This is a genomic window from Phyllobacterium endophyticum, from assembly GCF_003010935.1.
Taxonomy (GTDB): Bacteria; Pseudomonadota; Alphaproteobacteria; order Rhizobiales; family Rhizobiaceae; genus Phyllobacterium; species Phyllobacterium endophyticum.
Genome location: NZ_PGGN01000001.1, coordinates 112,650 through 225,569, shown reverse-complemented (window position 1 = coordinate 225,569; position 112,920 = coordinate 112,650). Strand labels below are relative to the sequence as shown.

Annotated in this window: 108 protein-coding genes (2 of these 108 running past the window's edge); 57 read left to right on the top strand and 51 right to left on the bottom strand. The window is 58.6% G+C overall.

What is annotated here, in order from left to right; translation table 11 throughout:
• From tesB to CU100_RS01080, 5 genes are all read left to right on the top strand, one after another.
• A protein-coding gene (gene tesB, locus CU100_RS01100) for an acyl-CoA thioesterase II (RefSeq protein WP_106714721.1) crosses the window boundary here: on the top strand, positions 1-284 show its 3' end. The gene continues 586 nt to the left of window position 1, outside the view; the window shows 284 of its 870 coding nt (coding positions 587-870); the start codon falls outside the window, past its left edge; its stop codon occupies positions 282-284.
• Positions 285-539: 255 nt separating this feature from the next.
• The gene (locus CU100_RS01095) at positions 540-878 is read left to right on the top strand and encodes a P-II family nitrogen regulator (RefSeq protein ID WP_106714720.1); all 339 of its coding nucleotides are present in this window, start codon (positions 540-542) and stop codon (positions 876-878) included.
• A gap of 25 nt (positions 879-903) precedes the next feature.
• A complete protein-coding gene (locus CU100_RS01090) occupies positions 904-2,328 on the top strand; it encodes an ammonium transporter (RefSeq protein WP_106714719.1) in 1,425 nt (474 codons plus the stop codon).
• Positions 2,329-2,567: 239 nt separating this feature from the next.
• On the top strand, positions 2,568-5,183 hold the full coding sequence (locus tag CU100_RS01085) for a DNA translocase FtsK (RefSeq protein WP_106714718.1): 2,616 nt from the start codon (positions 2,568-2,570) through the stop codon (positions 5,181-5,183).
• A 236-nt stretch (positions 5,184-5,419) separates the two neighbouring features.
• Positions 5,420-6,028 carry an outer membrane lipoprotein carrier protein LolA gene (locus CU100_RS01080; protein WP_407070302.1) on the top strand — a complete coding sequence of 203 codons (609 nt, stop codon included), beginning with the start codon at positions 5,420-5,422 and terminating at the stop codon, positions 6,026-6,028.
• Positions 6,029-6,041: 13 nt separating this feature from the next.
• On the opposite strand, the gene CU100_RS01075 is transcribed toward CU100_RS01080, so the two are convergent.
• Positions 6,042-8,057 carry a putative bifunctional diguanylate cyclase/phosphodiesterase gene (locus CU100_RS01075; protein WP_106715919.1) on the bottom strand — a complete coding sequence of 672 codons (2,016 nt, stop codon included), beginning with the start codon at positions 8,055-8,057 and terminating at the stop codon, positions 6,042-6,044.
• Between the two features lie 168 nt (positions 8,058-8,225).
• Complete coding sequence (locus CU100_RS01070) at positions 8,226-8,819, bottom strand: TetR/AcrR family transcriptional regulator (RefSeq protein ID WP_106714716.1); 594 nt, start codon at positions 8,817-8,819, stop codon at positions 8,226-8,228.
• 115 nt (positions 8,820-8,934) lie between these two features.
• Here CU100_RS01070 and CU100_RS01065 point away from each other — a divergent pair, with 115 nt between their 5' ends.
• Together CU100_RS01065 and CU100_RS01060 are read left to right on the top strand one after the other, a co-directional pair.
• The gene (locus tag CU100_RS01065) at positions 8,935-10,158 is read left to right on the top strand and encodes an MFS transporter (protein ID WP_106714715.1); all 1,224 of its coding nucleotides are present in this window, start codon (positions 8,935-8,937) and stop codon (positions 10,156-10,158) included.
• Positions 10,159-10,336: 178 nt separating this feature from the next.
• Positions 10,337-11,143: an exodeoxyribonuclease III gene (locus CU100_RS01060; protein ID WP_106714714.1), complete on the top strand. Its 807-nt coding sequence runs from the start codon at positions 10,337-10,339 to the stop codon at positions 11,141-11,143.
• Positions 11,144-11,275: 132 nt separating this feature from the next.
• Here CU100_RS01060 and CU100_RS01055 read toward each other — a convergent pair whose 3' ends face one another.
• Both CU100_RS01055 and CU100_RS01050 read right to left on the bottom strand, forming a co-directional pair.
• Positions 11,276-11,734, bottom strand: coding sequence for a cyclic nucleotide-binding domain-containing protein (locus CU100_RS01055; RefSeq protein WP_106714713.1), 459 nt, complete (start codon positions 11,732-11,734; stop codon positions 11,276-11,278).
• A 119-nt stretch (positions 11,735-11,853) separates the two neighbouring features.
• Positions 11,854-12,537, bottom strand: coding sequence for a response regulator transcription factor (locus tag CU100_RS01050; protein ID WP_106714712.1), 684 nt, complete (start codon positions 12,535-12,537; stop codon positions 11,854-11,856).
• Positions 12,538-12,666: 129 nt separating this feature from the next.
• On the opposite strand from CU100_RS01050, the gene CU100_RS01045 reads away from it, so the two are divergent.
• Entirely contained in the window at positions 12,667-13,200 is a 534-nt protein-coding gene (locus CU100_RS01045) for a L,D-transpeptidase family protein (RefSeq protein ID WP_106714711.1), read from the top strand.
• Here the strand turns inward: CU100_RS01045 and CU100_RS01040 are convergent.
• From CU100_RS01040 to tsaD, 5 genes are read right to left on the bottom strand one after another with little or no spacing between them, the layout of a single operon-like run.
• Positions 13,197-13,880 (bottom strand): class I SAM-dependent methyltransferase, encoded by a 684-nt coding sequence (locus CU100_RS01040; protein ID WP_245418892.1) that lies wholly within the window; start codon positions 13,878-13,880, stop codon positions 13,197-13,199. The genes CU100_RS01045 and CU100_RS01040 overlap by 4 nt on opposite strands.
• Entirely contained in the window at positions 13,877-14,305 is a 429-nt protein-coding gene (locus CU100_RS01035; protein ID WP_106714710.1) for an EVE domain-containing protein, read from the bottom strand. The genes CU100_RS01040 and CU100_RS01035 overlap by 4 nt, the downstream gene beginning before the upstream one ends.
• 9 nt (positions 14,306-14,314) lie before the next feature.
• Positions 14,315-14,605: a YciI-like protein gene (locus tag CU100_RS01030; protein ID WP_106714709.1), complete on the bottom strand. Its 291-nt coding sequence runs from the start codon at positions 14,603-14,605 to the stop codon at positions 14,315-14,317.
• Positions 14,606-14,618: 13 nt separating this feature from the next.
• The gene (locus tag CU100_RS01025) at positions 14,619-15,596 is read right to left on the bottom strand and encodes an NAD(P)H-dependent glycerol-3-phosphate dehydrogenase (protein ID WP_106714708.1); all 978 of its coding nucleotides are present in this window, start codon (positions 15,594-15,596) and stop codon (positions 14,619-14,621) included.
• Positions 15,593-16,672 (bottom strand): tRNA (adenosine(37)-N6)-threonylcarbamoyltransferase complex transferase subunit TsaD, encoded by a 1,080-nt coding sequence (gene tsaD, locus CU100_RS01020; RefSeq protein ID WP_106714707.1) that lies wholly within the window; start codon positions 16,670-16,672, stop codon positions 15,593-15,595. The genes CU100_RS01025 and tsaD overlap by 4 nt, the downstream gene beginning before the upstream one ends.
• A 94-nt stretch (positions 16,673-16,766) precedes the next feature.
• On the opposite strand from tsaD, the gene hemC reads away from it, so the two are divergent.
• The 6 genes from hemC (at position 16,767) to CU100_RS00990 (ending at position 22,817) form a co-directional block, all read left to right on the top strand.
• The gene (gene hemC, locus CU100_RS01015; protein WP_106714706.1) at positions 16,767-17,696 is read left to right on the top strand and encodes a hydroxymethylbilane synthase; all 930 of its coding nucleotides are present in this window, start codon (positions 16,767-16,769) and stop codon (positions 17,694-17,696) included.
• Between the two features lie 2 nt (positions 17,697-17,698).
• A complete protein-coding gene (locus CU100_RS01010) occupies positions 17,699-18,424 on the top strand; it encodes a uroporphyrinogen-III synthase (protein WP_106714705.1) in 726 nt (241 codons plus the stop codon).
• Between the two features lie 96 nt (positions 18,425-18,520).
• Positions 18,521-19,786, top strand: coding sequence for a COG4223 family protein (locus CU100_RS01005; protein WP_106714704.1), 1,266 nt, complete (start codon positions 18,521-18,523; stop codon positions 19,784-19,786).
• A gap of 13 nt (positions 19,787-19,799) precedes the next feature.
• Entirely contained in the window at positions 19,800-21,479 is a 1,680-nt protein-coding gene (locus CU100_RS01000; RefSeq protein WP_106714703.1) for a heme biosynthesis protein HemY, read from the top strand.
• A gap of 116 nt (positions 21,480-21,595) precedes the next feature.
• The gene (locus CU100_RS00995) at positions 21,596-22,072 is read left to right on the top strand and encodes a tellurite resistance TerB family protein (RefSeq protein ID WP_106714702.1); all 477 of its coding nucleotides are present in this window, start codon (positions 21,596-21,598) and stop codon (positions 22,070-22,072) included.
• Positions 22,073-22,082: 10 nt separating this feature from the next.
• Complete coding sequence (locus tag CU100_RS00990; RefSeq protein ID WP_106714701.1) at positions 22,083-22,817, top strand: glutamine amidotransferase; 735 nt, start codon at positions 22,083-22,085, stop codon at positions 22,815-22,817.
• A 7-nt stretch (positions 22,818-22,824) separates the two neighbouring features.
• On the opposite strand, the gene CU100_RS00985 is transcribed toward CU100_RS00990, so the two are convergent.
• Positions 22,825-24,066 (bottom strand): MFS transporter, encoded by a 1,242-nt coding sequence (locus CU100_RS00985; protein WP_106714700.1) that lies wholly within the window; start codon positions 24,064-24,066, stop codon positions 22,825-22,827.
• A 123-nt stretch (positions 24,067-24,189) separates the two neighbouring features.
• Complete coding sequence (gene aqpZ / locus CU100_RS00980; RefSeq protein ID WP_106714699.1) at positions 24,190-24,876, bottom strand: aquaporin Z; 687 nt, start codon at positions 24,874-24,876, stop codon at positions 24,190-24,192.
• A 256-nt stretch (positions 24,877-25,132) separates the two neighbouring features.
• On the opposite strand from aqpZ, the gene CU100_RS00975 reads away from it, so the two are divergent.
• On the top strand, positions 25,133-25,423 hold the full coding sequence (locus CU100_RS00975) for a YggT family protein (protein WP_106714698.1): 291 nt from the start codon (positions 25,133-25,135) through the stop codon (positions 25,421-25,423).
• A 1-nt stretch (position 25,424) separates the two neighbouring features.
• The gene (locus tag CU100_RS00970; protein WP_106714697.1) at positions 25,425-25,745 is read left to right on the top strand and encodes a DUF167 family protein; all 321 of its coding nucleotides are present in this window, start codon (positions 25,425-25,427) and stop codon (positions 25,743-25,745) included.
• 4 nt (positions 25,746-25,749) lie between these two features.
• On the opposite strand, the gene ppa is transcribed toward CU100_RS00970, so the two are convergent.
• From ppa to CU100_RS00935, 6 genes are all read right to left on the bottom strand, one after another.
• On the bottom strand, positions 25,750-26,286 hold the full coding sequence (gene ppa / locus CU100_RS00965) for an inorganic diphosphatase (RefSeq protein WP_106715917.1): 537 nt from the start codon (positions 26,284-26,286) through the stop codon (positions 25,750-25,752).
• 156 nt (positions 26,287-26,442) lie between these two features.
• Positions 26,443-26,949: a GNAT family N-acetyltransferase gene (locus tag CU100_RS00960; protein ID WP_106714696.1), complete on the bottom strand. Its 507-nt coding sequence runs from the start codon at positions 26,947-26,949 to the stop codon at positions 26,443-26,445.
• Between the two features lie 121 nt (positions 26,950-27,070).
• Positions 27,071-28,900: a translational GTPase TypA gene (typA, locus tag CU100_RS00955; protein WP_106715916.1), complete on the bottom strand. Its 1,830-nt coding sequence runs from the start codon at positions 28,898-28,900 to the stop codon at positions 27,071-27,073.
• Positions 28,901-29,037: 137 nt separating this feature from the next.
• A complete protein-coding gene (gene mgtE, locus CU100_RS00950) occupies positions 29,038-30,423 on the bottom strand; it encodes a magnesium transporter (protein ID WP_106714695.1) in 1,386 nt (461 codons plus the stop codon).
• Between the two features lie 392 nt (positions 30,424-30,815).
• On the bottom strand, positions 30,816-33,257 hold the full coding sequence (locus CU100_RS00940; protein ID WP_106714693.1) for a GcvT family protein: 2,442 nt from the start codon (positions 33,255-33,257) through the stop codon (positions 30,816-30,818).
• An 87-nt stretch (positions 33,258-33,344) separates the two neighbouring features.
• A complete protein-coding gene (locus CU100_RS00935; protein ID WP_106714692.1) occupies positions 33,345-34,235 on the bottom strand; it encodes a choline/ethanolamine kinase family protein in 891 nt (296 codons plus the stop codon).
• Between the two features lie 322 nt (positions 34,236-34,557).
• On the opposite strand from CU100_RS00935, the gene CU100_RS00930 reads away from it, so the two are divergent.
• The 3 genes from CU100_RS00930 to CU100_RS00920 all read left to right on the top strand — a co-directional run bounded on the left by CU100_RS00930 (position 34,558) and on the right by CU100_RS00920 (position 36,428).
• A complete protein-coding gene (locus CU100_RS00930; RefSeq protein WP_106715915.1) occupies positions 34,558-35,325 on the top strand; it encodes a DeoR/GlpR family DNA-binding transcription regulator in 768 nt (255 codons plus the stop codon).
• 62 nt (positions 35,326-35,387) lie between these two features.
• A complete protein-coding gene (locus tag CU100_RS00925) occupies positions 35,388-35,957 on the top strand; it encodes a methylated-DNA--[protein]-cysteine S-methyltransferase (RefSeq protein ID WP_106714691.1) in 570 nt (189 codons plus the stop codon).
• Positions 35,958-36,074: 117 nt separating this feature from the next.
• Positions 36,075-36,428: a DUF983 domain-containing protein gene (locus CU100_RS00920; RefSeq protein ID WP_106715914.1), complete on the top strand. Its 354-nt coding sequence runs from the start codon at positions 36,075-36,077 to the stop codon at positions 36,426-36,428.
• Positions 36,429-36,461: 33 nt separating this feature from the next.
• On the opposite strand, the gene CU100_RS00915 is transcribed toward CU100_RS00920, so the two are convergent.
• Positions 36,462-37,202 (bottom strand): SDR family oxidoreductase, encoded by a 741-nt coding sequence (locus tag CU100_RS00915; protein WP_106714690.1) that lies wholly within the window; start codon positions 37,200-37,202, stop codon positions 36,462-36,464.
• Between the two features lie 100 nt (positions 37,203-37,302).
• Here CU100_RS00915 and CU100_RS00910 point away from each other — a divergent pair, with 100 nt between their 5' ends.
• The gene (locus tag CU100_RS00910; protein WP_106714689.1) at positions 37,303-37,911 is read left to right on the top strand and encodes a TetR/AcrR family transcriptional regulator; all 609 of its coding nucleotides are present in this window, start codon (positions 37,303-37,305) and stop codon (positions 37,909-37,911) included.
• Positions 37,912-37,973: 62 nt separating this feature from the next.
• Here CU100_RS00910 and CU100_RS00905 read toward each other — a convergent pair whose 3' ends face one another.
• The 6 genes from CU100_RS00905 to CU100_RS00880 form a co-directional block, all read right to left on the bottom strand.
• Positions 37,974-39,545: an alkaline phosphatase D family protein gene (locus CU100_RS00905; RefSeq protein ID WP_106714688.1), complete on the bottom strand. Its 1,572-nt coding sequence runs from the start codon at positions 39,543-39,545 to the stop codon at positions 37,974-37,976.
• Between the two features lie 217 nt (positions 39,546-39,762).
• Positions 39,763-40,224 carry a 30S ribosomal protein S16 gene (rpsP, locus tag CU100_RS00900; RefSeq protein ID WP_106714687.1) on the bottom strand — a complete coding sequence of 154 codons (462 nt, stop codon included), beginning with the start codon at positions 40,222-40,224 and terminating at the stop codon, positions 39,763-39,765.
• A gap of 27 nt (positions 40,225-40,251) precedes the next feature.
• A complete protein-coding gene (locus tag CU100_RS00895; RefSeq protein ID WP_407070283.1) occupies positions 40,252-40,557 on the bottom strand; it encodes a chorismate mutase in 306 nt (101 codons plus the stop codon).
• 2 nt (positions 40,558-40,559) lie between these two features.
• Positions 40,560-42,140 carry a signal recognition particle protein gene (gene ffh / locus CU100_RS00890; protein WP_106714685.1) on the bottom strand — a complete coding sequence of 527 codons (1,581 nt, stop codon included), beginning with the start codon at positions 42,138-42,140 and terminating at the stop codon, positions 40,560-40,562.
• Between the two features lie 377 nt (positions 42,141-42,517).
• Positions 42,518-42,868 (bottom strand): BrnA antitoxin family protein, encoded by a 351-nt coding sequence (locus tag CU100_RS00885; RefSeq protein ID WP_106714684.1) that lies wholly within the window; start codon positions 42,866-42,868, stop codon positions 42,518-42,520.
• A complete protein-coding gene (locus CU100_RS00880; RefSeq protein ID WP_106714683.1) occupies positions 42,849-43,124 on the bottom strand; it encodes a BrnT family toxin in 276 nt (91 codons plus the stop codon). Before CU100_RS00880 ends, CU100_RS00885 begins: the two co-directional genes overlap by 20 nt.
• A 340-nt stretch (positions 43,125-43,464) precedes the next feature.
• On the opposite strand from CU100_RS00880, the gene CU100_RS00875 reads away from it, so the two are divergent.
• Positions 43,465-44,286: a lytic murein transglycosylase gene (locus CU100_RS00875; protein ID WP_106714682.1), complete on the top strand. Its 822-nt coding sequence runs from the start codon at positions 43,465-43,467 to the stop codon at positions 44,284-44,286.
• 48 nt (positions 44,287-44,334) lie between these two features.
• Here CU100_RS00875 and CU100_RS00870 read toward each other — a convergent pair whose 3' ends face one another.
• The 4 genes from CU100_RS00870 to CU100_RS00855 form a co-directional block, all read right to left on the bottom strand.
• Entirely contained in the window at positions 44,335-44,745 is a 411-nt protein-coding gene (locus CU100_RS00870; RefSeq protein ID WP_106714681.1) for a hypothetical protein, read from the bottom strand.
• A gap of 10 nt (positions 44,746-44,755) precedes the next feature.
• On the bottom strand, positions 44,756-45,427 hold the full coding sequence (locus CU100_RS00865; protein ID WP_106714680.1) for a carbonic anhydrase: 672 nt from the start codon (positions 45,425-45,427) through the stop codon (positions 44,756-44,758).
• Positions 45,428-45,526: 99 nt separating this feature from the next.
• Entirely contained in the window at positions 45,527-46,411 is an 885-nt protein-coding gene (gene pdxY / locus CU100_RS00860; RefSeq protein ID WP_106714679.1) for a pyridoxal kinase PdxY, read from the bottom strand.
• Between the two features lie 36 nt (positions 46,412-46,447).
• Positions 46,448-46,690, bottom strand: coding sequence for a hypothetical protein (locus tag CU100_RS00855; protein ID WP_106715913.1), 243 nt, complete (start codon positions 46,688-46,690; stop codon positions 46,448-46,450).
• Between the two features lie 137 nt (positions 46,691-46,827).
• On the opposite strand from CU100_RS00855, the gene CU100_RS00850 reads away from it, so the two are divergent.
• The 4 genes from CU100_RS00850 to CU100_RS00835 all read left to right on the top strand — a co-directional run bounded on the left by CU100_RS00850 (position 46,828) and on the right by CU100_RS00835 (position 53,838).
• Complete coding sequence (locus CU100_RS00850) at positions 46,828-47,442, top strand: LemA family protein (protein ID WP_106714678.1); 615 nt, start codon at positions 46,828-46,830, stop codon at positions 47,440-47,442.
• A gap of 53 nt (positions 47,443-47,495) precedes the next feature.
• Complete coding sequence (locus tag CU100_RS00845) at positions 47,496-48,296, top strand: TPM domain-containing protein (RefSeq protein WP_245418942.1); 801 nt, start codon at positions 47,496-47,498, stop codon at positions 48,294-48,296.
• Positions 48,297-48,298: 2 nt separating this feature from the next.
• Positions 48,299-48,937: a TPM domain-containing protein gene (locus tag CU100_RS00840; protein WP_106714676.1), complete on the top strand. Its 639-nt coding sequence runs from the start codon at positions 48,299-48,301 to the stop codon at positions 48,935-48,937.
• 107 nt (positions 48,938-49,044) lie between these two features.
• On the top strand, positions 49,045-53,838 hold the full coding sequence (locus tag CU100_RS00835; RefSeq protein WP_407070282.1) for an NAD-glutamate dehydrogenase: 4,794 nt from the start codon (positions 49,045-49,047) through the stop codon (positions 53,836-53,838).
• A gap of 79 nt (positions 53,839-53,917) precedes the next feature.
• Here CU100_RS00835 and purH read toward each other — a convergent pair whose 3' ends face one another.
• From purH to htpX, 6 genes are all read right to left on the bottom strand, one after another.
• Positions 53,918-55,534 (bottom strand): bifunctional phosphoribosylaminoimidazolecarboxamide formyltransferase/IMP cyclohydrolase, encoded by a 1,617-nt coding sequence (purH, locus tag CU100_RS00830; RefSeq protein ID WP_106714675.1) that lies wholly within the window; start codon positions 55,532-55,534, stop codon positions 53,918-53,920.
• 78 nt (positions 55,535-55,612) lie between these two features.
• Complete coding sequence (locus CU100_RS00825; protein WP_106714674.1) at positions 55,613-56,842, bottom strand: MFS transporter; 1,230 nt, start codon at positions 56,840-56,842, stop codon at positions 55,613-55,615.
• Positions 56,843-56,878: 36 nt separating this feature from the next.
• Complete coding sequence (locus tag CU100_RS00820; protein WP_106714673.1) at positions 56,879-57,931, bottom strand: aldo/keto reductase; 1,053 nt, start codon at positions 57,929-57,931, stop codon at positions 56,879-56,881.
• Between the two features lie 162 nt (positions 57,932-58,093).
• Complete coding sequence (locus tag CU100_RS00815) at positions 58,094-59,803, bottom strand: heparinase II/III family protein (RefSeq protein ID WP_106714672.1); 1,710 nt, start codon at positions 59,801-59,803, stop codon at positions 58,094-58,096.
• Between the two features lie 62 nt (positions 59,804-59,865).
• Entirely contained in the window at positions 59,866-61,251 is a 1,386-nt protein-coding gene (locus CU100_RS00810) for an RsmB/NOP family class I SAM-dependent RNA methyltransferase (protein ID WP_106714671.1), read from the bottom strand.
• A complete protein-coding gene (gene htpX, locus CU100_RS00805) occupies positions 61,248-62,219 on the bottom strand; it encodes a zinc metalloprotease HtpX (RefSeq protein ID WP_106714670.1) in 972 nt (323 codons plus the stop codon). The genes CU100_RS00810 and htpX overlap by 4 nt, the downstream gene beginning before the upstream one ends.
• Before the next feature lie 98 nt (positions 62,220-62,317).
• On the opposite strand from htpX, the gene CU100_RS00800 reads away from it, so the two are divergent.
• Complete coding sequence (locus tag CU100_RS00800) at positions 62,318-62,569, top strand: DUF1674 domain-containing protein (RefSeq protein WP_183635497.1); 252 nt, start codon at positions 62,318-62,320, stop codon at positions 62,567-62,569.
• Between the two features lie 25 nt (positions 62,570-62,594).
• On the opposite strand, the gene CU100_RS00795 is transcribed toward CU100_RS00800, so the two are convergent.
• A complete protein-coding gene (locus tag CU100_RS00795) occupies positions 62,595-63,992 on the bottom strand; it encodes an MATE family efflux transporter (RefSeq protein WP_245418891.1) in 1,398 nt (465 codons plus the stop codon).
• A 552-nt stretch (positions 63,993-64,544) separates the two neighbouring features.
• On the opposite strand from CU100_RS00795, the gene CU100_RS00790 reads away from it, so the two are divergent.
• Positions 64,545-65,810 (top strand): SAM-dependent methyltransferase, encoded by a 1,266-nt coding sequence (locus tag CU100_RS00790; protein WP_106715910.1) that lies wholly within the window; start codon positions 64,545-64,547, stop codon positions 65,808-65,810.
• A 185-nt stretch (positions 65,811-65,995) separates the two neighbouring features.
• Here CU100_RS00790 and acs read toward each other — a convergent pair whose 3' ends face one another.
• A complete protein-coding gene (gene acs, locus CU100_RS00785; RefSeq protein ID WP_106714668.1) occupies positions 65,996-67,948 on the bottom strand; it encodes an acetate--CoA ligase in 1,953 nt (650 codons plus the stop codon).
• A gap of 294 nt (positions 67,949-68,242) precedes the next feature.
• Between acs and CU100_RS00780 the strand changes: the two genes are divergently transcribed.
• A complete protein-coding gene (locus CU100_RS00780) occupies positions 68,243-68,779 on the top strand; it encodes a YcbK family protein (RefSeq protein WP_106714667.1) in 537 nt (178 codons plus the stop codon).
• A 17-nt stretch (positions 68,780-68,796) separates the two neighbouring features.
• Here CU100_RS00780 and CU100_RS00775 read toward each other — a convergent pair whose 3' ends face one another.
• Positions 68,797-69,459, bottom strand: a complete 663-nt coding sequence (locus CU100_RS00775; RefSeq protein ID WP_106714666.1) for a YggS family pyridoxal phosphate-dependent enzyme — start codon at positions 69,457-69,459, stop codon at positions 68,797-68,799.
• A gap of 277 nt (positions 69,460-69,736) precedes the next feature.
• On the opposite strand from CU100_RS00775, the gene leuS reads away from it, so the two are divergent.
• From leuS to CU100_RS00745, 6 genes are all read left to right on the top strand, one after another.
• Positions 69,737-72,355: a leucine--tRNA ligase gene (gene leuS, locus CU100_RS00770; RefSeq protein ID WP_106714665.1), complete on the top strand. Its 2,619-nt coding sequence runs from the start codon at positions 69,737-69,739 to the stop codon at positions 72,353-72,355.
• Positions 72,342-72,920, top strand: coding sequence for an LPS assembly lipoprotein LptE (lptE, locus tag CU100_RS00765; protein ID WP_106714664.1), 579 nt, complete (start codon positions 72,342-72,344; stop codon positions 72,918-72,920). The genes leuS and lptE overlap by 14 nt, the downstream gene beginning before the upstream one ends.
• A 240-nt stretch (positions 72,921-73,160) precedes the next feature.
• The gene (locus CU100_RS00760; protein ID WP_106714663.1) at positions 73,161-74,117 is read left to right on the top strand and encodes a sulfonate ABC transporter substrate-binding protein; all 957 of its coding nucleotides are present in this window, start codon (positions 73,161-73,163) and stop codon (positions 74,115-74,117) included.
• 88 nt (positions 74,118-74,205) lie between these two features.
• Entirely contained in the window at positions 74,206-75,360 is a 1,155-nt protein-coding gene (gene ssuD / locus CU100_RS00755; RefSeq protein WP_106714662.1) for an FMNH2-dependent alkanesulfonate monooxygenase, read from the top strand.
• Entirely contained in the window at positions 75,357-76,136 is a 780-nt protein-coding gene (locus tag CU100_RS00750) for an ABC transporter permease subunit (protein ID WP_106714661.1), read from the top strand. The genes ssuD and CU100_RS00750 overlap by 4 nt, the downstream gene beginning before the upstream one ends.
• A 10-nt stretch (positions 76,137-76,146) precedes the next feature.
• Entirely contained in the window at positions 76,147-76,941 is a 795-nt protein-coding gene (locus CU100_RS00745) for an ATP-binding cassette domain-containing protein (RefSeq protein WP_106714660.1), read from the top strand.
• A 198-nt stretch (positions 76,942-77,139) separates the two neighbouring features.
• Here the strand turns inward: CU100_RS00745 and fsa are convergent, their stop codons facing one another.
• Entirely contained in the window at positions 77,140-77,793 is a 654-nt protein-coding gene (fsa, locus tag CU100_RS00740; protein ID WP_106714659.1) for a fructose-6-phosphate aldolase, read from the bottom strand.
• Between the two features lie 124 nt (positions 77,794-77,917).
• Here fsa and CU100_RS00735 point away from each other — a divergent pair, with 124 nt between their 5' ends.
• The 11 genes from CU100_RS00735 (at position 77,918) to CU100_RS00685 (ending at position 89,240) form a co-directional block, all read left to right on the top strand.
• On the top strand, positions 77,918-80,101 hold the full coding sequence (locus CU100_RS00735) for a primosomal protein N' (RefSeq protein WP_106714658.1): 2,184 nt from the start codon (positions 77,918-77,920) through the stop codon (positions 80,099-80,101).
• Positions 80,102-80,226: 125 nt separating this feature from the next.
• A complete protein-coding gene (locus CU100_RS00730; RefSeq protein ID WP_106714657.1) occupies positions 80,227-80,616 on the top strand; it encodes an AGROH133_08824 family phage infection protein in 390 nt (129 codons plus the stop codon).
• Between the two features lie 245 nt (positions 80,617-80,861).
• Positions 80,862-81,422 carry a F0F1 ATP synthase subunit delta gene (locus CU100_RS00725; RefSeq protein WP_106715909.1) on the top strand — a complete coding sequence of 187 codons (561 nt, stop codon included), beginning with the start codon at positions 80,862-80,864 and terminating at the stop codon, positions 81,420-81,422.
• Positions 81,422-82,951, top strand: a complete 1,530-nt coding sequence (atpA, locus tag CU100_RS00720; protein ID WP_106714656.1) for a F0F1 ATP synthase subunit alpha — start codon at positions 81,422-81,424, stop codon at positions 82,949-82,951. The genes CU100_RS00725 and atpA overlap by 1 nt, the downstream gene beginning before the upstream one ends.
• Before the next feature lie 21 nt (positions 82,952-82,972).
• Positions 82,973-83,851: a F0F1 ATP synthase subunit gamma gene (locus tag CU100_RS00715; RefSeq protein WP_106714655.1), complete on the top strand. Its 879-nt coding sequence runs from the start codon at positions 82,973-82,975 to the stop codon at positions 83,849-83,851.
• 132 nt (positions 83,852-83,983) lie between these two features.
• Positions 83,984-85,504, top strand: a complete 1,521-nt coding sequence (atpD, locus tag CU100_RS00710; RefSeq protein WP_407070301.1) for a F0F1 ATP synthase subunit beta — start codon at positions 83,984-83,986, stop codon at positions 85,502-85,504.
• Between the two features lie 60 nt (positions 85,505-85,564).
• The gene (locus tag CU100_RS00705) at positions 85,565-85,972 is read left to right on the top strand and encodes a F0F1 ATP synthase subunit epsilon (RefSeq protein WP_106714653.1); all 408 of its coding nucleotides are present in this window, start codon (positions 85,565-85,567) and stop codon (positions 85,970-85,972) included.
• Between the two features lie 164 nt (positions 85,973-86,136).
• Positions 86,137-86,373, top strand: coding sequence for a hypothetical protein (locus tag CU100_RS00700; RefSeq protein WP_106714652.1), 237 nt, complete (start codon positions 86,137-86,139; stop codon positions 86,371-86,373).
• 256 nt (positions 86,374-86,629) lie between these two features.
• Positions 86,630-87,415 carry an LssY C-terminal domain-containing protein gene (locus CU100_RS00695; RefSeq protein WP_106714651.1) on the top strand — a complete coding sequence of 262 codons (786 nt, stop codon included), beginning with the start codon at positions 86,630-86,632 and terminating at the stop codon, positions 87,413-87,415.
• A 113-nt stretch (positions 87,416-87,528) separates the two neighbouring features.
• Positions 87,529-88,386 carry a phytanoyl-CoA dioxygenase family protein gene (locus tag CU100_RS00690; protein WP_106714650.1) on the top strand — a complete coding sequence of 286 codons (858 nt, stop codon included), beginning with the start codon at positions 87,529-87,531 and terminating at the stop codon, positions 88,384-88,386.
• 101 nt (positions 88,387-88,487) lie between these two features.
• Positions 88,488-89,240 (top strand): GGDEF domain-containing protein, encoded by a 753-nt coding sequence (locus tag CU100_RS00685; RefSeq protein WP_106714649.1) that lies wholly within the window; start codon positions 88,488-88,490, stop codon positions 89,238-89,240.
• Positions 89,241-89,259: 19 nt separating this feature from the next.
• Here the strand turns inward: CU100_RS00685 and CU100_RS00680 are convergent, their stop codons facing one another.
• From CU100_RS00680 to CU100_RS00670, 3 genes are read right to left on the bottom strand one after another with little or no spacing between them, the layout of a single operon-like run.
• A complete protein-coding gene (locus CU100_RS00680) occupies positions 89,260-90,171 on the bottom strand; it encodes an SIS domain-containing protein (protein ID WP_106714648.1) in 912 nt (303 codons plus the stop codon).
• Complete coding sequence (locus CU100_RS00675) at positions 90,164-91,126, bottom strand: shikimate dehydrogenase family protein (RefSeq protein ID WP_106714647.1); 963 nt, start codon at positions 91,124-91,126, stop codon at positions 90,164-90,166. Before CU100_RS00675 ends, CU100_RS00680 begins: the two co-directional genes overlap by 8 nt.
• Positions 91,127-91,153: 27 nt before the next feature.
• The gene (locus tag CU100_RS00670; protein ID WP_106714646.1) at positions 91,154-91,774 is read right to left on the bottom strand and encodes a glucose-6-phosphate isomerase; all 621 of its coding nucleotides are present in this window, start codon (positions 91,772-91,774) and stop codon (positions 91,154-91,156) included.
• A 255-nt stretch (positions 91,775-92,029) separates the two neighbouring features.
• Between CU100_RS00670 and CU100_RS00665 the strand changes: the two genes are divergently transcribed.
• The 6 genes from CU100_RS00665 to CU100_RS00640 all read left to right on the top strand — a co-directional run bounded on the left by CU100_RS00665 (position 92,030) and on the right by CU100_RS00640 (position 99,006).
• Positions 92,030-92,905, top strand: a complete 876-nt coding sequence (locus tag CU100_RS00665) for a carbohydrate ABC transporter permease (protein ID WP_106715908.1) — start codon at positions 92,030-92,032, stop codon at positions 92,903-92,905.
• Positions 92,902-93,930, top strand: a complete 1,029-nt coding sequence (locus CU100_RS00660; protein ID WP_106714645.1) for a carbohydrate ABC transporter permease — start codon at positions 92,902-92,904, stop codon at positions 93,928-93,930. Before CU100_RS00665 ends, CU100_RS00660 begins: the two co-directional genes overlap by 4 nt.
• A 44-nt stretch (positions 93,931-93,974) precedes the next feature.
• Complete coding sequence (locus tag CU100_RS00655; RefSeq protein ID WP_106714644.1) at positions 93,975-95,429, top strand: ABC transporter substrate-binding protein; 1,455 nt, start codon at positions 93,975-93,977, stop codon at positions 95,427-95,429.
• Positions 95,430-95,535: 106 nt separating this feature from the next.
• Positions 95,536-96,627: an ABC transporter ATP-binding protein gene (locus CU100_RS00650; protein WP_106714643.1), complete on the top strand. Its 1,092-nt coding sequence runs from the start codon at positions 95,536-95,538 to the stop codon at positions 96,625-96,627.
• Positions 96,617-98,125: a xylulokinase gene (locus CU100_RS00645; RefSeq protein ID WP_106714642.1), complete on the top strand. Its 1,509-nt coding sequence runs from the start codon at positions 96,617-96,619 to the stop codon at positions 98,123-98,125. Before CU100_RS00650 ends, CU100_RS00645 begins: the two co-directional genes overlap by 11 nt.
• A gap of 35 nt (positions 98,126-98,160) precedes the next feature.
• Positions 98,161-99,006: an alpha/beta fold hydrolase gene (locus CU100_RS00640; RefSeq protein ID WP_106714641.1), complete on the top strand. Its 846-nt coding sequence runs from the start codon at positions 98,161-98,163 to the stop codon at positions 99,004-99,006.
• 35 nt (positions 99,007-99,041) lie between these two features.
• Here the strand turns inward: CU100_RS00640 and CU100_RS00635 are convergent, their stop codons facing one another.
• The 4 genes from CU100_RS00635 to CU100_RS00620 form a co-directional block, all read right to left on the bottom strand.
• On the bottom strand, positions 99,042-99,566 hold the full coding sequence (locus CU100_RS00635) for an RNA pyrophosphohydrolase (protein WP_106714640.1): 525 nt from the start codon (positions 99,564-99,566) through the stop codon (positions 99,042-99,044).
• Between the two features lie 11 nt (positions 99,567-99,577).
• Positions 99,578-100,630, bottom strand: coding sequence for a divergent polysaccharide deacetylase family protein (locus tag CU100_RS00630; protein WP_106714639.1), 1,053 nt, complete (start codon positions 100,628-100,630; stop codon positions 99,578-99,580).
• Between the two features lie 180 nt (positions 100,631-100,810).
• Complete coding sequence (locus CU100_RS00625; RefSeq protein WP_106714638.1) at positions 100,811-102,136, bottom strand: S41 family peptidase; 1,326 nt, start codon at positions 102,134-102,136, stop codon at positions 100,811-100,813.
• Positions 102,126-103,499: a murein hydrolase activator EnvC family protein gene (locus CU100_RS00620; protein ID WP_245418890.1), complete on the bottom strand. Its 1,374-nt coding sequence runs from the start codon at positions 103,497-103,499 to the stop codon at positions 102,126-102,128. Before CU100_RS00620 ends, CU100_RS00625 begins: the two co-directional genes overlap by 11 nt.
• Before the next feature lie 284 nt (positions 103,500-103,783).
• Between CU100_RS00620 and CU100_RS00615 the strand changes: the two genes are divergently transcribed.
• Positions 103,784-104,503: a glycosyltransferase family 2 protein gene (locus tag CU100_RS00615; protein WP_106715906.1), complete on the top strand. Its 720-nt coding sequence runs from the start codon at positions 103,784-103,786 to the stop codon at positions 104,501-104,503.
• On the opposite strand, the gene CU100_RS00610 is transcribed toward CU100_RS00615, so the two are convergent.
• The 3 genes from CU100_RS00610 to CU100_RS00600 all read right to left on the bottom strand — a co-directional run bounded on the left by CU100_RS00610 (position 104,445) and on the right by CU100_RS00600 (position 107,083).
• Positions 104,445-105,911, bottom strand: a complete 1,467-nt coding sequence (locus tag CU100_RS00610) for an ArnT family glycosyltransferase (protein ID WP_106714637.1) — start codon at positions 105,909-105,911, stop codon at positions 104,445-104,447. The two genes, CU100_RS00615 and CU100_RS00610, sit on opposite strands and share 59 nt — an antisense overlap.
• 147 nt (positions 105,912-106,058) lie before the next feature.
• Positions 106,059-106,223 (bottom strand): DUF1328 domain-containing protein, encoded by a 165-nt coding sequence (locus CU100_RS00605; RefSeq protein ID WP_027231091.1) that lies wholly within the window; start codon positions 106,221-106,223, stop codon positions 106,059-106,061.
• Positions 106,224-106,288: 65 nt separating this feature from the next.
• Positions 106,289-107,083: a response regulator gene (locus CU100_RS00600; protein ID WP_106714636.1), complete on the bottom strand. Its 795-nt coding sequence runs from the start codon at positions 107,081-107,083 to the stop codon at positions 106,289-106,291.
• A 187-nt stretch (positions 107,084-107,270) separates the two neighbouring features.
• On the opposite strand from CU100_RS00600, the gene CU100_RS00595 reads away from it, so the two are divergent.
• The 4 genes from CU100_RS00595 to CU100_RS00580 all read left to right on the top strand — a co-directional run bounded on the left by CU100_RS00595 (position 107,271) and on the right by CU100_RS00580 (position 111,362).
• Positions 107,271-107,474: a NepR family anti-sigma factor gene (locus CU100_RS00595; RefSeq protein WP_106714635.1), complete on the top strand. Its 204-nt coding sequence runs from the start codon at positions 107,271-107,273 to the stop codon at positions 107,472-107,474.
• A gap of 11 nt (positions 107,475-107,485) precedes the next feature.
• Complete coding sequence (locus CU100_RS00590; protein WP_106714634.1) at positions 107,486-108,037, top strand: RNA polymerase sigma factor; 552 nt, start codon at positions 107,486-107,488, stop codon at positions 108,035-108,037.
• A 224-nt stretch (positions 108,038-108,261) separates the two neighbouring features.
• Positions 108,262-109,671, top strand: coding sequence for a sensor histidine kinase (locus tag CU100_RS00585; protein ID WP_170113705.1), 1,410 nt, complete (start codon positions 108,262-108,264; stop codon positions 109,669-109,671).
• A 128-nt stretch (positions 109,672-109,799) separates the two neighbouring features.
• Positions 109,800-111,362, top strand: coding sequence for a sensor histidine kinase (locus tag CU100_RS00580; protein WP_106714632.1), 1,563 nt, complete (start codon positions 109,800-109,802; stop codon positions 111,360-111,362).
• Here CU100_RS00580 and CU100_RS00575 read toward each other — a convergent pair.
• The 3 genes from CU100_RS00575 to CU100_RS00565 form a co-directional block, all read right to left on the bottom strand.
• Positions 111,339-111,812 (bottom strand): hypothetical protein, encoded by a 474-nt coding sequence (locus CU100_RS00575; RefSeq protein WP_106714631.1) that lies wholly within the window; start codon positions 111,810-111,812, stop codon positions 111,339-111,341. The two genes, CU100_RS00580 and CU100_RS00575, sit on opposite strands and share 24 nt — an antisense overlap.
• 1 nt (position 111,813) lies before the next feature.
• The gene (locus tag CU100_RS00570; protein ID WP_106714630.1) at positions 111,814-112,152 is read right to left on the bottom strand and encodes a DUF883 family protein; all 339 of its coding nucleotides are present in this window, start codon (positions 112,150-112,152) and stop codon (positions 111,814-111,816) included.
• Positions 112,153-112,382: 230 nt separating this feature from the next.
• Positions 112,383-112,541, bottom strand: a complete 159-nt coding sequence (locus CU100_RS00565) for a DUF3309 family protein (RefSeq protein WP_106714629.1) — start codon at positions 112,539-112,541, stop codon at positions 112,383-112,385.
• A gap of 183 nt (positions 112,542-112,724) precedes the next feature.
• Between CU100_RS00565 and CU100_RS00560 the strand changes: the two genes are divergently transcribed.
• Positions 112,725-112,920: the 5' portion of an AI-2E family transporter gene (locus CU100_RS00560; RefSeq protein WP_106714628.1), read on the top strand. The gene runs 1,772 nt beyond the window's last position; only the first 196 of its 1,968 coding nucleotides appear in the window; the start codon lies at positions 112,725-112,727; its stop codon lies off the right edge, out of view.

Genomic DNA, 112,920 nt, shown 5'->3' with positions numbered 1-112,920 from the left:
AGGCGGCGGTGCTCGCTTATATCTCGGACATGACGTTGCTCGACACGTCGCTCTATGCACATGGCCGATCCATATTCGATCGCGACCTGCAGGTGGCCAGCCTCGATCATGCCATGTGGTTTCACCGGCCCTGCGGCTTCGATGACTGGCTGCTTTATACGGCAGACAGTCCGAGCACATCCGGTGCGCGTGGTTTCAATCGTGGTGCAATCTATAGCCGCAATGGCCAGCTGATTGCCTCCACAGCGCAAGAAGGCCTAATTCGTGTGCATTCGCAGGCGTGAGGTCTAGGCCAACACCTGTAGTTGCTCAATTTTTAGGCATGTTGCTGAATATTATACAATTCCCGCTCACTATTGTAAATAAAATCATTTGGAATCAACTATTTAGCATTAACTTCCCGGACTGGCACAGAACTTGAATACTTCCTAGCAGTCGCCAATGGCCAAATGGCTTTGAGGGGATGGGTTCAACGCGGACAGAAAGCCTTTCGAGTAATTCCACCTGAAGGGCACCGCGCAAGCGCAGGGGTATAATCAATGAAAATTGTGATGGCCATCATCAAGCCGTTCAAGCTGGACGAGGTGCGCGAAGCACTCACCGCTGTCGGCATCCAGGGCCTGACCGTAACCGAGGTGAAGGGTTACGGCCGCCAGAAAGGGCACACCGAAATTTATCGCGGGGCGGAATATGCCGTCAGCTTCCTTCCCAAATTGAAGGTGGAAGTGGCCGTTGCATCCGAGCTCGTCGACACTGCCGTCGAAGCCATCACCGCTGCCGCCAAGACGGGGCAGATCGGCGACGGCAAGATATTCGTTCTCAGCATCGAGCAGGCCGTCCGCATCCGCACGGGCGAGACCGATACCGACGCGCTTTGAATTATTTGGGGTCAAGGAGATAATAATGAAAATTCCAACCAGTCTGACATCTGCGGCGCGCAGCACCCTTCTCGGGTCGCTGGCACTGGTCGCTATCGGTACGCTGGCCGCTTTCGCCCAGGAGGCCGCGCCAGCAGCTCCCGCCGCCGCGGCGCCAGCCTTTACGGTCGACAAGGGTGACACAACATGGATGATGATCTCGACGGTCCTCGTGCTGTTGATGACCATCCCAGGCCTTGCACTTTTCTATGGCGGCCTCGTCCGCTCCAAGAACATGCTATCGGTTCTCATGCAGGTCTTCACCATCACCGCCGTGGTGATGCTGATCTGGGTATTCTATGGCTACAGCCTTGCGTTCACACCCGGCAATTCCTTCATCGGCGGCCTGTCCAAGGCATTCTTGCAAGGCGTCGACGTAACGACGATGTCAGAGACGTTCACGAAAGGCGTTGCCATTCCTGAACTGGTCTATGTCGTATTCCAGATGACTTTCGCCTGCATTACACCTGCCCTGATCGTTGGCGCCTTCGCTGAGCGCGTCAAGTTTTCCGCAGTGGTGCTCTTCGTCATTCTCTGGGTAACGTTCGTCTATTTCCCGATCGCCCACATGGTCTGGTTCTGGGGCGGCCCGAGCGCCTATTCCGATCCGTCCGGCCTGATCTTCAGCTTCGGCGCAATCGATTTTGCCGGCGGCACGGTCGTTCACATCAATGCAGGCATTGCCGGTCTCGTCGGTGCGATCATGGTCGGCAAGCGCACGGGCTACAAGAAGGACATCATGGCGCCTCACTCGATGACCATGACCATGATCGGCGCGTCCCTGCTGTGGGTCGGCTGGTTCGGCTTCAACGCCGGTTCGAACCTTGAGGCCAATGCCTATGCCGGCCTTGCCATGATCAACACGTTTGTTGCGACAGCCGCCGCTGCCGTAATGTGGATCATCCTCGAATCCTTCCTGCGTGGAAAGGCTTCGATGCTGGGCGCTGTGTCCGGCGCGGTAGCAGGTCTCGTTGCCGTCACACCGGCGGCTGGGTTCGTAGGTCCGATGGGCGCCATCGTCCTCGGTGCTGTCGTGACCTTGGTCTGCTACTTCTTCGTCGCCGTCGTCAAGAATACGTTCGATTATGATGACAGCCTCGACGTTTTCGGCATCCATTGCGTTGGCGGGATCATCGGCGCACTCGGCACCGGCATTCTCGTAAACCCCGCATTGGGCGGCGCGGGCATCGTCGACTATTCGACAGCCGACTTTGCGGCGGGTTACGCGGGTACAGCGACGCAGGTCTGGGCGCAGTTCAAGGGCGTCGCCGTGACGCTTCTCTGGTCCGGTATCGGCAGCGCAATCCTCTACAAGATCGTCGATCTCATCGTCGGTCTGCGTGCATCGCCGGAATCGGAGCGTGAAGGTCTCGACCTCACCTCCCATGGTGAAGCTGCCTATCACAGCTGATAAAACCATGAGATTATTGGAAGGGCCCGGTTTTTCCGGGCCTTTTCATTTTAAGGACCACTCTCCTGACGCTTGACGGAAACCTGCGCGCGCTTGGCCTCCCGATCCTGTTAAAATCATAGCCGCTCGCATTCCATGGTTAATGGCCCCTTAACCATCCGCACCGTAACGTTGGAATCACCTTTCCATTTCGGCGGCTTTCACGGCCGTTTGTATGCGTTCACGCGGGACCGGATTTCATGCGTCAAGGATATTCATCCTCCTATGCCATCGACGATCAGAGGACGGGGTTGTCGAACCTGTTCCGCAGGCAGATCCACATCCTGTGGGGGCTGGCGCTCATTGGCTTCGTAGCGTTCGCCGTAGGCAGCCTCGCCACCTGGAATGTACTCGATCCAAGTTTCAGCCATGCCACCTCCAATCCAACCCGCAACGCGCTCGGCTACCCCGGGGCAGTCTTTGCCGATCTCGGGATGCAGTTCTTCGGGCTGTCGATGGTCGTGGCGCTGATGCCGGCGGTATTCTGGGGCGGGCTTTTCCTCACAGGACGCGGCGTCGATCGTCTGCCGCGCCGGGCCATCGCCTGGTTTTGCGCGTCGCTCCTGGCCGCAGCGATCGCGGGCTGTTTTGCGATACCCGAAAGCTGGCCGATGCCTATCGGTCTCGGCGGTGTGTTCGGGGACATGGTCCTCAAGATACCCGGTCTATTCATCGGAACATTTCCCCGCGGCGGTCTTGCCATGATCATGGTTGCGGTCCTCGCCGTCCCGACCGTGTGGATTTTCGGCTTTGCCAGTGGCATCACCTACCGCGACAGCGAACCGGCAATCGCCAAGAAATCCGTGCGCCATGTTGCCGAGGAAGACTATGACGATGAGGATGATGAGGAACGCGAAGGCGGCGGACTGCTTGCTCTCGGGGCGCTGACGCACTGGTTTCTCAGCACGAAGGCACTGTTCCGCCGTGTTTCGGGCCGCGGCGCCGGGCTTTATAACAGCGCGCGCAGCATCGGTGCGCGCCGGGATGATGATTTTGCCGATGTTCCGGTTTCGCGCCAGAAGAGCCCCCAGGCTGGCGTTCGGCGTGAGCCAGGTTTCGACGATGATGCACGCGTCGAAGCGCCCGCGATCGATATCGACAATGATGATTTCGACGAACGTTTCGATCCGGTTGCGTTCAGCGATGATGACGATGCCGATGATTGGGCGCCGCAAGCCGCTCCGGCTCGCCCCACGGCCATCCCGAACAGGCCCGTTGCGGCGCGCATCGATACGCCGGCACCAGCCCCGAGGGCCGGCGCGCGCGTTCAGCGCGAGGCGCAGGCGTCGTTGATCGCGTCGGACGATTACGAGATGCCGCCGCTGCATTTCCTCAGTGAGCCGAAGAATGTCGTGCGCAACCCCGGCCTTTCCAAGGAGGCGCTGGAACAGAATGCCCGCCTGCTGGAGGGGGTGCTTGAGGATTTCGGCGTGCGTGGTGAAATTATCCATGTGCGTCCGGGTCCCGTCGTGACCCTCTACGAACTCGAACCCGCGCCGGGCATCAAATCATCGAGGGTCATCACTCTTGCGGACGATATCGCCCGCTCCATGAGCGCGATTGCCGCGCGCGTCGCCGTGGTGCCGGGCCGCAACGCCATCGGCATCGAGCTTCCGAACCAGACGCGCGAAATGGTTTATCTGCGCGAATTGCTGGCGAGCCGCGACTTCGAGCAGACCAAGACCAGGCTGGCTCTCGCTCTTGGCAAGACCATCAACGGCGAGGCGGTGATCGCGGACCTTGCAAAGATGCCGCATTTGCTGGTCGCCGGCACCACCGGTTCGGGCAAGTCTGTCGCAATCAACACCATGATCCTGTCATTGCTCTACCGGATGACGCCCGAGCAATGCCGGCTCATCATGATCGACCCGAAAATGCTCGAACTCTCGATCTACGATGGCATCCCGCACCTGCTTACGCCTGTCGTCACCGACCCGAAGAAGGCTGTCGTGGCGCTGAAGTGGACGGTCAAGGAGATGGAAGACCGCTACCGCAAGATGTCGAAAGTCGGCGTCCGCAATATCGATGGTTTCAACCAGCGCGTCGAGCAGGCGCACAAGAAGGGCGAACGCATTGCCCGCACCGTGCAGACCGGCTTCGACCGGGCAACGGGCGAGGCGGTCTACGAGACCGAGGAGCTCGACCTGAAGCCCATGCCCTATATTGTCGTCATCATCGACGAAATGGCCGACCTGATGATGGTAGCCGGCAAGGACATCGAAGGCGCGGTGCAGCGATTGGCGCAGATGGCGCGCGCCGCCGGTATCCACGTGATCATGGCAACGCAGCGCCCGTCGGTAGATGTCATTACAGGTACGATCAAGGCGAACTTCCCGACGCGTATTTCCTTCCAGGTCACGTCCAAGATCGATTCGCGCACGATCTTGGGCGAGCAGGGCGGCGAGCAGCTGCTCGGCATGGGCGACATGCTCTACATGGCCGGCGGCGGCCGCATCCAGCGCGTGCATGGACCATTCGTCGGCGATGATGAAGTGGAAAAGATCGTGCAGCACCTGAAATTGCAGGGCGCGCCGGAATATCTCGATTCCATTACCGAGGAAGACGACGAGGAAGACGCTGGCGGACCTTCAGGAACATCCAACCTTGAAGACTCCGACGATCCCTATGACCAGGCCGTTGCGGTCGTCCTTCGCGACAAGAAGGCCTCGACCAGCTATATTCAGCGCCGCCTCGGCATCGGTTACAATCGCGCTGCGTCGATCATCGAACGCATGGAACAGGAAGGGCTCGTCGGTCCCGCCAACCACGCAGGGAAGCGCGAAATTCTTGTGCCGACACAGGATGATGAGTTCTAGGTGTAACGTAACATCTTGCCTGCCGTTATGAGACTGCTATCCCCGGCACTTCATGACATAGGCGGGGTTACGTAACGGGGGCATGCGGAACAAGAAACGACTTCCTGCCGTTTCTTGGCCACAGTGAAGCCCAACTGGCTTTGTACAAAAAGGTGACAGGAGATACGACCATGACACAGACCAAATCATCAGTTCGTGCGATGGGCTCGCTTGCGAGAAATTCTGCGGTCGCGCTCATGGTCAGCGCTGGTCTTTTCGCAAGCGCAGCGATTGTCGCCTTGCCGGCGCCGGCGTATGCACAGGCTGGCCCTGCAGCCGTCAATGCAGCACAGGCTATCGCCGACAAGTTCTCCAGCGTCAAAACCCTGACCGGCAATTTCGTGCAGTTCGGCCCGCGCGGCGATCAGACCGAGGGTACGTTCTACATCGAGCGTCCCGGCAAGATCCGCTTCAACTATAACAAGCCGTCGCCTATCCGTGTTATCTCCGATGGCCAATCCGTCGTCATCAACAATCGCAAACTCGATACGTGGGACCTCTATCCGCTATCGAAAACGCCGTTGAAACTGCTGCTCAGCAACCAGATCGATCTTTCCTCCAAGTCGGTCAAATCTGTGAAACAGGAATCCGACATGACGACGATCGTCCTTGGCGACAAGTCTGTCTTCGGAAACTCCACCATATCCATGATGTTCGATCCAAAGACGTCCGATCTTCGCCAGTGGACGATCACCGACTCGCAGGGCCTTGATACGACGGTCATGATCACCGACGTGCGCACCGGCGTCCGTTTCGCCGACGATATGTTCAAGATCGATTACACACGCATTGCGATGAAGCGATAATTCTCTGGTCCTGCTAGCCCGGGACGCCCTTCGTCTTGGATTGCATATGGATGACCGATGAGGAACGGGTTGCCCATTCCAGCGCCTCATGTTGCGGCATTGGCTTAGCAAAATGATATCCCTGCATCGTGGCGCATCCGAGCCGCCGCAGAACGCGCAGATCCGTCTCGGTTTCCACGCCTTCGGCCACGACCTCTATATCGAGAGATTTGCCGAGATTGAGCATCGACTGCACGACTTTCCTATCATCTGCTGATTCCGCAATGCCGTGCACGAAGGAGCGATCGATCTTGATGCGGCTGACGCGCAGCTGCCGCAGCGATGACATCGAAGAATAGCCCACGCCAAAATCGTCGATGGCGATCCTTACCCCTTCCCGGGTCAGGGCGACGAGTTTGCTCTGTACCGCGCGTATGTCCTTGGCTGTGTCCTCGGTGATTTCGATCTCCAGCATGGAAGCTGGCAGACCGAGTTTTCGAAGCCGCGAAATGATCAGGTCGTCAACAGGAAGTTGGGACATTTCGCGTGGAGACATGTTCATCGCCACGCGAAGGTAACCGAGATTCATGGCGCGCAACATCTGCATCATGGTGCAAACGTCCCGCAAGATATACCTGAAGAGAAGCTCCGCCAGTCCGGACAGGGAGGCGACGGCCACCAGGTCCGTTGGCGGAATCCAGCCATGCCTCGGGTGTCTCCAGCGGATAAGCGCCTCCAGATCCGTCAACCTGCGTCCGCCATCGCCAAGGATAGGCTGGAACCAGACCTCAAGCTGGTCGTTGGCCAAGGCTTTTGCCAGGTCGCGTTCTATGTCGCGCCTCATCTCGAGATGTTTGCGCAAATCGTCGTCGAAGAGATAGTGCCGGTTGCGTCCCTCCGATTTTGCCTTGTAGAGCGCGGCGTCTGCCCGCACCAGCATCTCGTCGACATCGCATTCGCGCGAAACGCAAATTCCGATGCTGACGCCGATGCGGCCGGCATCGAAGCTGGCGAAGGGGATGGAGATCGCCGCAATCAGTTTGGTCGCCACGGTCGCAGGCCCATCTGCCGATAGCGCGGATTCGTACAGGAGAGCAAATTCGTCACCTCCCCAGCGTGCCACGAGGGGCGCAGATCCAAGGCTTTCACGAAGCCGCCTTCCGACTTCGACGAGCACCCTGTCTCCGGATTTGTGACCGAAAGCGTCGTTGATCGATTTGAAGCCATCGAGATCAAGCAGCATGAGCGTGAACTCCGGCTTGTTCAGCGACGGCAGAGAGGCGACTTCCTGCATGAACCCGTTGCGGTTGAGAAGTCCCGTCAGCGCGTCGTGAGCCGCGCGATGTCCCATTTCAGTGGCAGCCTCGTTGGCATGATCCCTCGCAGCTTCCAGGGATCTGGCCATGGCGTTGGCTTCATGCTTCAGCCTGCTTGACTGGCGGAAAAGTCCTTCACTTTCCAGTGCACCGCGCGTCAGGGCCACGAGATAGATCATGGTGATTGCCGCCAGACAGATACGATCGAATCCGCCCGCATAGACAAGGCATGCGGCCACGGACAAAAGCACTGGAACGATGTAGCAGATTGGCATCCTTGCATAGGCGAACCCCGCAGTGATCGCTCCCGCAGTCATTCCGCACAGGACAGTGAGATAGAACACCGTCTGTGGCGCCGTATAACCATCGCAAAGAACTGCGACGAACATCCAGACGGCGCCGGATATTGCCGCCATGACCGAATGGAGACGAAGGTGCCGCGCTACGGATAGAGGATCGAGATTGCCGGGTTCGTCTGGCTGGTCGCCAGTCGCGCGTACCGGAAAACGACACAGGATTATGCGTGCGACGTTGACGATGCAGGATGCGGCAAACCAGAGTGTTCCGGCAAATGCGTGCCCATAATGGATTGCAACGAACAGGCTGATCAGGCCCAGAACGACGCTGACGGGAATGGATCTCGACATGCTGCGGCGGACCGCCGCCAGCTGGTCAGCCAGGATCAGGTTTTGCAAGGACAGTGTCGCTGCGGTTAGTGGCTGGTTGGTGCTCATCATCATACCCGAGAGTGATCGTCACCGTTTACCGTAAAACCGTTCTGACAATATTTCGTAACCAATTCTTCCAATTGGCCACGTCGGTCATCATCTGACACCAGAACAGGACGCAGTATGGAGGGGGGTTGGAGTGGAGCCCAGTAATGCCGGACCGCTAATCGCCCGTCAGGCTTTTGCGGTTCTCAGGCCTTCCAGCAATGTGCGAAAGCCTTCCGCCGCCTTCTTCGATGTTCGCTGCGGGTCATCGGAATTGGCGATCCATAGAGCCGCGTGGCTGCTGGCGCCATTGATCAGGCGTGCGGCCGCCTCGCTGTCGATGCCGGTCATGAGGCCGTCCGCCTTCAACTGGTCGATGCTCCTGGTAATTGACGCCACGCAGCCGCTGGTGCTTGGCCATTGCGATATGTCGCCCAGTACCGCAGGACCGTCGCGAAACATGATGCGCTGGATTTCAGGCTCCAGAGCCATGTGGATGTAAGCCAGGCATTCCTCCACGAAACCATGCCAGCGCGTAGGTGCGCTGCGGGAAACCTTGTTCAGTCGGGCGGTCATCTCGGCGTCGATCTCCTGGATCACGGCCTGCAAGAGACCTTTCTTATCGCCGAAATGGTGATAGAGCGCGCCGCGGGTCAGCCCCACCTCCGCCGTGAAATCGTCCATGGAGGCGTTCGCGTAGCCAAGCGTCCCAAAGGCGCGCCTTGCCGCCCCGATCAATTTGGCGCGGGTCTCTGCAATCATGTCATTGCGTGGTCTGTGCATTGCTTCTCCATTCACATACGCCATGTATTTTATTTGACATACGCGTCGTATGCAACTAATAACATACATACGTTGCGTATGTACGCGACATCTTGAGTTCTCCAAGGAGCATCCAATGTCCAATCCATACAAGGAAATCTTCAAGGCCCCCGGCGCCATGGGCTTTTCCGCCGCCGGTTTCGTCGCGCGCCTGCCCATCGCAATGGCGCCGATCGGCATTGTCGCCATGTTGTCGCAGACCCATGGCGAGTATTGGCTTGCCGGTGCTGTTTCGGCGACATTCGCTCTCACCAACGCACTCGTCTCGCCACAAATTTCACGCTGGGTCGACCGCCTGGGCCAATCGGCGGTCATTGTCCCGACGACAATCGTCTCTGTCCTGGCGTTCTTCGTCCTGATTGCGGCAGCCAATCAGGATTGGCCCGTCTGGACGCTCTTCGCCTCGGCGTTCCTCGCCGCTTCCATGCCCAGCATGCCGGCAATGATCCGTGCCCGGTGGACCGAGATTTTCCGCAACCGTCCCGAGTTGAACACCGCGTTTGCGTTCGAGTCATCGGCGGACGAGCTTGTCTACATCGCCGGGGCCTCTCTCTCTGTCGGGCTGGCGGTCGCCCTATTTCCCGAGGCCGGCATGTTGACCGGCACGATATTCCTTGCGCTGGGAACGGCGGCATTCGTCCTGCAGCGCGCCACCGAGCCAAGAGTGCGCGGTTCCGAAGGCGATGTCGTACAAGGTTCTGCGATCCGCCAGCGCCCGGTCCAGATCATCACCCTCGCCCTCATCTTCGTCGGCTCCATCTTCGCGACGGCCGAGGTGAGCGCCGTTGCAATCACGAAGGAACTGGGGCAGCCGAATGCCGCAAGTCTCGTCATCGGCGTCTATGCGGTCGGTTCGTTCGCAGTCGGCCTGCTGCTCGGCGCTCTCAACCCGCGCATGGCGCTGCATCGCCAGTTGCTCATCGCCGTTATCGTGCTTGCCGTGACTTCCCTGCCCCTGCTTGCCGCCGGAACGGTTCCGACGCTGGCATTTGCGGTCTTCCTCAGCGGCATAGCCATTTCACCGACCTTCATCACCGCCTTCGGGTTGATCGAGCGCCGCGTGCCGGAGTCGATGCTGACGGAAGGGGTCACGTGGGTAATGACCGGTATCGGCATCGGCATGGCACTTGGTGCATTCGTCTCGGGCTGGGTCGTGGACACTTACGGCGCCCATGACGGGTTCTGGGTGTCGGTGGCCGCCGGCGCCGCGACGGTAGTGACCATAGCTCTCGGTCAGCGCAGCCTCGCCGGCGAAAGTGCAATCTCTGCCCCGGGCCAACTATCACAGCCGGCGGAGTAGCGCGCGTTCAGGCGATCTGCGGGCCCGCCGCTGGCAGGGTCCGCAGACCGAGCCCGTTTTTTAAATCCGATGCGCGATATCATCTGTAGGGGCGGATTTTCACGAGCGTCACGGTTTTCATTCGGCCGGCATTCGACTAGGTTCGCGTTCATTATCAATTCGCGAGTCCAGTTTCCCCATGCCTTTTTCCGTCGCCACCTGGAACATCAACTCGGTGCGCCTGCGCTTGCCGCTGGTGCTGCACTTCCTGCGAGATTATCAGCCGGACGTCCTGTGCCTGCAGGAAACGAAGTGCCCGGACGATCTCTTCCCGCACGAAGCTTTCCACATGGCCGGTTATGAGCATATCGAAATCAGTGGCCAGAAAGGCTATCATGGCGTCGCCACGATCTCGCGCCGCGCATTGAGCGAGCCGGCGCGTGTCGGGTTTTGCGATATTGCGGATTGTCGCCATCTGAGCACAGTCGTCACTGCCGGATCAAAGCGCCTTCGTATCCATAACTTCTACGTTCCGGCGGGCGGCGACGAGCCTGACCCGGAGATCAACCCCAAGTTCAAACACAAGCTTGGCTTCATCGAGGAGATGAAGGCGATGAATGCCGTTCATGGTGAGGGACACGCATCGCTGCTGGTCGGCGACCTCAACATAGCGCCGCTCGAAACCGACGTCTGGTCGCACAAGCAACTTTTGAAGGTTGTCAGTCACACCCCTGTCGAGACAGAGGGTCTCGAAAGATTGCGCAGGGAAGGCGGATGGACGGACCTGATGCGCCACCACATTCCGCCGAGCGAGAAGGTTTATACATGGTGGAGCTACCGTGCCGCCGATTGGGCGGCGGCCGACAAGGGGCGACGGCTCGATCACATTTGGGGTTCGCCGGATCTGGAAAAGGATCTGACCGGCATCACCGTCCTGCGGGAAGCGCGCGGATGGGAGAGACCATCGGACCACGTTCCGGTCATCGCCCGTTTTGATCTGGAGTAGATGGATATGAAACGTGAACCGAATGGAAAATAGACACTCCGGTGCGAGAATTTTCGATTTTCGCATGAGAATCATCGAATTCGACGGGAGAATTTCAACCGGCACGGGAAATTTGGTTGCGTCCGGTTTAAATCAGTCCTGATTGAACAATTGTTCGTAGCGGGTGATGGCTTGGACCATTTCGGTCAGGTCGGCCGATATCTGATCATGCAGGGCCGCCGCGATTTCCGGGTATTCCTCGAGTATTCGCCGGAAAAGCGAACGATTGAGCCGAATGACTTCGGTTTCGGTTTCGGCCATCGCGCTCGTCAGGCGCTTGGTCTGGGCGATGATCGCCATCTCGCCGAGCACGGCTCCCGGCCCAACCGTCTTCAGGATCATGCGGCCTGAAGGACCCTCGCGAAACAGGGAAATCTCACCGCGATCAATGACATAGGCGCAATCAGCCGCCTGGCCTTCACGATAAAGTTCGCGGCCTTCGCGCAAAACGAGACGCTCTGTGCCGAACGCAAGCAGCCGCAACTGGTCGCGCGTAAACGTCTCGAACAGCCCCACCGTCTCAAGAATGCGAATATCATCTTCGATTGCCATGCAATAACAGACATATACCTAGTTTTGCGCTGGGCATAATCCAACCAGGAACTATGCCCAAATCATTCGTTGCCGCGCCCTTTATGCCCCAATATGCAACGGTCGCGCAGCAAGCAGCATCAAGGGATGAGCTTGTATCCCCCGCTTTCGGTGACAAGGATGGCCGAATTCGATGGATCATGCTCGATTTTCTGCCGTAACCGATACACATGCGTTTCGAGTGTATGTGTGGTCACCCCAGAGTTGTACCCCCACACCTCCTCGAGCAAGACATCCCTTGTGATGACCTTGCCGCCGGCGCGATAGAGATATTTGATTATGGCGACTTCCTTCTCGGTAAGCCTTATCTTGCCGCCTTTCCCGTCGATCAGCATCTTTTGACCCGGCTTGAAAGTATACGGCCCGACCACGAAGGTTGCATCTTCGCTCTGCTCATGCTGGCGCAGCTGGGCGCGGATGCGTGCCAACAGGACAGCAAAGCGGAATGGCTTGGTGACGTAGTCATTCGCACCGGATTCGAGGCCGAGTATCGTGTCGGAATCCGTGTCGTGGCCGGTCAGCATGATGACAGGAGCCTTGAAACCGCCCTTTCGCAGCAACTTTATCGCCTCGCGACCGTCCATGTCCGGAAGGCCCACATCCATGATCAATAGATCGACGACGCCATTTCGTGCAGCCTGAACGCCCTTGGTCGCATTGTCTTCCTCGATGATCTGGAACTCTTCATAGAGACTTAGTTGCTCAACGAGGATTGCTCGCAGGTCAGCATCGTCATCGACGATAAGAATGGTACGCGCTGTCATCGGATCTCCCGCGGCTGGTAAGAAGTCGTTGGAATTTAAGTCGAATTATAGAGGAAAGAAAGAGGATCGACTTGATATAACCTATGCGGCGCATCAGTCTGACATAAAAATGCGTTTTATGAGGCAAGCATGACCGGCAGATCCTTGAGATTCATCGACGTTCGCCCTCGGCCCGGCCATAGGAGCCAAGGGCAATTGATCGCCGGTAATATAGTACTGCGTTGCGCGCTTGGGAAAGGGGGCATCAGTGCCTTCAAGCGCGAGGGCGATGGTGCGACGCCGCTGGCACGTATGGGTCTGCTTTATGGTTTCAAAAGGCCGGACAAAAAGGTTCTCGCAGCAAGCGGTCTGGCACTGAGAACACTTAGCCGCAACGATGGCTGGTGCGAGGTTAGCGATGACCGCAACTACAACCGGAGAGTGCGTATTCCTTATGGCGCAAGCCATGAAACCATGTGGCGAAAGGATGATCTGTATGACATATGCATCGTCATGGACTGGAACCTCAATCCACGTCGCCGGGCAAAGGGAAGCGCTATCTTCTTTCATCTGGCGAGACGAGGCTACACGCCGACGGAAGGCTGCATTGCCCTGAGCCGCGCCGACATGAACCGGCTCTTGCCGTATCTTTCAGACCAGACGGTGATCCGCGTATGGCGTTAGCCGCGCCAGCGCCAGACCGTTGTTTGCTTCACGTCGGCGTCTTCGAGGATGCGAGTCACCGGAACCGAATAAACGGCCAGCGGCTCGAGGAGGTTCTTGGGCAAGTATGAACGGCCGGGATCGCCGACGATTACGCTAGCACCCCGGTTGGCAAGCGCGGTGAACCACGGGATAAGGCGCTCCGCCAGGGGTGCTTCATAGAAAACGTCGCCCGCAAGGACCACGTCCCAAGCCGCATCGCTGTCGATCAGATCACCAATTTCGATTGACAGTGATACATGATTCTCATCAGCGTTGAGCGTGATCGCCGGACGGGCGAACGGATCGATGTCGCATGCGGTGACACGTGTCGCCCCCGCCATCACTGCCGCAATGCCTACGAGGCCCGAGCCGGATGCGAAATCGAGTACATCACGGTTTGCGACCGTAGCGCGATGATCCAGCACATACCGTGCCACGCCCTGTCCTCCCGCCCAGGCGAAGGCCCAGAAGGGAGGAGGAAGGCCGATCGTGGTGAGTTCGGCTTCTGTGCGAAGCCAGAGATCATGGGCTTCATCGGCCAGATGGAGCTTGATCTCCGGCACATGGGGCGGCGCCTGCAGCGTGGTGTTAGCGAGGACAAACCGCCGATACCGATCGCTGTCAGGGTCAAGCGGTGTTTCAGTCACAGTATCGGTCACTCTGGCGCAGTATCAAGCCCGCCCATGCGGCAGACTTCTTTCCATTCATCGAGGGCGACCGGCTGAACGGATAACCGCATCGACGTGACCAGCGCCATCTCCTCCAGTTTCGGATTTGCCTTCACGTCCTTGAGTGTCACCGGAACGGGCATGTCCATGACGGCGCGAATGTCGACACATTCCCAGCGGCTGTCCTCCGTCGTTGAATCCGGGTGAGCAAGGGCGCAGACCTCGACAATGCCCACCACTTCGAGACCTTCATTCGAATGGTAGAAGAAGCCCTTGTCGCCGATCTGCATTGACCGCATGTTATTGCGTGCCTGATAATTGCGCACGCCGGTCCATTCCGTGCCTTTTGCACCGGCCGCCTTCTGTTTGTCCCACGACCACGCGTCGGGCTCCGATTTGAATAGCCAATATGCCATGTTGAGCGCCTATTTGTTGTCCGGATTTTTGATCGCCCAGTTCCAGGGACGGATATCGACAGATGAGAAAAGTCCTGCCTTGGCGTAGGGATCGTTGTCCGCGAGCTTCCTGGCCGCAGCTAGGTCAGAGGCTTCGATGACGACGAGGCTGCCGTTCGGCTTTGCGTCAGCGCCAAGAAAGGGCCCCGCGAATTTCAGCCGATCGCCCAAACTATCCAGATATTCGAGATGTGCGGTGCGCGTGTCCAGGCGCAATTGCAGATGGTCAGTCTTGTCATTGCAGATAAGGGCATAAAGCATTCAACTCTCCCGTTTAGTTCTCGGTTTTCAACGGTCGCGCCAGTAGCGCTTCCATGGCCTCGTCGATTGTAATCTGTCGATCGAGTATCTGGGCCACCGCTGCAATAATGGGCGCCTCGATATCCTTGCCCGCGGCGAGCTCGGCAGCAATGGCAGCCGTCGCCACTCCTTCGGCGAGTGGCCGGTTCGAAAGGTCTTCGCCCCTTCCGATAGCAAGTCCATACGAATAATTGCGCGATTGCGGCGTCGCACATGTAAGCATGAGGTCGCCGAGCCCGGAGAGCCCCATGATCGTTTCGGGCCGAGCGCCCATGGACTGCGCAATCCTTCGCAGTTCCACAAAGCCGCGAGTCACCAACGCCGCCTGAGCACTGGCGCCATAGCCTCGTCCGATGGCTGCCCCTGCGGCAATGGCGAGCACATTCTTTAAAGCCCCTCCGATTTCAACCCCGATCAAGTCGTCGGTCGAATAGCAGCGAAAAGTCCGGCCTGAGAGCGCTGCGGCAATCGTATCCGCCAGCAATTGATCCCGTGCGGCAACTGTAACAGCTGTAGGCAGCCCGTTTGCGACATCAGTGGCAAAGCTCGGACCAGAGAGCGCCCCAAGCTTTTGGTTGGGCAGTATGCGCGCCACGATGCCTGATGGAAGCGAGCCGCTCGCGCGCTCGATGCCCTTGGCGCAGATGACCAGGGGCGTATCAACCGGAATGAGCGCTTTCAAGCCCTCGATCGCATGGGTTAACGCCTGAGCCGGAATGACACAGAGAATAAGGTCGCAGCCTCGGAGGACTTCCGCCGCGTCGGTGCTTGCTGCAAGTTTTGGATACAGGTCGATCCCCGGCAAGTATCTTTCGTTCCTATGGACGGAATTGATCGATTCAACGACGCTGACATCCCGCGCGTATAGTTTTACCTCGTTCCCGTGTCGCGCAGCCATGCTGCCGAGGGCAGTGCCCCATGCGCCCCCGCCAAGAACCGCAATCGTACTCATGCCTTTGCTCCGCGTCGCCCCGCGCCGATGAGAGGCGCCGATTGCATATCGAGCGGCCAGCGCGAACGAGGCGCTATATCGAACGTGTCAGCGGGTGCGAAACCGGCCCTTTCGGCGCCTGCCCAGGCGATCATCGCGGCGTTGTCGGTGCACAGTTCCATTGGTGGCGCAATGAAGCGAAATCCATCATCCGAGCAAAGCCGTTGTAGACGGGCGCGCAGTTCCTTGTTTGCGGCAACGCCGCCTGCGACGACCAGTGAAGGCTCGAAAACGTCAGGGAAACTCTGGCGAAACCGCATCAGGGAGCGCGAAACACGATCATCCAGCGTATCGGCAACCGCGGCCTGGAATGCAGCGCATATATCATTGACGTCGGTTTGCGATAAAGGTTCCAGGGTTGTCGCCAGTTGCCGCACCGCAGTCTTGAGGCCAGAGAAGGAAAAATCCAGCCGCTCCTCGCCTTTCATAGGGCGCGGCAGCGTGAAGCGCGCCCGATCGCCGAGCAGAGCTGCTTTCTCGACCTCGGGTCCTCCGGGGTAAGGCAGTCCAAGCAGCTTTGCAGTTTTGTCGAACGCTTCCCCAAGCGCGTCGTCTACAGTGGTTCCGAGACGTTCATAGTCGCCGAGACCCTTGACAAGGACCATCTGCGTGTGCCCCCCGGAAACCAGCAGCAGCAGATAGGGAAAATCAATGCGATCGGTAAGCCGGGGGGTCAGCGCATGACCTTCCAGGTGGTTGATGGCGAAGAAGGGTTTACGTCCCGCCATGGCAATTGCCTTCCCGGTCATCAGGCCGACGATCAGTCCGCCGATCAGACCTGGACCGGCTGTTGCCGCCACTGCGTCTACGTCGTCCAATGTCATGTGAGCTTCTTGGAGAGCCTGGCTGACAAGTCTGTCGAGCACTTCCACATGCGCGCGCGCGGCGATTTCGGGCACCACGCCGCCATAAGGCGCATGCTCTTCTATCTGGCTTAAAACGACATTGGACAGAATGCGGCCATGACCGTCAGCGTCACGTTCGACAATTGCTGCCGCGGTCTCGTCACAACTTGTCTCAATACCCAGAACACGCATCGATAAACCTGATATCCTTCGTCGCATTGCCCGCTGAACGAAAGCTCGCTAGTAAACGGCCAGTTTCGAATTCGCGTAACACGGACAGCCGCCAATGCAAACAAAAACGCTCAAGATCGGTACACGTGGGAGTGCGTTGGCGCTTGCACAAGCCCGTGAGACGCGTGACCTCCTGATCAAAGCCCACGGGTTTCATGAGGATGACATAGAAATCACTGTCATCTCAACGAGCGGTGATCGAATACAGGATCGTCCTCTCGCCGAGGTGGGCGGCAAGGGACTGTTTACGCTCGAGATCGAGGAACAGCTTGCAGATGGACGTATCGACCTTGCAGTTCACTCTTCCAAGGATATGCCGACATTCCTGCCGGATGGACTGCATCTTTCTATTTTTCTGGAGCGGGAAGATCCACGGGATGCGTTTATCGGACGCGATGTCAGATCGCTTATGGATCTACCTCAGGAAGCTGTCGTCGGGTCCGCGTCGCTGCGGCGCCAAGCCCTTATCAGGCGGGCGCGTCCAGACCTCAAGGTTGTCAATTTCCGCGGCAATGTCGAAACGCGTCTGCGCAAAGTTGCCGATGGTCAGGTGGATGCAACCTTCCTTGCCTATGCGGGGCTCAAGCGGCTGGGTCTGGGTCACGTCGCCATGGAGCTGATGGATGTGAGATCATTCCCACCAGCACCTGGACAAGGCGCGATTACCGTGGAAACGCGTATCGGCGATGATCGCGTCGACACGCTGCTGGCGCCTTTGAACCATTTGCCGACCGCTACGGCCTTGGCGTGCGAACGGGCATTTCTCGCTGCTCTCGACGGCTCCTGCCGCACACCTATTGCGGGGCTGGCGACGATTTCGGGCGATACAGTTAAGTTCCACGGCATGATTCTCCTGCCCGACGGCAGCGAAGCACATGAAGTTTTCAGTGAAGGTGCCAGCCTAAGGGCGGCTGAAATCGGGCGCGAAGCGGCATTGCGCGTGCGCGAACTCGCCGGACCGCACTTCTTCAACGATTGGCACTGACGATGAGAACGGTTCTGGTCACGCGGCCTGAGCCGGGGGCGTCCAAAACATCCGAACGTTTGCTCGGCTATGGTTTCTCTCCCTTGGTTCTGCCGCTCACCCAAATCGTACCAGTTCGGGTGAGGCGACCGAGCGGGAAGTTCGACGCGGTCGCCGCGACGAGCGCCAATGCGTTGCGGCAGCTGCCGGACAGGGTCATGCAACTGCTTCTCGATCTACCCTGTTTTGTGGTGGGTGATGCCACTGCGGCGATAGCACGGGCCCGGGGCTTTCAAACTGTGACCGCTGGAGATGGTGATGGCGTGTCGCTCGCTCAAACTATCATCGAGGAATGTTGCACTGGAGCACGGATTTTATATCTGGCGGGGCGGGTTAGAGCGCCAGAATTTGAGCGCACGCTCCGGAATGCAGGCATCCACCATCGAACTTTGCAGACCTATGACACTGTGTCAGTCACGTACACCGGCGAATTTTTGACGAAGTTTTTCGGCCAGGCAGCTGTCGATGATTGCCTGCTTTATTCGCGGCGGAGCGCGGAGGCGTTTCTGCAGCTGAGTACTCGGGCGGATGTTGCCGGGCTCTTTAAGCGCACGGAGGTTTTCTGCCTTTCGCCGCGTGTCGCCGACGCTCTTTCCGGTTGCGAAAAAGCTCTGATCCATGTTGCGGCCAAGCCGGATGAGGATGCTCTCTTTGCCCTTTTGCAAAGGGTGCAACACTCTGTACACTAGAGTTCCGACTGAAATCTGGCAGAGGCTTGGTGTTTCGCACAAGGAACTTACTTGATAGGTTTGCAGTTTCACCGAGCGATCGAGAAGAGAGTTTTCATGGCCAAATCGTCCGTTCCCCGTCATTCAAAAGCTGCCCGCAAGCCAGTGACGATCGAACTTGAGCCAGCCTCTGTGACGAGGAAACCGGAGCAAAACGAGGTTCCGGAACCGGAGCCCGTCGGCTTTGAGCCGATGTTGGGCGCAAAGCAGGAACCCAGCGAGAAACCGCAGCCTGAGCCCGCAAGCGCGCCAAGCGAGACAAAGCCGGTTGGTCGCGATGAAGCCTCCAACAACGCGAGATATGCGACACGGTCGCGCGCTAATACGTATGATTCGCTTGGCCGCGTTATTGCCGGGATCATAGGCGGCGCGGTGGCGCTCATCGGGGCGGCCGGTCTGCAGTGGGCAGGTGTGTTGCCGTCACCGAGGGCGGACATTTCAGAGCTCGAGCAGCAGATAGGAGCTCTACGGAACGTACCAGCAACGGGCCAGTCACTGAGCGGGAGCGCACAGACGGCTCTGAATGACGCGGTAGAAAACGCCAAGCAGGCGGCGGGTCAGGTAACGGCTCTGTCCGCGGAGCTGGGCGCAATCAAGCAAAGTGTCGCTGAGATCCAGAAGAATGCCGGGTCTGCCGCCCCAGCCGCGGATACAGGCGCCCTGGATGCGCGCATAGCGGCCCTGGAAACCAGGTTGAACGTCAGCCAACAGCAGGCGGAACAGGCCGGCGGCGCCGCGGCGGGTGCTACAGAACGGTTGAATGCACTCGAAGCAAAAGTGAACGACACATCCGAACAGACGAATATGGCGCTCGCGATGGCTGCCACGGGCCTGAAGGCAGCAATCGATCGCGGTGGTCCGTTCGCGGCTGAGCTTGACACTTATCTCGCGGTCGCGCCAGCGGCCGGAGATGTCGAAAGCCTTCGTCCTTTCGCCGCGAAGGGAATTCCCACGGCGACCATGCTGGCACGTCAACTTGATGATGTCGCACCAAGCATCATCGCAAGTTCGCACAAGGTCGATTCGGATGCCGGAGTTCTCGATCGTCTCTGGGCAAGTGCAACGAACCTCGTACAAGCGCGTCCAGTCGGCATGGTCGAGGGCGAAGGCGTGGACGCAGTTACTGCCCGGATCGAAGCCCACCTGGACGCGGGCGATCTCGGCGCCGCTATTCGAGAGTGGGAGAAGCTGCCGGAAAATGCAAAGGCGGTTTCCACTGATTTTGCCAATGCTGTGAAGGCGCGGCAAAAGGCCGGGGAGGTCGTGTCTAAGGCCCTCTCTGATGCGTTGGCTGGCATCAAGTCGCCGGCTGCGGCGAATTAGGAGCAAGAAGATCATGATCCGTATCCTGTTCTTCATCCTTGCCGTTTTGCTGCTGGGGGCCGGTTTTGCCTGGCTTGCGGATAGGCCGGGCGATCTCGTCGTCACACTTTCCGGGATGCAATATAAAGTCTCTTTGATGGTGGCGGCTTCTGCCATCGTTGCCATCGTCGCTGCCGTCATGCTGTTCTGGTGGATCGTAAAAAGCCTCGTCACCTCACCCTATGCGCTGCGCCGCCATTTTCGTGCGCGCAAGAGGGATCGGGGTTACCAGTCGCTATCGACCGGTTTGATCGCTGCAAGTGCTGGCGATGGTGAAACCGCCCGCAGAATGGTCAAGCAGGCGGACAAGCTACTGAACGTCGATCAGGAGCCGCTGATCAAGCTTCTCGACGCACAGGCCGCCATGCTGGAAGGACGAGCCGAGGATGCGCGCGCAAAGTTCGAATCCATGCTCGACGATCCCGAAACGAAGTTGCTGGGCTTGCGAGGTCTATACCTTGAGGCGCAACGTCTTGGCGCTCGCGATGCCTCACGCCACTACGCCGAGGAAGCTGCTCTGCTGGCGCCGGGTGTGGAGTGGGCAGCTTCGGCGGCTCTGGGCCAGAAAACCACCCATGGTGACTGGGACGGAGCGCTGCTCCTGCTCGAAAAGCAGACGGCAACGAAGCAGATCGACAAGACGAAAGCGAAGCGCGAGCGGGCGGTGCTCCTGACGGCGAAGGCGATAGAAACGTTCGAGACAGATCCGGCAAGCGCCAGGCCTATTGCCATAGAGGCGAACAAACTGGCGCCTGACCTCATTCCAGCTGCGATTGTCGCTGCGAAAGCTTTGTTTAGCCAGGGCGACCTGCGCAAAGGCTCGAAGATTCTGGAATATACGTGGAAAAAGCAGCCTCATCCGGAGGTTGCCGATACCTACGTGCATGCGCGGCTCGGCGATTCGGTGATCGACCGGCTCAAACGCGCCCGGCACCTTGCGTCCCTCTACCCACATCATCCGGAATCCAATCTGGCGATAGCGCGGGCGGCACTGACCGCCGGCGAACTCAAGGAGGCGCGGGAAGCTGCTGAAGCGGTGCTGCGCACAGCCCCGCGCGAGAGCGCTTATCTCCTTCTGGCGGATATCGAGGAAGCGCAAACCGGCGATCAGGGCCGTATCCGGCAGTGGTTGTCACGTGCCGTCAGGGCACCTCGCGATGCGGCGTGGACAGCCGACGGCTATGTATCCGAACGCTGGGCACCGGCATCTCCCGTAACGGGAAGGCTTGATGCCTTCGAATGGAAGGTGCCGGTCGAGCAGCTTGGCCCGGTCATCGATTCCGGCGATGATTTCGACAGGGCAATGGCAACAGAACCAGCGCAGCCCCTCGGAGAAATGAAAGCACTAAATCCCGCCAAGCCGACAGTTTCCGAGCGGGAGAAGCCAGCCTTCAAGGACGATCTCGACGATGAAGACGTTGCCGATGCAGAAATCGTGCACCTTGACCAAGGCAAGCCGCCACAGGACCAGCTGGCGCAGATGGCCGCGAAGACGGCCAATCCGGAAAGACCGGCTTCGGTTCTGCCCGCATTCCCTGAAACACTGAAGCCCGAACAGAAGGACGAGGAACTCGTTCTCCCCGTGCCGGATGATCCTGGCGTGCGGCCTGATGATGCCGCGCAGAGGTCGAGCAAGAAGTTCCGGCTGTTCTAATCAGCGAAAAGTGAGAAAGATTGGCAGTTTGCGGCAAGATGCACAGTGGCGCACCCTTTTGCGGCGCGTTATCTGTGGTCGGGTGCGCTCCAATCTGAACCCGAAAGATCTGCTATATGCTCGATCGTCTTGTGACGTTTTTCAAATCCTTGCCGTCAGGCGATAGCAGCAAGGAACATTTTTCCCGGAAGGATCCGCGTCTTGCAGCGGCCGCCCTGCTGTTTCACGTGATGGACGCAGACGGTGAGCGTGGCAAGGTCGAACGCAAGCGCATATCTCAGCTCATCTCGGAAGCCTACGGCGTGAAAGGCGAGGCATTGAAGCGCCTCCTCGACGAAGGGGAGCAGGCCGATCAGGAAGCGGTCGACCTCTACAGCTTCACAAGCATCATCAAACGCAATCTTGACGAAGAGGCGCGCATCAGATTCATTGAGTTGATGTGGGACGTTGTCTTTGCCGACGGCAATTCGCATGAGCTGGAGGACAATGTTGTCTGGCGGGTAGCTGAACTCATCGGCGTATCGACGCGTGATCGGGTGACCATGAAGCGACAGGCAGCACTTCGCGCAAAACAGGTGGTAAAAGAGGAATAGGGACCGGCGAATGTACCATACGGGCTGGATGGAAAGCGGGCAGTCGCAACGTCCCAAGATCCTGACGGTGCTGCATCAGGAGCATTCCAGTCCTGGGCGGGTTGGCCAATTATTGCTGGAGGCCGGATTCGCTCTCGATATACGTCGTCCGCCGCTTGGTGATCCCCTGCCTGAGACTCTCGAGGACCATGCGGGAGCCGTGATTTTCGGCGGGCCCATGAGCGCCAACGATCCTGAAGCATTCGTGAAGGCAGAAACGGAATGGTTGTCCGTCCCTCTAGCCGAAGACAAGCCGTTTCTCGGCATTTGCCTCGGTGCGCAGATGCTTGCCAACCACCTCGGCGGTCGAGTTGGCCCTCATCCAGAAGGCCTCGTTGAGATTGGCTGGTATCCGCTCGAATCGACGGAAGCCGGTCGCGCCCTGATGGATTGGCCGTCGATGGTCTATCATTTTCACCGCGAAGGTTTCGAGCTGCCGCAGACTGCAACCCTGCTGGCAACGGGCAGTTCATATCCCAACCAGGCGTTCCGGTATGGCAAGAACGCCTGGGGCGTACAGTTCCACGCGGAACTGACACGCGCCATGATGCATCGTTGGGTGGTGCGGGGCGCGGAACGGTTTACCCTATGCGGCGCGCAACAGGGCCGGGATCATCTTGAAGGGCGGATGATCTATGATGCAGTGCTCAGGGCTTGGCTGCACCGCTTTCTCGCCGCGATTTTCGGAGAGCCCGCACTGGTCTAGCAGGACGTCACGTCCTGCCCTGCAGATTACGAGCTTTGCGTAATTGCGGAAACCAGTAGGCCCAAAGACCTGCAACAGCCACGGTTCCGACACCGCCAAAAACAACAGCGGGGATGGTACCGATGAGCGAAGCCATCACGCCGGCGCGGAATTCGCCGAGTTCGTTCGATGCACCGACGAAAACCATATTGACGGCATTGACCCGTCCGCGCACATGATCCGGCGTCCACAGTTGCAGCAGCGTTTCGCGAATATAGACGCTGATCATGTCAGCCGCGCCCATCAGGGCAAGCAGCACTATCGAAAGCCAGGCGATTTCCGACACGCCGAACATTACGGTAAGCAGACCAAACAGCGCCACGAAAGCAAACATCATGATGCCCGCGTGATCGCGAATAGGATGACCAGTCAACCACACCGCAGTCACAATGGCGCCGATGCCAGGCGCTGCTCGCAGCATTCCAAGGCCCCATGGGCCGAGCTGCAGTATATCGCGCGCATAGACCGGCAGCAGAGCCACCGCTCCGCCCAGGAGCACCGCGAACAGGTCGAGTGAGATTGCGCCGAGAACGACCTTCTCTCTCCAGATATAGTGGAAGCCGGCGAGCAAAGTCTGCAGCGATCGCTTTTCATTCAGCGAATGCTGCGCCGGTTTCGGAATCGCATATGTGCTCAAGGCGGCAATCAAGAGCATCGCGCTCGCTACACCATAAGCGGCAACTGGAGAAACGCCATAAAGAAGGCCGCCGGCAACAGGGCCGACGATCGTTGCAATCTGCCAGGCGGACGAGTTCCAGGATACCGCGTTGGAAAACGTCTCTGCAGGTACAAGATTCACGACCAGTGAAGAGGACGCGGGACCGAGGAACGCCCTTCCTATGCCAAAGCCGGCAAGTATGACGAACACCAGCCCAGGCGTGAACCAATGCCAGAGGGTCAACAGGAGCAGGAGTGCGGCGCAGAGCAATTCCAGGAATAGCGAAAGACCCATGATCATCCGGCGGCCGAAACGGTCGGCGGCGGCGCCGGTCACGAGCACCAGCAGCAATGCAGGTGCAAACTGCACTAGCCCGACAATACCGAGATAGAAGGGATCGCGGGTCAAATCATAGATCTGCCAGCCAACGGAGACGCTGATGATCTGTGCGGCAAATGAGCCGAAGAAGCGTGCGAGCCAGTAGCGGGTAAAGGACGAATGGCGAAAGGCGGCATAACGATCGTGTGCCGCATTCGTTTCGGAGTTGGTCATTTCGTTGAAAAGCTCCGGAATCTGGAGACTTCTTCTAAACGAGTTCGCTGGAAAAGTGGATAGGGCAAAAGCATGGTCCAGAAAAAGAAACGGGCCGATGATCCGGCCCGTTTCGTACCTGATCTATTCCTTGCCGAGCAGCGATTTCCAGATGATAGCGCCAAGCGCCGCACCAACGAGCGGAGCGACCCAGAATAGCCAGAGCTGTCCCAGCGCCGCGGTCTCGGCGAAAAGCGCCACGCCTGTGGAGCGCGCCGGATTGACCGATGTGTTGGTCACCGGAATGGACGCAAGGTGAATCAGCGTGAGGCCGAGCCCGATCGGAAGAGGTGCGAAACCAGCCGGAACAGACGCCGAGGTCGCGCCAAGGATAATGATGATGAAGAATGCCGTGAACACGATTTCTGCGACGAGCGCGGCGGTCAATCCATATTTGCCGGGCGAAAGATCGCCATAGCCGTTGGAGGCAAAGCCGCCAGCGGTAAAATCAGCTTTGCCCGATGCGATCAGATAAAGCACGGCAGCGGCGGCGATCGCACCGATTATCTGCGCGATCCAATAGGGAATGAGATTCCTGAAATCAAACCGTCCTGCGATGGCGAGACCGAGCGAAACGGCCGGATTGAAATGGCCGCCTGAAATTCCGCCAACCGCATAGGCCATTGTCAGAACCGTCAAACCGAACGCAAAGGCAACACCAAGCAAACCGATACCAACTTCAGGAAACGCAGCGGCGATAACGGCACTGCCGCAACCGCCAAGGACGAGCCAGAATGTGCCGAAAAATTCGGCCGACAGCTTATTGAACATGGAAACCCCCAAGGCTGAAATGCGGGCCGGGATAGCCCGAATCACAACGCAAATTTATTCTGGTTTTATAGTTTCGACAATATTGATGAAGATGAAGAAGTCGCAATACCTTGTTGGCCGCTTTATCCTTGAATAGTCAGGTAACGAATACTGTGACGACAAGCCTGGAAACGGCCGTGCAACGCCTGTATCCAGCGCGCCTCTTGCTCGCGAGCCAGCCAATCGCTACATGTCGTGGAAATCTTAGGAGATCTGAATGCTCGCTCTCATCCGCACCATTGATCTGGCGCTCGATATTTATACCTGGATCCTGATCGCCAGCGCGATCTTTTCATGGCTTTACGCGTTCAACGTGATCAATTCCAGCAATCGCTTCGTTGCCTCCATAGGGGATTTCCTCTATCGCGTTACCGAGCCTGCCCTCCGGCCTATCCGCCGTTTTCTTCCTGACCTTGGCGGAATTGATATTTCCCCGATTGTCCTTCTGCTTCTCATCTTCTTCCTTCGCCAGTTCCTTTGGACCACAATCGCACCGCTTCTGGTATAGAATGGCGTTATGGTTCCGCGAGGAGCTTGACGGGATCATTCTATTCGTGCGGTTGACACCGAGGTCGGCGAAAGACGCAATCAAGGGGATCAAGGCAGCGGAGAGTGGGCGCTACCATCTGCAGGTACGAGTGCGTGCAGTCCCTGAAGATGGCAAGGCCAATCTGGCGCTGGTAAGGCTGCTGTCAAAATGGCTGGATGTCGCCGTACGCGATATGACGATCGTCAGCGGTGCAACGTCGCGGCTGAAGCATATCAAAATCTCGGGCGATGCGGAGGAACTGGCGTTGAAGCTCGCCGCTCTCGCACCGCCGGAGACTTGATCGATCAGGCCTTCTTCGCGTTATGGCGCTCTATCGCTTCGGTGATGAGCTGGCGCGCAGCATCCTCATCGCCCCAATCGCCGATCTTCACCCACTTGCCCGGCTCAAGGTCCTTGTAGTGCTCGAAAAAATGCTGGATTTGCTTGAGTGTAATATCCGGCAGGTCGGTGTAGTTGTGCACCTTTTCGTAGCGGAGCGTGAGGTGGGGGGAAGGTACGGCGATGATCTTTTCGTCTTGCCCCTTGTTATCTTCCATAACAAGGACGCCGATCGGACGCACATTGATCACGCTGGTCGGCATGAGCGCCCGCGTATTGCATATCAGCACATCGATGGGATCGCCGTCGTCCGACAATGTATGCGGCACAAAACCGTAATTACCCGGATAGGTCATGGGCGTGTAAAGAAAGCGGTCCACGAATAACGCGCCGGAATCCTTGTCGAGCTCGTACTTGATCGGTTGTCCGCCAACCGGGACCTCGATAATAACATTCACGTCTTCAGGGGGATTGTTGCCGACAGCAATGGCATCGATGCGCATATTTTTCAGAGTCCTTATTGGTATGGAAGTCCTGTACTGATTTTTATGCCGCGGCGCAACAATGCCGATGATTTCCTGCGGTTCCGCGGCTTGTTCAAGGTCTATGCCATAGGAATCGAGCAATTTCGAGTTGCCGGAGACGAGGGGGTCGTCGCATCAGCTCCAGACGAAAGCAATTTTCTTGAGAGTTCTGCCGTCAAAACACTCAACGCCCTCGGCGATGTCCCGCCCGCCTGCGTTCTGATAAAATGAAACAGCAAGGCCATTATCCTCGAGTGCCCAGACGACGAGACCTTTCATGCCCTGATCTACAAGGCTGCGGCGGGCAGCGCCGAGAAGTCGCGTGCCGAGGCCAAACCCCTGATACTCCGGCCGGACATAAAGTTCGTAAACCTCGCCCTTCTGCGGCAGCTGGCGGGCGCGGTTAGGTCCAAGCGTTGCATATCCAGCGACGACGCCGCCCACATCCGCGACGAGGATCTGTGTCGAACGCTGAATCGCCTTTGACCACCAATTGGCGCCGCGACGCTCAAGCATCATGTAGAGCGCGCGATGCGGAATAATACCCGTGTAGGCACCCTTCCAGGCCTCCAGATGGATGGCCGAGATCGCCACGGCATCGGCCACTTCGGCCCGTCTTATCTCGATAACATGGGTGTTCATGGTTGTTTAACCATAAACCCGCGACCGTCGGATTCGCAACATCCACGGAAACGTTTTTTGGGTGTCCACGAAAACAAAAAGCGGCGAAATCGCCGCTTTTCCTAACGTGGAACGATCAAATTCAGGCCGCGCCAGCGGTCTTGCTGCTCTTTTCGAAGCGCTTGCGCTCGTTCGGGTCGAGATACAGCTTGCGCAAACGAATTGACTTCGGAGTGACTTCCATCAGTTCGTCGTCCTGAATCCACGCAAGCGCACGTTCCAGTGTCATGCGGATAGGCGGCGTCAGCTTTACGGCTTCGTCCTTGCCGGCAGCACGAATGTTGGTCAGCTTTTTGCCCTTGAGAATGTTCACCTCAAGATCGTTGTCACGCGAATGGATGCCGATGATCATTCCGGCATAGACCTTGACGCCGGCTTCGATAATCATTGCACCGCGATCTTCGAGGTTCCACATGGCGAAGGCTACGGACTCTCCCTGATCATTGGAGATCAGAACACCATTGGTACGCCCTGCGATCTCACCCTTGAAAGGCTCATAGGCACGGAAAAGGCGATTCATGATCGCGGTGCCGCGCGTATCGGTCAAAAGCTCCGACTGGTAGCCGATAAGGCCGCGTGTCGGCGCATAGAACACCATGCGGACGCGATTGCCGCCGGACGGACGAAGCTCGACCATTTCTGCCTTGCGTTCGGACATCTTCTGCACAACGGTGCCGGAATATTCCTCGTCGACGTCGATTAGCACTTCTTCAATGGGCTCAAGCAACGTGCCGGACTCGTCTCGTTTCAAAACGACGCGTGGGCGCGATATGCTAAGCTCAAAACCTTCACGGCGCATGTTTTCAATGAGAACGGCGAGCTGCAATTCGCCCCGACCCGACACGAAGAACGAATCCTTGTCGTCGGATTCCTCAACCTTCAGCGCCACATTGCCTTCGGCTTCTTTCAACAGGCGGTCGCGAATGACGCGGCTTGTGACCTTGTCGCCTTCAGTACCGGCAAGCGGGCTGTCATTGACGATGAACGACATGGTAACGGTCGGCGGATCGATGGGCTGCGCGTGCAGGGGCTCGGTCACATCGAGTGCGCAGAAAGTATCGGCGACGGTACCCTTTTGCAGTCCGGCAATCGCGACGATGTCACCCGCCTGGGCTTCTTCGATGGGCTGGCGTTCGAGACCGCGGAAAGCGAGAATCTTCGAGATACGGCCTGTTTCGAGCTGCGTGCCATCGCCGTGCAGAACCTTGACCTGCTGGTTCGACTTGACCGTGCCGGAGTGAATCCGGCCGGTGATGATACGGCCTAGGAACGGATCGGCTTCAAGGATCGTGCCGATCATCTTGAAGGGTCCTTCACCAACGGTGGGTGCAGGAACATGATCGAGGACCATGTCAAAGAGTGCTGACAGACCCTGATCCTTGGGTCCTTCCGGGTTTGTTGCCATCCAGCCATTGCGGCCCGAACCATAGAGGATCGGAAAATCGAGCTGCTCGTCGGTGGCGTCCAGAGCAGCGAAAAGGTCGAAAACCTCGTTCACCACCTCTTCATGCCGCGCATCGGGGCGATCGATCTTGTTGATCGCAACGATCGGACGAAGACCGACCTTCAGTGCCTTGCCGACAACGAACTTCGTCTGTGGCATAGGACCTTCGGCGGCATCGACGAGAACGATGGCGCCGTCGACCATCGAGAGGATGCGCTCGACTTCGCCGCCGAAGTCGGCGTGGCCAGGTGTATCGACGATGTTGATGCGCGTATCTTTCCAAATAACAGAGGTCGCCTTGGCAAGGATCGTGATCCCGCGCTCGCGCTCGATGTCATTGGAGTCCATCATTCTTTCGCCAAGCCGCTGGTTATCGCGGAAGTTGCCGGACTGTTTCAATAGTTCGTCAACGAGCGTGGTCTTGCCATGGTCAACGTGTGCGATGATCGCGATGTTGCGCAGTTTCATAAGGTTCTCTTTTGGAGGATTGTGGACGCCATCTGAGCTGCGCCGCTTTACATTTGCGCGCTCCATACATGTTTTTTCGCAAATGCGAAAGGGGGCAAAGCGTTTTGGCCCGCATGGCTGCCATGCAGGCCAAAAGTTCAGAGCAAGGTTCCGGACAGGATAACCAGCGCAATACTGAAGTAAATCACCAGTCCCGTAACATCCACGAGGGTCGCCACGAAGGGAGCTGAAGCACTGGCGGGATCGAAGCCGAGCTTCTGCATGGCAAATGGCAGCATCGAGCCTGCAAGCGAGCCGAAAGTGACGATGCCAACCAGCGCGGTGCCGACAGTCGCCGCTACCAGGGGCCAGTGTTGGCCATAGTCGTAGAAGCCGAGCATCTGCCATGTCGCGATGCGGACAACGCCGATCAACCCGAGAAACGAGCCTAGAACAAGCCCTGTGGGAATTTCGCGCAGTGCGACCCGCCACCAATCTTTCAGCCGCAATTCCTGCAGAGCGAGCGCGCGAATGAGCAGAGACGTGGCCTGCGAGCCGGAATTGCCGCCGGAACTCATGATCAGCGGTATAAAAAGGGTCAGAACGACCGCTTTTTCCAGCTCTCCTTCAAAATGCTGCATGGCGCTGGCGGTGAGCATCTCGCTGAGGAACAATATTCCGAGCCAGCCGGCGCGCTTGCCAAGCATCTGCACGAAACCGATTTGCATGTAGGGCTTGTGCAAAGCCTCCATGCCGCCGAACTTCAACGTATCTTCGGTCATTTCCTGCGTCATGGCGTCGATTACATCATCGACGGTGACGATACCGATGATCTGGTCCGCGTCGTTTACCACAGGGACCGCAAGCAGGTCATGCTTGCGGAAGAGCCGCGCCACGTCCTCCTGATCAGTGAGGGGAGAAACGTTAACGGGCGCGACATCACGGCCAACGCTCATGATGGAAGCGTCCGGTTCACTTGTAATAAGGCGGCGCAGGGCGACGGCTCTCCGCAGCTTTTTTGTATCCGGATCAATGACATAGATCGCATAAATGGTTTCGCGGGAGCGCTCGACTTCGCGAATGTGCTGCAGCGTTTGTGCGACGCTCCAGTTCGAGGGCACGCTGACGAACTCGGTTGTCATCAAACTTCCGGCCGTGTGCGGCGGATAGCGTAGCAACTTGCGCAGCGCGGCTGACGTTTCGGGTCCGAGGCCGACGCCAAGCCGGACGCGGGTCTGTGCGTCGAACTGCTGGAAGATGTCGGTGACGCGATCGATCGACATGGCGTCGAGGAGCTGCCGCGCCGTCTCTGCCGGCAATCTTTTTATGATATTGGCCGCCTCCTGCAGCTCAGGCTGATCAAGGATCAGAACGGCATGTTCGTGCGGCATCTCGGAGAGAATCTCAATGGATTCAAGGAGTTCGAGCTCGTTCAATAGCTCGATAGCATCGGCAGCATGCATGGTTGCAAGCTGTTGTGCGATGGTCGGTGCGGGTGCCGGCCGGGCATTGACCGCAACATTGGGGAAGCGAAGGTCGTTCATTTTAGCTCGCCTTTCTATCGATCCGCCGTCACGGGATCGAGGCGAGCTGATCTCAGATCAGGCCACGACCGCCATTGACGGCGCAAACAATCGACTACTACTGTCGTCGCTGGGCATGAGAGATTTAACTCCGGTTGAAGATATGCAGACCTGCGAATAAACGGGCCTGCAAGTTGTCATTTGGTCTTGCGGCACTGCAAAGTCAAGCGTTTTGGTCTGCGGCCGAAAACACAACTCTGTGCACGCAAATTGCGCGCAAAGGTCGAAAATATCGCGCCAAAAACACCGTTTTTCATTCGAAACGCGTCAGTTCTTCTGCGAGACCGGTTCTATTTCGTCAGAGGCCGCCGCGCGACCGACAATTTTGGAATCAAATCGCAGGAGGACAGGCTTCATGTCTTCACCCGCTCGTTGCGCGGGTCGTAAACCGGCTGAAGATGGACCTTGGCGGAGTAGCGTTCGTTGGCAACGACGAGCTCATAATTGCCTTCGGCGAGGAAGGGGTCGCTCACACCTACGGCGTTGCGTACGTAACCCAAACCGATGGGGTTGCCGACCGTATAGCCATAGCCGCCGCTGGTGAGGTACCCGACAGGCTCCCCGTCGCGCAGGATGGTTTCGCGGCCGAGGAGAACGACAGACTTGTCCGCGACCGTGAACGTAGCGAGGCGCTTCTTGAGCGGAGCGGCACGGATGGCCTCACTTGCCGGGCGGCCGATGAACCGGGCACCGAGACGCAGCTTCACCGCAAAGCCGAGCCCCGCCTCGAAAGGCGAGTCGTTCGGGGTGATGTCGGAACCCCAGGCACGGTAGCCTTTCTCCAGACGCAGCGATTCGAGTGCCCTGTAGCCGACGGGCCTGATGCCGAATTCCTTGCCAGCCAGCATCAGGGCATCGAAGACCGCCCCGGTTGCTTCTATTGGTATGTGCAACTCCCAGCCGAGTTCGCCGACATAGGTTACCCGCAGGGCACGAACAACGCTGCCGGCGATTTCGATCTCCCTGACATGGCCGAAAGGAAACGCACTGTTGCCGACATCGGCATTGGTGACCTGACGCAGTACATCGCGGGCCTTCGGTCCCATCAGCGACAGGGTGCCGTAGCTTTCCGTTATGTCGGTCAGCTCGACGTCGAGGCCAGGAGAGATGTGTTCGCGGATCCAGGCGAAGTCATGCGTCCGGAACCCGGTACCCGTGACTATGTAGAATTTATCGTCGGAGAGCCTGGCAACCGTCAGGTCGCACTCGATGCCGCCGCGTCCATTCAGAAGCTGGGTATAGGTGAGACGGCCGGCCGGTTTGGTCACGTCGTTGGCGCAGATGTAGTCAAGCGCCTTCACGGCGTCGGTTCCGGTAAGCTCGAATTTGGCGAAAGACGACTGATCGAAAATGCCGACATGTTCGCGTATGTGCCGATGCTCTTCGCCGACCGCCTCGAACCAGTTCTGACGGCCCATGGAATAGACGTCTTCCGCGGGCGTACCTTCTGGAGCAAACCAGTTGGGGCGCTCCCATCCGAGCTTTGAACCGAAAACCGCACGGTGTTTCTTCAGCCGGTCATAGAGCGGGGAAACGATGGCGGGCCGGCCGGATACATATTCCTCGTGCGGGAAACCGATCGTGTAGTGCTTGCCATAGGCTTCCAGGGTGCGGTCGCGGACCCAGTCGCGGTCGCGGTGCAGGTCGGAAAAGCGCCTGATATCGACTGTCCAAAGATCCAGCGGGGCTTCGCCGTCGATAGCCCATTGTGCCAGCACCCAGCCCGCTCCACCGCCTGAGGCTATGCCGAAAGCGTTGAAACCCGCGCCGACAAACATGTTCGAACATTCCGGCGCTACCCCGAGGATGAAATTGCCATCGGGTGTAAAGCTCTCGGGACCGTTGATCATCTGCTTGACGCCGGCGGTTTCAAGCGCCGGAATACGTTCGATGGCTTGCAGCATATGCTGTTCGAAATGGTCGAAATCATCGTCGAACAGGCGGAACTGCCAATCATGAGGTACATCGCCGGTAACCCAGCTTTGCGGGTTGGGCTCGTAACCGCCCATGACGAGGCCACCCACTTCCTCCTTGAAATAGGTGCGCCGGTCCGGATCGCGGATCGTCGGTGCATCGGAGGCAAGGCCGTCGATCTTCTCGGTGATAATGTATTGATGCTTCACCGGTTGCAGGGGAACATTGATACCGGCCATCTCGCCGACCTGCCTTGCCCATTGGCCGGCACAATTGACGACCTTTTCACAGGCAATGTCGCCTTGGTCCGTCTTTACCTTGACGATCCTGTCGCCCTGCATTTCAAAACCGGTGACGCGAATATTTTCGATGAGTTTTGCGCCATGCATGCGCGCACCCTTGGCGAGCGACTGCGTGATGTCGGAAGGGCTGGCCTGGCCGTCAGTCGGCAGCCAACTCGCGCCAATGAGATCGTCCACACGCATCAGCGGGACCATCTCCTTGACTTCGCGCGGCGACAGGAGGTGCATTTCCATGCCGAAACTTCCGGCGGTCGTAGCGAGACGGCGGAACTCGGTCCAGCGGTCTTGATTGGTGGCGAGCCGCAGGCAACCGGTCATCTTCCAGCCCGTTTCGAGGCCTGTTTCTTCAGAGAGCCGTTTGTACAGGTCCACCGAATACTTGAGAACGCGCGTGATCGAGGCCGACGAGCGCAACTGCCCGACCAGACCGGCAGCGTGCCAGGTCGAGCCTGACGTGAGCTGCCCCATTTCCAGCAAGACCACATCCGCCTTGTGGTCCTTCGCAAGGTGGTAGGCCGTGGAACAGCCGATGATGCCCCCGCCTATGACGACGATCTGGGCATGGGAGGGAAGGGTCATAATAATATAGGCTCTCTGTGAAAGGCAGTTTTTCCTGAGGCTTGTTGGCACAAGGCGGTGCGTTCTGCATGAGCAGACAAGCTTCCGCTATTTTCCATAGCGTGACCTATATTGATCGAGGGCCTGATCAAGCTTCAGCAAGTTCTCGTCGGTATAGGCGATATAGTCGACGCCGGGCGCATGGAGGTGGAGTTCAGAAACCATGCTCCACATGGCTTCACGCAACAATGAGGCGCATTGCATGGCCGCATGGGCACGCTTGAGTTCCGCATCAGGCGCTGCATGGAAATAAGCGGCAAGCAGCGCCTCGGATTCTTCATCATCGAGCCCGGCGTTGGATGCAAGGCCGGCAAGATCGAACATGGAGGTAGAAAACCCGGCATACTCGAAATCGATCAGCCAAAGGCGGCTGCCATCGTCGAGTATATTGGCCGGTAGAAGATCGTTGTGGCTGAAGATGATCGGCAGTGGCTTCTGCACCGCTTCCATTTCAGCGGCGATGGCGAGATAGGTGCCAAGATGAGGTACCATGCGACTATTGCCCGCCCGAAGGGTCCGGGCATAATCGCGAATGACGTGAAAGACCCAGAACATGAAGCCGGGACCGAGAATATTTTCCGGCATCGCGGTGTGAAACCGCCGGATAAGCTCGGCAACGCGCGGAATATTGGCGCGAACATCGTCGGCACCGTAGGTCCTCGCCCCCAGGAAGGCGGTCACCATGACACCCTCGCCCGCGTAGAACAATTCAGGCGCAAAACCTGCCTGATGCGCGGCCCTGGCCGTCATCGCCTCCCGGTTTCGAAATACATGATGGAAGGGGTAGTCCTTGCCGAAACGCACGACGTATTTGCCGGTATCGTCCTCGACCACATAGCTTTCGTTGCTGATGCCGCCCTTCAGAAGAGCTACCCGGATATCGCCGTGCCAGAGCGGAATGGCAGCGATGCGCCGCTTGATGCCGGCGGCTTCCCTCATCGGCCGGTAAACGTGTGGTTCGAAAGACTCACCATGACGAAGCTATTCTGTCTGGGAAGAATTGTGGACTCTCCGCGAACAGTAATCCGTCTGTGGCAAAGACTTCTATTGCGCATCCCCATGTCTGCTTCTTGGTTATTTGCAGGGATACTCCCCCTCATGATGAGTCTGTCGAACCACACATTCATCTATTAATGTGACATTCTGCCTTCAGATCACCTATGTCAACAGGATTCTGTGGTGATTTGTGGCTTTGATGACCGAATTGCAAAAATTTTGTGGTAATGCTGTGGACAATTCACTCTTGGTTAAGGTTTCCGGCATGAATTCCAAACGACATGGTGAAATCAAGCGGCTGTTGCAGGACGAGGGAACGATCTCGATCGCGGACCTTGCGGACAAGCTGGGGGTATCGCTGGAAACGATCCGGCGTGACGTGAAGCCCATGACCAATGACGGCACCGTCGTCAAAATTCACGGAGCCATTGGCCTGCCGCAGCATCTTGGCGAGGCGCCGTTCGAGACACGGATGCGGGAGAACGCGGGCGCCAAGCGCAGGATAGCCCAATGGGTGGCGGAAACCATAAAGAACGGCGATTCCATCATGCTGGATACCGGGACGACGACGAGCTTCCTTGCGCGGGAACTCCTGCAGCATCGAAACCTCACTGTCATCACGAATTCGTCGGATATCGCCCGGACCCTGGCCACAGTGAACGGCAACAGGGTGTTCATGGCGGGTGGTGAACTGCGCAGCGACAGCGGGGCAGCATTCGGGGTTTCCGCCAACGAATTCATCAGCCGCTTCAGTGTCGCGCATTCGGTTATTTCCGTAGGGGCGCTCGATGTTGCGGGCGGGATAATGGACTTTGACCTGGAGGAAGCGGAATTCGCACGTACCGTCCTGTCGCGCGGGGCGCGCTCGCTTGCAATCACCGATGCAGGCAAATTCGGCAAGCGTGGTCTGGTCCAGGTGTGCGGCCTCGGAGGCTTTCAGGAACTGGTGACCGATGAGGAGCCGCCGGAAAACATCATGCAGGCCCTGAAAGCAGCCGGCACGACCGTGAATATCGCCCGGAACGGTTCGTGACGCAAAACGGGTGGCCGTGACCGGCCCGGGTGCTAGACTTGCTTCAAACCGGAGCGAAGTTCATGACCAGACTTTTGCAAAAGAAAACCGTAGAGACACCCATCGGCCCGATGATCGCCATGGCAGGCGAAGAGGGTTTGTCATTGCTGGAATTTCATGACCGGCCGGCGTTGCCACTGGAGGTCGAGGAACTGGAGAAGCGCTACGGCTATCTCATCGAGAACGGCGACAATGTGGTTCTTGACCAGGTCACGCGCGAAGTGAGCGCCTATTTCGCCGGTACGCTCACCACGTTCGAGACGCCGCTTGCGACCCCCGGCATGCCGTTTCAACTTCAAATATGGGAGAGCCTGCGGGCAATACCTTACGGTGAGACGCGAACCTATGGCGGCATTGCACGAGAACTCGGCAGGCCGGGTTCGAGCCGCGCGGTCGGGGCGGCCAATGGCCAGAACCGCATTGCAATCGTCGTGCCATGCCACCGGGTAATTGGCGCGGACGGGTCGCTGACGGGCTACGGGGGCGGAAAGCGGCGCAAGCGGTTCCTGCTCGATCTGGAACATCGCGTTCTTGCCGGCATGGCGGGACGCCCGGTTTTCCATCCGATTACGGCGCAGGGTAGCCTGTGCTAAACTGCCACCTGCATTTTCAAGCGTATCCTGCCTATGTTTGACAGGTTGGTCGCCATTGCAACCGGAAAGGCGGAAGGTCCCGTGTCACACGTTCAATTCGATCCGACTGACAACCCGATGAAAACCGGGATACTCGGGCGCTGTCCGCAATGCCAGAAGGGCCATCTCTTCAATGGCTATCTTACGCTGGCGCCAAGTTGCGAAGTGTGTGGGCTCGACTATTCCTTTGCCGATCCCGCAGATGGGCCAGCTTTCTTCGCCATGACCATCGTTGCCGTTCCCGCCCTGGTATTCGCCCTGTGGTTGCAAACGGCGTTTGATGTTCCGATCTGGGTGCATCTCATCACGACAATGCCACTGACGCTGCTTGGCAGCCTGGCTCTCCTGCGCCCGCTAAAGGGCTGGCTGGTCTGTTCGCAATATTTCCACAAAGCCGAAGAGGGCAAGCTGGCAGGCAAGGGCGACAAGTAGGTTTGAAGTACCATCGCCTTGCGGGCAGCCTGATCAGGCGTTGGCACCGCCATCGATCGTGAGCGATGCTCCTGTGATGAAGCGGCCCTCGTTGCCTGCCAGAAACGCGACAAGACCGGCAATGTCGCTCGCTTCTCCGAATCTTGGAATTGCCATGCGGGCGCGTTGGCCATCCGCGTGATCGCCATTGGCGGGGTTCATGTCCGTATCGGTCGAGCCCGGTTGGATGATATTCGCGGTGATCTCCCTCGGGCCGAGATCACGCGCCAGCGCCTTTGTCATTCCGGTGAGCGCGGCCTTGCTGGTCGCATAGGCGATGAGGCCAGGGAAGGGCACGATCTCGCCAAGATTGCTGCCGATGGTGATGATCCGCCCGCCTGGACCCATCAAGGCAGCTGCAGTTTTCGCCGCGACAAAACTCGCGCGGACGTGAATCGACATGACGCGGTCGAACTCGTCGAGCGTCAGGTTATCGACGCTATCCATCGTGTAGACGCCCGCATTGTTGACGAGAATGTCGAGCCTGCCAAATGCGGCGTGGGTCTCCCTGACCGCGGCTTCGACTGCGGCGGCATCGAGATTGTCCGCCTGAAACGCAATGGCGCGCCGGCCAAGCTTCTCGATGGCTGCGACTGTTTCCTGCGCCTTGGCAGCGGCGCTTGTGTAGGTGATGGCGATATCCGCGCCATCCTCTGCGAGCTTGAGGGCGATTGCCGCGCCCATGCCACGGCTGCCGCCGGTGACGAAGGCGACCTTGCTATTGAGATCCGACATGTTTTCTCCTTTTTGTAGTGATCGATACATAATCGCATAGAGCGCTTGCACCGGGGGGTCAAGCGAATTATGTATTGATCATTACAGAAGGAGATGCACCATGTCGCAGAAGGGCCGGCCGCGCGCGTTCGATCGCGACGCTGCACTTGACAGTGCAATGCGTGTCTTCTGGCGCAAGGGCTATGAGAGTGCATCGATGGCCGATCTGACCGACGCGATGCAGATCAATGCCCCCAGCCTCTACGCTGCATTTGGCAGCAAGGCGGCGCTGTTCAGGGAGGCTGTCGAACTCTACTCGGACAAGATCGGCCAGCGCATCAAATATTCACTGCCGACGGCGCCGACCGCGAAAGAAGGTGTTGCGGATTTTCTCATGCAGACGGCGTTGTCCCATACGGATCCCGATCAGCCGCATGGATGCATGGTGGTACTCGGCGCGCTGCATGGCGACGACGGGGCTCCGGATACGCCTTGCGCGCTCTTGAAGGAACGGCGGCTCGACAATGTGGCACAATTGCGGGCGCGGCTTGAACGCGCCGTGCGCGAGGGCGAGCTTTCGGCCGATATCGACCTGCAACAGGTGGCGGAGTTCTACGCCACCGTGCAGCACGGGATGTCGATCACAGCGCGTGATGGCGCAACGCTTGCGCAATTGAAGAAGACTGCCGATGCAGCCATGGCCGCCTGGGACAGCCTGATTTCGCGCTGACGGGCATCAAATGCTGCCTCGTCAGGCTGAAATTTGCATAACCGGCCACCATTGCCTCACATCTAACGGACTGGATCGAGCGTCACCTTGTAAAGTTCGGCATCTTCGCGGTCCATCAGCCTCACGGTCATCTGTTCGCTGGCGCTGTCGATATCGACCAGGCCGAAGAATTGCAGCCCTGCGGATGGCGGCAGGTTCTGACCCTGCTCGGGCGTCGGCGCCTTGATGAACTTCAGCTCCGGCCCGAAGGTCTGGTCGAGATCATTCGGCCCGAAAGTACCGGCATGGATGGGGCCGGAAACGAACTCCCAGAAGGGATCGAAGTCCTGGAACTGCGCCTTGTCCGGATTGTAATAATGCGCTGCCGTATAGTGCACATCGGCCGTGAACCAGACTGTATTGCGAATACCGGCTGTTTTGATGAAGCGCAGCAGATCGGCGATTTCGAGCTCCCGGCCCTTTGCCGCGCCGTGATCGCCATTGGCGACGGCTTCCGAGCCCTTCTTCTCCTTGCCATTGTCCCACACGACGACCCCTAGCGGCATATCGGAGGCGATCACCTTCCATGTGGCCCGGGAGTTCAGCAATTCGCGTTTCAGCCAGCGCACCTGATCAGCACCGAGGATCGAGGATTCCGGGCTGAGCGTATCCTCCATGTTCGGTCCATTCGGGCCGCGATAGGAGCGCAGGTCGAGAAAGAAAACATCAAGGAGCGGACCATAGGCGATCTTCCGGTAAACCCGCCCTGGTTCAGCTGGCGTATACCGGATCGGGGTCATCTCGTGAAAGGCACGCCCGGCCCGGGCCGACAAGAGCGCGATGGACTTTTCGGTGTAGCGATCGTCAGCGGACAAGTCCCTGGAGGAAGACCAGTTGTTGACCACCTCGTGATCGTCCCACTGAAGGAAGGTCGGGCAGATCGCATTCAGCGCACGGACGTGGTCGTCGAGCAGATTGTATTTCCACTGGCCGCGATATTCGTCCAGCGTTTCGGCTACCTTGCGCTTCTCATCGGTGATGATGCGGTTCTTCCAAATGGTGCCGTCCTTCAGCTTGGTTTCCTCGACGAGAGGGCCGTCTGCATAGACTGTATCGCCCGAGTGCAGGAAGAAATCGGGGGTGTGGCGGGCAATTGTCGCATAGGTCTTCATGCCGGTCTCGTCGATGCCCCAACCCTGACCAACCGTATCGCCCGACCAGGCAAAGCGGATATTGCGCCTGGCCATGGGCGCTGTCTTGAAACGTCCGACAATCGGCTCCGAGACAGCGTTGATATCGCCGAGATCGACTGCGGTCAGGCGGTAGAAAATATCCTGGTCCGGAGCGAGGTCGGCCAATAGCTGCTTTACGGCAAGATCGCTGTCGGGCAGGGCGTCGAGCGGCGGCAATCTCGTGGCGCCGGCGAAGCTCTCCTTCGTGGAAATCTCGATATTCACCCGCGCCGGCTTGTCAGTCCGCGTCCAGATCATGCCGGTCGTCGCATCGACATCACCGGACTGTACGCCATGGGTAAACAGAGGGCGCGAATTGGCGCGCGAGTAGGATGGAAGGGCAAGGCCCGATGCCGCGGTCAGTGCGGCGGCTCCCGATGTGGCAAGAAAGCTGCGGCGAGTGAAGGGTGCCGATCTGGTCATGAATATTATCTCCGGGCTTGCTCGCATGATCCGGGACCATCGTCGATGGCTTTAAGGAACATCATGCGCCATTGAAGGTGTGGCTGGGAAGGTGTGGCTGGCAGCCCTTCTTTGCGCGGAGAACGTTTCAGTTTTTTTGCAGTTGTGTGAAGATTGTTCAAAACGAAAACGGGCGGCAGAAGCCACCCGTTTCGTCGTCGGCAGTGAAAGCTGATGATCAGCCGGCGGTTTCTTCCGCAGGAGCTTCTTCGGCCGGAGCGGCAGCTGCTTCAGCAGCGGCGGCCTTTTCGGCTTCGGCGGCAGCAGCGGCGGCTTCCGCATCAGCAATGACCTTGGCCTTTGCATCTTCCTCGGCCTGCTTGGCCATGGCAACTCGTTCCTGTGCCTTCTTGCCCGGCAATGCCTTTTCAGGATTCAAGCGGGTGTCGCGCTTGGCGATACCGGCCTGGTCCAGGAAGCGAAGGACGCGGTCTGTCGGCTGCGCGCCATGACCGATCCAGTAGTTGATGCGGTCGGCATCCAGCTTTACGCGGTCGCCGTCCTTGGGGAGCATCGGGTTCCAGGAACCGACGTTCTCGATGAAACGGCCATCGCGCGGCGAGCGGACGTCAGCAATGACGACGTGGTAGTAAGGGCGCTTTTTCGACCCTGCGCGGGCCAGACGGATTTTCAGTGGCATTGGTATTCTCCTTGACGTGTGTTTGCTTTAGCCGCCGTTTTCCTTGGCGGCTGTTGTTTCGTGATGCCTGATCACTTCCTTGACGATGAAGTTCAGGAACTTCTCGGCAAAATCGGGGTCCAGATCTGAATCGAGCGCCAGCGAGCGCAGCCGTTCGACCTGTTGTTTCTCGCGGCCCGGGTCAGCAGGTGCGAGGCCATTCTTCGCCTTCAGAACGCCCACTGCCTTCGTGCAGCGGAAGCGTTCGGCCAGCATGTGGATCAGCGCCGCATCGATATTGTCGATGGATGCGCGCAACTCGAGCAGTTCCTTGGGAAGGGATGACGATGACATATTCATCCTTTCTTCTTTGGCAGGCCGGGCAGGCCGCCGCCGAGGCCAGGCAGGCGCGGCATGCCGCCGCCAAGCCCGCCCAAACCGCCTGGAAGTCCACCGGGTCCGCCGGGCAAGCCGCCGCCTTTGCCGAAGCCGGCTGCTTCCGCCTGCTTCTGCAAGGCTTCAAGCTGCTTCGGGTCCATTTTCGACAGGTCGGGCATGCCTCCCATGCCGCCGAGACCCCCAAGCCCCATCTTGGCGCCAAGGCCGCCCATCATCTGTTTCATCATGCCGCCTTTGCCCTTGCCGCCCATCGCCTTCATCATGTCCGCCATCTGGCGGTGCATCTTGAGAAGCTTGTTGATGTCGGCGGCATTGGTGCCGGAGCCCTTGGCAATACGCTGCTTGCGGGAATGCTTGAGCATGTCCGGGTTGCTGCGCTCCGCCTTTGTCATCGATGAGATGATGGCGAGCTGGCGTTTGAAGATGGAATCGTCAAGGCCGGCAGCGGCCATCTGATCCTTCATCTTGCCCATGCCAGGCATCATCCCCATGATGCCGCCCATGCCGCCCATCTTCTGCATCTGGCCGATCTGGTCAGCCAGATCGTTCAGGTCGAATTTGCCGGACTGCATCTTTTTGGCCATCGCGGCGGCTTTTTCCGCGTCGATGTTTTCGGCAGCCTTCTCGACCAGCGAAACGATGTCGCCCATGCCAAGAATGCGGTCGGCGATACGGCGGGGATAGAATTCCTCCAGCGCATCCATCTTTTCGCCGGTGGCGATGAGCTTGATCGGCTTGCCGGTGACGGCGCGCATGGACAGTGCCGCACCACCGCGCCCATCGCCGTCCATGCGGGTGAGAACGAGGCCGGTAATGCCGACGCGCTCATCGAAGGAGCGCGCAAGATTGACGGCGTCCTGGCCGGTCAGCGCATCGGCGACGAGCAGGATTTCGTGCGGATTGGCCTTCTTCTTGATATCGGCCATTTCGAGCATAAGCGGCTCGTCGATATGGGTGCGGCCGGCCGTATCAAGAATGACCACATCATGGCCGCCGAGCTTGGCCGCCTGCACGGCGCGCGCAGCGATCTCGACCGGCGTTTGCCCGGCTATGACCGGCAGCGTATCAACGCCAGTCTGTACGCCGAGCTGGCGCAACTGTTCCTGCGCGGCGGGACGGCGCGTATCCAGAGAGGCGAGAAGCACCTTTTTCCTTGACCGCTCTGTCAGGCGCTTGCCGATCTTGCCGGTGGTGGTGGTTTTACCGGAGCCCTGAAGACCGACCATCATGATGACGACTGGCGCAGGAGCGTTCAAATCGATGGTGACGCCCTCGGCGCCAAGCATGTCGACGAGTTCATCATGGACGATCTTGACGACCATCTGACCGGGCTTGATGCTCTTGACGATATCTGCGCCTACCGCCTTGGCACGGACCTTGTCGGTAAACGAGCGTACGACATCAAGGGAAACGTCAGCTTCGATCAACGCCCGGCGCACTTCGCGCAAGGCGGCCGCCACATCGGCATCCGACAGCGCGCCGCGGCCTGTCAGGCCGTTCAATATCGAACCCAGTCGTTCCTGTAAGCTTTCAAACATCCAATTTTCCTTCAGAGTCCGTTGTAAACTCTACTGCGGCGGTCATCTGACGCAGTTTTCTGTGCTTCCGGTGCTCACGCACCTTAAGTACGCTGCGCCCTGGTTCTTTGAAAACCACGTCATATGGCTCGCCGCAGCGACTTTCCCAACGGACTCTTATCCTTCAGAGACCCGTTCCCCAAAAGATAAGTACCAACCGCGCCAGGGCAAAGAGCTCAAAGCAGAATGACACCCGAGGGCGCATCGCGCTGTCGGGTGTTGACCTCCGGGATCGTTGAACCCTTGCCGGGTCCCGGTTGGCTGCTCGGAGCTAGAACTCGTCGCGGTGGATAGCGGGCTTAAACAGGAAATACAATGTGAAGTCAAGATCTGAAGGTTCAGGCGCGTTTCTTCCGGCGAGACGCGGTGTCCGGCTGCCCAAGCCCGGTTTCGTGCTGCATGAACTTTCGCAACGCCTCGTCGATACGGCCCTGCCAGCCACGACCGCCCGAGCGAAAATGATCGAGTACGTCGGGGCTAAGGCGGATGGAGACGGGGATCTTGGGCGCTTCAGTGACCGGACGACCCGGGCGACGCTTTGTCAAAACACCTGCCAGGATAGTGTCGGGGTCCTCTGTAGCTGCTTTGGTGAGTGCGGCGTCTTCTTCATCTGTCAATGAATTCCCGTAGGCAATCGCGAGCGCCAGGGCTTCCTCGTCCGTCCACGTCTTATGTTTTCGACTCAACATATTCGTTTACATCCTTCCTCAAAGCGGGCCTCAAAGAGATAACCCGGATCACATCGCCACGTTCGGTGTATACAAGAACGAACAACCTGGTTGCGATCAGTCCAATGGCTCTAATTCGTTCCTCGCCATAATCCGTACGCAAGTCGAGCCACTCCACCGCGGTCCCGAATTGAAACTGCTCCGCGATGTCAAAACCGACTTTGTGTTTGAGCAAGTTGCTCCGGTTCTTTTCTTCGTCCCAAACAAATCTACTCATGAAAATCGCTTTGGTCAATAATTATTGTATATACAAAAATACCAGACGAGCATAACCGAACAGGATTGAGCTTAAAGAAGAACAGTGTGAGGGGCTCTCATCAATTAGTTCAACACGCGGCCTTTGCCGCGCAATGGCCAAGGCAACCCAGGATTGCACCCAAACGAGACATGGGTTTGGCCGGGGTCAACCGCGATCTGCCGTATATGCAGGCTCAAATTTGGGCTGAAACTTCGAGAATGAGTGCTGTTTCACCCGATTTAGCTCTATTCTTGCAGATGACAGCACAGCAGAAAAATGGCAGATAGAACACGACGATTCAACCTTCGAGGAGATTTTCATGGCATTCGTTGCCAAAAGCAGATTTTTTGCAGCTGTAGCGACAGCGCTTCTCATGACCGCTGGCGCAGCGCAGGCTGCCGCCTCGTGCGGCAAGACGTCCGCGGGATTCGAGGCATGGGTCCAGGATTACAAGCAGGAAGCCGCAGCGCAGGGCATTGGCAGCAGGGGCATCAATGCTCTGGATGGCGTCAAGTATTCCACGAAGACGATCAATGCCGATCGCAACATGAAAAGCTTCAAATACACGCTCGACAAGTTCATGCAGGTACGCGGCGCCCAGACGATCATCTCACGGGGCCGGGCGCAAAAGGCCCAGAACGCCGCACTATTCGACCGGATCGAGCAGCGCTATGGCGTGCCAGCCGGACCGATCATCGCCATCTGGGGCATGGAAACCGGCTTCGGCAGCTTCCTTGGCAACCAGAACACGCTCTCCGCAGTGGCCACACTTGCCTATGACTGCCGTCGACCGGATTACTTCCGGCCCCACCTGAATGCCGCTTTGAAGCTTATCGACAATGGCACGCTGGCTCCCAACGCGGTCGGCGCCATGCACGGCGAAATCGGCCAGACACAATTCCTTCCGCTCAACGTCCTACGCTACGGCGCTGATGGCGACGGCAATGGCCGCATCGATATGGTGCGTTCGAAAGCCGATGCACTCGCATCGACAGCGAATTTTCTGGTCGGGCATGGCTGGCAGAGGGGGGCAGGCTACCAGCCAGGTCAGGCGAATTTCGGCGCTATTGCCGGCTGGAACGCTGCTAGCGTATATCAGCAGGCGATTGCCATTATCGGTCAGAAGATCGACGGCGAATAATATCGAACATTCTGGTGGAGGGGCCGGCATCGCGCCGGCCTTTTCCGTTCAGAAGCCCTCACAGGCTCCTCCAAGGGAAGTCTGGGCGCTTTCGATAACCCTGCCGTTGCGAAAGTTGAAAATCTCGCGCGTGTAGGTGGTATTGGCAGGGAACTGATAGCAGACGAAAACCGTCGTCGTCTCGCCTTCAACGCCGCCGATGCGGTGGCGGACTTTTGCGTTATGGACAGCATTCTTCCACTCGTCCAGACTTGCCAGGAACTCGTCCTTCGTCTGGATCGTATCGATATCCTCCAGGATGACCGTGGCCTCGTCGGCCAGAATTTTGTCGAATACCGAACGGTCCGCAGTGCCGAGAGCCGAGTACCAGGCTTCTATGATTGCATTATGTGCATCATCGGCAGAGCCAGGACGCATTACTGAGAGAATGACGGCGATCATGATCATGAATCGCGCCATTGCCTGTTTCCTACTCGAGCGCGGCGGGGGCACCGACCTCTTCAGGGTCGGGGCGGAGGAAGTCACCAGTTTCCGGGTTCATGATCCACAGTTCGCCTGTGGAAATGTCGAACCAAGCGCCATGCAAGGTGAGTCGGCCTTTCTTTTCGAGGATGTCGATACAGGGGAAGGTTCGCAGATTTCGCAGGGAATAGCGGATAGATATGCGTTCCAGCGCAGTCTGGCGCTCGAACGGCGTCATCAGCTCATTGGCGGAAACCGCGTCCGCAGCCGGAGCCACGAGGCTCATCCACTTGCCGATGAAGTCGCCGGGAGAGAGAGGCTCGCTGTCACCATCGAGCGCGGCCTTGATGCCGCCACACCGGCCGTGACCAAGGACGACGATATTCTTCACCTTAAGGCTCTGCACGGCAAATTCGAGCGCTGCCGAGGTCGAATGATATTCGCCATCCGGAGCGTATGGCGGTACGAGATTGGCAACGTTGCGGACGACGAAAATTTCGCCGGGGGCAGTGTCGAAGATGATCTCAGGCGCCGAGCGAGAATCGCAGCAGGCGATGACAAGGGTTTCCGGGGTCTGGCCCTGATCAGCCAGCTGCTTGTAACGCATCGTCTCATTGGCATAACGCTGCGCCATGAAGTTGCGATAGCCGGTGAGGAGTCTTTCGGGAAGCAGAGTCATTCTTTTCCTCTAATCCTGAACAGTGACAAGATCAATTGGTCTAAAGGCCCGAATAAAGTTCGCCGCCTCCTGACGAATTTTCGCTGGGGCTGCAACGTTCTACGCCCTGATGCCCTTGCTAGGATGAACCAGACGGCGCATCTGCGTCATTGCCATGGGGGTGGAGAGGCTGGATGCATCCGCTTCCAGCATCAATTCGTCGGCACCGCGCTTGGCGGAGCGGGCCATGATTTCAAAGACAGAGGCTGTGGTGCGCTGCAGCACCTGTTCAAGATCGAGGCCCGCCAGCATGCGTGCGAGAAAGAGTGCGGACGTGAGATCACCGAGGCCATTGGTCGGGCCGGTGACGAGACGATGTTCTGCGAGCAGGGCGAGCGAATGGGTGATCAGCAGATTGCCGGTTCCGCCCGCGATCATCGGATGGGCCGAGGTGACGAGCATCGTACCCGGTCCGGCGTGCAACGCAGCCTGCATGATCGCCTTGTTGTCCGGCAGTTCAGCCCCGGTCAGCCATGCCAGTTCAAAACGATTGGGCGTGGCAACATCGGCCAGCGGCATCAATTGGTCGCGAATGGCGATCGCGGTTGCCTCCGGCACATACAATCCCTTTTCGTCGCCGATCACCGGATCGCATAAATAGAGGACGCTCTTGTTGCGAGCTTTGACCGCCTTGACCAGGCGGGCGACACTTGCCGCCTGCGCTGCATTGCCCAGATACCCGCTCATGATGCCGCTGACCTCGCCAAGCCACGGTGCACGTTCAAGATCGGCGATCAGATCATCGAACTGCTGCGGCTCCAGCACGATACGCTTGGCGGGTCCATGGCCGGGGTGCCACGGCAGAATGACGGTTGGTACAGCCCAGACCGGATGGCCAAGCGTCTCGAGCGCGAATACAGCCGCGCGATTGCCGACCGAGCCGCGAACGACGTGGCTGGAAATGACGATGACGGCGTTGGAAGAGGCAGCAACTGAACTGGTCATTGGAAATACTCATGCGAGAATTCGGCAAAGCGCGACTCAGGCCTTGCCGACTATAGAACTGATCACCCAGATAATCATGGCAATCAAGACAAGCAATCCAAGAATCCTGCCGATGCGGGTGCCCCAGACTTCGATCGAATCGGCCTGATCCGCATCTTCGGCAGAAAAATGGCCCTTGGTACGTTCGACGAGACCGCCGGAAGCGGATTCGCGATCGATCCGTTCAATTATTCGTCGCGCTTCGGCGTCGGTCCGACGCTTTCCATCGTGTTCAGGCATGAAATACCTTCTTTGCAGCCGGAGCTTCAGGGCGCACGCAGCATAGCGCTTTGGCTGTTCCTTTTGCAGGAAAAAATAGCTAGGTTCGTGCTGCTTCGTTCTGGAGCGGCGAATCTGTACCCGGGGAGAGGATTCCAATGCACCAATCAACTTGCCTGCCGGCACCGCGTCGCGCATTTTCCGTCATTGCCCTGTTTCTTCTCGTGCCGCTGCTTTCGGCCTGCGGCTTCAACACTATTCCGACCAATGAAGAGCGGGCGAAGGCTGCATGGAGCGAAGTGCTGAACCAGTATCAGCGGCGGGCCGATCTCATTCCCAATCTTGTCGAAACGGTAAAAGGCTACGCAGCGCAGGAAAAGGACGTGCTGACGTCCGTCGTCGAGGCGCGTGCCAAGGCGACATCGGTGCAGGTGACGCCGGAGACGCTCACGGACCCCAATGCGATGAAGGTGTTCCAGGAAAATCAGGCACAATTGACAGGCGCGCTTTCGCGACTGCTGGCAGTGGTAGAGAACTACCCGGACCTGAAATCGAACCAGAACTTCCTGGCTTTGCAGTCGCAGTTGGAAGGCACCGAGAACCGTATAGCCGTGTCCCGCCGCGACTATATCGAGGCTGTTCGCGTCTACAACACCTCGCTCAGGACCATGCCGACGATGATCTGGAAGTGGATCTGGTTTACGGGCAATGAACCCTACCAGACATTCACGATCGAGGATTCGGCCAAGCAGACGCCTCAGGTGAAGTTCTAGAGCAGGCAATGAGCGCCTTGCGCCAGACCGCGACCGGCTTCATGCGGCGCCTGATGGCCGTCGCGCTGCTGGCACTTTTGTCGGTCGGTGCATCTGCTGCGGAACTGCCTGCTCTGACCGGCCGCGTGGTCGATGGCGCAAACGTCATCGATGCGGCGACGCGGGATCAGATAACCCGGAAGCTGGAGGCATTCGAGGCAAAATCGTCGGACCAGGTCGTGGTGGTAACGGTGCCGAGCCTCGAGGGCGAGGAGATCGAGCCCTATTCCAACCGGCTTTACCGCACCTGGGCGATCGGCCAGAAACAGGAAAGCAATGGTGTCCTGCTGGTTGTCGCGCCGAATGACCGCAAGGTCCGTATCGAAGTCGGGTATGGGCTCGAAGGCACATTGACCGACCTGTTATCGAAGCTGATCATCGAGAACATCATTATTCCCGATTTTCGCAACGGCGATTTTTCCGGCGGTATCGACAAGGGCGTCGATGGCATTCTGGCGGTTCTGTCCGGTGATGCGGCCGAACTGGAAGCCCGCGCCAAGCGGAATGCACAGGAGCCGGCATCCGATGTGGACTGGTTCGTCGTCGCCTTTGTCGCGGTCTGGATCTTGATTTTCTTCGGCGGTTTCGGCATGGCCGTACTGGCGCCGATGTTCGGACGCAAGATCGGTCCAGGCCAATATGAATGGCTCGGCATGCATGTCGACACGCGTCCGCGACGCCGCTCCGGCGGCTGGTCTTCCGGCGGCGGCGGATGGTCGTCCGGAGGGGGTGGCTGGTCATCTGGCGGCGGGGGAGGCGGTTTTTCCGGCGGCGGCGGATCATCCGGCGGCGGCGGCGCTTCGGGGAGCTGGTAGAAATGACTTCACGACCTCTGAACGAAGCCTATCACACGCGCATCGCCGAAGCCATTCGCGATGCTGAACGTCGCACTAGCGGCGAGATTTACGCGGTATTGGCCCGGCGCAGCGACAGCTATTTCTATGTTGCCGGATTTACCGTGGCTTGTGGCATCCTGCTTGCCGCCGTCCTCGTTGCGGTGGCGGCGCACTGGTATTGGTACACCATTCCACTGCCTGTCTTCGGCATTGCCATCCTTGCAGCCTTTCTGGCGGCCGTGCTGGTGCTCTGGCTGTTTCCCTCCGTAACCATGTGGCTGGTGCCGCGACGCATCCGGTACAAGCGGGCGCACCTCAATGCTATCCAGCAGTTCCTTGCGCGCAACGTCCATCGCACGAGCGAGCGGACCGGCGTTCTCCTATTCGTTTCGCTGGCGGAACGATATGCCGAGGTGATTGCCGACGCCGGTATCAACGCAAAGGTCAATCAGGATGAATGGAATGGCATCGTCGCCATTTTGACCAACCATGCTGAAAGGGATGATCTGGCCTCCGGCTTTGTAAAAGCGATCGAGAAGTCGGGGTCATTGCTGGAAGAACATTTCCCCGTGAGCGCCCAGGACATGAACGAACTCGATGATCATCTGGTCGAATTGTAACTTTGTTGCGTGTCATATCAATTTCACTGCCGGAGTGCAGTTTGTGGTCGAAAATAGCGCCCGAACGGCTATGATCCTGCAAAATATCTAATCCAGGGGGAATTTTTATGACTTCCATGACCAGACCGGACGTAAAAGCCGCTGTGAAGTCAAAACCGCCCAAAGCCGCCAGGGAGAAGAAGCCGAAAGCCGGATTGTTCGAAGAACTGTTATTCGCCCGGGCGCCGGAAGAAGATCTTGCCGTCTATGACAGCGGCGCGCTCACGGCGTCCGCCAAGCTCGCAGAAGACGCGCTTTCGCGATTCAAGTCAGGTCAGCCTCTGATCGATCTCAGCGAAAACAATGTAATCCACCGCGACGGCCGGCCGATCACCGTCATCACCCTGATCAATGACAACATGCCCTTTCTGCTCGACTCGGTGCTCGGGGAGATCAGCGAGCGGGTAACGGCCGTTTACCTCGTCCTGCATCCGGTCATGGATATCGACCGAGGCAAGAACAGTATCATCGGCGCTGCGGGCCCTGAGAAGCCGGGCCCTGATGTAGCCCGGGTCAGCGTCATGCAGATCCATGTTCCGGCCCTCGACGGGCATTCGCGTGAAATCATGACCGCAGCGCTCACCACCGTGCTTAAACAGGTGCGTGAAGCGGTCAATGACCGCGCAGCGATGGTAGAGCGGCTGAGCGATGCGATAGAGGCCTACAAGACCGGCAAGACTCCCCTGAAGAAGGCCGCCGCCGCAGAGGCGGTAGAATTTCTCGAATGGCTGCGCGACAATAATTTCACGTTTTTGGGAGTCCGCGAATATGATTATCAAGGTGACGACAGCCAGGGTGAGCTCGAACGATCCGGCAAGCGCGGCCTCGGCATCCTGAGCGATCCGGATGTGCGCGTGCTCAAGCGCGGCAACCAAGGTGTGACGACGACCCCGCAAATCATCGCTTTCCTTACAGGCCCCGAGCCGCTGATCGTCACCAAGGCCAATACGAAGTCGCTGGTGCACCGTCGCGGCTACATGGATTATATCGGCGTAAAAACATTCGATTCGAACGGGAAGGTCGCGGGAGAACTACGCTTCGTCGGCCTGTTTACATCGGGCGCCTATACGCGTTCTGTCCTCCAGATACCGTATCTGCGCTCCAAGACCGAGGCGGTTATCACCCGTCTTGGTTTCAACCGGGAAGACCACTCCGGCAAGCAACTGATCAAGGTACTCGAGAGCTACCCGCGCGACGATCTGTTTCAGATCGACGTCAAGACGCTGACACGAAACGCCGAGATCATTCTGGCGCTGGGCGAGCGGCCGCGCGTGCGGGTGCTGCCGCGCGTCGATCCTTTCGGCCGCTTCGCATCGATCATCGTGTTCGTGCCGCGCGAACGCTACGATTCGATCGTGCGCGAGAAAATCGGCTCGCACCTCGCCAAGGTCTACGAAGGCCATGTTTCGGCCTTCTACCCGGCATTTCCGGAGGGTGCGCTTGCCCGGGTGCATTTCATCATCGGCCACACGGGCGATGACTTCCCGAAGGTCAGGCGCGAGGCGCTGGAGGAGACCGTTCGTGCGATCGTCCGAACCTGGGAAGATGCGGTTGCAGAGGTCGGTGACCGCACCGGTAGATCGGAATTCACGGCGCTCGCAGCGGCCTTTCCGGATTCCTACCGGGAGAACTTCTCACCGGACGAGGCACTGGTGGACGCGAGCCGTATTGCCGGCCTTTCACGGAACAACCCGCTCTACGTGGATTTCTACCGCCACCGGACCGATGGCCCTAACGCTGCTTCGCTGAAGATTTACCACTACGGTTCGGCAGTCGCCCTGTCTCATCGCGTACCTCTGCTCGAGAACATGGGTTTCAGGGTCATCAGCGAGCAGACGTTTCAGCTTCCCGCCGTCGACGGAAGCTCGCTATTCGTGCACGACATGGAACTCGTCAGTTCCTCCGGATCAGCCATCGATCTTGCCGATGACGGCGCCTTGTTCGAAGACGTATTCCGCTTCATCTGGAATGGCACGTCCGACAATGACGGCTACAACGCGCTTGCCCTCACAGGGCAGCTGAACGCCCGGCAGATCATCATCTTGCGCGCTTACGGGCGCTATCTGCAGCAGGCAGGCATCCCCTATTCGCAGGATTTCATCGCGGCGACGCTCAATCGATATCCGGCGATTGCCAGGCAAATCTTCGACCTGTTCGAGCAGAGATTGAATCCCGCCAGGGCGGGCATACAATCGGAACGCAGGCAGACCATGATTCGCGCCTCGATTGAACAGGCGCTGCAGGACGTACCAAGCCTCGACGATGATAGAATTCTGCGCCGGTTTCTCAACCTGATCGAATCGACCCTGCGTACCAATGCGTTTGCACCGGAGGAAGACGGAGCCGAACGCGTGACGCTGGCCTTCAAGCTCGACCCGAGAGAGCTCGACGCTTTGCCCGAGCCACGACCCTATCGCGAAATCTTTGTCTACGGACCGGAGGTCGAGGGCGTGCACCTGCGCTTCGGCCCGGTCGCACGCGGTGGCCTGCGCTGGTCGGATCGTGCGCAGGACTACAGGACGGAAGTGCTGGGCCTGGTAAAGGCACAGCAGGTAAAGAACGCAGTCATCGTTCCCGTTGGCGCCAAAGGCGGCTTTTTTCCCAAGCGCCTGCCGGTCGGAACCGACCGCAATGCGATTTTCGAAGCCGGCCGCGCTGCCTATATCACCTTCATTTCGACGCTGCTCTCGGTGACTGACAACCTGCACGGAGAGACAGTCGTTCCGCCGGACAACGTGCTCCGCCTGGATGGTGACGACCCCTATTTCGTCGTGGCTGCAGACAAGGGAACGGCGACATTTTCCGACACGGCGAATGCAATCAGCCAAGCGCATGATTTCTGGCTCGACGATGCATTCGCTTCCGGGGGCTCGGCCGGTTACGACCACAAGAAAATGGGAATTACCGCGCGCGGCGCCTGGGAGGCGGTAAAACGCCATTTCCGGGAACTCGACAAGGACATCCAGAAAGCGCCTTTCACCGTCGTCGGCGTCGGCGACATGTCAGGCGACGTATTCGGCAACGGCATGCTGCTATCGCCGCAAACAAGGCTCATCGCGGCGTTCGACCACCGCGACATCTTCATCGATCCGGAACCCGATGTGAAGGCGACGCTGAAAGAGCGCCAGCGGCTGTTCAACCTGCCGCGCTCGAGCTGGCAGGATTTTGACAGAAGCAGGATTTCCAAGGGTGGCGGCGTGTTCTCGCGCTCGCAGAAGTCGATAACGCTGTCGAAGGATGCGGCCAAAGCCATCGGCCTTGCCAAGACCACAGCAACTCCCCTGGAGATCATGACTGCGATACTCAAAGCGCCGGTCGACCTGCTATGGTTCGGCGGTATCGGCACCTATATTCGCTCCTCGCTCGAGACCGACGCGGAAGCGGGTGACCGTGCCAATGATGCAATCCGCATCACCGGGAGCGACGTTCGCGCCAAGGTCATCGGCGAAGGCGCCAATCTCGGCATGACGCAAAAGGCACGCATCGAGTTCGGTTTGCTCGGTGGGCGTTGCAACTCGGACGCCATCGACAATTCGGCCGGCGTCAACACTTCCGACGTCGAGGTCAACATCAAGATCGCACTGGCCCAAGCTATGCGCTCGGGCAAGCTGCAGCGTGCCGAGCGCGACGTATTGCTGGAATCGATGACCGAGGAAGTCGGCGATCTGGTGCTGCGCAACAATTACCTGCAGACCCTGGCACTTTCGCTGGCGCAGCGGCGCGGTGTGCACGACCTCGCCTATCAGGCGCGCTTCATCAGCGATCTGGAGGCAAGGAAACTCCTGAATCGCAAGGTCGAGACGCTGCCCGACGACAAGGCCCTGGCGGAACGGCAGGTGGAAGGTATTCCCCTTACCCGAGCGGAGCTCGGCGTCCTTCTTGCCTATTCCAAGATCGTTCTTTCCGATCAGATTCTGGCAAGCGACCTGCCGGACGATCCCTATCTCGAACGCGAACTGATGGAATATTTTCCGCGCCAGATGAAAGAGGGCTTCAGCGAGGAGATCCGCACGCATCGCCTGCGCCGCGATATCATCGCCACGCAGCTTGCCAATGATGTGATCAATCGCGGCGGCCCGACCTTTGTGAGCCGGCTTTCCGACCTGACGGGACATTCGGGTCCCGACATCGTCCGGGCCTATATCGTCGTGCGGGACGGTTTCGAAGTGGACGGCATTTTCGCCGGCATAGACGCGCTGGACAACAGCATCTCAGGTGAAATCCAGAACGGTTTCTACGCCAAGGTCGCGCGCATGCTGAACTGGACGACCGCCTGGGTACTGCGAAACAAGACGAGCGCAGGGGGGCTTGGGGCGGCGATTGCGGAAATCAAAACTGCACGCGACACATTGCAGCCGCGCCTCGACAAGCTGCTGCCCGCATCGGTGACCGGAATCATCCGGGAAGAGGCGATCAGCAACGCCGCCCTTGGTGCGCCTCCGGCTCTTGCGGCACAACTGGCAAGGCTGGAGATTGCGCCGATCATCCCGGATATCGCTGCAGTGGCGCAGCAGGCCAATGTGGACACAGCCAGCGCGGCAAAGGCCTATTTCGATATTTCCGAGGCCTTCCGCATTGGACGGATAGAGGACGCGGCGCGTGGTGTTTCCGTTGCAGACTATTATGACGGGCTGGCGCTGGCGCGGGCAACCGACTTGATCTCGCAGGCGAGGCGCGGCATCGCTGTTGCGGCGCTGACCAAGTATGGCAAAGGCGGTGGTGATCCGGCGAAGGACTGGCTGGCAAGCCGCGGTGCTCACGTCGACGAGGTGCGCCAACGCATGGTCAATATCGTGGAGACCGGAGACCTTACGGTATCGCGGCTTGCCGTCGCGGCCGGATTGCTCTCGGACCTATCCTGACTTCCTAGATCCCGAATGTTACAAAGCTTCTTGTTGCCGGATTCCTCCTATGAAGAACCGGCAACCACATTCTGGGGAATCAATGCCTGAAATGGCGCATGCCGGTGAAGACCATGGCAATGCCATGCTCATCGGCTGCTGCGATCACCTCGTCGTCGCGCATGGAACCGCCCGGCTGGATCACCGCAGTTGCACCGGCGGCCACGGCTGAGAGGAGGCCATCGGCAAAAGGAAAGAAGGCGTCGGAGGCCACGGCCGAGCCCTTGGTCAATGGCGTATCGAGACCGGCAGCTTCGGCGGCATCCTGCGCCTTGCGCGCGGCGATGCGCGCGCTGTCGACGCGGCTCATCTGACCCGCGCCGATACCGACGGCGGCGCCATCCTTGACGTAGACGATGGCGTTCGACTTCACATGCTTGGCGATGCGAAAGGCAAGCTTGAGGTCGGACATCTCGGCTTGCGTCGGCGCGCGCCTGGTAACGACCTTCAGGTCGAGGTCATCGACGACACCGCTATCGCGCGACTGGACGAGAATACCTCCTGCAACGGTCTTGGCGCTGATGCCGCCGGCGCGCGGATCGGGCAGTCCGCCGGTCACCAGCAGTCGCAGGTTCTTCTTGGCGGCCACGATCGCCTGGGCTTCGGGCGTTGCGTCCGGCGCGATGATGACTTCGGTGAACGTCTTGACGATCTCCTGCGCAGCTTCGGCGTCGAGCGTCTTGTTGAGTGCGACGATACCGCCGAAAGCGGAGACCGGATCACAGGCGAGCGCTTTCAGATAGGCTTCCTTGAGGGTTGCGCCTTCGGCGACGCCGCAAGGATTGGCGTGCTTGATGATGGCAACCGCGGACGTGCGGGCGGGATCGAACTCGGCGACAAGCTCGAAGGCGGCGTCCGTATCGTTGATATTGTTGTAGGAGAGCTGCTTGCCCTGAAGCTGCGTGGCCGTGGCAACGCCCGGCCGCTTTTCGCCTGTCAAATAGAAACCGGCCGACTGGTGCGGGTTTTCGCCGTAACGCATGACCGAATGCAGATGGCCGCCTATGGCGCGGCGCGACGGAGTTTCGGTCATGAGGCTTTCCGCGAACCAACCGGAGATTGCGGCGTCGTAGGTGGCGGTACGGGCGTAGGCCTTGGCTGCAAGGCTTTGCCGGAACGAGTAGGGCAGCGAACCTTCATGCTTGTCGAGCATGGCGATGACCATGTCATAGTCGCCGGTATCGGTGACGACGCCGACATAGGCGTGGTTCTTGGCCGCGGCGCGGATCATGGCGGGCCCGCCAATGTCGATATTCTCGACGATGTTGGCGTAGTCGGCTCCGGAGTGGCGGACCTCCTCGAAGGGATAAAGGTTGATCACCACCAGATCGATGCCCTGGATGCCGTGGGTATTCATCGCTTCGACGTGCTCGGGATCGTCGCGGACAGCAAGCAGGCCGCCGTGAACGTTGGGATGCAGGGTCTTGACGCGCCCATCCATGATCTCCGGAAAGCCGGTGATATCGGCGACATCTCGAACGGGAATCCCTTCCGCCGCTATCGCCTTCGAGGTGCCTCCGGTGGACAGGAGCTCAACGCCATGACGATGCAGCGCATGGGCGAGAGCGATGAGGCCGGCCTTGTCGGACACGGAAAGGAGGGCACGCTTGACGGGATAAAGGTTAGGCGGGGAATAGGATTTGGCGGCGACGGCCATGAGAATTCGTCCTCAGCAGAATGAAAATCGAGCGGATTTGCTTGGCCGTTAGCACAGGCAAAGCTGGAATCCTACCTTTTATGTCCTGGAACGACGCTCTGTGGCGAACACAAGCAGGACCGCAACACCCATTGCCGCGCCCGCCAATGCCGTGGTCCACCAGCCGCCATAGAAATAGGTGGCGGCGGCAAGGGCGGAACCGGCGGAACCGAGCAGGAAAACAATGGTCATGTAGACGGCATTCAAGCGGCCCCGAGCCTGGTCATCGAGAGAGAAGATGATGCGCTGGCTGAGGATCTGGTTCGTCTGGACGGCACTGTCGATGAAAACAGCGGCAAGGACGAGCGCGGTGATCGAAATGGCAGTTCCGGCCCAGCCCGCAATGACGAACCAGATCGCCAGGGTCATCATGGCGACGGCCGTGCCCTGCCTCGTATAGCCACGATCCGCGAGCCGCCCGGCAACGGGAGCAGCCAGTGCGCCGGCCGCCCCTGCAAGTGCGAAAAGGGCAATCTGGCGCTGGCTGTAGCCGAACTGATCGGTCAAAAGCAGGGGAATTCCGGTCCAGAACAGGTTGAAACTGGCGAACATGATGCCCTGATAGAAGGCTCGGCGTTGCAGTGCCGGGGTGGTGACGAGAAGGTGCCACATGGAGGCGAGGATCGCCCCATAACGCATCCCGCCCTGCGGCATACGTTGTGGCAGCGCGGCACGCAGAAGTAGCATGACTGCGAGCATCGCGGCGGCCGAGATGAAGAAAATGGCGCGCCAGCCGAACTCCGAAGCCACAAGATTGGCAAGTGGGCGCGCCAGCATGATCCCGGTCAGCAGGCCCGCCATCACATTGCCGATGGTGCGCCCTCGCGAAGCGGCGGGAACGAGATGCGAGGCGAAAGGCACAAGAACCTGCGCACCGCAGGCAAAGAAGCCGATGGTGAAGGACGATAAAAGGAAGGCCGTTGCCGAGCCCGAGAGTGCGGCACCGGCGAGGCCAAGCGCGGTGCCGGCAAGTGTCAGCAGAACCAGACGGCGGTTTTCAACGAGGTCGGCCAGCGAAACCAGGAACAGCAGTCCCGCGCCATATCCAAGCTGGGTCACGGTGACGATGAACCCGGCCATGCCGCCATGCAGATCGAGGTCGTTGCTTATCAAGCCGATAAGAGCTTGTGCGTAGTAGATATTTCCAACCATCGCCCCGCAGGCGAAGGCGAACAGGAACGTCAATGCCGGAGAAAGTCCCGGCAGTTCGGTTGCGAGGGCTTCTTCGGGTTCGGGACGCGGCAATACGTTATCTCGGGAATATGCCATGGGGTTCTCGTTGCCGGCGGTCCTCCCACCGCGGGGTTAGCTGAGGTGCGGTTCGATCAAGGAAAGATCCGCAGCAGAAAGCCGGTCGGATGCGGTGCGGGCCTGATGCCAGTAGGGATAGATCAAGGGCACCTGACTGACCTTGTCGAGGCTTGCACGCTCACCGGCGGTCAGAACGACATCGGCGGCCTTGAGGTTGTCCGCAAGCTGGGCGTCTGTGCGCGCGCCGACGATGACGGTGGTCACACCCTTGCGTCCGAGCAGCCATGCAAGGGCGATCTGCGCCGCGGAAACGCCACGCGCTTCGGCAATCCCGACCAGAACCTCGATAATATCGTAGAGCCGTTTTTCATCGCGGACAGGCGGCTCGCCCCAATTGGCGAACTGGCGGGTACCCTCCGGCGCCGCCTTGTCGCGGCGGTATTTCCCGGAAAGGAGCCCGCCGGCCAAAGGACTCCAGACGAGAACACCAAGGTGCTGGTCGATCGTCGCGGGGATAAGCTCGTATTCCGCTTCTCGGGCTTCGAGGCTGTAATGTATCTGCTGGCTGACCGGCATGATGTAATTCTTGAGCGCGGCGATGCCCATGGTCTTCATCAGGTGCCAGCCCGAGAAATTGGACACGCCGACGTAACGCACCTTACCGGAACGCACGAGCGTATCGAGCGCCTCCAGAGTTTCGTCGAGCGGTGTCAATCCGTCCCACTGGTGCAACTGATAAAGATCGATGCGATCGGTGCCGAGGCGCTTCAGACTGGCTTCGGCGGCGCGGATCAGGTGATAGCGGGACAGGCCTGCATCATTGATCTCCGCGCCCATGCGGAACCTGGCCTTGGTGGCGATCAGGAGATTGTCACGCTTGCCCTTGAGTGCCTGACCGATGATTTCCTCGGAAGCGCCCGTCGAATAGATATCCGCGGTGTCGACAAGATTGATGCCGGCCTCGACGGCCATGTCGATCTGCCGTTTGGCGCCTTGCAGGTCCGTGTCGCCGGTCTTGGCAAAATTGCCTTTGCCCCCAAAAGTCATCGTGCCGAGGCTGAGTGCCGATACTTTAAGGCCGGAGCGGCCAAGTTGACGATACTCCATAGTGAATACTCCTGGTGGATAGGGCGGTGATGTGAGTTTCAAGCTCGTCCGGAAAGCGGCAACGCTGCAACTCTATACAAGCCCAAGAGGCAGATGTCGCCCCCGAAGCGCGGACACACATTAGTGATCGGGTTGTTCCCGCGCATGTCGGACAGATGGAACCTATCCGTAGACTCCAAGGGTAGTACGGGTGAATTGCCACTCGACTTCCGGGCGGTGGGCGGCGTTGAGCGACAGCGTGATCTGACGCGTTTTGACTGGCCCCCGAAAGCCGGCGAAGAACAGCGAATCTTCAATGAAAGGCTGAACCGTTGCCGAGAACATCCAGATGTCGTCATTTTCGACCTGCAGGATGATCAGGCCGTGCTCGTCGACAGTGATGCTGACCGACGGGTGGAGGTGGAAACGGATGACGACGTCTTCCGCACCGGTATCGCGCAGGGGATTTCGCCCGGCAGCAAAAAAACTGTCGATGCCCTCGATGACGCTGCCATTGTGCGACAGGACGACCTGGCGTTCGTGATAGATGCCGAACGGCCGCACGTAGCCATTGTGGTTGGCCACGAATCCGACAGCACCTTCCCGCTCTATTCGCTCGATATTGACCTTGGTCGGCCCGGCGATAATCGGGGTGCCGATCATCGTCGACAGTCCGGAGGTCGAACTGAACCGGCAGGAAGAGGTGTCGTTTATCGTGGCGGTCGAATGGGCGGCGGTCGAACGCGCCAGCGGACGAAATTCCGGGGGGCCATAGCGATCGACACCGGCATTGACGATGTACCGGCTGCGCCCGGAGGACATTTCGAAGGAGAGGCATCCTGCATGGGCATCACGCGAGGCGGTTACCGGCGGAGCCAGGCCCGTATCGGCGATGATCGTGGTCGAGTCCATCGACAAGCGCTCATAGCCCGAATGCGGGGCATGCGTGAGTGGCAGACCACCGATATCGTCATGACGCAACACCGCGATAACCCGTTCCGGCATCGTGGCGCCGACGCCATTGAACAAAGCCAGGCTGCCATCGTGATGGCGGAAGAAACGCAGTGCAGGCAGCATGCGCTCGATGGCCTCTATCAAAGCCTTGGGCGGGGCTTCCTGGCCGCTGGCATAGGTCTGGCGCAAGGGCAGGAGATCGGCAAGCAATTCGAGGATCGTCAGCGGATTGCGCGAGATATGCCCGCCATCCGGCAGGATTTGCCGGTTGAGCTCAAACTCGAGATTGCGCCGGGCTGAACGGCTGGTGCTGGAGGTCACTGGCAGAGCCAACGCAGCAAGCGCGAGAGCAATGCGGGCGCGAAGCTTCTCCTCGCCATCGTCCATGACGGCAGCCATCGTCCGCAAATACCGAACCTGCATGGCGAGCGAGCGCATGAACTGGCGGTACGAGCGAAGGTCCGTGCCGGCGAGGATGAGGCTCGAATGTTGCAGCCACGCGATAATGCGTTGCGCAGTGACTTCGGGGATCCATGCGGGGCCGGTGATTGAGCGGCCATGCGTCGTGATCCAGTCGCTGAGCAAGGCCCGCGCATTGGCTGTGGCAAGATCTGTGCCCGCGGCTCGCAAATGGCGCAGCCAGCCGAAATTGTGCATGGCGGCCTGCCACGCTGGGTTGGGTGGTTCAACCAGGAACGGCGAGCGCCCGCCGGTCTCGACCACCTTGCCGGCCAAGGCGAAGCGGCCGTGGTAGAACTCTTCTGCAAGTTGCGGATCGGCGGGGCGAAGATCTTGCGGCGCGATAAGAACACGTTCGGGCGTAAAGCCGGTAAACCGCCAGCGATACAGCGGACCCATGCGCACGCGCCTGCGAAAACGACGCCAAAGCTGCGCCGTTGCCAGTCCCCAAAGTTGCGGTGTTTCGCTTAACGCGACCATATTATTATTGCTTCGAATCGCAGTCGACAAACACCGACTATGCAGCAGAAACCGTTAAAACTTTAGTATTTCCGTCTGAACCGTGCCGCAAAGAAGCCGTCCATGCCCGAAAGTGCCGGGTTTTCATGGGGTAGATCGGCCGGAGTGGAGCGGACGAAACCTTCGGCAGTGATCAACTCGCCGAGGCCGCCAATCTCGTCTTCGACTACCGGGACAAGCTCAAGCGAAGGATTTTTGGCAAGGAGGTCATTGGCAACCTTCTCGCCTTCGAGGGGATCGAGCGAACAGTTGGAAAACACGACGATGCCCCCGGGACGAACGAGGGTCACGGCGTGATCAAGGAGTTTCGCCTGCAACTGTGCGAGCTTCACGACATCCTCAGGCGTTTTTGTCCATGGCACGTCCGGATGCCTTCGCACGGTGCCTGTTGAAGAGCACGGCGCATCCAGCAGGATCGCGTCGAACAGTTCGGCGGGCATATAGGCAGCAAGATTGGCTTCGACCGTCTCGGCCTTGAGCTGCAGACGTTCAAGGTTGGAGCGCAGACGCTTGAGGCGATTGGCCGAAAGATCAAGTGCCGTGACATGAGCGCCCGCCAGCGCCAGCTGCGCGGTCTTGCCGCCAGGCGCTGCGCAAAGATCGGCGACGCGCTGGCCCCTGATGTCTCCGAACAGTTTGGCGGGTAGGCTTGCTGCGGTATCCTGCACCCACCATTGCCCCTCTTCGAAGCCTGGAAGCCCGGTCAGCGCGCCCTCCACCGTGGCAAGACGGATGGAGCCTGTTGGCAGAGCGATACCGCCGAGCCTGTCGGCCCATTCCTGCGGGTTGCCTTTCACCGTCAGGTCGATGGGCGGTTCCTTGCTCTGGATATCCAGAATGGCCTTGGTTTTTGCCCTTCCATAGGCGGCAACAAGGCTGTTCTCAAACCAGGCCGGAACATTGCCGGAGGTTGCCGGTCCCATAGCGGGGAAATCGTCCTTCTCGCGCGACAGGCGCCGCAGGACCGCATTGACCATCGATGCAAAACGTCGATTACGAGGGTCATTGTTCGCTGCGGTCACCGCCAGATCGACAGCAGCCCGGTCGGGTAGGTCCAGATAGAGAATTTGTGCAGCCGCAACTGCAAGCAGATGGCGCAGGGCCACCGCGTTGTCCGGCAGCGGGCGGTCGATCAGCCGGCCTATGGCGGCCTCGATGGTGCCGCGGTTGCGCAGTGCAGCGCCAAGAATCGCCCGAACGAGCGAGCGGTCGCGATCATCGAGCGCCATATATTGCGGATGTCCATTGCTGTTATCGGTCAAGCCATCGAGCGAAGTATGCTTCTCGATAACGGCGCCAAGCAGGCGCGTCGCAACCTGGCGTGCAGCGAGGCCGGGACGATCCTCGGCGTCTATGTAGTCCTTGGGTTTCTTTCCCTGCGGTCGCTTGGTACCCGATTCGAAGCTCATGCCCACGGGCCTTTGCGGCCGCCGCCATCGCGGCCCCAGGGCGAGGGCCGCTCATCCCCTGGTTGATCATCGACCGGCGCCTGCGGCGATCGGGCTGAATGTGGCGCGGCGGGCGCGCGGCCGAACTCCTGGGCCATGGCCTCCAGCGCGGCGATGCGATTTTCGGTGCTTGGATGTGTCGAGAACAGATTGTCGGCACCTTGACCGCTCAGCGGGTTGATGATGAACAGCGGCGCAGAGGCGGGATTACGTTCGGCGTCCTCGTTGACGATGGCCTTGGCGCCGCGGGCGATCTTGTTAAGTGCGGATGCCAGCCATAGCGGATTGCCGCAGATCTGCGCGCCCCGCCGGTCGGCGGCGTATTCGCGCGTCCGGCTGATGGCCATCTGGACGATCATTGCGGCAAAGGGTGCGACGATCATGGCAACCAGAATGCCGATGAAGCCGAGGGGATTGTTGTTTTCACGGCTGCCACCGCCGAAGAACATGGCGAAATTTCCGAGCATCGAAATGGCACCGGCCAAGGTGGCGGTGATCGTCATGGTAAGCGTGTCGCGATGTTCGACATGGGCAAGTTCGTGCGCCATGACGGCTGCGACTTCCTGCGGCGAAAGGCGCTGCAGCAGACCGGTGCTGGCGGCCACGGCGGCATTTTGGGGATTGCGGCCAGTTGCGAAGGCGTTTGGCTGGTCATTCTGGATCACATAGACCTTGGGCATGGGCAGGTTGGCATTTGCCGCCAGGTCGCGAACGATGGCGTAATATTCCGGAGCGTTCGCCTCATCGACTTCGACCGCGTGGTGCATCCGCAGCACCATCTTGTCGGAATTCCAATAGCTGAAGAGGTTCATCCCTGCCGCTACGACGAGCGCGATCATCATGCCGCCGGTTCCGCCAATGAGAAAACCGACACCCATGAACAGGGCCGTCATGAAGGCAAGCAGCATTCCGGTGCGCATCACATTCATGGCTTCGTTCCTTCCTTTGAGACGAGCAGGTTTGGCAACTTCATTCCTTTTAGTCGTGACATCCCGCTATATGATGGTGTTTTATACAGCAAGCTTCAATGACGGGCATCAGCGTTATGAGTGACGACAGGACAACATCGACCCCGCGGGCCGACAATGACGATGCGCGGCCACGCCCCACATTCGAACAATTGCCGCCAGCAGCACAACGTGCGCTGAAAGAGGCGGAGGAGCGCCGCAAGAACGAGAAGGAGAACACCGGGCAGCCGCGTGAAATCGGCGGACGCGGGGGTAAGGATCCGGTTCGCTTCGGCGATTGGGAGATCAAGGGGCGCACGATCGACTTCTGACAGATCCGCCTCGACGGCCTGCGGGCTAAGGCCGGATGATCTCGATACCGAGCCGCTTGCGCCGCAGCCAGCGGCCGATCAGCAGGATTGCGGCTGCGGCCAGGCCGGACAGGAGCCCGAGCCAGATGCCGGCGCCCTTCAAGCCAAACCAGAAGCCGAGGACGATCGATAGCGGCAGGCCGATGCCCCAATATGCGATGGCCGCATAGATCATCGGAATGGTCGTATCGTGCAGGCCGCGCAGCATGCCGCTCGCGACTGCCTGGCCGCCATCGAATATCTGGAACAGTGCGGCGAAGGCCAGAAACGTGACTGCGAGCGAGATCACATTGGCATTGGCGGGATTGCTGACGTCGACGAAGGCGCTGATCAGGGTGTGAGGCGCCAAGAGCATCAGCAGCGCGGTCACGACCATGAACCCCGTGCCTGCGGTGAATGCCACCCAGCCAGCGCGCTTGATGCCTTCGTGATCCTGCGCTCCGTAGGCGCGGCCGACACGCACCGTTGCCGCTTGACCAAAGCCCATCGGAACCATGAATGCGATGGAGGCAATCTGAATCGCGATGGCGTGCGCAGCGAGCGAATCGGCGCCTATCAGCCCCATGAGGAACGCGGCGGCGTTGAAGATGGTTACCTCGAAGCTGAGGATTGCCGCGATCGGCAAGCCGAGGCGGAGAAGTTCACGATAGCGCGGCCAGTCGGCCCGCCAGAAGCGACCGAACAGGCGGTAACGCCGGAACTGCTTGTCGAGAGAAATGACAATGATGAAACCGGCAAACATCAGCGCGGAAGACAACGACGTCGCTATGCCGGAACCGACGATGCCGAACTTCGGGAAGCCGAGATTGCCGAAGATCAGCAACCAATTGGCGAGCGCGTTGAAAGCGACGGCAAAAAGCGCGATGACCAGCGCCCAACCCGGTCGCTCCAGCGCGGCGATAAAAGATCGCACGACGATATAGCAGTAGAACGGCAGCACCGCCCATTGCAAAGCACGCACATAATGGCCCGCTTCGACGGCAAGGGCGCGATCCTGCCCCATTGCGATCAGTATCGTTTCCGTATTCCACAGAATGAGCCAGATCGGCACGGAAATGGTGACCGCGAGCCACAGGCCCTGGCGTACCGTGCGGCGTATTTCGCGGACGGTGAATTTGTTGCGGCCGAGTTCGCGCGCCATCATCGGCGAGGTCGCAGTCATCAAGCCGAGGCCGAAGATCATGGGGACGTAGTAAAGGTTGGTGCCCAGCGCACCGGCTGCCAGCGTATCGGCTCCAACCCAGCCCATCATCATGACATCGGTCGCCGTCATCGCCGTCTGCGCAAGGTTTGTCAGGATCATCGGCCAGCTGAGAACCAGCATGGCAACGATTTCATCACGCCATGCACGCCTCGAAGCGTTTTGGACTATAGCAACCGACATTGATCTGTCTTTCAGAGGAGATGCCTATGAACAAGGCAGCGAGCGCCATTTTCAGGCAAATCTTGGATAGCATCAATTGTTGCGGAGAGCAAAGAGCTACTGTCTGCAACCTGGCGTTGGTGTTGTCCCGGCTGGTTTGGCGATACGAATCGCCGGTATTAAGGCCATCGGCTTTCAAATCACACGCAAACGTGCGCGTGACAAACGGAAAGGGCCACCCCGAAGGGTGGCCCCGCAATTCCGTCTGGCACAAAGCTGTCGTTTGGCCCTTCCCCGGATTATAACCGGGGTGCTTATTCAACGGAGAGACAATCCCCGAGGATGAGCATCAGACGCCTTGTGGCAGTTTTCGAAATCACGAGACATCGGATCACCTCCTTTTCGTTCGTTGAACATAAAACAAGAATGGGGTGTCTTCGCCCGCGTTTCAAGAGAAAAAGTTGGTGCTTCTTCCAGACGGCTTGCAAAACCGCGATTGCCGCCATAAGCCAAGTCAAGTTTTTTGAACAAGGTGCCGATGCGGTTCGTCCGGACGGCGCTCGGGGGCACGAGATGGCAGCTGAAGACAGGGCGGCGCGGATCATCCGCACGGTGGTCGATGTACTCGAGCCGCAATTCGCTGTCGAATTGTGGGATGGCACCCGCCTGGGAGAGGGGAACGGCCCGATCCTGGCGATCAACGATCCGATGGTTGTGCGCCAACTCGCGCTGAAGCCAAACATCGGCTCGATCGTTGAATTGTGGGTCTCCGGCCAGATCGATGTCAGGAACGGGACCCTGTTCGACCTTGTCGAGCGCGGCCCCAAGGGAAAACTAAAGCAGAAGCTGAAGAGCCTGCCGAAATGGCAATTGATGAAGGATGTGCCGTCGCTGCTGCTGGGCGGCGGCAGGGGCAGCAGTTCCGGTCTCGGCGGCAGGAACCCTTTTGTCAGCGGCTCCAACAAGGAAGCCATCACCCATCATTACGACGTATCGAACGCGTTCTACCAGCTCTTTCTCGATGAGCGCATGGTTTACACCTGTGCCTATTTTACCGACTGGAACAACAGCATAGACCAGGCACAGGCGGACAAGCTGGAACTGATCTGCCGCAAGCTCCGCCTGCAGCCGGGCGACAGGCTGCTCGACATCGGCTGCGGCTGGGGCGCCATGTTGATCTATGCGGCAAAGCACTACGGCGTGACGGGAACGGGCGTTTCACTCTCCGAGGCGCAAACAGCGCTGGCGCGCGAGCGGATCAAGGCCGAGGGTCTCGAAGACAAGATCACCATACACGTCAAGTCCTACGAACACCTCGAGGGGCAGTTCGACAAGATATCGTCGATTGGCATGTTCGAAGCGGTCGGCATGGCGCATTACGATACGTATTTTTCCAGCGTGAGGAGGCTGTTGAAGCCAGGCGGCCTCTACCTGCACCATGCGATTACGCGCCGGATGAAGCGCAACAAGAAGACCTTTGGCCGCAAGAGCGCGGAACATCTCGCCCTGGTGAAGTATATTTTTCCGGGTGGTGAACTCGATCACCTCGGAATGACGGTGGAGAATCTCGAAGGGCATGGTTTTGAGGTGCACGACGTAGAGAACCTGCGCGAGCATTACGGCCGGACCTGCCGGATGTGGGCAGACCGGCTGCACGCCCGATTTGACGAAGCGATCGCGGAAGTGGGTGCCCCGAAAGCGCGGCTCTGGCTGCTCTATCTGACCGGCTGCGCGCTGGCCTTTGAACGCGGCACTGTGCAGATCAACCAGACGCTGGCCTCCAAGCGCAAGCGGGGGTTATCGGCCGTGCCGCAGACGCGGGCGGATTTGTACAGGTAAATCCATCCCGGCGGCCATCTGATGCAGATAGGCTGCTGAATCGGTTGCCCTAGCTCCTTGCCAGCGATCGCGTTCGGAGTTGAACTCATGGGGGGCGGCTAACAGAAGCATCCAAGCCGAAGCGCAAGAACCCCTGCTGCTTCGCAGCCTCCCTCCCCACAAGGGGGAGGGTAAAGGAAGGACGATCAGCCCTTCTTGTTCTGTCTGTTGGCGATCAGATCGTCCACCACTGCCGGATCGGCCAAGGTCGATGTATCGCCCAGGGAGCCGAAATCATCCTCGGCGATCTTGCGCAGGATCCGGCGCATGATCTTGCCGGAGCGTGTCTTGGGAAGTCCCGGCGAGAACTGAATCTTGTCAGGCGTCGCAATCGGGCCGATCTCCTTGCGCACATGGGCAACGAGGTCCTTGCGCAACTCATCGTTCCCGTCAAGGCCAGCCATCAGGGTGACATAGCAATAGATGCCCTGGCCCTTCATGTCGTGCGGATAGCCGACGACGGCGGCTTCAGAAACCGTGTCATGTGAGACAAGGGCCGATTCGACTTCTGCCGTTCCCATGCGGTGGCCGGAGACGTTGAGCACATCGTCGACGCGGCCGGTGATCCAGTAATAACCGTCCTTGTCGCGGCGGCAGCCGTCACCGGTGAAATACTTGCCTTTGTAGGCCGAAAAGTAGGTTTCGATGAAGCGCTTGTGATCGCCATAAACCGTACGCATCTGGCCTGGCCAGGAATCGGTGATGCACAGGTTGCCGTCCGCGGGCCCTTCGAGGACATCGCCCTCATTATCGACAAGCTGAGGCTGAACGCCAAAGAAGGGACGCGTCGCCGAGCCTGGTTTCAGCGCCGTCGCGCCGGGCAACGGTGTTATGAGTATTCCGCCGGTTTCCGTCTGCCACCAGGTGTCGACGACGGGACAGCGCTTGTCGCCGACGACCTGGTAATACCATTCCCAGGCTTCCGGATTGATCGGCTCGCCGACCGAACCAAGGATGCGCAGCGACTTGCGCGAGGTTTTCGTGACGGGGTCATTGCCGGCACTCATCAAGGCGCGAATGGCAGTCGGCGCCGTATAGAAGATGTTGACCTTGTGCTTGTCGATGACTTCCCAAAAACGCGACACGGACGGGTAATTGGGGACGCCTTCGAACATCAGTGTCGTTGCACCATTGGCGAGCGGCCCATAGACGATATACGAATGGCCCGTTACCCAGCCGACGTCGGCCGTGCACCAGTAGATATCGCCATCGTGGTAATCGAAGACGTATTGATGGGTCATCGAAACATAGACGAGATAACCGCCGGTCGTATGGAGCACACCCTTGGGTTTGCCTGTCGAGCCTGACGTGTAGAGGATGAACAGGGGATCTTCCGCCTTCATCTTCTCCGGCTTGCACTCAGGCTTAACAGCGGCGATTTCCTCATGATACCAGAGGTCTCGCTTCGTCGCCCAGCCTGTCTTGCCGCCCGTGCGCCGGACCACCAGCACGTTCTTCACCAATACATGATGCCTGGCGGCGATATCGATCGCCTTGTCTGTGTTGTCCTTGAGCGGGATGGGTTTGCCGCCGCGCAGGCCCTCGTCTGCTGTGATCACGAACGTCGATTCGCAATCGACGATACGTCCGGCCAGCGCGTCGGGTGAGAAGCCGCCAAAGACCACCGAATGAATGGCACCGATACGTGCGCATGCGAGCATGGCATAGGAAGCTTCCGGGATCATCGGCATGTAGATCGTGACGCGGTCACCCTTCTTTACGCCGTGCTTCTTCAACACATTGGCGAGGCGGCACACCTGTTCATATAGTTCATTATAGGTGATCTTCTTGTCGAGGTAGGGATTGTCGCCCTCCCAGATGATGGCGACCTGATCGCCGCGCTTCTTCAAATGGCGGTCGATGCAATTATAGGAGACGTTGGTGACGCCGTCCTCGAACCATTTTATCGCGACCTTGCCCTCGAAAGAGGTGTTTTTCACCTTGGTGAATGGCTTGAACCAATCGATGCGCTTGCCGTGCTTCGCCCAGAATTTTTCCGGGTCCTTGATGCTCTGCTTGTACCAGCTGAGATAGGTATCATTGTCGATGAGCGCGTTTTTCTTCGCGCTTGTCAGCACGGGATAAACCTTCTCGGACATCAATTTCCTCCAGGATTCGAGATGACGGGCCTCCACCCGCAGACCTCCCGTTCGAGAGGCGAATAGCCTTCCATAGCATCATGCAAATCGCGGCGTAAATATCCCATCGCAATCGACTCGAAGGACGCCAGGCCGGAGGCTCAACCCCACGTTGTAATATACCGTTACATTTTGTCATGGAACGAGGTCTATTTTAAACACATTTGGGCGTGATCGGTCGCCGCCTTGACTTGGGAGGACAAACAGGGCGCGTCGTATAATCTCAAAAACCTGCGCCACACCAAGGATCGAAGAATGATAATTCTACCCTTGCGCAGCGTTGCGTTCCGCGCGAAAGCCACTTTGCCTGCTCTGGTTGTACTCGCTCTCGCCATTCCGGCGGATGCCGGTACCTTGCCCGAACCGTCCAATCCACAAGTGCGGATCGGCGCCCACATGTTCGGCGAGGAGCACGCCCATCTGCTGAAAGACTCATTGTTCGACAAGATCAGTCCGCTGGTGCTCGCGGCAATGCCGCGGGGCAAGGCCTATATCGACTACAAGGCCCCTGCCAAGTGCGTTCCGGAGCGCTTGAGGAATGTTCTGAACCGGGTGTCGGCTAAATATGGTCCGATCACGGTGAACTCGACGGTCCGTTCGAGGTCGCGCAACCGCAGCGTCGGCGGGCGTGAGAAATCGTATCACCTGAACTGCCAGGCGGTTGATTTCAGGGTGCATGCCGGCGCATCCGGGCTGATCGGCTTTCTTTCCTCCGCAAAGGACGTGGGCGGGCTGAAGCGCTACCCGGCTGGTTACTACCACATCGACACGGGTCCGCGCCGCAGCTGGTAAAGGTCGGAGCAAGTGAACTAGCGCTCGCCGAAGATCGCCGAGCCGACGCGAACCGATGTCGCGCCGAAACCGACAGCCAGCCGGTAATCGCCAGACATGCCCATGGAAAGCTTTTCCACTCCGGCTTCGCCGGCGATCTTGCGCAGGAGCGCAAAATGCGGCCCGGGATTTTCGCCGGCTGGCGGGATGCACATCAGGCCTTCGATGATGAGACCATGCACGCCACGGCAGCGCGTGACAAAGGCCAGCGCCTCCTTCGGATCAATTCCCGCCTTTTGTGGTTCCGAGCCTGTATTGACCTGCACATACAGTTTCGGGAAGCGGTTCTGTTTCTTCATCTCAAGGCTCAGAGAGGCGGCGATCTTCTCGCGGTCGACAGTCTCGATCACATCGAAAAGCGCGACGGCTTCCTGCGTCTTGTTGGATTGCAGCGGGCCAATGAGGTGCAGTTCGATATCGGGAAAATCAGACCGCAGGTAGGGCCACTTCAGCTGGGCTTCCTGGACGCGATTCTCGCCGAACACACGCTGGCCCGCCTCGATAACAGGGCGAATTGCATCAGCATCATGGGTCTTGGAGACCGCAACCAGCGTCACCGAGCCGCGCGGGCGGTTCGCCTCCGCTTCGGCTTCGCGGATTTCACTCTGAACGGCAAAAAGTTGTTCAACGGCATTGAGCATGGCGCAGTGTAGTCCTATTTATGTTACACGAGCTTGGTTTTCGCAGGCTCTTTCAGCTCCAAATGGTTGACGCTTTCACCAATACGTGGTGAAGGTCCCGCACGCCAGGTGTGTCGAGATCAACGCCATGGTGGCCTGCAAATGGCACTTTTGCGCTTCCGGAACACATGGACCAAAGTCCATACGTTCCGGTTTTCGCAAGCTTCCATTTTCGGCTCACCCTGACTTGAGCTTCGACGCACCCTGACCCACTATCCTTTGCAAGAGAATCCCGTTCATGGCAACCGAACGCTATAATCCCCGTGTGGCCGAGAAGCATTGGCAGAAGGTTTGGGACGACGCCAAGCTTTTCGAAACGCCGAATGACGATTCGCGCGACCCATATTATGTGCTTGAGATGTTTCCCTATCCTTCCGGGCGCATCCACATGGGACATGTGCGCAACTATGCCATGGGTGACGTGGTTGCCCGCTACAAGCGCGCCAAGGGTTTCAACGTTCTTCACCCGATGGGTTGGGACGCCTTTGGCATGCCGGCGGAAAACGCCGCGATGCAGAACAAGGTTCATCCAAAGACATGGACTTACCAGAACATCGCGACCATGCGCAGCCAGCTCAAATCGATGGGGCTTTCGCTGGACTGGTCGCGCGAGTTCGCCACCTGCGACGTGGAATACTATCACCGCCAGCAGATGCTGTTCCTCGACTTCGTCGAGAAGGGCCTGGTGACGCGCAAGTCCTCCAAGGTGAACTGGGATCCCGAGGACATGACGGTTCTTGCCAACGAGCAGGTCATCGACGGGCGCGGCTGGCGCTCGGGTGCACTCGTCGAACAGCGCGAACTGACCCAGTGGTTCTTCAAGATCACCGACTTCAACGAGGAGTTGCTGAGCGCGCTGGATGGTCTTGACCAATGGCCGGACAAGGTGCGGCTGATGCAGCGCAACTGGATCGGCAAATCCGAAGGGATGCTGGTCCGCTGGCCGCTCGACGAGAAATCGAGGTTTGGCGACGAGAGCGAGGTCGAAGTCTACACGACGCGTCCCGACACGCTTTTTGGAGCGTCTTTCATCGCCATTGCCGCCGATCATCCGCTGGCGAAGAAGGCTGCCGAGACCAATGCGGCCTTGGCGCAGTTCAACGATGAGTGCCGTCATGCGGGTACTTCGGTCGTGGCGCTGGAAACGGCCGAGAAGAAGGGCTTCGACACGGGGTTGCGGGTGGAGCATCCGTTCGACCCAAGCTGGAAACTGCCCGTCTATGTCGCGAATTTCGTGCTGATGGACTACGGCACCGGCGCGATCTTCGGCTGTCCGGCACACGATCAGCGCGACCTGGATTTTGCCAACAAATACGGCCTGCCGGTCGTTGCGGTCGTCATGCCGAAGGATGAGGATCCGGCAAGCTTCCAGATAGCGGAAACGGCGCATGTCGATGATGGCGTGATGATCAATTCGCGCTTCCTGGATGGGCTTTCGCCAGCGGCCGCTTTCGAGGAAGTGGCGAACAGGCTGGAAAAGCAGACGATCGGCAACCGGCCGCAGGGTGAGCGCAAGGTGAATTTTCGCCTGCGTGACTGGGGCATTTCGCGGCAGCGTTACTGGGGCTGCCCTATCCCCATGATCCATTGCGACGATTGCGGCGTGGTGCCGGTGCCCAAGGCAGACCTGCCGGTCAAGCTCCCGGACGATGTCGAATTCGACCGTCCCGGCAATCCGCTCGACCGTCACCCGACCTGGCGGCACGTCGATTGTCCGCAATGCGGAAAGGCGGCAAGGCGCGAGACCGACACGATGGACACATTCGTCGATTCGTCCTGGTATTTCGCTCGCTTCACGGCGCCATGGGAAAACGAACCGACCGATCCGAAGGTCGCCAATCACTGGCTGCCTGTCGACCAGTATATCGGCGGCATCGAGCACGCGATCCTTCACCTGCTCTATTCGCGGTTTTTCACGCGGGCGATGAAGGTTGCGGGCCATCTCGATATCAGTGAGCCGTTCAAGGGACTGTTCACGCAAGGCATGGTCGTTCACGAAACCTATAGGGGCAAGGACGGTTGGGTTACGCCGGCGGAAGTCAAGGTCGAGGAGACTGATGGCAAGCGCCGCGCGATTCTCATCGAAACCGGTGAAGAACTCGAGATCGGCTCCATCGAGAAGATGTCGAAGTCGAAGAAGAATGTGGTCGATCCGGACGACATCATCGCGTCCTACGGGGCCGATACGGCGCGCTGGTTCATGCTGTCCGATTCGCCGCCGGAACGGGACGTTATCTGGACGGAGGCTGGCGCTGAGGGTGCGCATCGTTTCGTGCAGCGCGTCTGGCGATTGATTTCCGAGGCGGCGAGCGTATTGCAGAGCGTCGAGCCCGCGCCCGCCTATGAAGGTGAAGCGCTGCAGATATCCAAGGCTGCGCACAGGACTGTGAAGCTTGTCGGCGAGGATATCGAGAAGCTGGCTTTCAACAAGGCAGTTGCGCGGCTGTACGAACTCGTCAACCTCTTGTCCGGCCCTCTGCAGAAGATTGCTGCAGGCGAGGCGGACAAGGCAACGATTGCCGCGAGCCGCGAAGCGACGAACATGCTCCTGGCCATGGTCGGGCCGATGATGCCGCACTTGGCCGAGGAGTGCTGGAAAGCGCTGAACGGCAAGGATTTGATCGCACATCAGCCATGGCCGAGCCATGACGAGGCGTTGATCGTCGAGAACGACGTGACGATGCCGGTACAGATAAATGGCAAGAAGCGCGGAGATTTGACAATTGCCCGCGATGCGGATCAATTGGCGGTCGAAAAGGCCGCGCTCGCGCTTGATTTCGTCAAGGCTGCGCTGAACGGCAATCCGCCGAAGAAAGTCATCATCGTACCGCAGAGGATCATCAATGTCGTTGCCTGATCGTTTTCAGCCGGGAGCACATTCCGGGCGTCTGTTATTGTCGGTCTGCGTTCTTGCAATGGCACTGATTGCGGGCGGCTGCCAGGTGCGGCCGCTATATTCCACGCCAGGTCCGGTCGTGGCCGGCAGCGTCGATGGCAATATCCGTTCGAGGCTCGCCAGCATTTCGATTAGCCAGCCAGGCGACCGGGTGACGCAGGAAGTTCGCAACCACCTTATCTTCCTCTTCGCAGGTGGCGCCGGACAACCGGCGGCTCCGGCATATTCGTTGCAACTGGGCGTCGTCTCGCGCGACCTGTCCCTGTTGCTGGTCCAGAACGCCACAAACGACAAATCCGGGCAGCCAACGGCCGGTTCGATGCGCATGACTGGCAGGTATGTCTTGACCCGACTGTCGGACGGTCAGGTTGTCGGGCGCGGAACCCGTCTCGTCACAGCGGCTTACGACGCACCCAGGCAGCGTTATGCCGTGCTCCGGGCTCAACGCGACGCGAACAACCGGGCAGCCCGGGAGCTTGCCGAGGCGCTGAACCTCAGCGTCGCGCAGGATCTGTCGAAGTTCTGAGCGGACCCCGCTTCTTTTAAGCCTGACGTTATCGCCATCGCCGGCGAGTGCGATGGCGTTTGTTCGCGCGGGTAAAGCTCCTTTGCGCCTGTTAGCGGGCGCTCAGAAAATCAATTCCGTATTGGCGTATGATATAAAATTTCTTTTCTCTATTAGAATGGTCGAGTTAAAATAGCATTGGTTCAATTCCCGGTCGGGCGGGAAGGCTGTCTCAACAAAGCCCGCATCCGCGAGAGACCAATGTCCAGATCGATACGCAGAGCATTCAGTGCGGCCCTGTTGGTCGCCGCACTCGTTGCCTCCACATTTTCACACGCCGCCGCACCGCTGAAGGAACTGAAGATCGGTTACCAGAAAACGGGTCTGCCCGTTATCGCCCGGCAGCAGCAGGTGATCGAAAAGGCATTCGAGCCGAAAGGCATCGCGGTGAGGTGGGTGGAGTTCACAGCGGGGCCGCCGCTGGTCGAAGCTCTGAATGTCGGCAGCATCGATGTCGGCTGGGTCGGCGATGCCCCGCCGATCTTCGGCCAGTCTGCCGGCTCGGCGATTGTCTATGCGGCCGCACTGGCGCCAAACGGCAAGGGCGAGGCGATCTTCGTCAAACCTCAGTCCCCCATCAAAGCCCTCGCCGACCTGAAGGGCAAGAAAGTGGGAGTGGCGAAGGGGACGAGCGCACACAACCTCCTGATTGCAGCGCTCGAAAAATCCGGCATAAGTTATGACGAAATAATTCCGGTTTACCTCAGTCCGGCCGATGCGGCTGCGGCGTTCGCCAGCGACAAGATCGACGCCTGGGCTGTATGGGACCCGTTCTTCGCCATCGCCGAGACGCGTTACGATCCACGTATTCTCGTCCGTAGTGGCGATATACTTGATGTCAGAACCTACTTCATTGCCAATCGTGACTTTGCCAGCGCCCATCCTGAGATCGTGACGGAGACGGTCAGCAAGCTCAAGGTCGCGGCGGACTGGGCGAACGCCAACAAGGACAAGGTGGCGCAGGCACTGCACGAAGTAACGGGCGTTCCACTGGACGCGCAGACGCTTGCTGCCAACCGTTCGGTCTTCAGTGTCGAACCGATCACACCGGCCATAATCGCGCATCAGCAGGAGACGGCTGACCGATTCTTCAAGCTGAAGCTCATTCCCAACGCCATCAAGATTTCCGATGCCGTCTGGGCGGCCCCAAGCAACTAGATCCGCGCCATGCTGGCCCGCAGTTGGCGGCTCGTCATTGCCAGAGACCAAGGCTCCCGGCTCAAAAATTCAGGATTGGAACATTCTCATGACGCAACCAGGCCCCCTCGACTTCTTCTGGTTCATTCCCACCCATGGCGATGGCAGCTATCTCGGTTCTGAACGGCAGCAACGGCCACCGGAACATGACTATCTTCGCGAGATAGCACAGGCAGTCGACCGGCTCGGTTTCCCCGGCGTGTTGCTGCCAACCGGACAGAGCTGCGAGGATTCATGGATTACGGCAGCGGGTCTCGCGAGCCATACGGAGCGATTGAAATTCCTTGTAGCGCTGCGTCCGGGCGTGACATCGCCGGTCTTCGCCGCACGGCAGACCGCCGCCCTTGACCGCCTGAGCAATGGCCGTCTGCTGCTGAACGTGGTCGTCGGCGGCAATCCCAAGGAGCTGGCAGGTGACGGCGTATTCCTGCCACATGACCAGCGCTACGAGCAGGCAGCAGAATTCCTCAAGATCTGGCGCGACCTCGTCTCGGGCAGAACGGTGAACTTCGAGGGCCAACATTACCGCGTGGAAAACGGCAGGCTTGATCTCCTGCCCGTGCAGGAACATGCGCCCCTCTATTTCGGCGGTTCATCCGATGCGGGACAGGATCTTGCCGCAGAACAGGTGGACATGTACCTGACCTGGGGCGAGCCGGTAGCTCAAGTTGCCGAAAAGATCGAGCGTGCACGCAAGAAGGCCACTCTCAAGGGACGCAAGCTGCGTTTCGGCATTCGCTTGCACTTCATCGTTCGCGAAACAGAAGACGAGGCCTGGGCGGCGGCGGACCGGCTGATCAGCAGGATCACCGACGAGCAGATCGAGGTTGCGCAAGCGCGGTTCCTCAAGGAAATGGATTCCGTCGGGCAGCGCCGCATGGCGGAACTGCATGGCGGACGGCGCGACAGGCTTCTGGTCGGACCGAACCTATGGGCCGGCGTCGGCCTGGTGCGCGGGGGTGCAGGCACGGCGCTTGTCGGATCGCCGCAAAGCATCGCGGCCCGTATCCGCGAATATCAGGCCATAGGCATCGATACGGTGATCGGATCAGGGTATCCGCACCTGGAGGAAGCCTACCGCGTGGCTGAACTTCTGTTTCCGGAACTCGGCCTTGGCGAAAATGTGCGTCGCCCGCGCCGGTCGATCGAGAACGAGTTTGGCATCGGGTTCTATGGCGACAAGCGCCTGCAGGCCGCCTCATGAGAAGCGCGCTCCGTTCTTTCGGACACAGTACCATAGGCTGGTTTTTGCCCTTCCTGCTGCTCGCCGGATGGGAAGGCGCGTCACGAGCGGGCCTGATACCAGCGAATGTGTTGCCGGCTCCGACCGCTGTTGGAGAGGCATTCTGGAAATTGCTTCTCTCCGGCGAGCTTGTCGAGAATATCCGCATCTCGACGCTGCGCGCGTTGAGCGGTTTCGCAGTCGGCGGCGCGATCGGGTTCGCGCTTGGCCTCACCAACGGCTTGTCGTCACTTAGCCGTGAATTGACCGACACGACGCTGCAGATGATCCGCAATATTCCACATCTGGCGCTGATTCCGCTGGTTATCCTGTGGTTCGGCATCGATGAGGAAGCGAAATTGTTTCTCGTCGCCCTAGGTGTGTTCTTCCCGATCTATGTGAACACGCTGCTTGGCATCCAGGGTGTAGATCCGCAACTCATGGAAATGGGCCGCATCTATGGAATGTCACGCACGCAGCTGTTCCTGCGTGTGATCCTGCCGGGTGCGTTGCCCTCGATCTTCGTCGGTCTGCGCTATGCGCTTGGCATCATGTGGCTGACATTGATCGTCGCAGAAACCATATCGGCCTCATCCGGCCTTGGCTACATGGCGATGCAGGCGCGCGAATTCCTGCTGATCGACGTGGTCGTCCTATCGATCCTGATCTACGCGCTGCTTGGCAAGCTGGCGGATTCGCTGGCGCGCTTGCTTGAGCGGCTATCACTGCAATGGCACCCCGCCTTCCAGACTGCCTGAGGATTAAAAAATGACCGCAGCGACCATAGTAGCCCGCAAGTCCTACGCTACAACGACGCCGGCCTACACGCCGGCGCCGCAAGGCAAAGTCTCGTTCTCCTTTCGAAATGTCACCAAGCAGTTTGGCGCCAAGGCGGTGTTGCAAGGCATCAACCTCGAGGTCTACGAGGGGCAATTCATTGCGGTCATCGGCAAGAGCGGTTGTGGCAAAAGCACATTGCTGCGCCTGCTTGCCGGGCTGGACAAGCCGACATCCGGCGAGATCGTTCGTGGTGCTGCGGCACTCGACCAGAAGCGCACGCGTATCATGTTCCAGGAGCCGCGACTGCTGCCATGGGCGCGGGTCGTTGCCAATGTCGATGTGGGGCTGACCGGCATCGAGCGAGGTGAGCTGGCGCGAAAGAAAAGCCTTGGGATATTGGCAGAGGTCGGATTGGCGGATCGCGGCGGCGAATGGCCCTCGGTGTTGTCAGGCGGGCAGCGCCAGCGCGTGGCATTGGCAAGGGCGCTGGTTGGTCATCCGTCGATACTGGCGCTGGACGAGCCGCTGGGCGCATTGGATGCATTGACCCGAATCGAGATGCAACAGCTGCTGGAACGAATCTGGCTGGAAAAGAAGTTTACCGCTGTTTTGGTGACGCATGACGTGGCCGAGGCGGTGGCTCTCGCAGACCGTGTCATCGTGATCGATAGCGGACGCATCGCGCTTGACTTGCAGATTCCAGTCGAGCGCCCACGGCGCCACGCGTCCCCGGAGCTGGTGATCCACGAACGGCAGATATTGGATAAATTGTATAACCGATAAGGTAGTTTCTTCCCCTTGCGGCGAGAAAACGCTTTTCTTGGGTTTAGCTTCGTTGCCAAATCGTCAGAAAATCCAGGAGAGGGGCAGTACGAGGATTGCAAATCCCCTCACTTGCGATTTCTTGCACTTAGCAACGGTTAAGATGCTTAAATCGCTATCTCGCCGACAAGCGGAGAGATAGCAGGCATCAAGTCAGGATCAAGCGATCCTTTGGCCGGTTTTCGCCCAATCGGCCAGGAAAGTCTCGAGGCCCTTGTCAGTCAGCGGGTGCTTGACGAGCGCCTTCAAGGTCGCCGGCGGGGCGGTGACGACGTCCGCGCCGATCAAAGCCGCTTCCTTGACGTGGTTGACCGTGCGGATCGAGGCAGCGAGGATTTCCGTCTGGTAATCGTAATTGTCATAGATGGTGCGGATCTCGGAAATCAACTCCAGACCATTGATGCCAATATCGTCGATGCGGCCGATGAATGGAGAGATGAACGTTGCCCCGGCCTTGGCGGCGAGCAGCGCCTGATTGGCCGAGAAGCAAAGCGTCACGTTGACGAGATGGCCGTCGGAGCGGAGCGCCTTGCAGGCCCGGAGGCCGTCGAGCGTCAAAGGTACCTTGATGCAGATATTATCCGCTATCTTGGCGAGAACCGCCGCCTCCTTCATCATCTGCTCATATTCGATAGCCGTGACCTCGGCGGAGACAGGACCTTTGACGATGCTGCAAATTTCCTTGGTCACGTCGAAGATGCTGCCGCCAGACTTCAGGATCAGCGACGGGTTGGTGGTCACCCCGTCGAGCAATCCAAGATCGTTGAGTTCACGGATCTCCTTGACATCGGCGGTATCGACAAAGAATTTCATCGGAGCAGTCCTTCCTTATATGACTGATGGGCCAGCGTGAGTTGGGCCCGAACTGGAGAGATGGGAAAATTCTCCCGGAAAGTGGCTTTTCTTTATCGCAAAGCCACGCCAAGGTCACGCCCATATGAGCCAGGATTCGCTGATCCCGCAAAAAATAGTTCCCGTCCTTGTGCCGATGCCGGCAGAGCGTCCCTATAGCTATGCCGTGCCGGAAGGCATGGAGGTAAAGGCGGGCTCGATCGTCAGGGTGCCGCTCGGCCCGCGTGAGGTTGCTGGCATTGTCACGGAAGGCTCCACCGACTCCATCGACGCCAAAAAACTGCGCCCGATCTCAGAGCTGTTCGATTGTCCTCCAGTCGATGACGGCATGATGCGTTTCATGCGATGGGCCGCAGATTATACGCTGTCGCCTCCCGGCATGGTCGCCCGCATGGTGCTGCGTGTCCCCGCCGCCTTCGATCCGGAACCGCCGGTGCCGGGCTTGCGATTCACCGGACGCGAGCCCGACAGGATAACCGGAGCGCGGGCGCGCGTGCTCGAACTGGCCGAAGACGGGATGGCGTGGAGCCGAACCGGGCTTGCCCACGCCGCGGGCGTTTCGGCCACTGTCATCGACGGGCTATCTGCTCAAGGCGTGTTCGAGCAGGTCATGATTCCCGCAAGGCCGATCGTGGCTGCTCCCGATCCGGACTATGCGAAAGCCGTCTTGTCAAAGGATCAGACCGAAGCCGCCGAGCAGTTGGTCAAAGCTGTTGGTGCAGAGGGATTTTCGGTCTGTCTGCTCGATGGAGTTACCGGTTCCGGCAAAACCGAGGTTTATTTCGAGGCAGTGGCCAAGGCGATCGAACAGGGAAAGCAGGTGCTGATCCTGCTGCCCGAGATTGCGCTGACCCAGCAGTTTCTCGACAGGTTCCACGACCGTTTCGGTTCGAAGCCGGCGGAGTGGCATTCCGACCTTGCGCCGCGATCGCGCGAACGGGTCTGGCGGCAGGTCATGGAGGGCCAGGTCAGGGTTGTCGCGGGTGCACGTTCAGCGCTGTTCCTGCCCTTTCAGGACCTTGGATTGATCATCGTCGACGAGGAACATGATCCGGCTTACAAGCAGGAGGATCGCGTGTTTTACAATGCACGCGACATGGCTGTCGTTCGCGGCCATATCGGTAATTTCCCAGTAGTGCTGGCTTCGGCGACGCCTTCGATCGAGAGCCAGGTCAATGCCCAGCAGGGCCGCTACCAGCGTATCCGGTTGACGGGACGCTACGCCGAAGCGGCCATGCCGGACATCAAAGCAATAGACATGCGCAAATCGCCGCCACGCGCGGGAGGGTTCCTTTCGCCGGCGCTGGTCGAGGCGATCAACCAGACATTGCAGCGCAAGGAGCAGGCGCTGCTGTTCCTGAACCGGCGCGGCTACGCGCCGCTGACGCTGTGCCGTGTATGCGGCCACCGGTTTCAGTGCCCCGACTGTTCGAGCTGGCTGGTCGAACACCGTTTCCGGGGGCAGCTCGTCTGCCACCAATGCGGACATCATGAAGCCAAGCCCGAGGCGTGTCCTTCCTGCGGAACCCTCGATCATCTGGTCGCCTGCGGCCCGGGTGTGGAGCGGATTGCCGAGGAGGCGGAGAAAACCTTCCCGGACGCGCGTATCATCGTGCTGTCGTCGGACCTGATGGGTGTCAAGCGGCTGCGGCTGGAACTCGATGCGATTGCCCGGGGCGAGGCGGATATCATCATCGGTACGCAGCTCGTCGCCAAGGGACATAATTTTCCCAACATGACCCTGGTCGGGGTGGTCGATGCCGATCTCGGCCTCGCCAATGGCGATCCGCGGGCGGCCGAGCGTACGTTTCAGCTGTTGAACCAGGTGACGGGACGCGCCGGGCGTACCGGCAAGAAGAGCCTTGGACTGCTGCAGACTTATCAGCCGGACCATCCTGTCATGCGCGCCATCATCTCCGGTGACGCGCAGGCCTTCTACGAGCGCGAGATCGAGGAACGGGAGCGCTCCGGCCTGCCGCCGTTTGGAAGACTGGGCGCGCTGATAGTCTCGGCGGCTGCGCGTTTGGAGGCGGAAAGCCATGCTCGTGCGCTCCGCCGGGCCGCGCCCTCTTCGCCGCAGATCAGTGTGCTCGGGCCAGCCGAGGCGCCGCTCGCCCTCGTTCGCGGGCGTCACCGCTTCCGGCTTTTGATTCATGGCACGCGCAAGTCCGATATTCAGGGCTTTATACGAGCCATGCTGGCGGCGGGCCCAAAAGAGCGTGGATCGGTGCGGGTGCAGGTTGATATCGATCCACAAAGCTTTCTATAAAACCAACCATGGCGGGCTGCAAATTACGATTTTCTGTGCTCCGGTGCTCGACAATAATCATTCTCGCCACCCCGTGACGAGTTTTGGGGCGGCGCTACCACAGGTATTTTGGGGAGGGGATATAAATGGAACTCTATTGGCCGGGGACTACGGGCGAATGGCTGGCTTGGCTGTCAGCGGCCGTAACGGTCCTCATCGGGCTGGTCCTGTTTTTCGCGCCGCGTGCCGCGCTCAAGATCATGCGCTTGCAGACAAAGCCTGAGCGGCCCGAAGCCATATCCGAAATACGTGCAACTTTTGCCGGGTTCTATCTAGGGCTCGGCCTGAGCGCGCTGGTTTTCTCGCAGCCTTTTCTCTGGATTGCACTCGGCGTTTCCTGGGGCTTTACAGTGTTCGGAAGACTCATTTCGATGTTATCGGATCGGGGCAATACGCTCTATAACTGGATATCCGTCATTGTTGAAATCGCGCTCGCCGCGGGGCCTTTGCTGTTCGCTTTCGGCTTTGTCGGATAGGCCCGCCGGAATTAGTTGATTCGGCGAGTCATGATTATCGGAAGCTGCGGCGATTCGGACGTCCATTTTAGGGGATTCGCGTGTTGCGAGTCCTGTGTTCCTATGCTAGACGGCATTCAAATCTCGTCGGATACGGCTCTCGGGTTGTGCCTTCGGCGGTAAAATAATCAATAATGCCAAAGATTTGACCGAAAATCCTTTCCGGTTTCCAGATTTTTGGCGTCAACGCAGAGAGCTTGTCGTTCGTGGCAGAAACTTCGTCGCTCATTACCGGTGTTGCCCAGCGTTATGCGGGTTCGTTATTCGACCTGGCGTTGGAGACGAAATCCGTTGCCGAGGTCGAGAAGGATCTCGGCCAGTTCGAGGCGCTTATCAATGGCAGCGCCGATCTGAAGCGGCTGGTCAAGAGCCCGGTATTCTCGTCCGGTGACCAGGTGAAGGCGGTTTCCGCCATTCTGGCGAAGGCGAAGATTGGCGGTCTCGTCGGTAATTTCCTTCGGGTGGTCGCGCAGAACCGCCGCCTTTTCGCAGTGCCTGCCATGATCCAGTCGTTCCGCCAGATCGCCAGCGCGCAGCGCGGCGAGGTTACCGCGGACGTTACTTCCGCGCATGCCTTGACGGCTGCGCAGCAAACAGAATTGAAGGCCACGCTGAAAAGCGTTGCCGGCAAAGACGTGACAATCAATGTCACTGTTGATCCGTCGATCCTTGGAGGTCTCATCGTAAAGTTGGGGTCCCGCCAGATCGATACTTCGCTTCGCACAAAACTAGTCTCGCTTAAGCTTGCACTGAAAGAGGTCGGCTGATGGACATCCGCGCCGCGGAAATTTCCGCAATCCTGAAAGAGCAAATCAAGAATTTCGGCCAGGAGGCAGAAGTCTCCGAAGTCGGTCAGGTTCTGTCCGTCGGTGACGGTATTGCTCGCGTATATGGTCTGGACAATGTTCAGGCCGGTGAAATGGTCGAGTTCCCGGGCGGTACCCGCGGCATGGCCCTTAACCTTGAAAGCGACAATGTCGGCGTCGTTATCTTCGGTTCCGACCGGGACATCAAGGAAGGCGATACCGTCAAGCGGACAGGCTCCATCGTCGATGTTCCCGTCGGCAAGGAGCTTCTCGGCCGCGTCGTCGACGCGCTGGGCAATCCGATCGATGGCAAGGGTCCGATCAAGGCAGCACAGCGTGCACGCGTCGACGTCAAGGCGCCTGGCATCATTCCGCGCAAATCGGTGCACGAGCCTATGTCGACCGGCCTCAAGGCCATCGATGCGCTGATCCCCGTCGGTCGCGGCCAGCGCGAGCTGGTCATCGGCGATCGCCAGACCGGCAAGACCGCCATCCTTCTGGACACGTTCCTCAACCAGAAGCCGGCTCACGATGCTGGTAACGAGAACGAAAAGCTCTATTGCGTCTATGTCGCCATCGGCCAGAAGCGTTCGACGGTTGCGCAATTCGTCAAGATCCTCGAAGAGCGCGGCGCGCTCGAATATTCGATCATCGTTGCGGCAACCGCTTCCGACCCCGCTCCGATGCAGTACCTGGCGCCATTTGCCGGTTGTACCATGGGCGAATACTTCCGTGACAATGGCATGCACGCGCTGATCGGTTATGACGATCTGTCCAAGCAGGCCGTGGCGTACCGCCAGATGTCGCTGCTCCTGCGCCGTCCGCCGGGCCGCGAAGCTTATCCAGGCGACGTTTTCTATCTGCACTCCCGTCTGCTGGAGCGCTCCGCCAAGCTGAACGATGACAATGGAGCCGGTTCGCTGACCGCCCTGCCTGTCATCGAAACGCAGGCGAACGACGTGTCCGCCTATATCCCGACCAACGTGATTTCGATCACCGATGGCCAGATATTCCTCGAGACCAACCTGTTCTACCAGGGTATCCGTCCTGCCGTTAACGTCGGTTTGTCTGTTTCGCGCGTTGGTTCGGCGGCGCAGATCAAGGCGATGAAGCAGGTTGCGGGTTCGATCAAGGGGGAACTGGCTCAGTACCGCGAAATGGCGGCCTTCGCCCAGTTCGGTTCCGACCTCGATGCATCCACGCAGCGTTTGCTCAACCGCGGCGCACGTCTGACGGAACTTCTGAAACAGCCGCAGTTCTCCCCGTTGAAAACGGAAGAACAGGTTGCTGTGATCTATGCCGGCGTCAATGGCTATCTCGACAAACTCGCCGTTAATCAGGTGAGCAGTTTCGAGCAGGGTCTGCTCACATGGCTTCGTACGGAACACAAGGATGTTCTTGCCACGATCGCCAAGGAAAAGCAGATCAGCGACGAGACCAAAGGCAAGCTCAAGGCCGCCGTCGACGGCTTTGCCAAGTCCTTCGCTTAACATTACGGACGGGATGAACGGATGCCTTCGTTAAAGGATCTGAGAAACCGGATCGCCTCGGTCAAGGCGACGCAGAAAATCACCAAGGCGATGCAAATGGTCGCCGCGGCGAAGCTGCGTCGTGCGCAGGAAGCTGCGGAAGCCGCTCGTCCCTATTCGCAGCGCATGGCTGCGGTCCTGGCGAATATCGCTTCCAATGTAGACGGCGATGATGCGCCGGTGCTGATGAGCGGAACCGGCAAGGACGACGTGCATCTGCTTATCGTGTGCACTTCGGAACGTGGCCTGTGCGGCGGTTTCAACGCGCAGATTGCACGGCTGGCACGCGACCATGCGCGCCGGCTCCTTGCTGACGGCAAGACGGTCAAGATCATCACTGTCGGCAAGAAGGGCGCAGACATTCTGCGCCGCGATCTTGGCAAGAACATCATCGATCATGTGAATCTGCGTGAAGTCAAAACCCTCGGTTTTGTCAATGCCGACGAGATCGGACACAAGATCATCACGCTCTTCAATGAAGGCGCGTTCGACGTGGCGACGCTGTTCTATTCGGAGTTCAAGTCGGTTATCGCACAGATCCCGACTGCCCAGCAGCTTATTCCTGCCAGTGCCATCGGCGATGTCGAGCCGGAGAGCGCAGGCGATGCAGTTTATGAATATGAGCCGGATCCGGCTGCCATCCTCGGCGATCTGATCCCGCGTAATATATCCGTCCAGGTTTTTCGCGCTCTCCTTGAAAACGCGGCATCGGAACAGGGTGCGCGCATGTCCGCCATGGACAACGCAACCCGCAATGCCGGTGACATGATCAACAAGCTGACAATGTCGTACAACCGCCAGCGTCAGGCCCAGATCACCAAAGAACTGATTGAAATCATTTCGGGCGCGGAAGCGCTCTAATCGCGAAGGTAAGGATCGATGGCTAAAGCAGCGACCCCGAAAACACCCGCAGCCGCCAAGGCTGCCCCGGCAGCCAAGCCCATAAACGCAGCCGCACCAAAGACCGCCGCCAAGGCGGAAGCCGTGAAGCCGGTGGCGAAAACAGCTGCACCGAAGGCCGCTCCAGCTGCCAAGGCTGCCGCGCCAGCAAAGGCAACCAAGGCTGCCACGCCGAAGACCGCGCTGAAGGCAACCGGCATTGCCGGACGCGTCAGCCAGGTTATCGGCGCCGTTGTCGACGTGGCCTTCGATGGTGGTGTTCTGCCACAGATCCTGAATGCGCTGGAAACCGACAATCTCGGCAACCGGCTCGTCCTCGAAGTCGCGCAGCACCTCGGTGAGAATACGGTTCGCACGATCGCGATGGACTCCACGGAAGGTTTGGTTCGCGGCCAGGTCGTTTACGACACAGGGTCGCCAATCATGGTGCCGGTCGGCGAGGAAACGCTTGGCCGCATCATGAACGTCATCGGCGAGCCAGTGGATGAAGCAGGCCCGATCACGACCAAGCTTTCGCGCGCCATCCACCAGCCGGCTCCGGAATATGTCGAGCAATCGACGGAAGCCCAGATCCTCGTGACCGGCATCAAGGTCGTCGACCTGCTCGCGCCTTATGCTCGCGGTGGCAAGATCGGTCTCTTCGGCGGCGCAGGCGTCGGCAAGACCGTTCTCATCATGGAACTCATCAACAACGTCGCCAAGGCGCATGGCGGTTACTCGGTATTTGCCGGTGTGGGTGAACGTACCCGTGAGGGCAACGATCTGTATCACGAGATGATCGAATCCGGCGTCAACAAGGAAGGCGGCGGCGAAGGCTCCAAGGCTGCGCTCGTCTATGGCCAGATGAACGAGCCGCCAGGGGCGCGTGCCCGCGTTGCCCTGTCGGGGCTGACGGTTGCGGAACATTTCCGCGATCAGGGTCAGGACGTTCTGTTCTTCGTGGACAATATCTTCCGCTTCACGCAGGCTGGATCAGAAGTGTCCGCTCTGCTTGGCCGTATTCCGTCTGCGGTGGGTTATCAGCCGACACTTGCGACCGACATGGGTCAGATGCAGGAACGCATCACCACGACGCACAAGGGTTCGATCACCTCGGTTCAGGCAATTTACGTGCCCGCCGACGATTTGACCGACCCTGCACCGGCGACTTCGTTTGCTCACCTTGATGCGACGACGGTTCTCAACCGTGCCATCTCCGAAAAGGGGATTTATCCGGCTGTCGATCCGCTCGACTCGACCTCGCGCATGCTGGATCCCCTGATCGTCGGTGACGAGCACTACCAGACAGCACGTCAGGTGCAGTCGATTCTGCAGCGCTACAAGTCCCTACAGGACATCATTGCCATCCTTGGCATGGACGAGCTTTCCGAAGAAGACAAGATCGCAGTGGCCCGTGCCCGCAAGATCGAACGCTTCCTGTCGCAGCCGTTCTTCGTTGCCGAGATCTTCACCGGTTCGCCGGGCAAGCTGGTCGATCTGGCTGACACCATCAAGGGCTTCAAGGGCCTTTGCAATGGCGATTATGATCACCTGCCTGAAGCAGCATTCTATATGGTCGGATCTATCGACGAGGCTATCGAAAAGGCACAGCGTCTGGCTGCGGAAGCAGCTTGACCTCATGACTGATGGCGGGCTGCGGCCCGCCTTTTCGCCCACAGGATTTGAGTGAATACCATGGCAGAAGCCTTTCAGTTCGAACTCGTTTCACCAGAGCGTCTGCTTCTTTCAGAGCAGATCATCGAGGTTGTCGTTCCGGGCACCGAGGGCTACATGACCGTCATGGCGCATCATGCGCCATTGATGGCGACCGTGAAGCCGGGCGTTGTTACCGTGAAGACTCCGGACGGGAAGCCGGACAGCTATGTGGTTTTTGGCGGCTTTGTCGACATTACACCTGACGGTTGCACGCTGCTCGCGGAATCGGCGGTACACGTCACCGACATAAAGGCCGACGAGTTGCAGAACCGCATAAAGGACGCGCAGGAAGATTTCGAAGATGCGACCACTCGCGAAGATCGGGCCAAGGCGGAAGACCTACTCGGCCAACTGAAGACACTTGAGGAAGCCATCAAGGCTGTTTGATCCTCCATTACAATATAAAAAGGCAAAGCGGGCAAGGGCCCGCTTTTTTATTGGCTGTTGCCGCCGATATTCGCCCTTGGAGAGAAATAGCCAGCTCGCACAGGGAACAAAGGCGCCGGTACCCGGTTCCTGTGTGACACTGTCCAGCACGGAGCCAGAATCCCATGACTGACTCAACAACCATGATTGCTGTCGTGGCCTTCGACAAGGATGATGCCGGCGTGCTCTTTCCGGCCGGCGAACCGCAGCGGTTCGAAAGTGAGGACCAGGCGGTAGATGCTGCAAAGGAATTGGCGTCGAAGCATGACGGCGTCATTGCCTGGAGCCGTCAGGCTGGCCCCGATGAAAAGAGTCCCCCTACAATCCTCTACAAAGCCGGTGAAGCCATCGATATGGAGTAGACGCCCGGTTTTGGTTTTTCCCGACTTGCCATATGGGTGCCTCGCAGGCTCTCAGTTGAAGCACTGACCCCCGAACGCGGTCTCTTTTTCCGATGAAGCAGCAGCGGCAACGAACTTGTCGCAGGGCCCGACGATGGACCATTAAATCCACACACCCTTTCGCGTGATCCTCTCGCCAGCGGGAACAATAGAACTCGTTCCGTTTATGCCCGAAAGGCACTAAACTGCAGGTTGACGCAGCAAAGCGGGGGCGGGGATGAAACGTCTGTTGATTGGTGCCGGGATTATCGTCGCTGCCTATGTTCTGCTCGCCTATGTGGCGCTCCCGGCGGTCTGGGCCCACTATGAACGACAGCCGGGGCTAGCCGATCACCCCATGGTGACAAAGACCGGCCGCGGGATCCCTGGCGATCCCTTGAACGTCGGACTGGTGGCTGATCGTGAGGATATCATCCGTGCGATGCATGCTGCTTCCTGGTATCCCGCCGACCCTGTCACACTGCGCTCCAGTATCGACATCATTGGCAGCGTGATCCTCGACCGGCCCTACCATGCCGCGCCTGTAAGCCCGCTTTATTATGATGGCCGGCGCGAGGATCTCGCTTACGAAATGCCAGTGGGTACCAGTGCGCGCCAGCGCCATCACGTTCGCCTGTGGAGAGTTCTTGAAACGGGTGTCGAAGGACGCCCTGTCTGGCTCGGCTCCGCGACATTCGACCAGCATGTTGGCCTCAGCGACTACACAGGCCAGGTGACCCATGACATAGGACCGGATATCGACGCAGAAAGAGATTTCTTCGCCGATAGTCTGACGAAAGCCGGCATGGCGGAGGCAATCTATCAGGTCTCGGGTGTGGGACCGACACTCAATGGCCGCAACGGCGAGGGCAGCCCCTATTATACGGACGGCGAGATACGGATTCTGACGCTGGTCCAAGATGGAAAGCGCCGAAGCGAGCCGCCCTTGATGGAGACGCCTCCAGCTTTCATTCAGGCCAAGGATGCTGCCTGGCACAGCATAAGGACCGCATTTGGCGGATGACCAGGTCGAACCACCACAACGCGACGCGAGCGACGCCACAATGCTGCTAAGTTTTGACTTATAATTATAAATCAGTCATCGTTGGATGATAAGAGCCGCGTAGGGAGGCAGTTATGGCTGGTGCTCAATTTTCACAAAAATCGACGAACGAGGGTGGCCTCGATCTTGCCCAGGATCTCGATACTTTGAGAACGGACGGTATTGTTGGCAAGAAAGCCGCCTTTTCACGAGAGTGGGCGGAAAGCATGCGCGAGGACATGATGAACGCGTTCTGGTCGGCGATACAGCGGCCGGGTGGAGCGGTCGGCCGGGGGCCGCGGCGCTGGTATGTCGAGATCCATCCGGAAGAGTTCGGTGGCTTCGTCGACCTGGTCACGCACCCTTGGGTGGTCGGCATGTGCGAGAACGCGCTTGGCAAGGACTACCAGATCGTCGAAATCGGTTTCGATGTGCCCTTTCAGGGCGCGAAGTACCAGCCCTGGCATCGTGATTTCCCATCGCCTCGCGAGACCTATGAGGGGCGGCGCATTACATCGCTGGCGTTCAACCTGACGGGCGTGGACGTGACGGAAGACATGGGACCCTTCGAAATTGCTCCCGGTACGCAGTATGAAGATGGACGCGAATGGAAGCATGAGATGTTCCCGCCAAAGGATATATGGCCGACGTTCCAGGAGCGGGCCGTACGGAAGTTTCCGCAACTTGGCGACATATCCTGTCGCTCGGCGCTGACGGTGCACCGGGGAACCGAGCATGCTTCACCGATTGCCCGGCCGGTCATGGTACTGGGCGTGGACGCTCCGGGCGCAGGGCACGCCGAACTGCACGATCTGATGGTGACGCAGGATTACTTTGACGGCCTCCCGCCCTCTGTCCGCGAGCATCTGGTTTGCCGCGTGGTCGACAAGCTCGTTCCCGTCACCCAGAAGCACGACATCGAAGGCCTGGTCATGGGAGCCGATCCCGCCTAGTCGCAATGGCCAGCTATCACGGATGCGGTAGGGCATGCATTTACCGCATCTTTCACTTTGTGTGCCTATAAGGTGCCGCACCGCATCTGTGGAAGGCATCGATGAACACGTTCAATCGCTGGATGACGATATTTGGCGACTTGCCGCCTATCAGGCAAATCCTGCTTCTGCTCGGCCTCGGTTGTGTATTGGCCAGCGGACTGGCAGGCCTGTTTTTCAAACTGGGCGGTTATGACAGCCTTGGAAAGACGATCATCCTAACGAGTGTGATTGTCCTTGTCGTTGGTGGCCCGCTTGGCGCCGTTCTCGTAGCGCTGAACTACCGGCTCAAGCTCATGGCTCATGCACTTGACACCGCATTTCGCAAAGACGGCATGACGGGGCTTTCGACGCGACATGAGTTCTATCTGCGGGTAGAGGATATGATCCTCCGGAATAATCCCGCCATAAGTGCCGGGGCCGTTCTTTACATCGACGCGGATCATTTCAAGTCGGTGAACGACCGCTTCGGCCATGCGGCGGGCGATGACGTGCTTCAGGAAATCGGATCGCTCATTGGCAAGCGGCTTGGCCGGCGCGACGTCGGTGCGCGCTTTGGCGGCGAGGAGTTCGCGGTTTTTCTGGCAGATGCCGACTACGGCAAGGCCGCGTGGGTTGCGCACGCGATATTGCAGGACGTGAGGGGAATCTCGCGAAGGATCGGCAGAGAGGAACTGTCGGTCACGGTAAGTATCGGCGTCTCGTTTCACCAGCCGGGGCAGTCACTCGAGCAACTTGTGAATGCTGCCGATACATGCCTTTATCGCGCCAAGAACCAGGGACGCGACCGGATCATCTACGAGATGGCTGCGTAGCAATCACCCAGAGCTGCCGTCAGGTTGGCTGATCCTTGCGCATGTCGCTCAATTGCCGCTTCATATTGTGGATCCGGGCCTGATCCTCGACCGGGCGGCGCATGGCTACGCTGGTCGAAAGAACATCGATGACGACGAGCGCGGCGATACGCGAGATCGTCGGCGTGTACATATTGGTGTTCTCCAGCGTCTCGACGATAAGAGCCACATCACAACAGCTGGCAAGCGGCGAATCCGACCCGGTCAGGCAAATAACGGCAGCGCCATTTTCGCGAGCGATCCGGGCGATCTCCATGATCGAGCGCGTCGTTCCGGTGTTGGAAATGACGAAGGCGACGTCACCTTCTTTCATCATCGAGGCTACCATGATTTGCTGGTGCGAATCGAGCTGAGCCCCGCACGGCACGCCAAAAAGCGGGAACTTCTGCTGAGCGTCACGCGCCACAATTCCGGAAGCGCCGAACCCGAAAAATTCGATGGTGCGCGCTTTCGCAAGCAAATCGATAGCCTTGAGCATGGCGGCCTTGTCGAGGTGGGATCGCGCCCAGTCGAGGCTGGTCATGGTATAGTCGAATATCTTCTCCGCCACGGTCTCCGGCTCATCCGTGCCAAGCAGGACCGAGTGGGTCGCAGGAGTGCCCAAGGCGAGACTCTGCGCGAGCCTTATCTTGAAGTCGCGGAAGCCCTTGCAACCGATGGCAGTGGCAAAACGCAGGACGGTGGGCTGGCTGACCTGTGCCAGGGTTGCTGTCTCGCCGACCGTTGCCTTGAGGATACGCTGAGGATCGTGCAGGACGATATCGGCGACCTTGCGGTCGGATTTGCGTAGCGCCGCCCGCGTCATGCGTATGATCTCTATGATGTTGCGGCCACCGGCATTCCGGAGATCGGCGCTTGCGCCGGTTTCGGTACCGGTTGCTTCCCTACGCATCCCTGCGCTCCGATGCTTCGAGAGCGATCGCAGAGATCCGGTCGAATGAGGGGCCGGTGGCGGGAATGTCTATGGTGAAGACTTCCGCGATGACCTGCGTCCAGCCGTGCAGGAAATACGTCCAGCCGTCAATCACTCGCAAATCTCCGCTCTGCTGCTGTCGGCGCGCCTGATCGAGAAAAATGAGGTCGCCTCGATAGTTGAGGTCCCACACTACGGATTTCTCGGGAAACTCGCAGGCGCCGGACAATGGTGAGCCTGGCGAATCCTTGCCAAGGCCCGTGGCATTGATGACGAGAGAGCAGGGCTTGAGCGAACGCAACACATCGTCATTGGCTTCGGTCTGGGGAGCCAAGACATACTCCACGGGCACGACGCTCTCGATCTGTGCATGAACGCGGCGGATTTCGTCCAGCCGATCCCCGCTGCGATCGGAGACGAAGATCCGGGTGGGGACATCGCCTTCGCGCGAGGCTCGCATCAGATGCCAGGTGATGGCAATGGTCGAACCGCCCGCGCCGATGCAGAAAAGGTCCGCCTGGGTGCGCCCGAAATAACGCGCGCCAAGAAAGCCATCTATGGCGAGGCCAGATGATATGGGGTCCTTGGCGTGACAGATCAGCTTGCCTCCGCGCTTCGATATGCAGCTCGTCTCACCCATCAATTGCGCCAGCGGATCGATTTCATCGAACATATCGCCGCATGCCTGAAACAGATCGATCTTGTGCGTCGTCACCAGCGCGCCGAGGGACAGCGGGTCTTCCCGGATGAAAGAAACGGCTTCCCGGTATCCGGCCGGGTCGTCATGGAGTTTGAAATCGATACCCTTGATGACCGCGTCCTTGAGACCGAGATAATCAGCCCAGGCGGGGAACACTTTCATGATCGAGCTTTTGCCGGTGGTAACGCCGATGAAATAAAGCGTGGGCTGCGTCGCCGGATGGTAAGAGAGCACTTACATTTCCCCTCGGTAGGCTTGGCGTCAAACGTAGTCTTTCATGAGCGCCGCGACATCTTCGGCTGTGCGTGGCTTGTAAGAAGTATTGTCCACCAGTTTCCAGCCGTCGCCGTGACTCACGACGCGATTGCGCATGCCATTCGACATTTCGATGATGCGGTAATCCTGACCACTGTCGGAGGGATAGGCGAAGACCATGACCAGATCGGTGCGGCCGATGTTGATGGAGCGATGTATCCAGAATGGAGGCACATAGCACATGGTTTGCGGCGTGATTTCGACAATGCGGGTTTGTCCATCAGGCGATTCCATCTGCAACAAACCGTGGCCACTCTGTCCGTAATAAATCTCGGGCCGATCCGCCTTCGCATGAATGTGGCCGCGCGTGAGGAAAAATTCCTGGTCCACCCGCCCCGGGCTCATGCGGGTCGTGCCGAAATTCAGATCGCCCCCGTGGCTGCCGGGACGGAAATCTTCCACAGCGTAAACGACCGGGTCGCCGAGTTGCGCCACCAAGGCAGTATGTGCCTGTAAGTTGGCGTAAAGTTCGCCGAGATCACTCAAGCGCTTTTCGTAACGACCGGTATGCCCGCTCATCCCGCCGGCGTGCGGATCCACGATGCAAGCGACGGGTTCTCGCAACATACCAAGCCTCCCTGTTTGGTAATAAAATTACATAAATGTCCGGAAGAAGACGTGCAAGCGAAACTTTGTCCGGGAGCTTGACGTCTACGTTCCCGAATTCATCCGAAAATTCTGTTGACTGCAAAAAAATGCGTAATTACGCTACATGGCAAAGGAGAGGCATTGAGGATTTTCGTCCTCAATGGGAGGAAAATCAATGACTTGTTCTATCGTGTCACGCTTCTGGATTGCTGTTCGCAGCATCACCGGTGCGGTATGACCCGAAACGACCCGATCAAGCACTTTTTCATCTGGCCGGCGCTGTTGATCGTGCTGATCATTTCCATATTCCCGTTGATCTATTCACTGACGACGAGCTTCATGAGTCTGCGGCTTGTTCCGCCGATGCCGCCGCGGTTCGTCGGATTTGGCAATTATGCGGAGCTTCTGCAGAATCCGCGGTTCTGGCACGTGGCGTGGACAACGACGGTCATCGCCTTCATCTCCGTCGCCCTGCAATATGTCATTGGCTTCTCTGTTGCGCTGGCGCTCAACAGGAATGTTCCGGGCGAAGGGCTGTTTCGCGTCAGCTTTCTGCTGCCGATGCTGGTGGCGCCGGTCGCCGTCGCCTTGATCGCGCGGCAAATCCTCAACCCGACCATGGGTCCACTCAATGAATTGATGACTTTCTTTGGCCATCCCAACCTGCCATTCCTGACGCAAACGCGATGGGCGATAGGAGCAATCATTTCGGTCGAGGTCTGGCAATGGACGCCGTTCGTCATGCTCATGCTGCTGGCAGGCCTGCAAACGCTGCCCGATGACGTCTATGAAGCGGCTGCGCTGGAGAACGCCAGCTCCTGGCAGCAATTCTGGGGCATTACTTTTCCGATGATGTTGCCAATCTCGGTGGCGGTTGTGTTTATCCGGCTCATCGAAAGCTACAAAATCATGGATACGGTGTTCGTCATGACAGGGGGCGGTCCGGGTATTTCCACGGAAACCCTGACGCTGTTCGCCTACCAGGAAGGCTTCAAGAAATTCAACCTCGGCTATACGTCAGCGCTCTCCTTCTTGTTCCTGATCGTGATTACTGTCATCGGACTTGTTTATCTCGCCATCCTGAAGCCGTATCTGGAGAAGCACAAATGAGTGTGCGGGATCTTAAGGGGAACGGCCGCTGGTGGGCTCTCGCGGGCTGCCTCCTTTGGCTCGCCTTCACCTTTTTTCCGCTGTATTGGGTGGCAATCACGTCATTCAAGTCGCCGCTGGGTGTGGTTGGTGGACCAACCTACGTACCATTCGTCGATTTCGAACCGACATTGACCGCATGGCGTGAGCTTTTGTCGGGTCAGCGCGGACAGTTCTATAGCACATTCATCGCATCGACGATTGTCGGCCTCTCCGCATCGGTCATCGCAACGGCGGTAGGTTCCATGGCTGCCTATGCCCTCGTGCGGTTCACCTTCGAAGTCAAGCTGCTGACCGGTGTCATATTTGTGGTGGTTTCGTTCGGCGGATATCTCCTAGGGCGGCATATTGCAGGCCTGGGTCAAGCCACATCGCTTATTTACGCGTTCGTGGCAGCGCTGGCTCTCGCTGTCGGATCCAGTCGTATACGGCTTCCAGGTCCCATCCTGGGCAATGACGATATTGTCTTCTGGTTCGTCAGCCAACGCATGTTTCCGCCGATCGTTGCAGCTTTCGCGTTGTTCCTGATGTATACGGAGATGGGCAAACTCGGATTCAAGCTCGTCGATACCTATACCGGGCTGACCTTCGCCTATGTGGCGTTCTCGCTTCCGATCGTGATCTGGCTCATGCGCGATTTTTTCGCCGCGTTGCCAATCGAAGTCGAAGAAGCGGCCATGGTAGACAATGTACCTTCGTGGAGAATTTTCTTCGGCATCGTCGTGCCCATGTCGAAGCCGGGATTGATCGCCACATTCATGATCACGCTGGCTTTTGTCTGGAACGAGTTTCTTTTTGCGCTTTTCCTGACCAATTCCCGGTGGCAGACTCTTCCCATTCTGGTGGCCGGCCAGAACAGCCAGCGCGGCGACGAATGGTGGTCGATCTCGGCGGCAGCCCTGGTTGCGATCATACCCATGGTTGTCATGGCTGGACTTCTGAGCAGGCTGATGCGCTCTGGCCTGCTTCTGGGGGCAATAAAATAAGCGTTCGACAACAACGATCATTCGTAAATTCCAGGGAGGAAAACATGAGAAGATCATTATTGACCACGGCGGCAGCGGGCTTGTTCGCGATGACAGCCGCATCGTCTGCGCTTGCCTGCGATCCCGATTATACCGGGATCACATTGACGGCGACGACGCAGACCGGACCCTATATCGCTTCGGCGTTGCAGCTTGCAGCAAAGGGCTGGTCCGAGAAGACCTGTGGGAAGGTGAATGTCGTTGAATTTCCATGGTCGGAACTCTACCCGAAGATAGTTACATCGCTGACATCAGGCGAGGACACATTCGATGTCATCGCCTTCGCGCCGGCCTGGGCCCCCGACTTCACCGACTATCTCTCCGAAATGCCCAAGGCCATGCAATCCGGACCGGACTGGGAGGACATTGCTCCTGTCTATCGCGAACAGCTGATGGTTTGGAACGGCAAGGTACTGTCACAGACGATGGATGGTGATGCGCATACCTATTCCTATCGGATCGACCTCTTCGAAAAACCGGAGAACCAGACGGCATTCAAAGCCAAATATGGCTACGATCTGGCACCACCAAAGACGTGGAAACAATATCTCGACATTGCTGAATTCTTCCAGCAGCCGGCCAACGGGCTGTGGGGAACAGCGGAAGCTTTTCGTCGGGGCGGCCAACAATTCTGGTTCCTCTTCAGCCATGTGGCCGGTTATACGAGCCATCCCGATCATCCCGGCGCGATGTTCTTCGATCCGGACACGATGGATGCCCAGGTCAATAATCCAGGCTGGGTCCGTGGGCTTGAGGAATATATAAAGGCGTCAAAGCTTGCACCGCCCAATGCGCTGAATTTCTCCTTTGGTGAAGTGAATGCCGCCTTCGCCGGTGGTCAAGTCGCCGAGTCAATCGGTTGGGGTGATACCGGCGTTATCGGCGCCGATCCCAAGCAATCCAAGGTCGCCGGAAATGTCGGGTCGGCATCGCTGCCGGGCTCCGACGAAATCTGGAACTACAAGACAAAGAAGTGGGACAAGTTCGACAACGTTATCCAGACGTCGTTCATGGCCTTCGGCGGCTGGCAGGCCGCGGTTCCTGCTTCGTCCAAGAATCAGGATGCGGCCTGGGATTATATCAAGTTCCTGAGCAGCCCCGCTGTCTCCGGACAGGCGGCAATCACTGGCGGTACCGGCGTCAACCCTTACCGCATCTCACACACGACGAATACGGAACTCTGGTCGAAAATATTCTCACCGCGTGAAGCCAAGGAATATCTCGGCGCGCAGAAAGATGCGGTTACCGCGAAGAACACCGCATTGGACATGCGCTTGCCGGGATATTTCTCCTATACTGAGATCCTCGAGATCGAGCTGTCCAAGGCGCTGGCGGGGGAAGTCACTCCACAGCAGGCACTCGATACGGTGGCCGAGGGCTGGAACAAGCTGACCGATGATTTTGGCCGGGACAAGCAACTCGCGGCCTACCGTTCTTCGATGGGCTTGCCGGCCAAATAGAAACGTACCGGTTATCCCGCCTGTCGAATAGCGGGCGGGATGACGCAAGAATGGAATGAAACGATCGGCGTCGCAGCACGGCCCGGTCCGCAGATAAAGGCTCAGCATGTCCCAGGTGCGTTTGCAGCAGGTCACCAAGTCATTTGGCAAGGTCGAGGTCATTCCGCCACTTGATCTGGTGATCGCCGACAAGGAATTCGTCGTCCTTGTCGGGCCCTCGGGTTGCGGCAAGACGACGACGTTGCGCATGATCGCAGGCCTTGAACAGGCGACAGCGGGAGAAATCCGCATCGGCGAGCGCGATGTGACCAACCTGCGGCCGGGATTGCGCAATTGCTCGATGGTTTTCCAGAACTACGCGCTTTATCCTCACATGACTGTCGCCGAAAACATCGGTTATGGAATGAAGGTGCGGGGCACGTCGAAAGCCGAGATCGACACCGCGGTCGCAAATGCGGCCCGCATCCTGAATCTCGGTGCCTATCTGCAGCGCAAGCCGAATGCGCTGTCGGGTGGACAACGCCAGCGCGTCGCTATCGGTCGCGCCATCGTGCGCCAGCCGGAAGTTTTTCTGTTCGACGAGCCGCTGTCCAATCTCGACGCGAAACTGCGCATTGAAATGCGTACCGAGATAAAGCTTCTGCACCGCCGCTTGAAGACAACCATCGTCTATGTGACGCATGATCAGGTGGAGGCGATGACGATGGCGGATCGTGTCGTCGTGATGAACCAGGGGAGAATCGAACAGGCGGCTGATCCGATTACCCTTTACGAGTCGCCAAAGAACCTGTTCGTCGCAGCTTTTATCGGCGCGCCCAGCATGAACTTCATCGAAGGCCGGCTGGAGCGGGAGGGGCACGGCGTCACCTTCCGGTCCGGTGGAGAGATCGCCGTTCCCATCCCGGACAACAGGGCCGGTGCTCTGGCAGGTGCGGTTGGCGAAGATGTCGTTCTTGGGATAAGGCCGGAGCACACAATGATTGCCGCTGCTTCGTTGCCGACCGTGCCCCTGAAAGTTGCCGATATCGAGCCGCTGGGGCCGCACACGCTGGCTATCGGCAAGACTGGGACGGCTGCATTCACCGCGCAGGTTGCGGCGGGTTCTCCCATTCGCCCGGACGACGTGGTCAATATTCCGATAGACGTCGAGAGAATGCACCTGTTCCTGAAAAGTACGGGCGAAGCACTTGGCAGGTAACCTTACGCTGGCGATCGATGTCGGCACGGGCAGCGTCCGTAGCGCAATCGTCGATGCCAGCGGGACAATTCTCGCAATGTCCGCACTGCAACACGAGCAGATCGTGCCGCAATTTGGCTGGTCGGAACAGCGGCCAGACGATTGGTGGCGGGGCGTTGTCCGCACGATCCGCGAGGTGCTGGACAAGGTTCCGCACGCGCGTACGAATATCGACGCGATCGCCGCCTGTGGTCAGATGCACGGAACTGTTCTGGTGGATGATGCCGGCCAAACGGTGCGCGATACCGCACCGTTATGGAACGACAAGCGCACTGTTGGTTACGTAACCGCTTTCGAGAGAGCAAACCGGCCGGAAACCTACCTTGGCGATTGTGCCAATCCACCGACACCGGCCTGGCCAGCCTTCAAGCTCCAATGGCTTCGCGATAGTGATCCAGATGCTTATAATCGGACAAGCGTGGTCCTTATGCCGAAGGACTATATCAACCTCAAGCTGAGCGGCGAAATAGCCATGGACCGGACAGACGGAGGCGCGAGCTTTCTCATGGATCCTAGGACAGGCCAATGGTCAGACAAGATGATCGATCTTCTTGGTCTCGATCGGACCAAGCTCGCACCATTGCGCAATCCCCTGGAGATCCTCGGTTACGTAACGAGAAAAGCTGCGATCGAAACAGGCCTGCGCGAGGGAACGCCGGTTCTCGTCGGTGCGGGCGACTATCCGGCGGCACTCCTCGGTTCGGGCGCGTGCCGTCCAGGGGTCGGATCCGAGGTGATGGGGACATCCGCCATAATCACCGCGATTGCAAAGCGGCCCTTGCTCGATCCCGCCGTTTGCAATGTCGGAACAGTCGAAGGCAATTGGGGCGCATTCATGCTGCTGGAATCGGGGGGCGACGCGATGCGCTGGGCCCGCCGCGCCTTTCATGGAAAGCAGTTGACCTATGCGGATATAGTCGAAAAGGCGGCTGAAGCGCCGCCGGGATCGGATCGGCTTTTCTTCATGCCGTATCTCGCTGGCGAGCGGCTTGGTGCGCACCGCAATGCTCGCGCACAATTCTTCGGGTTGGGTGCGTCGCACGGTATCGCGCATATGCACCGCGCCGTTCTTGAAGGCGTGGCCTTCGCGGTGAAGCGCCATATCAACGTTCTCGATGGCATTTCGGGGGAGCCTCTCGAGAGGATTGCCGCGTCGGGCGGCGGAGCCAAGACGAAGCTCTGGATGAAAATCAAGGCCAGCGTCTACAACTTACCAATTCTCGTACCTGCCGAGCCCGAGTCCAGCATCATCGGCTGTGCCATCATGGCGGCGACAGCGACCGGGCGTTTCAGGAACGTGGAAGCTGCGGCAGACGCCTTTGTCAAATATGCGGAAGAGGTGTTGCCCGATCCTGAATGGTCAGGAATTTACGCGCCGATGCAGGTGTTTTTCGAGCGGCTTTATAAACATAGTCAGGCTCTATACGACGATCTCGACAGGCTGCCGCATCGGCGTTAAGCAATAGAGACGGCGGCCAATTTCGGGGTGATGGCATGCGAACGAGAACAATCAAGGCTGATGGTGTCGAACTCGCGACCGAAGCATTCGGCGATCCCGGCAGTCCGGCAATACTGCTCATCATGGGTTCCATGGCGTCCATGCTGTGGTGGCCGGAAAAATTCTGCGGGCAGCTTGCGCTTGGAGGCCGCCATGTGATCCGGTATGACAATCGCGATACGGGACTTTCGACGAAATATCCGGCCGGCAAACCTCAATACAGCTTCGACGATATGGCCGACGACGCGATTCGCGTGCTCGATGGCTACGGCATCTCCGCGGCCCATGTCATGGGCATGTCCATGGGCGGCATGATCGCGCAATTCGTGGCCTTGAAACATCCGAACCGAACCCGAACACTGACGCTGATAAGCACGTCTCCTGCAGGCGTTGATACCGCCCATTTACCCGGAACGACTGCCGCGTATATGGAGCATTCGGGGAGGGCCGCCGATCTCGACTGGTCAAATCGCAATCAGGTCATCGAGTTCATGGTTGCAGACGTGCGAGCGATCGCGGGTACAAGGCATTCGTTTGACGAGCAGCGAGCGCGAGAATTTATCGCAGCCGATTACGACAGGGCGCGAGGCTTTGAAAATGCAACCAACCATTTCCTGCTGTCCGGTGGAGACGAGTGGAAGGATCAACTTACTCGCCTTGAAGCCCCACTCCTTGTTATCCACGGTACGTCCGACCCCATCTTCCCCATCGAACATGGCCGGGAATTCGCTAATGTCGTGCAACAGGCGAGACTGGTTGAAATCGAAGGGGGTGGACATGAACTTCATCCAAAGGACTGGGATATCATGCTTGGCGCATTGATCACGCATACGTGCGAGTGAACGTCCGGATAGTTCGAAAAGTTCTTCCTGAAACGCTACTCCAGCAGATGCCGGAACGCAGCGACGACTTCCTCATATACCTTGCGCTTGAAGGGCACGATGAGGTCCGGCAATTGTGTCATTGGCTTCCATGCCCATGTGTCGAACTCCGCTGTGTGACCGCCGGGTGGCGGGTTGATAGCGATTTCGTTCTCATTGCCTTCGAAGCGATAGGCGAACCACTTCTGCGTCTGGCCGCGGTACTTGCCTTTCAGAGCCACGCCCACCAGATGAGGCGGTAGGTCATAGTTGATCCAGTTGGGTGCTTCCGCGAGGAGCGACACGGATTTCATGCCCGTCTCTTCGTAGAGTTCGCGTAGAGCCGCCGGTTCGGGGTCTTCCCCGAGGTCAATCCCGCCTTGCGGCATTTGCCAAAGCTGGGTCGAGCCATCCATCTCGTCATTGGCAATGACGATGCGGTGACCGGTCCAAACCAGCCCCTGCCTATTAAGCACCATGATGCCAACGCAGGGGCGATAGGGTAGCGATTCCGGATCGACTGGTTTCCTGTTCTTGCTCATGAATGCTCCCGCTAGTTTTTTTCCGGGTCGCGGACAAGGGCGGAAACCGGGACTATCTCGATCCCGCGCGCCTTCGCCTCGTTGGCCCATGATGTTACCGCCTCAACTGTCACGTCGAAGGCTGAGCCCGTGGCAATGGCCGTGCCCTTGGCACGGGCGATGCGCTCCAGCTCGTCAAGTTTTTTCAAGATCGCACCGCGATCCTGCGAAGCATCGATCAGGACGTCTGCCGCTGCAAAAGGCGAACCCTGTTGCGCGGAAACGCTGTCGGCCTTGCTGCGCGCCGATGTGCCATCGTCGAGGTAAAGCAGACCCCGCTTCGCAACATCCTGAATGACTATCGTCATTGCATCCGGCTCGGCGGTGAAACGCGCGCCCATATAGTTCATGACGCCTGTATAATTGGTGATGCGGCCCATCGCCCGGTGCAGGTTTTCGAGCGTCGCTGCTGGCGATGCATCTACTGTCAACGTATTGCGGCCCGGATTGACCCGCGGATAATCATAGGGCTCGAGCGGGATCTGCATCAGGATTTCGTGCCCGTTCTGCCGTGCTGCCTGCATCCAGCGGAGAAGGCTATTGCCTTCCGGCGAGAATGCCAGGGTGACTTCCGGAGGCAACGTCTGAACTGCATGCTGCGAACCCGTCTGAGACAGACCGAGTCCGCCGATCACAATGGCGACGCGAGCACCACGTGCGCCCGACCAGGCCCCGGCATAGACATCGAGCGCGCGCCGGCCATCGGGCGCGACGACCGGTAGTGGTCCGAACGGGCTTTGCTCCAGCAAATCAGGTTCAGGGATATGAGCGGTGCGCGGGTCTTGCGCGCGTTTCATCGGATCGCCGACCACGATGAGCTTGGGTCCCCCTTGAGGAGCCGTGACGATATTGCCGGGTTGGCTCTTCGCATCATCTGCAGGTGCAGGTGACTGAGGGCGCGGCGCCGTTTCCACGAGTTGTGGCTTAGGTGTCTCGGGCTGCGGCCTGCGGAAACCCTGATGGCTGGTATAGGTGATGAGCGAGGAGAGGCCAAGGACCAGACCAACACAGACCGCAGGAAGCATCCAGGAGGATCGCCCGGCGGTTGGTTTTCCATGTGGCCGTTTGCCGTTTTGTCCCAGCGGCCGGTTCAGGTCGGAGTTCACGCGTTGTGGCCGATGGCTATTTTGATGGAGGTCGCGAGGCTGGGAGAAGAAACCATGGGGACCAGACTATAGGAGAAAAGCCCGGTCCCCATTTTCATATCAGTTGGGCACGCCTTTCTTGGGGTCGGCGGGGAAGGCTGCGTTTGCCTGTTCGCCGCGCAACAGCTTGAGCGCCTGGATGAGCTGCAGGTCGTCCTTTGGATCCGGCGGCACATAGGCGATGGAGCCGGAACCCTCAGCGTCCTCCTGTACGCCCTTGATGTGACCCTTCAGGCTGGATTCGCTCATTGGCTCCGCCTTGCCCTGAAGATCAGCCGGAAGCGGCTGGTCAACGGCGATATCGGGAACAATTCCCTTGCCCTGGATGGATTTGCCGGCAGGCGTGTAATAAAGCGCCGTCGTCAGACGCAGGGCGCCGCTTTCACCCAGAGGTATGATCGTCTGAACAGATCCCTTGCCGAAGGAACGTGTTCCGAGGATGGTTCCGCGACGATGATCCTGCAATGCACCGGCAACGATTTCGGATGCACTTGCCGAGCCACCATTGATCAGGACGATAAGGGGTTTGCCGTTGGTCAGATCGCCGGGGCGAGCATCAAAACGGGTAATATCCTGTGGATCGCGGCCCCGTGTCGAGACGACTTCCCCCTTGTCGAGGAATGCATCCGAGACGGCCACGGCCTGATCGAGAAGACCACCCGGATTGAGGCGCAGATCGAGAACGAAGCCCTTGAGCTTGTCGTCCGGAACCTTGCTCTGGATGTCCTTGATGGCGCGCTGCAAATCATCCGAGGTCTGTTCCGTGAAGGAAATGACCCGAACATAACCAACGTCATTGTCGATGCGCGAACGGACGGCCTTCACCTTGACGACGTCACGGACGATCGTAAGCGTGATCGGTTTATCGGCACCCTGGCGGATGAGTGTAAGCTCAATGGGCGTGTTAACCTCGCCGCGCATCTTGTCAACGGCGTCGGTGAGCGTCATGCCGCGTACTTCAGTGCCATCGATCTTGGAAATGTAGTCGCCCGCGAGGACGCCGGCCTTCGATGCAGGCGTGTCCTCTATCGGGGCAATGACCTTCACCAGTTCATTTTCCATGGTGACTTCGATGCCGAGACCACCAAATTCGCCTTTGGTCTGAACCCGCATGTCCTGTGCCGCTTCGGCGTTCATATAGGAGGAGTGTGGGTCGAGCGAGGTCAGCATGCCGTTGATGGCGCTTTCCACAAGCTTCTTGTCATCTGGCGGAGTGACATATTGGGCGCGTACGCGCTCGAAAATATCACCAAAAATTGATAGCTGTTTATAGGTATCGGTGCCCGCAGCTTCTGCAGCTGTGGTGGGCAAGGCTCCCTGCACAACGACCATCGCCGTTGCGCCCATCAGGGCTCCGGCCACGAGAAGCGTTAGCCTACGTATCATTTGCGGTCCTTCCAGCAAGCCTTTCCGCCCACCAAGGAGCGGGATTAACAGGTTTTGTATCCTTTCGGAACTCAATGTAAAGCATTGGAGCTCCATTTCCCATCGGAACAGGCGCGGTACTCGCAATAAGTTGCTTGTTCATCACACCGACCGGTTCTCCCGCCAGAACGAACTGGTTTTGGGAGACGTTGATTTTATTCATACCTGCCAAGACAACATGATATCCGTTGCCCGCGTCAAGTATCAAGAGCTGACCGTAGGACCTGAACGCTCCGGCATAAAGGACCACCGCGTCCGCCGGAGATGTAATGGTCGCACCTGCGGCGGTCTCGAGCGTATCACCCTGAACCGACCCGCCCAGGCCGTCGTCGTCGCCGAAGCGCTTGACCAGCTTGCCTGCCGCTGGCATGGAAAGACGGCCTTTCAAAGACGCGAAATTGACCTGGGCCGAAAGTCGGCTCTGGCTGGAAGCAAAATCATTGGCACGTTGCTGGCTGGCAGCGATCTTCTGCTGCTCCTCTGCGCTGGCCGCCGCGGCTGCCTGCTTGACTTCCTTCATGTCCTTTTCCATGGAGGCGATAAGATCGCGAAGCGACGTGGCGCGCCTGGCAAGGTCTTCCGCGCGCCGTTGTTCCGCGACGCGTGTTTCCTCGGAAGTTGCCTGGAGTTTCTGTTTCTCGGCAAGAAGAAGATCAAGCCGCTTCTTTTCCTCCGCCTGCCCGGACAGGGCGGCGGTCAAGCGGGCCCTTTCCTCGTCGATGGAAGTCGTTACACGGGTCAGATCCTTAAGATCCGCGATCAGCGCATCGGTCTGTTGACGCATTTCAGGAACGACTGCGCCAAGAAGAACAGCGCTTCGCACGGATGCGAGAGCGTCATCAGGGCGAACGAGAATTGCCGGCGGCGGATTAAGTCCCATGCGCTGCAAAGCCGCCAGCACTTCGGCAAGCGCCCCGCGACGTGACCTCAGCGATGTTCTGATACCGTCCTGGCGCTCGCGTAATCCGGTCAATTTGTCGCTGAAACTGGCAATGTCTTCGCTCAACTTCATTTCAGTTTTCGCAGACTGGATCAATGCTGCGGTTATCGTCGCCTGATCCTTCTTGAGACCCGCGATCTCCTTGTCGAGTTCGGCGACACGGCCCGACGAGAGAGACATCTGTCCGGTCAGTTGGTCGAGTTCCCTTGCGGTCTCGGCGCGCTTGATGTCCAGCGTCTCGGGTGCCGGTTGAACCACGGCTTCCTGTGCCTGAACGCCCCGTTGCATCGCGAGAGTACAAGCAAGGGCGAGAACCACGACAACGGCATTTGCAAATGCGCGTCTGCCATGTTCAAAGATTGCCTGTGGTACCTCGAATTTCATTGCCGGACCGGATTGAATTGTGTGGTTGATCTCGACTTTAGGGAGACTTCGATTAAGGAAGTATTAACCATAATCCGGCCGCGTCGATAGGAGCGATTATTTATGGATCGGCGTGGCGGAATTGCGGCATCGTCAACCACCCTCTACGTGCCTAAGGTTGTGCCGGGGATGGAAATCGCTCGAACATGCATATAGATACTCGACATCTGCATCCGCGAAATACCCTTCAACTGGCGATGTTGAGCATCCATGTATGATGCAGCCGCGTCGCAATGGTTCTTGATATGACTGATCTGACGATCGTAATACCCTGTTACAACGAGGCCGGAAACATCGGTAATCTGGTGCGGGAAATCAACATGGCCCTCTTATCAGGGCCATCTTACGAGATCGTCATCGTGGACGATGGATCGGCGGATGGATCGGCGGAGGAGGCAGCTGGCGCCGGCGATCACACCCGTGTGCTGCGTCATGAAAAGCGCACTGGAAAATCGCGTGCCCTGATGAGCGGCTTTGCCGCAGCCAAGGGCACATGGATAGCAACGCTGGACGGCGACGGTCAGAATGATCCTGCCGATATAGCCCGTCTTTGGCCGCGTCTCGAGGGCGCGGCACCCGCGCTTTTCGCGGGTGTAAGGAAAAGGCGCAATGACGGCATCGTCAAACTGCTTACTTCACGATCGGCCAACTTCGTTCGCAAGCGGCTATTGAAGGATGACTGCCGGGATGCCGGATGCGGGTTCAAGGTGCTTCCGGCAGTTCTGGCGCAAAGCCTGCCCTATTTCGACAACATGCACCGTTTCATACCGGCCCTGTCGCGACGGGCGGGCCTACCTGTGATCGAGGTGGACGTGGAAGACCGGCCGAGACTCGCCGGCGTATCGAAATATGGTTTCTTCGACCGCGCGGCGGTAGCATTCCTGGACACGGTAGGAGTGTTCTGGCTTATCCGCCGCTATTCTGATCCGGTGTCTGTAACCGAGATGAATAGCGCTGGAAGCTGAATGTCCGCAATGCCCCGCTGAAGTTTCTGACCCTTGCGGTAACGCGCGTTACAGGTCCGACGGGCTTCGCATCGGCGGGTAGCCGCGTCAGCGCACCGTCGCCGGGGGCATCGCTTCCCTGCCACACGAGCACGACATCGGATGCCTCTCCCCGTTCAGGCGGCCAGCGCAGCAGGGCCGCCACATTGCCCGCATCGTCCTGGCGATTTGAAACGATATTTGCTGGCGTGGGGTTTTGGGCGCGGATGGCTTGCGCGACAGCATCAAATGGGAAGTTGAACCTTGCCGTGCCAAAGAGTGCAATCGCTGCAACCGCAAGCGGAGCAAGGACATACAAGCAACCGGCAATAACCAGCAAATTGCGCGCGCCCAGGACCTGCGGCAGACAAAGCGCGAGGACGATTGCGGTGGGTGCGAGGATTGGCGCCATGTATCTCTCGGCGACTGAGTGATAGTCGGCGGCGAATACCAGCACTGCGAACGCGCCAAGGCCAATCAATATGGTGCGCAGGAGGAGCATACGTACATCGGAGTCGCCGTCTGGCGCGGGCCGGGGATGATCCCTGACCCGGCCCACGCGGAAAAAGATGAGCGCCGGCCCGGCCCAAAGAAATGCCGAAATCAAAAGGCTGGCGAGTCCGTCTATCCCGACATGCGGAAGATCGAACGATTCGAGATATCCGATCGCCGCGGAGAGTTTGTACATCCGGCCTGCCGTCGCGGCCAAAGGAGCATTGAGCGCGGCAACCACGACAGGTGTGAAGGCGGCAACGAATATGATGACAGAAACCAGGAATTGCGGGCGAAAAATCTGCCGGCGCACGCTGGGTGTGAGCGCAGCGGCGATGAGAAAGCTGCCAAGGAAAATGAAGAAATTGTATTTGGCCAGTGCGCCGATCGCAGCCCATATTCCAAACAGGACATAGGCTTTCACCCCTTTGCCTTCCCTCAACAAAGCGAAGGAATGGACCAGACCAATGGATGCAGTGAGAACGAGGATAGTGTGTGCCGTGGTCTGGATGGACATCCATACTATCTGAGGCAGCAAGGCGGACGCCACGAGTGCAAGAATACCGGCCCTGTCGCCGCCCAGCCGGCGCGCGGCATCAAACGTGAGCCAATGGTAAAGTCCAAGCAGTGACAGCCGCACGAGAGCAACGGCGAACACCCAGTTCCAGCCTGTCAGTTCCAGCGCCAGCCGGACAAGCCAGTTGTACATTGGCGGATGCGAATTGCCATAATTCCATGCGAAGGCAACTTCGCCTACGAATTGCGCCTCGTCGATTTCCATGAATCGCGAGAGAAAGAGGCGCAGTATGAAAATCGCCAGAATGTAGAGAACGATTGCACGCGGGGCGTAACGTGCGAGTTTCGACCAATCGATTGCCGGGCCATCGAGCGAGGCCATGCTGAAGTTTCGCCAGAACAATCGTGGCCCCCAAGCTTTCGTTCAGCGTGACCTACTACAAAAAACAAGTTTGCCGCAATCCCAAACAGGCAGCTTCACGAATCGAAAAAGCCGCCGGCAAGAAACCGGCGGCTTTCTATTTTGAAACTAGGCCCGGCGGATTATGCTGGCGATCAAAGAGATCAGCAACAGCGCCAGGAACACGTAGAAAATGATTTGGGCGATACCCGCCGAAGCACCAGCTATACCACCAAAACCCAACGCGCCTGCAACAAGTGCTATGATCAGAAAAATTACCGCATAGTAAAGCATCTACCATCTCCCTGTCTTGTCGAGTTCACAACGAGCACAGAGAGATTTTGTTCCGATTCCCGGGTTCAAGCCTTGGCTTTGCTGGTTTCCTTGAAGAACAGAGCTTGCGTGATCAGCGCCTTAACCATGTCGGGATTGAACGGCTTGGTGACGAGGAATGTTGGCTCGGGACGTTCACCCGTCAGCAACCGTTCAGGGAAAGCCGTGATGAAGATAACCGGAATCGCGTCCTGGCTGAGAATATTGTTTACAGCATCAATGCCGGAACTTCCGTCGGCAAGCTGAATGTCAGCGAGAATCATGCTCGGATGCGTCGCAGAATAAATCTTCAGCGCCTCATCGCGTGTACGTGCGATGCCAACGACACGGTGTCCAAGGCTCTCCACCATGTGTTCGATATCCATGGCAATCAACGGTTCGTCCTCGATGATCAGGACGTCGGTCGCGATCTGTTTGGAAATGCCGGCAGAGGCTTCGTCCAGCAAGGCATAAAGCTCGCTATCGGTAACGTCGAGGATCTCCATGGCCTCGGCCTGGCTGAAACCTTCGAGGCTGATCAGCAGGAAGGCCTGCCGGGCCTTTGGGGCAATTGCGGTCAGATTTGCAGCCGCATGCCTTTCCCAGCCGAACTCGGACTTCAGTTCGAGCGGGCGAACATTGACGGAATTGAAATGTTTGATGAGCAGTTTGTAAAGGCTCGCACGATCGGACCCAGCTTCGGGGAAAAGTGAAACGTCAGTGATCAGGATTTCAAGTGTGGCAGCGACATAGGCGTCGCCGGAAGATTGGGAGCCAGTGATGGCACGAGCGAAACGGCGGAGATAGGGCAGATGTGGAGCTATCCGGGTGGACAATGACATTATAGTGAGTTCCCTGTTCAGGTGGGTATCATGAAGGCGTCGACGAACCTGTTACCTGAAACACTTTCGCAAAAAAAAAGTTCCGTGCAATGGAACTTTCTGTTCCGTCGCGAATTGTCGTCATTAATGTGCCTTGAGTACAGGCATTCCTCATGCTTAGCGACGAACGACCAGCAAAGATCAAACGATGAACGCTAAAAAGAATTCTATTGACGCTCCTGAGAAGGTGCGGGTTCGCCGCCGCGACGTCAAGAATGCCGAGACAGAAATTGGTTTGAAGTTACGTGCACTTTACGCATCTGTACAGGAGGAGGAAATACCCGCTCGTTTTCTTGATCTTCTTGAAAAGCTGGATGAGGCTGAACGCAATCACCCGCAGTCGTTCGAATAGCAGGCTGTTGAATGGTACATGAATCCGCTGACTTCAAGAGGGATCTGATAGGTGCGCTGCCGAAGTTGCGCGCATTTGCAGTATCCTTGATTGGCAATCCCGACAGGGCCGACGATCTGGTGCAGGATACGATCATGAAGGCCTGGGCAAAACAGGACTCGTTCGAGCCGGGCACCAACATCAAGGCGTGGCTTTTTACGATCCTTCGCAACGAATTTTACAGCCAGATGCGCAAGCGCGGACGAGAGGTCCAGGATTCCGACGGCGTCTTCACCGAGCAGCTTTCCGTTCACCCTGCGCAGTATGGCTCTCTTGATCTGCAGGATTTCCGCAAGGCCCTTGAAAAACTCCCCGACGATCAGCGCGAAGCAATCATCCTGGTGGGTGCGTCGGGTTTTTCCTATGAAGAAGCTGCCGAGATTTGCGAGTGCGCGGTAGGGACGATAAAAAGCCGTGTAAGCCGCGCCAGAACACGTCTCCAGGAACTGCTCGAAATTCAGGGTGAGGTTGACTATGGCCCTGATTCGATCTCAACGCAGGTCACCTCCAACAAATTTGCCTGATACATGAACTTGACTTGCTTCGCTCGGCGTCCATCTATTGGCTCCAGTGTTCGAGAACGGGAATCAAAGAGTGTGCGGCGCGCTGGGTTCGCCAATGTTCCTGTTTTTCTGGTGACAAAGGGAACGAGACGTGATGCGGGCGGCGCTTGCCTATGCGCTTCGACCACACGGGAGGACAGTTATTATGGAGGATGCAACTCTTGTTGTGGTGGCGCAGAACGGTCATGAATTTCTCGCAAAGACCGCTCAGGGGACTTGCGATCATATTGTCGCTCGCCATGATCATCGGATCGGCATCATCGACGATCATCATTGCTCGCAGTGTCAATAAACAGATCGACGATATCCTTGCGACGTACAAGGTCCGTGAACAGGCCTACACCACTCTGGCGCTTTTGAACGAGGCTCACAGTAGCCAGCGCGGATTCATCTTGACCCACAGTGACGCTTTGCTCGACTTATACCGGAAAGCCGCTGCCCGCCTCGACGAGAGCCTCAACACACTCGCGGAAATGACAAAGGGCAATCCACGCCAGCAGGCAATCGCAACACGTGTCCGCGACTTGACCAAAGAGAAACAGAAAACCGTAGAGGCGGCGCTTTCCCTGACACTTACGGGCAAGCACGCGGAAGCGCTTGCATCGCTCGGACCGAATTTCGGTGTCGGCCAACTTGATGAAATTCATAGAACGGTAGACAGTTTTCTTGCCGAGGAAGATCGCAGGCTTATCGAGCGCAATATCGACGTGGACGCGATGAGAAGCTGGCTAACAATCGCCGCACTCTCGTCACTTGGCGGCGCGCTGATCCTGGCAGCCGTACTGGCGAACCGCACGCGGCGTTACGTGCGCAAGCTGACGGAGGGTCAAACATTGCTGCTTTCAGAGAAGAACATCCTTGAAGACATGGTGCAAAGCCGGACAGCGGAGCTTGAAAAGACGATGCTGACGGCGCGGCGGGAGCGCGCCCGGGTCGAAGCACTGCTGCAGGAGTCCGATCACAGGATCGGAAATTCTCTTGCCACGGTCTCCTCGCTCCTCGGAATTCAGATGCGCGACGTGTCGTCGGACGAAATTCGCGCCGCATTGGGAGCTGCGCGCGATCGAATCCAGACCATCTCGTCGGCCCACCGGCGTCTTCGGCTTGGCAAGGATCACGAAACGGTCCGGGCCGACGAGTATTTGCCGGAGGTTGTCGCGGACATCAAAACGGCGACTGCCCATGATAGGGATATCAACTTCGTCGCCGAGCTTGCGCCGATCAACCTGAGCTCGCGCGATGCGACAACCCTTGGCATCATTATCGGGGAATTGACGATGAACGCGATAAAACACGCGTTCCCCGACGACAAGGCCGGAGAGGTGAAAATTATTCTCGCGCGGGCCGAGGATGGCGTCCTGATGCTAGAAATCTCTGATACAGGCGTCGGCATCGAGACGTCGAACAGAACCTCCTCGGGACTAGGTTCTCTCATCGTGAACCAGCTATGCAGGCAGTTTGATGGAGATGTGGTTTATTCGGAAAATCCGGGCGGAGGCACGTTGGTGAAAGCAAGGTTGCCGGGCCTGGCAGAGGTGCAGCCAGGTCAATCTGCTCAGGACGAAGATAATCGTATCGACGTCTCCCGTGCTTAGCTGAACATGGGCTTCAGGCGTCGCGGCGAAGACTTTTCGCTTGAGCGTGGAGGGGCTATTTCTAGTTAACTCGGCCTCTTAGGAACAAAGGGCATAGGGTAGCGTTCCTGAGGAGCTGTATCGGTGGTATGAGTAGGGTGGCTCCTGAGAGACATCATGTTGTGGATATGAAACCGGGAATTTCAGAGGACACGTCGGAATTTCTGTCCGGGTCGTCGCGCCGTGATGTTCTTTCAAGTCTAAGAGTGCTTGAAAGGAGGGAGCGCGACGAGGATCTCCGCGAGTTAACGGAACTCGCCATGTCATTATCGGAGACCGACGCTGCGCAAATCTCGCTCGTCAATGAAGAAAAGAGCTCCATGCTCGCTCATGCAGGCCGCGATCGCCCTGTCGATATTTGGGCTATCGAAGCGAGCGCTCTGGCAGCGTCTGACAGAAGCTGCCTCGTAGTTCTCAATGCGGCTGAGGACGTGCGTTATTCCGCAGTTGGCGCTGTAGCCCGGAAGCCGAACATACGGTTCATCGCTGTCGCGCCTATCTGCGTGTCGGGAGAGTGTATCGGAGCTCTCAGTGTACTATCCCGGGAACCAAAAACCCAATTTGGCTCCAGGCTGCAAGCGCAACTCATGCACCTGGCGAGACTTGCTGGTTCAATCATAACGCTCAAGCGCGAATCGCGTGACCGAACCGACGCGATGACAAAGCTTCATCTCGACGAAGACCGGAACTCCATGGCGCTGGAGGTAGGCAATGTCGGGAGCTGGGTATGGGATCTGCGCACCGGCAGGTTCAGCGGCAACAGGAAGGCCTATTCAATGCTTGGCCTTGATCCGGAACAACCGATCAGCGGCGAGGATGTGTTTCGTGCGATGCACCCGGACGACTTCCCGGTGATGAAGTCTGCGTTCACCCGGGCGTTGGTCAACAATCAGGATTATATCGGAGAATTCCGGGCGGCGGCTTCCGGTCAGTGGCTTCTTGGCCGCGGCCGTGTGTTCGAGCGGGATGCCCAAGGAAAGCCTGTGGTCGCTGTGGGGGTCAACATCGACATCACCGACACGAAGAACGCTGCAGAAAAGACCCGGCTCCTATTACGCGAGCTAAATCATCGGGTGAAAAACACGTTGGCGATGCTTCAATCACTCGCACGGCAGACGCTCAACCGAACCTCTGACCCAGCCGAGTTCATGGAAGCTTTTTCTGGTCGTCTCCGCGCCATCTCCGAGGCGCACACATTGCTGTCCGACCGTGAATGGAGCGGGATCAGCCTGGTTGATCTTCTGGCCAAACAGGTTGAACCCTATGCGATTTTCAGCCCCCAGCAGATCGAGCTGGCGGGCGAGGACATCGTGCTGCCGCCGGACCATGCTCTCGGGCTTGGCATAGCGTTGCACGAACTTGCAACCAATGCGGCGCGACATGGCGCTCTTTCCATTGCCACGGGTCATGTACGCATCACATGGCAGATCGAGCCGGGGCTCGATCAATCTCGTGTTGTCATTCACTGGGCAGAGACTGGCGGGCCGCGTGTATCACCACCGGAAGCACGGGGGCTGGGCGAGAGATTGATCGAGCGCAGCCTGGACAAAGTGCTTTCGAGCAGTGTCAGATTGAGCTACCTGGATACTGGATTGGAAGCCGTGATCTCAATGCCCGTCGGCGATGACTCACACATCTCCGCTGGTGGTTGACGGGTTTCTCCGAGGCCGTCTCTTTGACTTGGTCTTTGACAGAAGCGACAGACCGCCGAACGCGGCGATGGGAACAGCCAGCATCATCAGCGCACGTGATCGCAGGATCACAGGAGCTGCGGCGAGAGCGGCCACTGTGAGAAGGGCAGACGTATCAACCTTCGTGCGGTCGCGCTGACGCTTCCGCTCAGCCCCTTCAGCGACCTTCATCGCGGCAAAGGCAATGACGGCCAAGACGAGCGAGCCACCCGCAAGGGTGAGCGCTGCGCGCATATCGCCGTAGCGGTCAGCGAGCCCAATATAGGCTGCAACAAGCAGGAAAATTACAGCGATGGTTGAAAGCAGTGCGATAACGACGCCAAACACGGCGTTTCGCTTTATCCTTTTGACGGCAAGGCCAACCTCACCGGCAGCCAGGCTGGTCAAAAGTGGGGCCAGCAGTTTCAACATGTCAGCGGCGGGCGATCAAAGCGAGAAGAAAACCCACACCCGCGGCAACCGCAATGGTCGTGAGCGGGTTTTCGCGAACGGTATCGGTAAGCTGTTCTTCAAGTTCGCGTGCTTGGAGGCGAAGATCGTCGAACGTCTCCTCGCCACGCACCCGTGCAGTTTCATAGGACTCGGCTGCACTGCGCCTGGCATCTTCGGCGGAGCTCTTTCCAATCCGTGCAAGCGTCGCGGCAATATTGGCGATGTCGTCCTTGAGTGCGGTAATCTGCGCCTGCAAATCCGGATTGGACTCAGTGGCTTCGTCGACTGCTTTGCGAACTTTGGAAGAAACCGTGGCCATCGAAAACTCCTTGAATGAACGGCCTCGTGCCGGCCGTAACGTCAGTCATCTCTATTTGTTCCATGCAATGACGGCCTCTGCAAGCCTGCAGCGGCGCGCGATCGCTATGACAGATAGCCCATGAACCATAGGATAAGGATAATCGGAAGGGGGAGGCCGATGAGCCATAACAAGACACCACGTAACATTTCAGTTCCTCCTGCGATGTTGGGAGTTTGTTCGAAGCCGGACTAGATTCGTCCCATCAGAAGCAGAATCAGCAGGACAACGAGGATGATCCCGACGATGCCGGATGGGCCGTAGCCCCAATTCCTGGCATGGGGCCAAGTTGGAAACACACCGATTAGTGCCAAGATAAGAATGATGATGAGAATTGTCGTCAGTGACATTCTTTCCGCCCTCCCTCAGGAAACTTTACAGCTGGGTAACACGTGAAATAGGATTTGGTTCCGGTTGAGCATCGGCAGCAACATCGAAGCGCAGCTGGCGTGCAACCAAAGCGGGCCGACTTCGTTCCTAACGGGGGCCGAATGGAGAACGGATTTTCATGAATGTGATGACGGTGGGTGTCCATGCCCTCTGAACAGGTGGGGGGACCGTCGCCTCGCGCGGTGGAACGGGTCACGAGACGGCCAATCCACGCGCCCGTTTCTACGGCTCTGGCAAACCGGGGAGAATTCCCCCCAGTCGTCGTAGCGATAGCCATCGTTGCGGCGCTTTATTTTGCGCGCGACATCTTCGTCCCGCTGGCACTCGCGCTGCTTCTGA

Excerpts from the sequence above, each read along its gene's own strand:
- CU100_RS01095 (WP_106714720.1), top strand. The coding sequence starts at position 540 with ATGAAAATTGTGATGGCCATCATCAAGCCGTTCAAGCTGGACGAGGTG.
- CU100_RS01090 (WP_106714719.1), top strand. The coding sequence starts at position 904 with ATGAAAATTCCAACCAGTCTGACATCTGCGGCGCGCAGCACCCTTCTC.
- CU100_RS01085 (WP_106714718.1), top strand. The coding sequence starts at position 2,568 with ATGCGTCAAGGATATTCATCCTCCTATGCCATCGACGATCAGAGGACG.
- CU100_RS01080 (WP_407070302.1), top strand. The coding sequence starts at position 5,420 with ATGGTCAGCGCTGGTCTTTTCGCAAGCGCAGCGATTGTCGCCTTGCCG.
- CU100_RS01075 (WP_106715919.1), bottom strand. The coding sequence starts at position 8,057 with ATGAGCACCAACCAGCCACTAACCGCAGCGACACTGTCCTTGCAAAAC.
- CU100_RS01070 (WP_106714716.1), bottom strand. The coding sequence starts at position 8,819 with ATGCACAGACCACGCAATGACATGATTGCAGAGACCCGCGCCAAATTG.
- CU100_RS01065 (WP_106714715.1), top strand. The coding sequence starts at position 8,935 with ATGTCCAATCCATACAAGGAAATCTTCAAGGCCCCCGGCGCCATGGGC.
- CU100_RS01060 (WP_106714714.1), top strand. The coding sequence starts at position 10,337 with ATGCCTTTTTCCGTCGCCACCTGGAACATCAACTCGGTGCGCCTGCGC.
- CU100_RS01055 (WP_106714713.1), bottom strand. The coding sequence starts at position 11,734 with ATGGCAATCGAAGATGATATTCGCATTCTTGAGACGGTGGGGCTGTTC.
- CU100_RS01050 (WP_106714712.1), bottom strand. The coding sequence starts at position 12,537 with ATGACAGCGCGTACCATTCTTATCGTCGATGACGATGCTGACCTGCGA.
- CU100_RS01045 (WP_106714711.1), top strand. The coding sequence starts at position 12,667 with ATGACCGGCAGATCCTTGAGATTCATCGACGTTCGCCCTCGGCCCGGC.
- CU100_RS01035 (WP_106714710.1), bottom strand. The coding sequence starts at position 14,305 with ATGGCATATTGGCTATTCAAATCGGAGCCCGACGCGTGGTCGTGGGAC.
- CU100_RS01030 (WP_106714709.1), bottom strand. The coding sequence starts at position 14,605 with ATGCTTTATGCCCTTATCTGCAATGACAAGACTGACCATCTGCAATTG.
- CU100_RS01025 (WP_106714708.1), bottom strand. The coding sequence starts at position 15,596 with ATGAGTACGATTGCGGTTCTTGGCGGGGGCGCATGGGGCACTGCCCTC.
- tsaD (WP_106714707.1), bottom strand. The coding sequence starts at position 16,672 with ATGCGTGTTCTGGGTATTGAGACAAGTTGTGACGAGACCGCGGCAGCA.
- hemC (WP_106714706.1), top strand. The coding sequence starts at position 16,767 with ATGCAAACAAAAACGCTCAAGATCGGTACACGTGGGAGTGCGTTGGCG.
- CU100_RS01010 (WP_106714705.1), top strand. The coding sequence starts at position 17,699 with ATGAGAACGGTTCTGGTCACGCGGCCTGAGCCGGGGGCGTCCAAAACA.
- CU100_RS01005 (WP_106714704.1), top strand. The coding sequence starts at position 18,521 with ATGGCCAAATCGTCCGTTCCCCGTCATTCAAAAGCTGCCCGCAAGCCA.
- CU100_RS01000 (WP_106714703.1), top strand. The coding sequence starts at position 19,800 with ATGATCCGTATCCTGTTCTTCATCCTTGCCGTTTTGCTGCTGGGGGCC.
- CU100_RS00995 (WP_106714702.1), top strand. The coding sequence starts at position 21,596 with ATGCTCGATCGTCTTGTGACGTTTTTCAAATCCTTGCCGTCAGGCGAT.
- CU100_RS00990 (WP_106714701.1), top strand. The coding sequence starts at position 22,083 with ATGTACCATACGGGCTGGATGGAAAGCGGGCAGTCGCAACGTCCCAAG.
- CU100_RS00985 (WP_106714700.1), bottom strand. The coding sequence starts at position 24,066 with ATGACCAACTCCGAAACGAATGCGGCACACGATCGTTATGCCGCCTTT.
- aqpZ (WP_106714699.1), bottom strand. The coding sequence starts at position 24,876 with ATGTTCAATAAGCTGTCGGCCGAATTTTTCGGCACATTCTGGCTCGTC.
- CU100_RS00975 (WP_106714698.1), top strand. The coding sequence starts at position 25,133 with ATGCTCGCTCTCATCCGCACCATTGATCTGGCGCTCGATATTTATACC.
- CU100_RS00970 (WP_106714697.1), top strand. The coding sequence starts at position 25,425 with ATGGCGTTATGGTTCCGCGAGGAGCTTGACGGGATCATTCTATTCGTG.
- ppa (WP_106715917.1), bottom strand. The coding sequence starts at position 26,286 with ATGCGCATCGATGCCATTGCTGTCGGCAACAATCCCCCTGAAGACGTG.
- CU100_RS00960 (WP_106714696.1), bottom strand. The coding sequence starts at position 26,949 with ATGAACACCCATGTTATCGAGATAAGACGGGCCGAAGTGGCCGATGCC.
- typA (WP_106715916.1), bottom strand. The coding sequence starts at position 28,900 with ATGAAACTGCGCAACATCGCGATCATCGCACACGTTGACCATGGCAAG.
- mgtE (WP_106714695.1), bottom strand. The coding sequence starts at position 30,423 with ATGAACGACCTTCGCTTCCCCAATGTTGCGGTCAATGCCCGGCCGGCA.
- CU100_RS00940 (WP_106714693.1), bottom strand. The coding sequence starts at position 33,257 with ATGACCCTTCCCTCCCATGCCCAGATCGTCGTCATAGGCGGGGGCATC.
- CU100_RS00935 (WP_106714692.1), bottom strand. The coding sequence starts at position 34,235 with ATGAGGGAAGCCGCCGGCATCAAGCGGCGCATCGCTGCCATTCCGCTC.
- CU100_RS00930 (WP_106715915.1), top strand. The coding sequence starts at position 34,558 with ATGAATTCCAAACGACATGGTGAAATCAAGCGGCTGTTGCAGGACGAG.
- CU100_RS00925 (WP_106714691.1), top strand. The coding sequence starts at position 35,388 with ATGACCAGACTTTTGCAAAAGAAAACCGTAGAGACACCCATCGGCCCG.
- CU100_RS00920 (WP_106715914.1), top strand. The coding sequence starts at position 36,075 with ATGAAAACCGGGATACTCGGGCGCTGTCCGCAATGCCAGAAGGGCCAT.
- CU100_RS00915 (WP_106714690.1), bottom strand. The coding sequence starts at position 37,202 with ATGTCGGATCTCAATAGCAAGGTCGCCTTCGTCACCGGCGGCAGCCGT.
- CU100_RS00910 (WP_106714689.1), top strand. The coding sequence starts at position 37,303 with ATGTCGCAGAAGGGCCGGCCGCGCGCGTTCGATCGCGACGCTGCACTT.
- CU100_RS00905 (WP_106714688.1), bottom strand. The coding sequence starts at position 39,545 with ATGACCAGATCGGCACCCTTCACTCGCCGCAGCTTTCTTGCCACATCG.
- rpsP (WP_106714687.1), bottom strand. The coding sequence starts at position 40,224 with ATGCCACTGAAAATCCGTCTGGCCCGCGCAGGGTCGAAAAAGCGCCCT.
- CU100_RS00895 (WP_407070283.1), bottom strand. The coding sequence starts at position 40,557 with ATGTCATCGTCATCCCTTCCCAAGGAACTGCTCGAGTTGCGCGCATCC.
- ffh (WP_106714685.1), bottom strand. The coding sequence starts at position 42,140 with ATGTTTGAAAGCTTACAGGAACGACTGGGTTCGATATTGAACGGCCTG.
- CU100_RS00885 (WP_106714684.1), bottom strand. The coding sequence starts at position 42,868 with ATGTTGAGTCGAAAACATAAGACGTGGACGGACGAGGAAGCCCTGGCG.
- CU100_RS00880 (WP_106714683.1), bottom strand. The coding sequence starts at position 43,124 with ATGAGTAGATTTGTTTGGGACGAAGAAAAGAACCGGAGCAACTTGCTC.
- CU100_RS00875 (WP_106714682.1), top strand. The coding sequence starts at position 43,465 with ATGGCATTCGTTGCCAAAAGCAGATTTTTTGCAGCTGTAGCGACAGCG.
- CU100_RS00870 (WP_106714681.1), bottom strand. The coding sequence starts at position 44,745 with ATGGCGCGATTCATGATCATGATCGCCGTCATTCTCTCAGTAATGCGT.
- CU100_RS00865 (WP_106714680.1), bottom strand. The coding sequence starts at position 45,427 with ATGACTCTGCTTCCCGAAAGACTCCTCACCGGCTATCGCAACTTCATG.
- pdxY (WP_106714679.1), bottom strand. The coding sequence starts at position 46,411 with ATGACCAGTTCAGTTGCTGCCTCTTCCAACGCCGTCATCGTCATTTCC.
- CU100_RS00855 (WP_106715913.1), bottom strand. The coding sequence starts at position 46,690 with ATGCCTGAACACGATGGAAAGCGTCGGACCGACGCCGAAGCGCGACGA.
- CU100_RS00850 (WP_106714678.1), top strand. The coding sequence starts at position 46,828 with ATGCACCAATCAACTTGCCTGCCGGCACCGCGTCGCGCATTTTCCGTC.
- CU100_RS00845 (WP_245418942.1), top strand. The coding sequence starts at position 47,496 with ATGGCCGTCGCGCTGCTGGCACTTTTGTCGGTCGGTGCATCTGCTGCG.
- CU100_RS00840 (WP_106714676.1), top strand. The coding sequence starts at position 48,299 with ATGACTTCACGACCTCTGAACGAAGCCTATCACACGCGCATCGCCGAA.
- CU100_RS00835 (WP_407070282.1), top strand. The coding sequence starts at position 49,045 with ATGACTTCCATGACCAGACCGGACGTAAAAGCCGCTGTGAAGTCAAAA.
- purH (WP_106714675.1), bottom strand. The coding sequence starts at position 55,534 with ATGGCCGTCGCCGCCAAATCCTATTCCCCGCCTAACCTTTATCCCGTC.
- CU100_RS00825 (WP_106714674.1), bottom strand. The coding sequence starts at position 56,842 with ATGGCATATTCCCGAGATAACGTATTGCCGCGTCCCGAACCCGAAGAA.
- CU100_RS00820 (WP_106714673.1), bottom strand. The coding sequence starts at position 57,931 with ATGGAGTATCGTCAACTTGGCCGCTCCGGCCTTAAAGTATCGGCACTC.
- CU100_RS00815 (WP_106714672.1), bottom strand. The coding sequence starts at position 59,803 with ATGGTCGCGTTAAGCGAAACACCGCAACTTTGGGGACTGGCAACGGCG.
- CU100_RS00810 (WP_106714671.1), bottom strand. The coding sequence starts at position 61,251 with ATGAGCTTCGAATCGGGTACCAAGCGACCGCAGGGAAAGAAACCCAAG.
- htpX (WP_106714670.1), bottom strand. The coding sequence starts at position 62,219 with ATGAATGTGATGCGCACCGGAATGCTGCTTGCCTTCATGACGGCCCTG.
- CU100_RS00800 (WP_183635497.1), top strand. The coding sequence starts at position 62,318 with ATGACGGGCATCAGCGTTATGAGTGACGACAGGACAACATCGACCCCG.
- CU100_RS00795 (WP_245418891.1), bottom strand. The coding sequence starts at position 63,992 with ATGTCGGTTGCTATAGTCCAAAACGCTTCGAGGCGTGCATGGCGTGAT.
- CU100_RS00790 (WP_106715910.1), top strand. The coding sequence starts at position 64,545 with ATGGCAGCTGAAGACAGGGCGGCGCGGATCATCCGCACGGTGGTCGAT.
- acs (WP_106714668.1), bottom strand. The coding sequence starts at position 67,948 with ATGTCCGAGAAGGTTTATCCCGTGCTGACAAGCGCGAAGAAAAACGCG.
- CU100_RS00780 (WP_106714667.1), top strand. The coding sequence starts at position 68,243 with ATGATAATTCTACCCTTGCGCAGCGTTGCGTTCCGCGCGAAAGCCACT.
- CU100_RS00775 (WP_106714666.1), bottom strand. The coding sequence starts at position 69,459 with ATGCTCAATGCCGTTGAACAACTTTTTGCCGTTCAGAGTGAAATCCGC.
- leuS (WP_106714665.1), top strand. The coding sequence starts at position 69,737 with ATGGCAACCGAACGCTATAATCCCCGTGTGGCCGAGAAGCATTGGCAG.
- lptE (WP_106714664.1), top strand. The coding sequence starts at position 72,342 with ATGTCGTTGCCTGATCGTTTTCAGCCGGGAGCACATTCCGGGCGTCTG.
- CU100_RS00760 (WP_106714663.1), top strand. The coding sequence starts at position 73,161 with ATGTCCAGATCGATACGCAGAGCATTCAGTGCGGCCCTGTTGGTCGCC.
- ssuD (WP_106714662.1), top strand. The coding sequence starts at position 74,206 with ATGACGCAACCAGGCCCCCTCGACTTCTTCTGGTTCATTCCCACCCAT.
- CU100_RS00750 (WP_106714661.1), top strand. The coding sequence starts at position 75,357 with ATGAGAAGCGCGCTCCGTTCTTTCGGACACAGTACCATAGGCTGGTTT.
- CU100_RS00745 (WP_106714660.1), top strand. The coding sequence starts at position 76,147 with ATGACCGCAGCGACCATAGTAGCCCGCAAGTCCTACGCTACAACGACG.
- fsa (WP_106714659.1), bottom strand. The coding sequence starts at position 77,793 with ATGAAATTCTTTGTCGATACCGCCGATGTCAAGGAGATCCGTGAACTC.
- CU100_RS00735 (WP_106714658.1), top strand. The coding sequence starts at position 77,918 with ATGAGCCAGGATTCGCTGATCCCGCAAAAAATAGTTCCCGTCCTTGTG.
- CU100_RS00730 (WP_106714657.1), top strand. The coding sequence starts at position 80,227 with ATGGAACTCTATTGGCCGGGGACTACGGGCGAATGGCTGGCTTGGCTG.
- atpA (WP_106714656.1), top strand. The coding sequence starts at position 81,422 with ATGGACATCCGCGCCGCGGAAATTTCCGCAATCCTGAAAGAGCAAATC.
- CU100_RS00715 (WP_106714655.1), top strand. The coding sequence starts at position 82,973 with ATGCCTTCGTTAAAGGATCTGAGAAACCGGATCGCCTCGGTCAAGGCG.
- CU100_RS00705 (WP_106714653.1), top strand. The coding sequence starts at position 85,565 with ATGGCAGAAGCCTTTCAGTTCGAACTCGTTTCACCAGAGCGTCTGCTT.
- CU100_RS00700 (WP_106714652.1), top strand. The coding sequence starts at position 86,137 with ATGACTGACTCAACAACCATGATTGCTGTCGTGGCCTTCGACAAGGAT.
- CU100_RS00695 (WP_106714651.1), top strand. The coding sequence starts at position 86,630 with ATGAAACGTCTGTTGATTGGTGCCGGGATTATCGTCGCTGCCTATGTT.
- CU100_RS00690 (WP_106714650.1), top strand. The coding sequence starts at position 87,529 with ATGGCTGGTGCTCAATTTTCACAAAAATCGACGAACGAGGGTGGCCTC.
- CU100_RS00685 (WP_106714649.1), top strand. The coding sequence starts at position 88,488 with ATGAACACGTTCAATCGCTGGATGACGATATTTGGCGACTTGCCGCCT.
- CU100_RS00680 (WP_106714648.1), bottom strand. The coding sequence starts at position 90,171 with ATGCGTAGGGAAGCAACCGGTACCGAAACCGGCGCAAGCGCCGATCTC.
- CU100_RS00670 (WP_106714646.1), bottom strand. The coding sequence starts at position 91,774 with ATGTTGCGAGAACCCGTCGCTTGCATCGTGGATCCGCACGCCGGCGGG.
- CU100_RS00665 (WP_106715908.1), top strand. The coding sequence starts at position 92,030 with ATGACCCGAAACGACCCGATCAAGCACTTTTTCATCTGGCCGGCGCTG.
- CU100_RS00660 (WP_106714645.1), top strand. The coding sequence starts at position 92,902 with ATGAGTGTGCGGGATCTTAAGGGGAACGGCCGCTGGTGGGCTCTCGCG.
- CU100_RS00655 (WP_106714644.1), top strand. The coding sequence starts at position 93,975 with ATGAGAAGATCATTATTGACCACGGCGGCAGCGGGCTTGTTCGCGATG.
- CU100_RS00650 (WP_106714643.1), top strand. The coding sequence starts at position 95,536 with ATGTCCCAGGTGCGTTTGCAGCAGGTCACCAAGTCATTTGGCAAGGTC.
- CU100_RS00640 (WP_106714641.1), top strand. The coding sequence starts at position 98,161 with ATGCGAACGAGAACAATCAAGGCTGATGGTGTCGAACTCGCGACCGAA.
- CU100_RS00635 (WP_106714640.1), bottom strand. The coding sequence starts at position 99,566 with ATGAGCAAGAACAGGAAACCAGTCGATCCGGAATCGCTACCCTATCGC.
- CU100_RS00630 (WP_106714639.1), bottom strand. The coding sequence starts at position 100,630 with ATGCTTCCTGCGGTCTGTGTTGGTCTGGTCCTTGGCCTCTCCTCGCTC.
- CU100_RS00625 (WP_106714638.1), bottom strand. The coding sequence starts at position 102,136 with ATGATACGTAGGCTAACGCTTCTCGTGGCCGGAGCCCTGATGGGCGCA.
- CU100_RS00620 (WP_245418890.1), bottom strand. The coding sequence starts at position 103,499 with ATGAAATTCGAGGTACCACAGGCAATCTTTGAACATGGCAGACGCGCA.
- CU100_RS00615 (WP_106715906.1), top strand. The coding sequence starts at position 103,784 with ATGACTGATCTGACGATCGTAATACCCTGTTACAACGAGGCCGGAAAC.
- CU100_RS00610 (WP_106714637.1), bottom strand. The coding sequence starts at position 105,911 with ATGGCCTCGCTCGATGGCCCGGCAATCGATTGGTCGAAACTCGCACGT.
- CU100_RS00605 (WP_027231091.1), bottom strand. The coding sequence starts at position 106,223 with ATGCTTTACTATGCGGTAATTTTTCTGATCATAGCACTTGTTGCAGGC.
- CU100_RS00600 (WP_106714636.1), bottom strand. The coding sequence starts at position 107,083 with ATGTCATTGTCCACCCGGATAGCTCCACATCTGCCCTATCTCCGCCGT.
- CU100_RS00595 (WP_106714635.1), top strand. The coding sequence starts at position 107,271 with ATGAACGCTAAAAAGAATTCTATTGACGCTCCTGAGAAGGTGCGGGTT.
- CU100_RS00590 (WP_106714634.1), top strand. The coding sequence starts at position 107,486 with ATGGTACATGAATCCGCTGACTTCAAGAGGGATCTGATAGGTGCGCTG.
- CU100_RS00585 (WP_170113705.1), top strand. The coding sequence starts at position 108,262 with ATGAATTTCTCGCAAAGACCGCTCAGGGGACTTGCGATCATATTGTCG.
- CU100_RS00580 (WP_106714632.1), top strand. The coding sequence starts at position 109,800 with ATGAGTAGGGTGGCTCCTGAGAGACATCATGTTGTGGATATGAAACCG.
- CU100_RS00575 (WP_106714631.1), bottom strand. The coding sequence starts at position 111,812 with ATGTTGAAACTGCTGGCCCCACTTTTGACCAGCCTGGCTGCCGGTGAG.
- CU100_RS00570 (WP_106714630.1), bottom strand. The coding sequence starts at position 112,152 with ATGGCCACGGTTTCTTCCAAAGTTCGCAAAGCAGTCGACGAAGCCACT.
- CU100_RS00565 (WP_106714629.1), bottom strand. The coding sequence starts at position 112,541 with ATGTCACTGACGACAATTCTCATCATCATTCTTATCTTGGCACTAATC.